Source organism: Brevibacterium sp. FAM 27836 (genome assembly GCF_051351055.1).
In the GTDB taxonomy this organism is placed as follows: Bacteria; Actinomycetota; Actinomycetes; order Actinomycetales; family Brevibacteriaceae; genus Brevibacterium.
Genome location: NZ_CP195711.1, coordinates 3,843,093 through 3,957,319 on the forward strand (window position 1 = coordinate 3,843,093; position 114,227 = coordinate 3,957,319).

Here is a 114,227-nt window from a genome sequence, read left to right on the forward strand (position 1 = left end):
TCACAGGTCCTCGCCGACGCCCTCGGCTTCGGGTCCGGCGGCAGCGGCGGACTGCTCTACACGGAGTCGATGAACGCCCTCGGCGGGGGAGTCAACGGTGCCTGGAACACCTCGTTGGCCGGTATTGCGCTTCTGCTCGCACCACTGACCTGGGTGGCCGGACCGATTGTCAGCTACAACCTGCTCATCCTGTGCCTCCCCGTCATCAACAGCCTGGCCGCCGCGGTGCTCTTCCGCCGCTTCCTGGGCCGCCTCCCCGCGTTCATCGCCGCCGGCGGAGTCGGCTTCTCCAGCTACGTCATCGCCCAGCTCGGCGGCCACCCGAACCTCGCCTTCGCCGTCACTCCGACGCTGACCGCATGGGCGATCCTTGCGCTGCTCGGCCCCGGCGGCCACCACCGCAGTCACAGATCCGTGTGGACGATCGGCATCGTCTTCGGACTGCTGCTGGGCTTCCAGTTCTACGTCTCGACCGAAGTCCTCGCCGGCACGTTCCTCGCAGCGGTCTGTTTCCTCGTCTGCCTCGCCGCGTTCGGTCGCCGGCAGTTCCCCGCCCGTGCATGGCTGCGACTGGGGCTCGGCTCGCTGCTCGCCGCCGCTGTGGCGCTGCTGTGTGCGATTCCGCTGCTGCTGACAATGGCCGGGCCCAATGCGCCGCAAGGGCCGATCCGTCCGCACGGTGTGTGGAACACCGATCTGCTCGATCCGATCCTGCCGGCCGCGCCCGCCTGGCTGAGCTCCGGTGTCTCACCGCTGCCACGGGTGATGGACATCGATCCCGCCGAACTCGGTGCCTATGTCGGTGCTCCCGCGCTCCTGGCCGCACTCATCATCGTCCTCGCCTCATCGAGGACGACCACCCGCACCCTGCCGGTGCGCATCGCGGCCGCCACCGGTGTCCTCGTCTTCGCCCTCTCGCTCGGATCGCCGATCCTCCTCGGCGGGGGAGTGCTCACCGAAACCGGACCGTTCGCGCTCGTCGAATCCGTACCGGTGCTCAACAACATCCTGCCCATGCGCCTCGTCCTGCATTCGACGATCGCGCTCTTCGCGATCCTCGGCGTCGGTCTCGACTGGGCACTGTCCCACCTGAGGCAGCGTCGCGCCCGGCTGCTCACGGGGCTGCTCGCACTCGCTGCCGTGTGCGTCGTCCCCGGCCCGCAGGCCGCCCACGAAGTGACCGTCCCCGACTTCTATGAGGATTCGATCGCCGAGGTGGTCCCCGCCGGATCCGTCGTCAAGACCTTCCCCCGCCCGCTGGCATGGGCCGTGCCCCACGCCGATGAGGCAATGGTCTGGCAGTCCGTCAGCGGATTCCGCTATCGCGAGACCGGCGGATACTTCATCGGTTCGAGCCCGGACTCGCCGGTCACCTATTCGGCGCCCGAGGACAGCCTCGATGCGCTGCTGCACGGCTCCGTCTTCGACGGCGAGCCGATGCCGGACCCTGCGAGTCGGGATGTGAACTCGGCGATCGCCGACCTGCGCGCCTCAGGAGTCGACTTCATCGTGCTGGCCCGCGACTCCCCGGTGCTGCCCGGAAGTCAGGAGGAGTATGCGGCATTCCTCGACACTGCCGTCGGAGATCCCGTCTTCACCGATGAGGGGGTGCGGGTCTACCGGCTCGGTCAGTAGGATGAACGCATGCTGAGAATCGGTCTCACCGGCGGAATCGGTGCCGGCAAGTCAACAGTGTCGAGGATGCTCGTCGCGCACGGGGCCGTGCTCGTCGATGCCGACCAGATCGCCCGCGAGGTCGTCGCACCCGGTCAGCCGCTGCTCGAACTCCTCGCAGAGGCCTTCGGCCCGCAGGTGCTCGATGGCTCGGGAGGCCTCGACCGTGCGGCCCTCGCGGCCGCGGCCTTCATCGATGCCGAACACACGGCGAAGCTCAATGCCCTCATGCACCCGGCGATCCGCGACCGCACCGCCGAACACTTCGCCCGGCACGCCGAGGCGCCGATCGTCGTCCACGACGTCCCGCTGCTCGTCGAGAACTCGATGACACCCGCCTACCATCTCAACCTCGTCGTCGATGTTCCCGCTGAAGTGCGCCTGCAGCGGCTCATCGACGCCCGCGGAATGGACCGCGAGGATGCCGCCGCACGGATCACCCGGCAAGCCGATGACGAAACGCGCAGACGGGCCTGCGACGTCAGCATCGACAACACCGGCCCGGTCGCCACGACCGAGGACACGGTGGCCCGGCTCATCTCCTCGCGGATCCGGCCCTTCGCCGAGAACCTCCGCCGAGCACGACGGGCATCACGTGCCGCTCTCGGGCTCAGCGATCCGGAGGATGCGGATTGGGACGGTGACGCGCGGCGCGTCATCGCGAAGCTCGAGCACGGCACCGGCGCCGAATTCGCCATCGAGCACATCGGTTCCACCTCGGTGCCGGGCCTGCCCGCCAAAGACGTCATCGATCTGCAGCTGCTGGTCCCCGACCTCGCGGCAGCCCGGCAACTGGCCCCCCGCCTGACCGAACTCGGTTATCCGGGGGAGGAGATGCATGATCATCTGGGCGAGGCCGGAGGCGAGGCGAAGTGGTTCCACGCGAACACGGACCCCGGCCGGGCGGTGAACCTGCATGTGCGGGTCGCGGATTCCGTGGGCGCCCGCTTCGCTCGCGCATTCCGGGATCTGCTCAGCGCCGATGCCGGGGCGCGGGACGAGTATCTCCGGGTCAAACGCGAGCTCATGGCACTCGCGCAGGAGCAGGGCGGAACAGACTCTCAGATCACTCGGTCCTACGCAGAGTCGAAGGAACCGTACTTCCTGAGCATGCGTCGACGTCTGGTCCCCGACAGCTTCGACTGATGCGGGCCGAAGCGGGAGCCGACTGCCCAATGTCAGGGGCGAGGACTAGGGTGGGACTATGAGCTCAGAACGCCCCCTGCCAGCGATCGGTCACCGTCCCGACGTCACTCGCGAAGTGGCCCCCTTCGAGGTCGTCTCCGAGTACTCGCCCTCCGGCGACCAGCCGACGGCGATCAGGGAGATCTCCGAACGGCTCGATGCGGGGGAGCGGGACATCGTGCTGCTCGGCGCCACCGGCACAGGCAAGTCCGCGACGACCGCGTGGCTCATCGAACAGGTGCAGCGTCCGACTCTGATCATGGCCCCGAACAAGACTCTGGCCGCACAGCTGGCCAACGAGTTCCGGCAGCTGCTGCCGCACAACGCCGTCGAGTACTTCGTGTCCTACTACGACTACTACCAGCCCGAAGCCTATGTGCCGCAGACGGACACGTTCATCGAGAAGGACTCGTCGATCAACGACGAAGTCGAACGGCTCCGGCACTCGGCCACGAACTCGCTGCTGACCCGACGCGATGTCGTCGTGGTCTCGACGGTCTCATGCATCTACGGCCTCGGCACACCCGAGGAATACGTCGACCGCATGGTCACCCTGCACCGGGGCGACGAATGCGATCGCGACGAACTGCTCAAACGGTTCGTGTCCATGCAGTACGCCCGCAACGATATGGCGTTCACCCGCGGCACCTTCCGCGTGCGCGGCGACACCGTCGAGATCATCCCTCAGTACGAAGAGCTCGCGCTGCGCATCGAATTCTTCGGTGACGAGATCGAATCCCTGCAGACCCTCCACCCGCTGACCGGGGAGATCGTACGCGACGAGGATACGATCCACGTCTTCCCCGCCAGCCACTACGTCGCCGGTGAGAGCCGGATGGCCACGGCCATCAGCGGGATCGAAGACGAGCTGCAGAAGCGGCTGAGCGAATTCGAGTCGCAGAACAAGCTCCTCGAAGCGCAGCGGCTGAAGATGCGGACGACCTACGACCTCGAGATGATGGAGTCGATGGGCTTCACCTCCGGCATCGAGAACTATTCGCGGCACATCGACGGCCGTGCTCCCGGATCGGCCCCGAACTGTCTGCTCGACTACTTCCCCGAGGACTTCCTCCTCGTCGTCGACGAATCTCATGTCACCGTTCCGCAGATCGGCGGCATGTACGAAGGCGATATGTCACGCAAACGCACTCTCGTCGAACACGGCTTCCGCCTGCCCAGCGCCATGGACAACCGGCCCCTGAAGTTCGACGAGTTCCGCGAACGCGTCGGGCAGACCGTGTACCTCTCGGCCACGCCCAGCAACTTCGAACTCGGCAACGCCAACGGCTACGTCCAGCAGATCATCCGACCGACCGGACTCGTCGACCCGGAGATCAAGGTCAAACCGACGAAGGGCCAGATCGACGATCTGCTCGACGAGATCAAGACCAGGGTCGACGCGAACGAACGTGTGCTGGTGACCACGCTGACGAAGAAGATGGCCGAAGACCTCACCGACTACCTGCTCGAGCACGAGGTCCGCGTCCAGTACCTCCACTCCGATGTCGACACGCTGCGACGTGTGGAACTGCTCACAGAGCTGCGCGGCGGAGAGTTCGACGTCCTCGTCGGCATCAACCTGCTGCGTGAGGGACTCGACCTGCCCGAAGTCTCCCTCGTCGCGATCCTCGACGCCGACAAGGAAGGGTTCCTCCGGTCCTCGACCTCGCTCATCCAGACGATCGGCCGCGCGGCACGCAACCTGCACGGTCAGGTGCACATGTACGCGGACACGATCACGGACTCGATGCGCACCGCCATCGATGAGACCGACCGCAGGCGGGCGATCCAGGTCGCCTACAACGAGGAACACGGCATCGACCCGACCCCGCTGGTCAAACGGATCGCCGACATCACCGAACGACTGCAGCGCGAGGACGAGGACACTCGCGAGCTGCTCACCGAGTTCGACTACGGCAAGGGCAGGCGCGGCTACAATTCGACGCTCAGCGACGAACAGCGCGAAGCCGCGGGCAAGCCCGGCTCGCTGCGTCCGCCGGCGGCCGACCTCACCGAGCTCATCGAATCGCTGACATCGCAGATGCATTCCGCCGCCGCCGAGCTGCAGTTCGAACTCGCCGCGCGCCTGCGCGACGAACTCTCCGACCTCAAACAGGAGCTGCGGCAGATGAAGGAGGCCGGGCACGCCTGAGCCGCCAGTGTAGACTGGAGCGCCGGAGGGGAGTATCCCATAAGCTCCGAACTCGTCATCACGATCTCTTCGATCCGGGTTCGGACGCGGTTGAACAGCGCCGCGGGAGAGACTTTCGATTTGCCCAGCCGTGTACGGCACGCACGGACAACAGCGAAAGGCTTCCATGACAACCGAATTGCCCTTCTGGTTCGAGACCGGTTCACTCATCGTTCTCGTCCTCATCCTCGTGGCCGATCTCCTGCTGGTGATCAAACGGCCGCACATCCCCTCGATGCGCGAAGCAACCCTCTGGGTGAGCTTCTACGTTTCACTCGCCCTGCTCTTCGCCGTGGCGATGTACTTCTTCGCCGACGGAGAGCACGCGGGACAGTTCCTGGCCGGCTGGCTCACGGAATACAGCCTGAGTATCGACAACCTCTTCGTCTTCGTCATCATCATGACCCGGTTCAAGGTGCCCAGGCAGTATCAGCAGGAAGTGCTGATGGTCGGCATCATCATCGCGCTCGTCTTCCGCGGCGTGTTCATCCTCGCCGGATCGGTCGTCATCAATCTCTTCATCTCCGTCTTCTACCTCTTCGGCGTGTTCCTGCTGTGGACGGCATGGAACCAAGCGTTCGGCAGCGAGGACGAAAGCGATGAGGACAACCGCTTCGTCAGATGGCTCAAGGGTCGGGTGAACATCTCCGACGACTTCGACGGCAACAGACTCAAGACCACGATCGACGGGCAGAAGTTCTTCACCCCGATGCTGCTCGTCTTCATCGCCATCGGCACCACCGATGTCATGTTCGCGCTCGACTCGATCCCCGCGATCTTCGGCATCACCCAGAGTCCATTCATCGTGTTCACGGCGAACCTCTTCGCCCTCATGGGTCTGCGCCAGCTCTACTTCCTCCTCGGCGGGCTGCTCGACCGACTCATCTACCTCAAGTACGGCATCGCCGCGATCCTCGCGTTCATCGGCGTCAAGCTCATCCTGCACGCCGCACACGAGAACAACCTGCCGTTCATCAATGGGGGAGAGAAACTCGAATGGGTTCCCGACATCACCACCGGCGTGTCTCTGGCCGTCATCATCGGCTGCATGGCCGTGGCCACCATCGCCAGCCTCATCGCGATGAAGCGCGGCCACCAGGAAGTCCACTTCGGTCAGGTCGAACACGAACAGCACCACGTCGATGACCCACAGGCCCCGGACTCTGCCGGGCGGGACGGGTCGGACCGCCTCGGCGACGGCGAGGGACGGGCGCAGAAGAAGCCCGGCACCGCTCAGGAACCGAACTCCGAATGATCCACGCCACGCCTGCCCCAGCACTCGGAGGCCGCTGAGCGGCAGGGAAGAGCGCGGGCCGCAGCTGATCCCGAGGATCGGCTGCGGCCCGTGTCATAACTGAGTCCGCAGCCGGCCGGGCTGCGGGCGCTTCGCGGCTCAGTCCGCAGCGAGAGGACCGAAGACCGGGGTCCACTCGCGAATCTGTGTCGACTCGATCACACCGAGCGACGCATAGGGGTCCCGAGCGAGGTGGGTTTCGACCTCCGCCCGGTCGGCGGCGCTGAGGACGAGCAGCCCGCCGGGCTGCGGATCAGCGTCGAGAGGACCCGAAGCGAGGATGGTTCCGGCCTCATTCAACTCCGCCTGCCATTGCCGGTGCGCGGGGCGATGCTCCATCCGCGTGTCTGTATCGGGACCATAGTTGTAGGTGACGGCGAAGACCGGCATGTGTGACTCCTCGGTGTCGAGCAATAGGATGGAACCAGTCTAATCGGAAAGGTCTGTGCATCAGCGTGGCCAGATTGCAGGAGATCCCCGCGGAATTCGCGGACGACGATACGATCTACGAGTCCTTCGGCGAATACTGCTCGGAGATCGGAGTCGAACCGTACCCGGCCCAGGATGAGGCGTTCCTCAGCATCCTCGCCGGCGACAACACGATCATGGCCACCCCGACCGGTTCGGGCAAGTCACTCGTGGCCCTCTTCGCCCTCTACCAGTCGTACACCCGAGGGATCCGCGCCTACTACACCGCTCCTCTCAAGGCCCTGGTGAGTGAGAAGTTCTTCTCGCTCATCGCCGCTTTCGGAGCCGAGAACGTCGGCATGATCACCGGGGACTCGACCGTCAACGGCGATGCCCCTGTCATCTGCGCAACGGCAGAGATCCTCGCCAACCAGGCGCTGCGCGAAGGCGGGATGCTCGACGCGGGCATGGTCGTCATGGACGAATTCCACTATGTCGCCGACCCCTCCCGCGGCTGGGCCTGGCAGGTGCCGCTGCTCGAGATGCCGCAGGCCCAGTTCGTCCTCATGTCCGCCACCCTCGGCGACACCACCGACATCCGCAGAACCATGCGGGAGACGACGGGACGCGATTCCTCCGAGGTAACCTCGGCGGAGAGACCCGTGCCGCTTGAGTACGAATACTCCACGGACACGCTCTCGGACACCCTGCGCGGACTCGTCCGCAACGACAAAGCCCCGGTCTACGTCGTCTCCTACTCCCAGAACGGGGCGATCGACCTCGCCACGAACCTCCTCTCGGTCGACCTCGCCACGAAGGACCAGAGAGCCGCGATCGCCGCGGCGATCAAAGGCTTCTCCTTCGGCAAGGGCTTCGGACAGAGCCTGCGCAAACTCCTCCTCCACGGCGTCGGCGTCCACCACGCGGGCATGCTGCCGAAATACCGGCGCCTCATCGAGCAGCTCGCGCTCAAAGGCCTGCTGCTCGTCATCTCCGGCACCGACACCCTTGGCGTGGGCATCAATGTGCCCATCCGCTCCGTGCTGCTGACTGGGCTGACGAAATTCGACGGCCGGAAGATGCGCAGACTCAGCGTCCGCGAATTCCAGCAGCTGGCCGGCCGTGCCGGCCGCGCCGGATTCGACACCCGCGGCTACGTCGTCGCCCAAGCCCCGGAACACGTCATCGACAATCTCAAAGCCGAAGCGAAGGCCGCGAACGACGACAAGAAGAAAAAGAAGAAGATCAAGAAGAAGGCCGCCCCAGCCGGGTTCGTCGGCTGGTCGGAGGAGACCTTCACCAAACTCATCGAAGGCGAATCCGAGACCCTGCGCCCGCGGATGAAGATCGACCATTCGACGATCCTCAACCTCGTGGCCCGTCCCGGCTCCGACGTGTCGACGATCGGCGACTTCATCGACAAGACGCACGAGACCCGGGACCGCCGACTCGACCTCAAACTCACGGCGATCAGCATCGGACGCTCCCTCCTCGACGCCGGACTCATCGAAATCAGAGGGAACGAACTCTCCGCCACCCAGGACCTCGGCCCCCAGTTCGCGCTCAATCAGCCGCTGGCACCGTTCGTCCTCGCCGCGCTCGACCTCCTCGACGAAGACGACGACACCTACGCCCTCGACATCGTCTCCATCGTCGAATCCACCACTTCGGTGCCGTTCCAGATCCTCAAGGGCCAACTCGACCGGATCAAGGGCGACACCCTGGCCGAACTCAAAGCCGAAGGGGTCGACTACGCCGAACGGATGGCCATCCTCGACGAGGTCGAAGGACCCGCACCCCTGGCCGAGATGCTCGAACCCGCCTTCGACCACTTCGTCGAGACCCACCCGTGGCTGCGCGGCGGCAGCTTCGAACCGAAATCCGTCGTCCGCGACATGATCGAACAGTCCATGGGCTTCACACAGTTCGTCGGCTACTATTCCCTGGCCCGCGCCGAAGGCAGCCTGCTGCGGTACCTCACCGACGTCTACCGGGCGCTGCTGCACAACGTGCCGGCGGAGAACCGGACCGAGGAGCTGGCCGACATCATCGAATGGCTCGGTGAGACCATCGCCCGCACGGACTCCTCCCTGCTCGACGAATGGCGGACCCTGCAGGGTCTCGATCCGACTCAGCATGCCGATGAGCTGCCGGCGTTGGATCGTCGGTTCTCCGAGAACACGAAGGTCTTCACCGCCGAGATCCGCAACGCCCTGTTCCACCGGGTGCTCCTCGCAGAACGTGCCGACTACACCGAACTCGGCCGCCTCGACGCGGAATCCGGCTTCGACGCCCGTGCCTGGGAAGACGCAATCGAGGACTTCTACGATGTCTACGGCGACCTGCTCACGGACCAGAAGGCCCGCGGTCGGGAATATATCGACATCGAACCCGGTTCTTCCACCTGGAACGTCCGCCAGATCCTGGCCGACCCCGAAGGGAACCGGGACTGGGCCATCGACGCCGAGGTGGACGTGGAAGCCAGCGACGAAGCCGGAGACATCGTTCTCCGCATCGTCTCGGTCGGCGAGATCGGCGCCGTCAGATGAACCCCACGGCCCGGCCGCGGCCGGTGCAAAGAGCCGAGAATGAAGCAATGTCAGTGCCGAGGAATACAGTGGTCAGGTGATGAAAACCAATAACGTTGAGCAAGTCAGCGGCGTCTCCCATCTCGACACGCTGTGGGTCAAGGGCGCACGGGCACACAATCTCAAGAACGTCGAGATCGCCCTGCCGCGTGACTCCATGGTCGTCTTCACCGGACTGTCCGGATCCGGCAAGTCGTCCCTGGCCTTCGACACGATCTTCGCCGAGGGGCAGCGACGCTACGTCGAATCCCTGTCCTCCTACGCCCGCATGTTCCTCGGTCAGATGGACAAACCCGATGTCGACTTCATCGAAGGGCTGTCCCCGGCGGTGTCGATCGACCAGAAGTCGACATCGCGCAACCCGCGCTCGACCGTCGGCACGATCACGGAGGTCTACGACTTCCTGCGCCTGCTGTGGGCACGCATCGGCACCCCGCACTGTCCGGTCTGCGGTGAGGTGATCACGAAGCAGACTCCGCAGCAGATCGTCGACCAGCTGCTCGAGCTCGAGGAGCGCACGAAGTTCCTCGTCCTCGCCCCCGTCGTCCGCTCCCGCAAGGGCGAGTTCGTCGACCTCTTCACCGAACTGCAGGCCAAGGGCTTCTCGCGTGCCATCGTCGACGGCGAGCAGATCACCCTGAGTGAACCTCCGGCCTTGGAGAAGCAGTACAAGCACACGATCTCCGTCGTCGTCGACCGCCTCGTGGCGAAGCCCGGAATGCGTCCGCGTCTGACCGACTCGGTTGAGACCGCACTCGGCCTGGCCGATGGCCGCATCGACATCGACCTCGTCGACGAAGGCACGATCCGCACCTTCTCCGAACACATGTCGTGCCCGAACGAACACCCGCTGACGGTCGACGAGATCGAGCCGCGGTCCTTCTCCTTCAACTCGCCCTTCGGCGCCTGCCCGACCTGTGACGGCATCGGCACGCGCCTGCAGGTCGATGAGGACCTCGTCGTGCCCGATGAGGACCTCAGCCTCGGTGCTGGAGCGATCGCCCCCTGGTCCGGCGGCAAGCAGGTCGCGAAGTACTTCAACCGGCTGCTCAAGGGCCTCGGCGACGAGCTCGGGTTCGATATGAAGACACCGTGGAAGAAGCTGCCGAAGACCGCGAAGACCGCGATCCTCACCGGCAAGGACTACAAGGTCCACGTCAAGTACAAGAACCGCTTCGGCCGCGAACGCACCTACTCGACCGGTTTCGAGGGTGTCTACCAGTACATCCAGCGCAAACACGAAGAGACCGAATCCGATTGGTCGCGCGAGCGCTACGAGTCGTATATGCGGGAGATCCCCTGCGCCAGCTGCCAGGGGACCCGCCTCAAGCCCGAGATCCTCGCGGTCAAGGTCGGCGACAGATCCATCGCCGAAGTCTCCGAACTCGCTCTCGACGAAGCCGCGGAGTTCCTCGGCTCACTCGAACTCAGCGACCGGGATGCGGCGGTGGCGGCTCAGGTGATGAAGGAGATCAACGCCCGACTCGGCTTCCTTCTCGACGTCGGACTCGACTACCTCAGCCTCAATCGTGCCGCGGGCACCCTGTCCGGCGGCGAAGCCCAGCGCATCCGCTTGGCCACGCAGATCGGTTCGGGACTCGTCGGCGTCCTCTACGTCCTCGACGAGCCCTCGATCGGTCTGCACCAGCGTGACAACCGCAGACTCATCGAGACGCTCAACAAGCTCAAGGAGCTGGGCAACACCCTCATCGTCGTCGAACACGATGAGGACACCATCGAATCCGCCGACTGGATCGTCGACATCGGTCCCGGCGCCGGCGAGCACGGGGGAGAGGTCGTCTACTCGGGCCCCGTGCCCGGGCTCAGGGACGCCCCGGGCTCGATCACCGGCGACTACCTCTCCGGTCGTCGCGAGATCCAGATCCCAGCAGCCCGTCGCCCCGTCGACAGGGAGCGGATGGTCACCGTCGAGAAGGCGGTGGAGAACAACCTGCGCGATGTCACGGTGTCCTTCCCGCTCGGCGTGCTCACGGCCGTCACCGGTGTGTCCGGTTCGGGCAAGTCGACCCTGGTCAACGAGATCCTCTACACGCAGATGGCCAATGTCCTCAACGGCGCCTCTCGCGTGCCCGGACGCCACAAACGGGTGACCGGACTGGACAACCTCGACAAGGTCGTCCACGTCGACCAGTCGCCGATCGGTCGGACCCCACGGTCGAACCCCGCCACCTACACCGGCGTGTTCGACCATGTGCGCAGGCTGTTCGCCGAAACGGAGTCGGCGAAGGTCCGCGGCTACCTGCCGGGACGGTTCTCCTTCAACGTCAAGGGCGGCCGCTGCGAGAACTGCAGCGGCGACGGCACCATCAAGATCGAGATGAACTTCCTGCCCGACGTCTACGTGCCCTGCGAAGTCTGCCAAGGGGCCCGGTACAACCGGGAGACCCTCGAAGTGACGTTCAAGGGCAAGAGCATCGCCGAAGTCCTCGACATGCCCATCGAAGAGGCCAACGACTTCTTCGCGGCGATCCCTGCGATCTCCCGTCACCTGAAGACCCTCGTCGAGGTCGGGCTCGGCTATGTCCGCCTCGGTCAGCCGGCGACGACGCTGTCCGGTGGCGAGGCACAGCGGGTCAAACTCGCCGCCGAACTGCAGAAGCGCTCGCGCGGACGGACCGTCTACGTGCTCGACGAACCGACGACGGGCCTGCACTTCGAGGACATCTCGAAGCTGCTGCTCGTCCTCCAGGGGCTCGTCGACAAAGGCAACACGGTCATCGTCATCGAACACAACCTCGATGTGATCGGCAACGCCGACCACGTCATCGATCTCGGACCCGAAGGCGGTCGCGGCGGCGGTCAGATCATCGCCGACGGCACTCCGGAGGAAGTCGCCGAGGTGGCCGCGTCCCACACCGGACGGTTCCTCAAACCGATGCTCGACGCCTGATCCGAATGCCCGATCCATCCAGCTACCGTCCGGCCACGGGGTCGATCCCGACCTCGGCCGGCGTGTACAAATTCCGGGACCCCGACCGCCGAGTGATCTACGTGGGGAAGGCGAAGAACCTCCGCAACCGCCTCAATTCGTACTTCGCGAACCCCGTCGCACTGCATCCGCGGACGTCGACGATGGTCCACACCGCGAATTCCGTGGAATGGACCGTCGTCGACACCGAGGTCGAAGCCCTGCAGCTCGAGTGGACGTGGATCAACGAGTTCAATCCGCGGTTCAACGTCATGTTCCGCGACGACAAGTCCTACCCCTACCTCGCGATCACCATGAACGAAGAGGTGCCGCGAGCCTTCATCACCCGCGGCAAACGCCGCAAGGGCGTGAAGTACTTCGGTCCCTTCGCCCAGGTGTGGGCGATCAAGGACACCCTCGACCTGCTGCTCAGGGCCTTCCCGATGCGCACCTGCACCCCCGGGGTCTACCGGCGTGCAGAACGCAGCGGCCGTCCCTGCCTGCTCGGCTACATCGACAAATGCGCGGCCCCCTGCGTCGACCACATCAGCAAGGACGAGCACCGGGAGCTCGCCCGCAGCATCACCGACTTCATGTCCGGCAACACCGGGCGGTTCATCAGCTACCGCAAGAAGGAGATGGCACAGGCCGCCGAGGAGCTCGATTACGAACGGGCCGCCCGTCTGCGGGATGAGATCACCGCCCTGCAGAAGGTGCTCGACAAGTCCGCCGTGGTCCTCTCGGTCAGCGCCGACTGCGATATCTTCGCCCTCGTCACCGAGGAGCTCGAAGCCTCCGTACAGGTATTCCATGTGAGACAGGGCCGGATCCGCGGTCAACGCGGCTGGATCATCGAACGCTCCGATGACCACACTCCGGCGGAACTGACCACCGACTACCTGCGGCAGGCGTATTCCGGTCTCGACGCCGAGGCGATCCCGAAGGAGATCCTCGTCGACACCCTGCCGGCCGATCAGGAGTCCCTCGAAGCCTGGCTGAGCCAGCAGCGGGGGGCGCGAGTGACGGTCCGTGTGCCCGAACGCGGTGAGAAGAGGGCCGCGCTGGAGACGGTGGACAAGAACGCGAAGGAAGCGCTGGTCCAGCACAAACTCAAACGCTCCTCCGACCTGACCACCCGCAGTCAGGCGCTCAAAGAGATCCAAGAGCATCTCGGCCTGCCCGAAGCCCCGCTGCGGATCGAATGCATCGACATCTCCCACACCCAGGGATCGAACGTCGTGGCCTCCCTCGTCGTGTTCGAAGACGGAATGGCGAAGAAGCGCGATTACCGACACTTCGCCATTCACGGCGAAGCCGCCGCCGACGACACGGCCTCGATGTACGATGTCGTCTCCCGCCGGTTCAGCCGCTACCTCGAACAGATGGGCTCCGACGAACCCGACGAACGCTTCGGCTACCGACCGGGCCTCCTCGTCGTCGACGGTGCCGGTCCACAGGTCGCTGCCGCCACGAAGGCGCTGACGGACCTCGGGATCGTCGACATCTCCGTGGTCGGTCTGGCCAAACGACTCGAAGAGATCTGGGTGCCCGAGGACCCGTTCCCGGTGATCCTCCCGCGCAACTCCGAAGGTCTCTTCCTCATGCAGCGGCTGCGCGACGAAGCCCACCGCTTCGCGATCTCCTACCACCGGTCGAAGCGCGCGAAGGCGATGACCAGCTCGGTCCTCGACGACATCGCGGGACTCGGAGAATCCAAACGCACCGCTCTGCTGCGTCATTTCGGGTCGGTGAAGAAGGTCCGTGCCGCCACCGCCGAGGAGATCTGCGAGGTCAAGGGAATCGGTCCCTCGCTCGCGGCCAAGATCGTCGCGGCACTGGCCGACTGAGCACGACGAAACTGCCCTAGAGTAGTGCCCAGAGACCCCGTGCCCGGGCACCGATCGGGCACCGACAGAGGAGGACGTGTGAGTACGCAGGCCGAACCGAACGGTTCCGACCATCCCATCGAGGTCGTTCTCGTCACCGGCATGTCCGGGGCGGGCAGGACGACCGTGGCCAATGTGCTCGAAGACATGGACTGGTACGTCGTGGACAATCTGCCGCCGCAGATGATGCGTCCGCTGGTCGAACTCGTCGCCCGCGCCGACGGTGCTCTGCCCAAGATCGCGATCGTCATCGACGCCAAGGGACGGACGAAGTACACGGAGCTGCAGGAGACGATCGGCGACTTCGTCGATCAGGGACTGTCACTGCGCATCCTCTACCTCGAAGCCTCGGACGAAGTCCTCGTGCGCCGTTTCGAATCGACGAGGCGTCCCCACCCGCTGCAGGGCGAAGGGACCCTCCTCGACGGCATCGAAGCCGAGCGTGCCCAACTCGAGACTCTCAAGCACCGTGCCGACATCATCGTCGACACCTCCGATCTCAACGTCCATCAGCTCTCCGCTGAGGTGCGCAAACGCTTCAGCGACGACGACACTCCGCCGCTGCGCCTGACCTTGATGAGCTTCGGCTTCAAATACGGGCTGCCCAAGGACGCCGACCACATCGCCGACGTCCGCTTCCTGCCCAACCCGTATTGGATTCCCCACCTGCGCGGACACAATGGGCTCGACTCCGATGTCGCGTCCTTCGTGCTCGAGCAGAACGGTGCCGAGGAGTTCATCGAACGCTATGCTGCAACCCTGTCGACCGTGGCCGAAGGCTACCTCCGCGAAGGGCGCGGCTACGCGATGATCGGCATCGGCTGCACCGGAGGCAAACACCGGTCCGTGGCCATCAGCGAACGCGTCGGCAAGCTCCTGTCCGCGCAGACGGGCATTCCCGTGACCGTGCGCCACCGCGACTTGGGAAGAGAATGACATGGAGACCGAAGACCTGCCCGTGATCACCTCGGGGACGCAGAACGACGGTCCGAGCATCGTCTCTTTCGGCGGCGGCCACGGACTCTATGCGGCCCTGCGGGCGTTCCGCCTGCTCACCGAGGACCTCACCGCTGTGGTCACCGTCGCCGATGACGGGGGATCGTCCGGTCGCCTCCGCGACGAGCTCGGGGGACTGCCGCCCGGCGATCTGCGGATGGCGCTGGCCGCGCTGTGCGATGACGGCACCTGGGGGCAGACCTGGCGCGACGTCATCCAGCACCGCTTCGAATCCGACGGCGAACTCTCGGGCCATGCCGTGGGCAATCTGCTCATCGCCGCTCTGTGGCAGATCCACGGCGACCATGTCGCCGGACTCGACTGGATGGCCCGGCTGCTGCGCGCCCACGGTCGCGTGCTGCCGATGTCCTCGGTACCGCTGACGATCGAAGCCGATGTGAAGTTCCCCGGATCGTTCCAAGTCGTGCGCGGACAATCCGTGCTCGCCTCCACCCTCGGCCATGTCGAGACCGTGCGCCTCGACCCCGCCGCACCGCCGGCCCGATACGAAACCGTCGAAGTCGTACACGAAGCCGATGTGCTCAACCTCGGCCCCGGATCCTGGTACACCTCGGTGATGCCGCATCTGCTCGTCCCCTCGCTCGCCGAAGCGATCGTGGCCTCCGACGCGGTGAAATCCCTCACTCTCAATCTCAGTTCGACCGATGGGGAGACGAAGGACCTGAGCCTCGGCGAACACCTCGCCTCCCTGCACCGGCACGCAGCCGAGCTGAGGCTGGACTATGTCCTCGTCGACGAGGCGGCGACCGAGCTCGAACCCGACCTGCCGCAGCAGGCAGAGGATCTCTTCGGCGCCAAACTGTGGCAACGTCCGCTGCGCTCACGCAGGCAGGGACAGCATGACAGTCTCAAACTCGCAGCGTGCTACCGTGACATGTTGGTAGACGCAGGGATCGGCGTTGCCGAGCAGTGGTAGGACATCTGGTTCAGGAGGACGAGCAATGGCACTGACCGCTCAGGTCAAGGATGAATTGGCGCGAGTGAGGATCACCCGCACCGCCGCCCGCAAAGCCGAGGTGTCCTCGATCTTCCGGTTCTCCTCCGCCCTCCATCTCGTCAACGGCTCGATCGTGCTCGAAGCCGAACTCGACACCGCCCAAACGGCGAAGCGTCTGCGCGCCGAGGTCAAGGACCTCTACGGCCAGCATGCCGATATCGTCGTCATCAACGCCGCCGGAATCCGCCGTTCCAACCGCTACCTGCTTCGTGTCACCCGCGACGGCGGAGCCCTGGCGCGCCAGACCGGTCTCGTCGACAACCGGGGACGACCCGTGCGCGGCCTGCCCTCGGCGATCGTCAACGGATCCGTCGCCGATGCCGAGGCCGCCTGGCGCGGTGCCTTCCTCGCCCACGGCTCCCTGACCGAACCCGGACGTTCCTCCGCCCTCGAAGTCACCTGTCCCGGCCCGGAAGCGGCACTGGCGCTCGTCGGAGCCGCCCGCCGACTCGGCCTGAGTGCGAAGGCCCGCGAAGTCCGCGGAGTCGACCGGGTCGTCATCCGCGACGGCGACGATATCGCCGCCCTGCTCACCCGGATGGGATCCCACAGCGCGGTGCTCGCGTGGGAGGAGCGCCGGATGCGTCGCGAGGTCCGCGCCACAGCGAATCGTCTGGCGAACTTCGACGATGCGAACCTGCGCCGTTCGGCACGCGCGGCGGTTGCCGCCGGCGCCCGCGTCGAACGAGCCCTGGAGATCCTCGGAGACGAGGTCCCCGAACACCTCCGGTATGCCGGGCAGCTGCGTGTCACCCACAAACAGGCCTCCTTGGAGGAACTCGGGCAGCTCGCCGACCCGCCGATGACGAAGGACGCGGTCGCCGGGCGCATCCGCCGACTGCTGTCGACGGCGGACAAGCATGCGGAAGAACTGGGAATTCCCGGCACCGAAGCCAGCCTGACCCCGGAAATGCTCGAGGATCGCTAAGATCGAGGCATGAGACGAATCGCCATCAACGGCTTCGGCCGTATCGGCCGTGCCCTGTTCCGTCTGTCCCTCGAACCCGGCACCGACTTCGAAGTCGTCGCCGTCAACGACCTCACCGACACCGCCACCCTGGCCCACCTGCTGACACATGATTCCGTGTGGCCGCGCTTCGACCACGCTGTCGAGGCCAGCGCTGATGCGCTGACCGTCGACGGCCGTGAGATTGCGGTGTTCAGCGAATCCGACCCCGCCGCCATCGACTGGTCGCGGCACGGAGTCGAACTCGTCGTCGAATCCACCGGTCACTTCACTCGCCGGGATCAGGCCGAGGCCCACCTCGGCGGAACCGTGTCCACGGTCGTGCTCTCCGCCCCCGGCAAAGATGTCGACGCAACCTTCGTCATGGGCGTCAACGAGTCCGACTTCGATCCGGACACGCACTCCGTGGTCTCGAACGCCTCATGCACGACGAACTGCATGGCCACCGTCGTCAAGGCCCTCGACGACGCGCTCGGCGTCGAATCCGGGCTGCTCAACACCGTCCACGCCTACACCGGCGACCAGATGCTCGTCGACGGGCCCCACCGGGACCTGCGCCGCGCCCGCGCCGCCGCGGTCAACATCGTGCCCACCACGACCGGTGCGGCACGCACCGTCGGCCGCGTCATGCCCCACCTCGAAGGCAGACTCGACGGACTCGCCGTGCGTGTGCCGGTGCCTGCCGGATCGATCATCGACTTCACATTCACTCCGTCCCGCGGCGCCGACCGCGACGAGGTCAACGCAATCCTCGCCGCCGCGGCGGAGGACTCCGCCTATCTCGAATACTCCACCGACGAACTCGTCTCCACCGATATCGTCGGCACCACCGCCTCGGCGATCGTGGACTCCAAGCTCACGATGGTGCTGGGAGATCAGATCAAGGTCGTGGCCTGGTACGACAACGAGTGGGGCTACACGAACCGGCTCAAAGACATGGTCAGCTACATTCTCAGCGAAAGGGACTCATGAGGACATTCGACGATGCGGGCATCTTCGCCGGCCACGCGGTGCTCGTCCGCAGCGATCTCAACGTGCCGATGGACAACGGCACCATCACCGACCGCGGACGCATCGCCGCCTCGGCGGCAACGATCACAGACCTCGCCGAGGCGGGGGCCAAGGTCATCGTGATGTCGCACCTGGGCCGGCCGAAGGGCGCCCCGGACCCGCAGTACTCGCTGGCTCCCATCGCGGTCGAACTCGCCGAGGCGATCGGTCGTCCCGTCGCCTTCGCCGCTGACACCGTCGGTGAGGAGGCGAAGGCCAAGGCCGCCGCGCTGAGCGACGGGGAGGTCCTGCTGCTGGAGAACCTGCGCTTCAACCCGGGGGAGACGTCGAAGGACGAAGCCGAACGCCGCGAGTTCGCCGCACAGCTGGCCGGGCTGGCCGATGACTTCGTCTCCGACGGCTTCGGGGTCGTCCACCGCAAACAGGCCTCCGTGTACGACGTCGCCGAGCTGCTCCCGCACTTCGCCGGGTCTCTCGTCCGTGCGGAAGTCGAAGTCAGCGACCGACTGCTCACCGACCCGGCCCGGCCCTTCACCGTCGTCCTCGGCGGTTCGAAGGTCTCGGACAAACTCGGTGTCATCGACAACCTCCTCGACCGTGCCGACAATCTGCTCATCGGCGGGGGAATGGTCTTCACCTTCCTCGCCGCGATGGGCCACCCCATCGGATCGAGCCTCGTGGAGACCGACCGCATCGACGACGTCAAGGCCTACCTGGAGCGTTCGTCGGCCGGAGACGGGGCGGCACGGATCGTCCTGCCCCAGGACATCGTCATGGCCGAGAAGTTCTCCGCAGACGCCGAGCACTGGGTGCGCGAGTTCACCGAACTCGAATCCACCCCGGCCGGCGCCTCGGCGCTCGGGCTCGATATCGGTCCCAAGACGGCACGGACCTATGCACAGATCATCGCGAGTTCGGCGACCGTGTTCTGGAACGGTCCCATGGGAGTCTTCGAATTCGAGGCGTTCTCCGCCGGCACCAAGGCCGTGGCCACTGCACTGACCGATGAGGCGCGATCCGCTGACATCGATCCCGCCGAAAGACTCACCGTCGTCGGCGGCGGAGACTCCGCAGCCGCCGTACGCAGCCTCGGATTCTCCGATGACGCTTTCGGCCACATCTCCACCGGCGGCGGCGCCAGCCTCGAATACCTCGAAGGCAAGACCCTGCCCGGACTCGACGCACTCGGATGAGGAAGAAGACGAACATGAGCGACCGCACCCTGCTGCTGGCAGGCAACTGGAAGATGAACCACGACCACCTCGAAGCGATCTCCAGCGTCCAGAAACTCGCCTGGGCCCTCGAAGACGCGAAGCTCGATGAGAGCCGCTGCGAAGTCGTCGTGATCCCACCCTTCACCGACATCCGCTCCGTGCAGACCCTCGTCCAGGGTGACAAGCTGTGGCTGAAGTACGGTGCTCAAGATGTGTCCCAGCATGCTCCCGGTGCTCACACCGGTGAGATCGCGGCGACCTTCCTCACCCGGCTCGGCTGCAGCTACGTCGTCATCGGGCACAGTGAACGTCGGGCGGACAACCATGAGACCAATGAGGTCGTGGCCGCGAAGGTCCGGGCGGCACTGTCGGCCGAACTCACGCCGATCCTGTGCGTGGGGGAGTCGCTGCAGCAGCGGCAGGAGAAGACCCACGTCGACTTCACCCTCGACCAGCTCGAGGAGTCGCTGGCCGGATTCGACGCCTCCGCGCTCGAAGGTCTCGTCATCGCCTACGAACCCGTGTGGGCGATCGGCACCGGTGAGACCGCCACAGCCGCCGATGCGGCAGAGATGGCCGCGGCGATCCGGGCCCGATTGGCCGAGAAGTACGGCAACGGCATGGCGGAGTCGACCCGCATCCTCTACGGCGGATCGGTCAAGGCCGACAATGTGGCCGAGATCGTCGCCGACGCAGACGTCGACGGAGCCCTGGTCGGAGGCGCCAGCCTCAGCGGCCCGGACTTCGCCGCTTTGTGTAAGGCCGCGGTCGCGAAGTAGACTGACGAACGCATCACTCGACGACATTCTCAACGAAACATAGGTTGAATCCGACGTGGAAATCCTCAACATCATTCTCATCGTGCTGCTCGTCCTCACGAGCATCTTCCTCACCCTGCTGATCCTCATGCACAAGGGCAAGGGCGGTGGCATGTCCGACATGTTCGGCGGTGGAATGTCCTCCTCGCTGGGTTCGTCGGGAGTCGCCGAACGCAACCTCAACCGTTTCACCACGCTCTTGGCGATCGTGTGGGCCGCCTGCATCGTCCTGCTGGGCATCCTCACCCGCTTCAACGCCTGAGGCACGATCGGCCCCGAGCCGAGAACTCCGCCCGGATGGGCAGATGACAAAGAGAAGGACCCCGACCGCATCGGTCGGGGTCCTTCTCATCCGTCACATGGTCAGTCGACGCCGAAGTGGTGGCGGGGGCTGATCCGGCCGATCGCCTCGCGCAGCTGTGCCAGACCACGGCGACGATCGAGCAGGTGGACCCTGAGTACCGGACGGCCGCTGTCCCGCAGCACTGCCGCATCGCCTGCGGCCTGTGCACGCTGGAGCTGTGCAAAGCCGTAGGCGCGGCCGGGCACCAGCAGGTCGGTGCGTGCCTCGCCGGTGATCTGAAGGAACACGCCGTTGGGGTGTCCGCCCTTGTGATACTGACCGGTCGAATGGAGATACCGGGGACCGAAACCGAACGTCGTCTGCACCCCGGCATGCGTCGAGACGAGCGACCGCAGCGTGGCCGCATCGGCGTCGGCGATCCGATCGAGATAGGCCTGAATGCCGATGTAACCGTATTCGTCGACCTGCGCGAAGAGCTCCTCCAACGCACCCACAAGGTCCGTGGCGCCGTCGACGACCTCGATCACGTCGACGTCCCCGGAACGGAAGACCGGCTCCTCGGCACGGTCGGAGTCCGGTCCGTCGAGCAGATGTCGGGCCTGTTCCTTCGCGGCCTCCACATCGGGCTGGTCGAAGGGATTGACACCGATGCTGTAGCCTGCGATCGCCGTCGCATACTCCCAGAACAGGAACTGCTCGCCGAGGCTGCCGTCGACGGTGGCTTCGAAACCGGAGGGGGCACCCAGGCCCGATGGATCCGCCGCGGGCCCGAGCAGGCACAGCAGCGCATCCGCACGAGCATCGCTGAAACCGATGTCGTCGGGGGAATCGACGACGACGGGCAGGATTCCCTGTCCGTCCTTGCCCAGCGATTCGGCGATGAGCTGTTCGACCCAGGCCGCCAGTCCCCGCAGGCGCGGGGAGGTCTCGGCGAGCACGAGCTTCTCCGTTGCCCGGGCATGGCCGATGCTCAGCCACGTGCCGAAGGCCACAGCCGGATTGTCGGTCGCGTCGGTGCTCAATTCGGCGGCCGCGGCCGCCGCTTCGGCGACGATGGATCGCACATCTGCCCCGGCCAGACCGGCGGGGACGAGCCCGAACGCCGAGAGCGCACTGAAGCGGCCCCCGACCTGCGGATCGGCGTGGAAGGTCGCGAGGAACCCGAGGTCGCTGGCGAGTCGATCGAGTTCGGTGCCCTGATCGGTGATCGCGATCATCCGGGAAGCCGGATCGATGCCCACAGACTCGAAAGCCGCGGCGAAGCTGCGGCGCACGGAATCCGTCTCCACCGTCGACCCCGATTTGGAGGCGACGATGAGGACGGTGTGTTCGAGATCGGTGCCGATCGCCTCGGCGACCTGATTCGGATCCGTCGAATCGATGACCTCGAGACGGACACCCGCGACCGCGGTCATCACCTCCGGTGCGAGCGAGGACCCGCCCATCCCGGCGAGGCTGATGGTGCGCAGACCCCGATCGACGAGTTCGGCGTGCAGGGTCTCGACCCGGGTGAGCAGCTCTTCGGCCCGGTCGGGCAGATCGACCCAGCCGAGACGGTCCGCGGCGTCCTGCGCTCCGGCGAAGTGCGAAGCGTCCTGGCGGCTGAGAGCCGAAGCCAGGCCGGCTTCGACGAGACGTGCCGACTCGGCGTCGAACTCGTCCTGGACCGGAACTTCGAGTGCGAGTCTCATGACCGGTCCAGTGCCGTACGGATCGTATCCTGCAGCTCGGCCCAACTGACGTCGAACTTCTCCAGTCCCTGCTCTTCGAGCACGGTCATCACCTCGGCATAGTCGATCCCCAGGCGGGCCAGAGCGTCGAAGAGCTCATCGGCGGCCCGGTAGTCCTCGGGCGTGATCTCGTCGGCGATTTCACCATGGTCGGCGAAGGCCTCCATCGTCGGTTCGGGCATCGTGTTCACTGTGTTCGCGGCGACGAGCCCGGTGACGTACATGGTGTCCGCATAGTCGGGGTTCTTCACCCCCGTCGAAGCCCACAGCAGACGCTGCGGACGAGCTCCGGCGAGTTCGAGGACCTTGAACCGTTCGGAGGTGAACAGCTGCGAGTGGATCTCGTGGGCGAGCACGCAGTTCGCGATCCCGGCGCGGCCCTTGAGCTCCGTCGCCGCCGGATCATCGAGGGCGTCGAGGCGGGAATCGATCTCCGCGTCGACGCGGGAGACGAACACCGAGGCGACCGACCGGATCGTCGACAGATCGTGTCCGGCCGCGCGCGCCTTCTCCAGGCCCTGGAGGAAGGCCTCGACGACGTGGCGGTAGCGCGACAGAGAGAACACGAGGGTGACATTGACGCTGATCCCCGCGGCGATCGTCTCGGAGATCGCGCGCAGCCCCTCCTCGGTGGCGGGGATCTTGATCATCGCGTTCGGTTCGCCCACGCGCTGCCACAGGGCCTTCGCGGACTCGACGGTGCCCGCGGCATCGTGGGCCAGCGGGGGAGCGACCTCGATCGACACACGACCGTCGTCTCCGTCGGTGGAGTCGAAGACGGGCCGGAACAGACGGGCCGCCTCAGCGACATCCGCTGTGGTCAGGGATTCGATGGCCGAATCGACATCGGCCCCCTGCGCACCGAGCTCGGCGACCGCGGAATCATAGGCCTGCGAGGCGGAGATCGCGTTCGCGAAGATCGTCGGATTCGTCGTGACCCCAGTGACCGAGGCCTCGTCGATGAGTCGGGCGAGATCGCCGGACTCGAGCCGTGTGCGGGACAGGTCGTCGAGCCAGATCGACACGCCCGCCTGGCTCAGCTCATGCAGTCGTTCACTCATGCTTCCGCCTTCGCTGCGCTGATGGATTCCTTCGCGGCATCGACGACGGCCGCCGAAGTGATGCCGAACTTCTCGTACAGGGTCGCGTAGTCCGCCGAGGCGCCGAAGTGCTCGATCGACACGGCACGTCCGGCGTCGCCGAGGTACTTGTGCCAGCTCATCGCCGAAGCGGCTTCGATGCTCACGCGTGCCTTGAGTCCGCGCGGCAGGACCGTGCTGCGGTAGTCCTCGGGCTGCGCATCGAACCATTCCTGGCAGGGCATGGAGATCACACGTGCCGCGGTTCCGGCTTCGGCCAGGGCCGAAGCCGCTTCGAGGGCGATGGCGACCTCGGAGCCGCTGGCGAGGATCGCGACCTCGGGCTGGTCTCCGGTGTCGGTGAGCACATAGCCGCCGCGGGCGGCCTCGGAGGCCGGGGCGTACTTCTCACGGTCGAGGACCGGCACGGCCTGACGGGTGAGGACGAGGCCGCTGGGCCCATCGGTGCGGTCGAGGATCCTGCGCCACACGACGGCGGTCTCGTTCGCATCCGCGGGCCGGACGACGTCGAGGCCGGGAATGGCACGCAGAGCCGAAAGGTGCTCGATCGGCTGGTGGGTCGGCCCGTCTTCGCCGAGACCGATCGAATCATGGGTCCACACGAAGAGGTTCGGCAGCTGCTGGAGGGCGGCCAGACGCACGGCCGGACGCTGGTAGTCGCTGAAGACGAGGAAGGTGCCGTTGTAAGGACGGGTTCCACCGTGCAGGGCGATGCCGTTGCCGATGAGACCGGCGGAGAACTCACGGACGCCGAAGTGGATGTTGCGTCCGTATTCGTTGCCGCTGAAGGCACCGGTCGACCGGTGGGCGGGCAGGAAGCTCGACTCGCCCTTGATGAGCGTGTTGTTCGAACCGGCGAGATCCGCCGATCCGCCCCACAGCTCAGGCATGACCTCGGCGATCGCGTTGAGGACCTGACCCGAGGCCGCACGGGTGGCGATGCCCTTCTCACTGGCTTCGAAGACCGGGAAGGCGGCATCGAGACCGGCCGGAAGCTCACGTGTGGAGAGGCGATCGAAGAGTTCGGCGCGCTTCGGGTTCGCGCTGCGCCACTGAGCAAAGGACTCATCCCACTTCAGGTGTGCCTTCCGACCGCGATCGAGAGCCGAACGAGTGTGGGCCAGCACCTCGTCGGCGACGGCGAACTCCGCCTCCGGATCGAAGCCGAGGATCTCCTTGGTCGCGCGAATCTCGTCTTCACCGAGAGCGGCTCCGTGCGAACCGCCGGTGTTCTGGGCGTTCGGGGCCGGCCAGGCGATGATTGTCGAGAGACGGATGAATGACGGGCGGGAGTCGGCACGTGCGGCTTCGACGGCGGCGTGGAAGGCGTCCATGTCCTCGTTGTAGTCCCCGCCGGAGGTGAAGTCGACGTGCTGGACATGCCAGCCGTAGGCGGCATAGCGGGCAGCGGTGTCCTCGCCGAAGGCGATGGCCGTGTCGTCCTCGATGGAGATCCTGTTGTCATCCCAGATCACCAGCAGGTTCGACAGCTCCTGCGTGCCGGCCAGAGACGAGGCTTCACCGGACACGCCCTCTTCGAGGTCACCGTCGGAGGCGAGCACGACGATCGAGTGGTCGAACGGTGAGGTGCCGGGTGCCGCTTCGGGGTCGAAGAGTCCGCGTTCGCGACGGGACGCCATGGCCATACCCACCGCCGAGGCGAGCCCCGAACCGAGCGGGCCGGTGGTGATCTCGACGCCGGCGGTGTGTCCGACCTCCGGGTGGCCCGGAGTCAGCGAACCCCACGTCCGCAGCGCCTTGAGGTCGTCGAGTTCGAGACCGAAACCGGCCAGATAGAGCTGAATGTACTGAGTCAGCGAACTGTGCCCGCAGGAGAGGACGAAACGGTCACGGCCGACCCACGTCGGGTCGGCCGGATCGTGGGTGAGCCCCTGCTGGTAGAGGTAGTGGGCGATGGGAGCCAGGCTCATCGCGGTGCCCGGGTGTCCGTTCCCTGCCTTCTGGACCGCATCGGCGGCGAGGAGGCGGGCAGTGTCGACTGCGCGGTTGTCGAGTTCAGTCCAGGACAGAGTTGTCATGTCTTCGAGCGATCCTTCGTTCGTCTGAGAGCGTGCACTCAAACTCTACCGCGCCGGCCCTCGGATAGCCCGACCCTGTTCACACACAGGCTTCCACGAGGTCTTCGCCGAGGTGCGAGACATTCCGGCTACCGGCGGGTAGAGTGTGGTCTCGCGCACAGCTGTGGTTGGCGATCCAACCACTGCCGGTAGGCGAAGAGTGAAGGTCGAGAGAAGAGGGAGCACGGTGAGCGAAGGGGCGAAGCCGGTGGTCGACGTCGCGGTTCCGGCCGACTCGGAGCGTTCTCGAAAGTGGCCACAGGGTCTGCGGCCCGACCTCGCCGAGGTCGCCGCCCACACCGTGAGCGCCCGCCGTTTCATCTCGCGCATCGGACTCGCACTGCCGGTCCTGTTCATCCTCTCCACCGTCGCCGTGTCCTCGGCACTCGGTCAGCCGCTGCGCGGCCGCGTCGACCTCGGCGAGCTGGGACTGTGGGCGCTGGGGACCGCGCTTCTGCTGACACCGTTCCTCGCCGCCCTGACCGTCATGCTCAACGCCCGACACGGCGGACTGGTCTGGACCACGGCGCTCGTGTACTCGGGACTGAGCGGGATGCTCGGTCTTGGCGTCGGGATCACTGTGCTGAGATCCGAGGCCGCGACCGCTTCTCTCGACCTCATCTCCGCTCTTGTCGTGGAGGTCATCGTGCTGGCGCCGGTCTGCGCCGCGGTTGCCTTCCTCGTCTCCATCGTCCGCGACTCGACCCGCCGCTGAGGCCCTCCGCGGACGGTCCCAACGGGGTTCTGATTCAGCCGGACACGGGTCGCTGTCGCGACTGGCAAAATATTCGACAGCAGGTAGAATCGTGGGCGTGAGCAAACTTCGTCAGAACCGGGAAGCGCAGAGTGAACGGCCTCTGCAGAGGGCCATCGACGAGCAGAATCTCTCCACCCGACCGCGATCGATCATCAGCGCCTATATTGCGCTGACCAAACCGCGTGTCATCGAGCTGCTCCTCGTCACGACCGCCCCTGTGATGTTCCTGGCCGCTCATGGAATGCCCAATGTCTGGCTGGTCATCAACACGCTCATCGGCGGAGCCGCGGCTGCCGCCTCGGCGTCGGTGTTCAACTGCTTCGTCGATCGTGACATCGACGCGAAGATGGAGCGGACGAAGGACCGTCCGCTCGTCACCGGTGAGATCAGTCCCCGCGCTGCGCTGATCTTCGCATTCGCGCTGGGCATCGGCTCGATCTTCTGGCTCGGCGGATTCACGAACTGGGTTGCGGCGGGACTGACCGCCTCTGCGATCCTCCTCTATGCCGTCTTCTACACCCTCGTGCTCAAGCGCCGCACCACGCAGAACATCGTGTGGGGAGGCGCGGCCGGCTGCATGCCCGTGCTCATCGGCTGGTCGTCGGTGACGGGCAGCCTCGCCTGGGAGCCCGTGCTGCTGTTTTTCGTCGTCTTCTTCTGGACGCCGCCGCACTATTGGCCGCTGGCGATCAAGTACAAGGCCGACTACGATGCCGTCGATGTGCCGATGCTGCCGTCGAAGGTTCCGCCGACCTCGGTCGGTCGCCAGATGATCCTCTACACGTGGGCGATGATCGCCTGCTCGCTGGCGCTCATCCCCGTGGCCCCGATGGGACCGGTCTACACGATCGTCGCCGTCGGTGCCGGAGCCTGGTTCCTGTGGTCGTGCTACTCGCTGGTCTCGCGGGCCAAGAAGGGCAAGGACGGAACCTCGCTCAAGGCGATGAAGGTCTTCCACGGCTCGATCACCTACCTCTCGCTGCTGTTCCTCGCAGTGGCCATCGATCCCTTCGTCGACACCCTCATCCCCGGCATCTGGTAAGGCGCTCCGAACATACACAGAAGGCTCGTCACCCGATCGGGTGACGAGCCTTCTGCATGTGGTGGAGGGCTTGAACTGTCCGAGAGGAAGGACGCGAGAGGAAAGGCAAGCACTCGGGTTTCGAAACCTCACTGATTGCACCGCCGGAGGCCTGCTCGAGCCAGGTGGTTTCAGACCGGTTCTGCGGTCTCGTTGACGATGGGGCCGAACACCTCATCGAGGGATTCGTCGGGTCAGCGTTCGAAGAAGCCGAGTCAGCGCTCGGCGAAGGGGATCTGCGAGTTCGGGGACCTGGAGAAGGAGGTCTCCTTCGCCGTCCCGGCGTGGTCAGGGGATCGCAGACAGGGAACGGTCGGTGGTGGCCTCGGTGCTTCTCGGGTGGGCGCTGTCCACGACAGCGACGCTCGCCGCAATCGTCGCCGAGAGTCCGAGCATGTGCAGGGCCACAAGCAGCTCGGGGACGCCGAGGAAGTACTGCACGTAGCCGATGACTCCCTGGGCGAGCTCGACGATGAGGAGCACGCTCAGCGGGGCGATCATTGCGGTCTCAGCCTTCCGCTTCGCCAGGACGAGCCCGACGACGGTGGTGATGACGAGCAGCCAGACGGGGAACGCGTGGGCCCGGGTGACCCAGATGTTGTCGAGTCCGTTGCGGGTGGACATCGTCGATCCGGAGTGCGGTCCGGCGCCGGTGGTGAGCACTCCGAAGACGACGATGATCGCGGTGAGACCGAGCATGATCCAGCTCAGCGTCGGCAGGGGAGAAGCGGCCCGCGTCGGCAGACGCACGCCGGTGTCGTAGGTGCGACGGACGAAGTACGCGGCGACGCCGACGGCGATCGCCGAGGGAACGAAGTGGCCGGCCACCACCCAGGGATTGAGCTTCGTCCACACGGTGATGCCGCCGACGACGGCCTGGACCGGCACGATGGCGAGCAGACCGATGTTGAGCCAGAAGAGATCGGGACGCTTCTTGCGGTGCTTCCACAGCAGGAGCGCGATGCACACACCGAGGATCGCCAGCGCAACCGCGATGAGTCGGTTGCCGAATTCGATGTAGCTGTGAATGCCCATTTCGCTGGTGGCCACGAGCGAATCGGGGGTGCACTTCGGCCAGTCCGAGCAGCCGAGCCCCGAACCGGTGAGGCGGACGATGCCGCCGCTCAGTATGATTCCGCCCTGGGCGATGAGCATGGCCCAAGCGGCGATGCGGATCTTCTTCGTGACCACTTCACTCCTCATTCGAATCGGAACCACCTGCGTGCCGCAAGAGTTCCCACCAGCCCCCAAGCGAGGAGCACGATGATTGCTTTGATGTCGATGCCGCCGTCGCCGATGGCCGCGCGCATGGCGTCGCCGAGTGCACCGGAGGGCAGATAGCCCACGACCGTGCCCCATTCTCCCGGATGCGCGACGATGAGGCCACCGACGCCGGCCATGAGAACCCAGATGAGGTTCGTCGCCGCCAGAGTCGCCTCGGCCCGCAGTGTCCCGGCCATGAGCAGACCGAGCGAGAGCAGTGCTGCAGTGCCGAAGAGCGTGGCCAGGATGAGCGCGAAGACGTCGACGGGCCCGCGGAAACCGAGGGCGCATGCCACGGCGAAGACGAGCGCGTATTGGATGAGCACGACGGCGATTACTGCCCCGAGCTTGCCGAGGACGAGCCCGTTCGTGCCCAGCGGGGTCGTGGCCAGCTGCCTGAGCACTCCGTATCGGCGGTCGAAAGCGGTCGCGATCGACTGTCCGGTGAAGGCGCTCGAGGCCAGACTCAGCCCCAGAGCACCGGGCAGGGCGATCGTCAGCGGATCGGCTGTGGGCTCGATGATGCCGATGCCTCGCAGCAGGGGAGTCTGGGAGAGGAAGATGAGCAGCCCGAGCGGGAACACCAGCGACAGCAGCAGCTGTTCGCCGTTGCGCAGCACGGACACGGTCTCGAACTTCGTCTGCGACACGATGCGCTTCATCCTCATCGCAGCGGCCTCCCCGTGAGCTCGAAGAAGACATCGGCCAGCGACTGAGAGTGCATGCCGATGTCGATGATCTGCACATCCGCCTCGGCCACGGCGGTGCAGACGGCTGCGATCCGTGCCGAATCCGGCGCGCCCTCGACGGTGATGGTCGAGCCCTGCGCCGAGGCGGGGGCGATGGCGGCGATCCGGTCGATGAGTCGGTCCGAGACGGGCGAGTCGAGATCGATGGTGAGCGACCGGGCAGCGGCGGAGGCATTGCGCAGCTCCTCCGGGGCACCTTGGGCGATGATGCGACCGCGGTCGATGACGACGACTTCGTCGGAGAGCTCCTCCGCCTCGACGAGGTCGTGCGTGGTGAGGACGACCGCGACGCCGCGGTCGGCGAGCTCGCGGATGAAGGTGTGGACGACTTCCCGCGCCTGCGGATCGAGGCCCGCGCAGGGTTCGTCGAGGAAGACCAGCTGCGGGCGGCCGATGAGGGCGGCGGCCAGGGCCACTCGCTGCTTCTGTCCGCCCGAGAGGCGGCGCATGGTGCGCCCGGCGAAGTCGTTGAGACCCAGGGGGTCGGCCAGTTCCTGCACCGGCAGCGGGTTCTCATAGAGAGAAGCGAGGTGGCGAAGAACCTGCAGCGGTTTCGAACTCATCGGCAACCCGCCGTCCTGGAGCATCACACCGGCCAGCTGAGAAGTCGTGAGGTGGTCGCGGACCGGGTCATGGCCGAAGATCTCGACGGTGCCGGCGTCGGGGCGTCGGGTGCCCACCGCCAGGGAGATGGTCGTCGACTTGCCAGCGCCATTGGGTCCGAGGACTCCGAGGACGGCCCCGGTCTCTGCTGTGAGGTCGATGCCGTCGACGACGCGGTGCGCGCCGTAGGAGTAGTGGAGACCGCGAATGGTCAGGGCCGAAGATGACACCAGACCATTCTACGACGTGTCGAAAGTGGTGTCGAAATGGCTGGTGGTTAGGTTCACCTAGTTTTACGAAACAAATTACGCAACAATATTGTTGTGTTAGTCAAGGAGGTGGATTATGGCTGCAAACGACACGGAGGATCGCCGAACCCGGCAGAAGGTCTTCCAGTCGGTGCTCGACGAAGGGCCGATCACCGCTTCATCTTTGGCCAAAGCTCTGGAACTGACCCCGGCGGCGATCCGTCGCCACCTGGATGCGCTCGAGAGCGAGGGCCTCATCGAGGTCCGCGAGCTCGCCGGCAAACAGGCAGGCAGGGGACGACCGGCACGACACTACGTGGTCACGACGGCCGGGCACGACTCGGTCAGTCATTCCTATGACGAGTTGGCCGTCAACATCCTGCGGTTCATGGAGGACCGGCACGGGAAGTCGGCCGTCGAGGACTTCACCGAAGACCTCGTGGCTCGGCTGCGGGACCGTCTCGGTGCCGAACTCGACAAACGCGGCGGGACCACGGTGGCTTCACGCTCCAGGGCGTTGGCGGCTGCGCTGACACGGGAGGGGTACGCCGCCTCGGCGACACCGGTTGCGGCCGGAACCCCCCTCGAGGCGATGCAGCTGTGCCAGGGGCACTGCCCGATCCAGGCCGTGGCCGCGGAGTTCCCCGAAGTCTGCGAAGCAGAGCTCGCGATGTTCTCCGACTACCTCGGCGTGGACGTCAGACGGCTGTCCTCGCTGGCTCAGGGCGACCACGTGTGCACCACCCACATTCCGACCTCGGAACTGACCAGACCACTCATCCACAGCAATGATCGACCTCAAGGAGGTTCACGATGACTGACACAGGCAATCGGATCATCGATGCGAATCCCGAGCTCAAAGACCTCGGGCAGTACGCATACGGTTGGCGTGACGAAGACGATAAGGGACTGACCGCCGAGCGCGGGCTCTCCGAAGACGTCGTCCGCAACATCTCGAAGCTCAAGGACGAACCGGAGTGGATGCTCAAGCGTCGGCTCAAGGCTCTGCGCCTCTACGACAAGAAGCCGCTGCCCCACTGGGGTGCGGATCTGTCGACGCTGCCGTTCGACGACATCAAGTACTTCGTGCGTTCGACCGAGGGACAGGCCCAGACCTGGGAAGACCTGCCCGAGGACATCCGCAACACCTACGACCGTCTGGGCATCCCCGAGGCGGAGAAGCAGCGTCTCGTCGCCGGTGTCGCCGCTCAGTACGAGTCCGAGGTCGTCTACCACAAGATCAACGAGGAGCTCGAAGCTCAGGGCGTGATCTTCCTCGACACCGACACCGGTCTGCGTGAGCACCCCGAACTGTTCGAAGAGTACTTCGGTTCGGTGATCCCGGCCGGCGACAACAAGTTCGCCGCGCTGAACACCGCCGTGTGGTCGGGCGGGTCCTTCATCTACGTCCCCAAGGGCGTCCACGTCGAGATCCCGCTGCAGGCCTACTTCCGCATCAACACGGAGAACATGGGCCAGTTCGAGCGCACGCTCATCATCGCCGACGAGGGCTCCTACGTCCACTACGTCGAGGGCTGCACCGCCCCGATCTACAACACGGACTCCCTGCACTCGGCTGTCGTCGAGATCATCGTGAAGAAGGACGCCCACGTCCGCTACACGACGATCCAGAACTGGTCGACCAACGTCTACAACCTCGTCACTCAGCGCGCGATCGCCGAAGAGGGCTCCCAGATGGAATGGGTCGATGGCAATATCGGCTCGAAGGTGACCATGAAGTACCCCGGTGTGTGGATGACCGGCGAGCATGCTCGCGGTGAGACCCTGGCCGTGGCCTTCGCGGGCGAGGGACAGCACCAGGACACCGGTGCCAAGATGGTCCACGCCGCGCCGAACACGCACTCGTCGATCGTGTCGAAGTCCGTGGCCCGCAGCGGCGGACGTGCCGGCTACCGCGGACTCGTCCACGTGCACCCGGGCGCCGAAGGTTCGTCGAACAACGTCCTCTGCGATGCCCTGCTCGTCGACAACATCTCGCGTTCGGACACGTACCCCTACATCGACATCCGTGAAGACGACGTCACCCTCGGCCACGAGGCGACCGTGTCGAAGGTCAGTGAGGATCAGCTCTTCTACCTCATGTCCCGCGGCATGGAGGAGACCGAAGCGATGGCGATGATCGTGCGCGGCTTCGTCGAGCCGATCGCACGTGAGCTGCCGATGGAGTATGCCCTCGAGCTCAACCGCCTCATCGAACTGCAGATGGAAGGTGCAGTGGGCTGACCTTCAGCTTCCACCACCGACCTGCCTGACAAGGAGTTTTCACGTGACAGATACCACCAACCCACTCGGAGTCTCGGAGCATTCGCACGGCGGCGACGTCCACGTCCCCGACTCGAAGCGCGACGATCGCACCCGCAGCTTCAGCCCAGCCGACTTCCCGGTCCCGACCGGGCGGGAAGAGGAATGGCGCTTCTCCCCGGTGCGCAAGCTCAGCGACTTCTTCACCGATGAAGCCACGGATGCGCGTCTGCGCATCGACGCGGATCTGCCGACCGGCCTGTCGGTCGAGGAGATCTCGCTCGAGGCCGCCCAGGAGCTCGGCATCCTCGAACCCGAGGACCGCCCCTCCGTCGTCGCCGCCAAGCACGCCCCCGTCGTCACCCACTACTCGGTGCCGGCGGACACGGAGCTCGACGGCGCCGCGATCATCCACGCCGACGGTCAGGGCGACCAGCTCACCCATGGGCACACCGTCGTCTCGATCGGCGCGAACGCGAAGGCGACCATCGTCGTCGAACACGAGGGCCTGAGTCGCTACTCGGAGCTCGTCTCCCTCGTGATCGGCGACGGCGCAGACGTCACCTTCGTGTCCCTGCAGCTGTGGGACGACGGATCCCAGCACATGGGTCAGCACGATGCGATCGTGGGCAAGGACGCGAAGTTCAAGCACATCCACGTCACCCTCGGCGGCGATATCGTGCGTCTGAACACGAATGTGCGCTACTCGGCTCCCGGCGGAGAGGCCGAACTGCTCGGTCTCTACTTCGCCGATGCCGGCCAGCACCTCGAGCACCGCACCTACATCGACCACAACTCGCCGAAGGCGACGTCGAACGTCCACTACAAGGGTGCCCTGCAGGGCAAGGACGCACGCAGCGTCTGGATCGGCGATGTGCTCATCCGCCCCGAGGCGCTCGACATCGACACCTACGAGCTCAACCGGAACCTCATCCTCTCCGATGGGGCCCGCGCCGACTCCGTGCCGAACCTCGAGATCGAGACCGGTGACATCGCCGGTGCCGGTCACGCTTCGTCGACGGGACGCTTCGATGAGGAGCACCTGTTCTACCTCATGTCCCGCGGCATCCCCGAGGAAGTCGCCCGCCGACTCGTCGTCCGCGGATTCTTCAACGAAGTCATCCAGAAGATCCAGGTGCCCGAGATCGAGGATGTGCTCAACGAGCGCATCGAGGAAGAACTGTCCCGGAGCGTTCTGTGACCATGATCGACGTGGCCTCCACCGCCGAGGTGGGGCCGGGCGAAACCATGCGCATCGAGATCGGCGAGTTCGAAGTCTGCATCGCTCGTGATTCCGACGGCACCATCCACGCCATCGACGACCTGTGCACCCATGGTGAGGTCTCGCTGGCCGAGGGCGATGTCGAGGACTGCACGATCGAGTGCTGGCTGCACGGATCCCAGTTCGATCTCAACACGGGTCAGCCGGTGAATCCGCCGGCTTTCGAACCCGTCGCAGTCTATGACTGCAAGGAGATCGCCGGGCGCATCCTCGTCGACACGAACACCATTCTCAACTGACCACGACCTAGACAAAGGATCATTATGTCCACTCTCAAGATCGAAGACCTCCACGTCGGTGTCAACACCGAGACCGGGCTCAAGCCCATCCTCAATGGCATCAACCTCGTCATCAACTCGAACGAGACCCACGCCATCATGGGCCCCAACGGCTCCGGGAAGTCGACGCTGGCCTACGCTCTGGCCGGCCACCCAAAGTACGAAGTGACCTCCGGTTCGGTCACCCTCGACGGTGAAGACGTGCTCGACATGGCCGTGGACGAGCGTGCCAAGGCCGGTCTGTTCCTGGCCATGCAGTACCCCGTCGAGGTTCCCGGTGTGACCGTGACGAACTTCCTCCGCTCGGCCAAGACCGCCATCGACGGTGAAGCGCCGAAGCTGCGCAACTGGACGAAGGACCTCAAGCAGGCCATGGAGAACCTGCGCGTGGATCCCGCATTCGCCTCGCGCAATGTCAACGAAGGCTTCTCCGGCGGCGAGAAGAAGCGTCACGAGATCCTCCAGATGGAGATGCTCAAGCCGAAGTTCGCCGTCCTCGACGAGACCGACTCCGGCCTCGACGTCGACGCGCTGCGCATCGTGTCCGAAGGCGTCAACCGCGTCAAGGGCGTCACCGATGTCGGCGTTCTGCTCATCACCCACTACACCCGCATCCTCAACTACATCACGCCCGATCACGTCCACGTGATCATCGAGGGCAAGGTGGCCGAGGAAGGCGGGCCGGAACTGGCCGAACGCCTCGAAAACGAAGGCTACGACCGCTTCTTCACCGCCGGCGTCTGATGTTCTCACGTCTGAGGGGCGACTTCCCGATCCTCGATGTGAGGGTCGGGGAGTCGCCGCTGTCGTATCTCGACTCGGGGGCGACCTCGCAGAAGCCGCAATGCGTCATCGACACCTTCGTCGAGTACTACGCACAGCGCAACGCCGCGGTCCACCGGGGCGCACACTCTCTGGCCGTCGAGGCCACGGACGCCTTCGAGAACGGACGCATCGCCGTCGCCGGCCTCGTCGGCGGCACACCGGAACAGGTGTGCTGGACGAAGAACGCCACCGAAGCGCTCAACATCGTGGCCATGGGCATCGACCGGGCCAGCCGCGGCTTTGGGGGAGAGGCCGCGCAGCGATTCGCCCTCGGCCCCGAGGATTCGATCGTCATCACCGAGATGGAGCACCACGCGAACCTCGTGCCGTGGCAGCAGCTGGCGGCATCGACCGGGGCGCAGCTGCGGTGGCTGCCGGTGACCGACTCCGGTGAGCTCGACCTCTCCGAGCTCGAGTCGATCGTCGACGAGACGACGAAGGTGCTGGCGTTCACGCATGTCTCCAACGTCCTCGGCACGATCAACCCGGTCGAGATGCTCGTGGCTCGGGCCCGCGCCGTCGGTGCCTATGTTGTGCTCGACGCCTGCCAGTCCGTGCCGCACATGCCCGTGGACTTCACCGTCCTCGACGTCGACTTCGCGGCTTTCTCCGCTCATAAGGCTCTCGGTCCCACGGGGCTCGGTGTGCTGTGGGGGAAGTCCGAACTGCTCGACGCGCTGCCGCCGGTGCTCACCGGCGGTTCGATGATCACCACGGTGGCCATGGAGGATTCGGAGTTCATGCCCGCCCCGCAGCGCTTCGAGGCCGGCACCCAGCCGGTGGCCGAGGTTGCGGCCTTCGCCACCGCCGTCGGCTATCTTGCCGAGGTGGGGCTGCAGGACGTCTTCGACCACGAGCGCGAACTCGGCCGGCTCCTCCTTGACGGAATCGCCGAGATCCCCGGAATCCGGGTGCTCGGCGATGCCGCAGAACGGATCGGGACCGTGGCATTCGACGTCGACGGCGTCCACGCCCATGACGTCGGACAGTACCTCGACTCCCAAGGTGTGGCCGTGCGTGTGGGACACCACTGCGCGCAACCGCTGCACCGCCGGTTCGGGGTCACCGCCTCGACGCGGGCGAGCACCTACCTGTACAACACAGCCGAGGACTGCCGGCGGTTCCTGACCGCTCTGGCCGAGGTGCGTCCCTTCTTCGGGGTCGCGTGAGAAGGGGAGTGACGCGATGAGCACACAGATGCAGCAGCTCTACCAGCAGGTCATCCTCGACCAGTCGCGGGCGCGGACCGGCAACACCGCTCTGCTCCGCGACGAGGCGACCGGCCGCCACGGCTGTTCGCACCAGGTGAATCCGACCTGCGGCGATGAGATCGAACTCGAGATCGAGCTTCTCGACGACGGTCGCATTGCCGTGCGGTGGAGCGGGGACGGCTGTTCGATCTCGATGGCATCGGCCTCGGTGCTGTCCGAACTGGCCGCAGACGCCTCGGTCGATCAGATGCTGCAGATCGAATCGGCGTTCCACGAACTCATGCATTCTCGTGGGACAATGGAAGCGGATGAGACCATCCTCGGCGACGCCGCGGCGTTCACGGGGGTGTCCAAGTTCCCGGCCAGGATCAAATGCGCTCTCCTGGCCTGGATGGCGTTCAAGGACGCACTCAACCAAGCACAAGCAGCTCGTGAGGAGAATCACCATGCCTGAAGTCATAGACGCTCCGCAGAATGCCAGCGTCGACGAAGTGCGCGAAGCGATGATGGATGTCGTCGATCCCGAGCTCGGTGTCAACATCGTCGACCTCGGCCTCGTCTACGGACTCTCGGTCGAAGACGACGGCACCGCCGTGATCGAGATGACTCTGACCTCGGCGGCCTGCCCGCTGACCGACGTCATCGAGGATCAGACCGCACAGTCGCTCGAGGGCATCGTGCCGGCCTACCGGATCAACTGGGTCTGGATGCCGCCATGGGGTCCGGAGAAGATCACCGAAGACGGTCGCGAACAGATGCGCGCTCTCGGCTTCAACATCTGAAGCCGCCGTCGACGGAGTCGACGAAGGACGCGTCCCCGCGGGGACGCCGACGATCACATCGCCGAGGTGGGGCCACCCGAAAGGGGCAACCCCACCTCGGCGATCTGTGTGATCGAACCGATCCGGCGGTGAGCGCACCGATTGCCGAACCGCGGGCGCCGGCGTGGTCATGGAGATCACCGACCCGCGCACGTCGAGGTCGGGCGCGGCGTGAAAGAATGGAACCTGACTTTCCAAGGAGAACCTTTGACGATCATCGCTGCCGCCGACGGCTCGGCACTCGGCAACCCCGGACCTGCCGGCTGGGCCTGGTACATCGACGACACCTCCTGGCATGCCGGCGGGTGGAAGAACGCGACGAACAACCGCGGTGAGCTCATGGCCGTGCTTGACCTGCTGAACTCGACCGCCGCGGCAGGCGAAGATCTCAAAATCTTCTGCGACTCGCAGTACGTCATCAACGCCCTGACCAAATGGATGCCGGGCTGGAAGCGCAAGGGCTGGAAGAAAGCCGACGGCAAAGAGGTCCTCAACCGGGACCTGCTCGAACTCCTCGACTCTGCGCTCAAGGGCCGCGACGTCGAATTCGAATGGGTCAAGGGACACAACAACCACGCGATGAACGAGGCGGCCGACGACCGTGCCAGGGCGGCGGCCACGGCCTATCAGAAGGGCACGAAGGTCCCCGAGGGGCCCGGTTACGTCCCCGCGGGGACGCCGTCGTCAAGCACGGCCCCCGCAACAGATTCGGCGCTCACGACGGAACCGGCGGCAGATCCGGGGTCAGATTCGGGGTCGGCATCCGCCTCGGCGCCGGTCTCCGAAGCGGCACCCGGCGCTGGGTCACAGGAGCCCACGACCGTTGTGTCCTGCCGAGTGCCCGCCTCCGTTGCAGACGAACTCGTCGCCCGGGCGCAGGCCCGCGACATCCACCCCCAGGAATTTCTGGCCGAACTCATCGGCCGCAGTTTGGAGACAGAATGATTCAGGCCTCCGGCCTCGAAGTCGCCGTCGGCGCCCGCACCCTCATGTCCGAAGTCTCGTTCCGCGTGGACAAGGGAGACCGTGTGGGTCTCGTCGGCCGCAACGGCGCCGGCAAGACGACCCTGACCAAGGTGATCATGGGCAGACACCCGGCCTCCGCCGGGTCCGTGTCGGTCTCCGGCACCGTCGGCTACCTGCCTCAGGACCCGCGCAGCGGTGACCTCACGGCCACCGGGATGGAGCGCATCCTCTCGGCCCGTGAGCTCGACGTTCTCGTGAAGCGACTGCGCAAGGCCGAACGCCAGATGGCGTCGCCCGATGAGAAGGTGGCGACGAAGGCCATCGACCGCTATCCGCGCATCGAAGCCGAGTTCATGGCCGCCGGCGGATACGCCGCCGAATCCGAGGCCTTCGCAATCGCAGCGAACCTCGGTCTCGACGAGACGCTGATCAACCAGGAGATCGGTACGCTCTCGGGCGGACAGCGACGTCGTGTCGAACTCGCCCGGATCCTGTTCTCCGCTCCGGACACGATGATCCTCGACGAACCGACGAACCACCTCGACGCCGAGTCCGTGCTGTGGCTGCGCGATCACCTCAAGGCCTATTCCGGTGGGCTCGTCATCATCAGCCACGATCTCGATCTCATCGACGAAGTCGTCAACAAGGTGTTCTTCCTCGACGCGACCCGGCAGACCATCGACATCTATGCGATGGGCTACCGGCTCTACCTCAAGCAGCGTGAGGACGATGAGCGTCGCCGCCGGCGCGAGCGGGCGAACGCGGAGAAGAAGGCAGCAGCGCTCAACGCTCAGGCGAACAAGATGATGGCCAAGGCGACGAAGACCGTGGCCGCCCAGCAGATGGCCAAACGCGCCGAACGTCTGCTCTCCGGGCTCGAGGACGAACGCGCCACGGAGAAGGTCGCGAACCTGCGCTTCCCGGCTCCGGCCGACTGCGGACGTGTCCCGCTCACCGCCGAAGGACTGTCGCGCATCTACGGTTCGACCGAGGTGTTCACCGGCGTCGACCTCGCCATCGACAAGGGCACCCGCGTCGTCGTCCTCGGCTACAACGGTGCCGGCAAGACGACTCTGCTGCGGCTGCTCGCCGGCCTCGACGAGCCGGATTCGGGGGAGGTCGTGCCCGGTCACGGACTCAAGCTCGGCTACTACGCGCAGGAGCACGAGACCCTCGATCTCGACCGGACCGTGCTGGAGAACATGGCGCGCAACTCCCCGCACCTCGATGACACCGCGGTGCGCAATGTGCTCGGGTCGTTCCTGTTCAGCGGCGACGATGTCCACAAGCCCGCCGGTGTGCTCTCCGGCGGTGAGAAGACGCGTCTGGCTCTGGCCACGCTCGTCGTCTCGAGTGCGAACGTGCTGCTGCTCGATGAGCCGACGAACAACCTCGATCCGGCTTCAAGGGAGGAGATCCTCTCGGCGATCCGCCGCTACGAAGGCGCGATCGTGCTCGTGACCCACGATGAGGGAGCGGTTTCCGCGCTCGATCCCGACCGGGTGCTTCTGCTGCCCGACGGGGACGAGGACCTGTGGAACGAGTCCTACCTCGACCTCGTCACCTTGGCCTGAGGCGGTTCACTCCGAACGGAACCGCTGTTCGAACATCGCGTCCTCTTCGGCCTCTGCCTGACCGTGGACTCCGGGGGAGGCGAAGCGGTTGCGTCCGTACCGGCTTCCCGGCTGGCTGACCTTCGCCCCCGCGTCGAGGGCGGCCTTGTCGATGACGACGAATTCACTGCTGCTGTCACCGCGACGTTCGTCCGCCTCGGCGGCGGCTCTGCGTTCCCTGCGAGCGGAGATCGCGACAGCGATGATGATCATGATTCCGAAAGCGAACCACTGGAGCATATAGGACAGGTGGTTGCCCGGATCGAGTTCGGGCATCGGCAGCGGGGTCAGCCCGTCTTCCACGTCTCCGCCGGTGCCGACGGATGAGGCTTCGCCGTAGACATGGGAGTAGGCGTCGTCCATTCCGGGGATGCGAGCCGGGTCGATGGCTTTGATCATGCCCTGCGGGTTGTCGTCATCGGCCCCGTCCTGTGCCGGCCGCAGGTGCGCGACGACGGTCTGCTCACCGCGTGGAGCCGCCGGTACGGAGTCCTTCTCGGAGGTGAAGCCCCTGACCACGGCGATCCTGGTGCCATCATCGAGTTCGAACGGGGTCACGACGTAGAAGCCGGGAGTGTCCTCGACGGTGCGGTTGCGGGCGAGGACGGTGCCGTCGTCGGAGAACGTCCCGCGCATCTCCACCTGCGTCCACTCCTCGGTGGTCGCCAATGTCGACCCCGGGGTCGGCAGCACCGATTCGAGGGCCACCGGGTCGGCGGAGTGGTTCGCGGTGATCGTGGCGATCTCCTGTTCCCGCTGGTCGCGGCGGTCCTTCTGCCACAGGGCGAGGAAGACGCAGGCGATGATGACGATGATCGCCATGGCGATGTATTTGAGCCAGCGTGCGGTGAAGAGGAAGGAATAGCGGCTCAACCGGCGTCCTCCGGAATGTCGTCGATGGATACGTCACTGAGATAGAAGTCGCGCAGGGTGAGGAAGTCGCGCAGGTACTCAAGATGGTCGGCACAGGCCAGCCAGGTCTTCTTCCGCTCCGGAGCGTGCAGACGCGGATTGTTCCACAGGATCGCCCGCGTCGCCGACGCCCGGCAGCCCTTGGCCGAACACTGCAATTCCTCGCTCATGCCTGCTCACCCTCGTCCTTGCCCTCATCGACGGTCTCACCCGGAATGGTCTCGTGTGCGTCATCGACCGTCTCACCGGGCACCGTGTCCTCGGAGTCCGAGTTCGTGCCGTCTTCGCTGATCGTCTCTCCCCGCGCGGGAGGCAGTTCCGCCAACGGAGCCTGGTCGAGCAGCGCCGAGGCGTCGTCACTCGTGCGTTCGCGACCGGCATTGGCGAAGATCACGGCAGGATAGGGCAGAATCACGGCACCGGCCACGCAGATCCACATGAGGACGTGGAGGTCGGCGACGAAAGCGAAATAGGCGGCCACGAAGCAGACCGTCCTGATGCCCATGGTGATCGAATACTTGATGATCCGAGACCTCATATCGTCATCAAGGGCGGTATCTGCCGTTGTGATCTGCTGCGAGTGCCTGACCATATCCTTCTTCGATCGATGACTGCTAAAGATGATACTCGTCCTTTGTGAGAGACGTATCCACGGGCCGGGGGACAGGATAGGTTTGTCCACGATAGGTTTGAAGAAGACAGTCGATCAACAGGAGTCAAACGTGTCAGAACCACGCACAGTCCTCGTCACCGGCGGCAACCGCGGCATCGGCCGCACCATCGCCGAGGAGTTCATCGCTCAGGGTGACAATGTGGCCGTCACCTCCCGGAACGGACAGGCCCCCGAAGGCGCCCTGGCCGTGTCCGCCGATGTCACCGACACCGAGTCCATCGACCGGGCGTTCGCCGAGATCGAAGACAAGCTCGGACCCGTCGAGGTCGTCGTCGCCAACGCCGGCATCACCGCGGACAACCTGCTCATGCGGATGAACGACGAGGAATTCGAATCCGTCCTCGACACGAACCTCACCGGTGCGTTCCGCACCGTCAAACGCGCCATCACCGGCATGATCCGCGCGAAGCGCGGCCGCATCGTCCTCATCTCCTCGGTCTCGGGCCTCTACGGCGTGCCCGGCCAGGCCAACTACTCGGCGTCGAAGGCCGGACTCGTCGGCCTCGCCCGCTCCATCACCCGTGAGCTCGGCTCCCGCGGAATCACCGCCAACGTCGTCGCCCCCGGCTTCATCCGCACGGACATGACCGACGAGCTCAGCGAGAAGCAGCGCACCGAGTACCTCTCGACCATTCCGGCCAAGCGCTTCGCCGAACCGGCCGAAGTCGCGAAGGTCGTCCGCTGGGTGTCCTCCGACGAGGCCGCCTACATCTCCGGTGCCGTCATCCCCGTCGACGGCGGCCTCGGCATGGGCCACTGATCCCGGACTCCCTCCGATGCGGCCGTGCCGCTTCACAGCCCGTAGACTTCAGCACAGAGACCCCGCTCCACGCGGCATCACCCACACGCAATCACCCCTTCTGAGAAAGGACCACCATGGGAATTCTTGACGGAAAGCGCATCCTCGTCACCGGCGTGCTCACCGAGGCCTCGATCGCCTTCGCCGCCGCCCGCATCGCACAGGAGCAGGGAGCCGAGGTCATCCTCTCGAGCTTCGGTCGGCAGATGAAGATCACCCAGGTCATCGCCGAGCGTCTGCCCGAGACCCCGAAGGTCATCGAACTCGACGCCACCAATGACGACGACCTCGCGGCTCTGCCCGAGCGCCTCGGCGGCAACATCGACGGCATCGTCCACGCCATCGCCTTCGCACCGAAGGACGCTCTCGGCGGCGTGTTCCTCGACACCCCGTGGGAGTCGGTCTCCGCTGCCATCCACGTCTCCGCCTACTCGCTCAAGGCGATCACCGTGGCCGCCAAGCCCGTGCTCAACAAGGGCGCCGGTGTCGTCGGTCTCACCTTCGACGCGACCATCTCCTGGCCCGTCTACGACTGGATGGGCGTGGCCAAGGCCGCCTTCGAATCCACCGCCCGGTACCTCGCGAAGTACGTTGGAGACGACGGTGTGCGCGTCAACCTCGTCTCGGCCGGACCGCTCAAGACCACCGCTGCCACGTCGATCCCCGGCTTCGGAACCCTCGAAGACATGTGGGGCGACCGTGCACCGCTGGGCTGGGATCAGACGGACACCACCCCCGCCGGCAAGGCCATCGTCGCCCTGCTCTCGGACTGGTTCCCCGCCACCACCGGCGAAATGGTCCACGTCGACGGCGGCTTCCACTCCACCGGAGCCTGAGAGACCGCTCATGCCAGTGCTCATCCTCGCCCGCCATGCGAAGGCGGAGGCGCAAGGTGCCACGGACTTCGAACGGTCCTTGGACTCCAAAGGTCTGGCCCAAGCGGTCGAGGCCGGCGCAGAGATCGCCGAACGATGGTCACCCGATGTCGCCATCGCCTCGGCGGCCAGACGCACCGTGCAGACCGGTCAAGCCGTCGTCGAAGCCGTCAATCGGGCCCACGGCGGTTCGCTCGACGCCCCGGGCGTGCTGAGCCTGCGTGAGGACGAGTCCCTCTACGCCGGTGAGGTCGCGGATTGGATCGATGCGATCAATTCGATCCCCGCCGACGCGCAGTGCGCCTATATCGTCGGACACCAGCCCACCGTCGCCGAGGTGATCGGCTACCTCAACCCGGCCGGCGGAGTCCCGGATCCGTTCCGTCCCTCCTCGATCGCGGTCTTCGACCTCGAAAGCTGGGACGTCGAGCCGGGGACCTGCCCGGCACCGCAGATCCGAGTCTTCCACGGCGTGTGATCCGTGCCGGCAAACGTTTCCGGCATGATCTGATCGTGACATCCCTGAGGCCCTCCGATTCGTTCGGAGGGCCTCAGTCGTCTGTGTCGGGGCCACCTGCGACGGGGCCGTCTCTGCCGGGTCTGATGCCGAAGCTGACGGTCGGCGGTTTTCAGTCGTGTGCGCGGCTGCTGACGATCGTGAGCACCTCGCGCAGGTTCCTGGTCGACACCGAGACATCGGCGGCGGCGACGAGGGCCGGCTTCGCGCAGAACGCCACCCCGACGCCCGCGGCCTCGATCATCCCGATGTCATTGGCGCCGTCGCCGATCGCCACACTCTCGGCACGGTCGTACTCACCAGCGGCGAGCAGATCCTCGAAGATCTCTGCCTTCGCGCTCGGATCGATGACGCGACCGCTGGTGCGACCGGTGAGATGGCCCTCGACGACCTCCAGCCCGTTGGCGAAGACATCGGTGATGCCGAGCTCGGCGGCCACAGGTGCGATGATCGCGGTGAAGCCTCCGGACACGAGGGCGACCCGGCCTCCCGCGTCATGGACCGCGGCGACGAGCTGACGGGCCCCCTCGGTGAGGGTGATCTGCTCCCGCACCTCGTCGAGCACGGTCTCCGGCAGTCCGGCCAGCAGTGCGACCCGCTCGGCCAGGGACGCGGCGAAATCGAGTTCACCGGCCATCGCCCGTTCGGTGATTGCGGCGACCTGGTCGCCGACCCCGGCGTGAGCGGCGATGAGGTCGATGACCTCCTCGTTGATGAACGTCGAGTCGACGTCCATGACGAGCAGTCGGACGGGGAGATGGGCGGCTGCGGCCTCTGCGGTCTCGTTCATCCCTTCATCGTAGCCACAGCCATGATGTAGTCGGCGGCCGCGGGATGCAGCTGAGACAGCAGCGCCCCGAACTGCGGCGGAGCCACCGTGGCCGGAGCGAGCACAGCGGCTAAGCGGTGATGGATGTCGAGGGCTGCGTAGATCGCCCGGGAATCGGCCTCGGTGGGGATGAGCCGGGAGATCGGATGCATCGTCGACAGTTCCTCCTGCCAATCCCGCCACGGGCCCTGCCGCCACTCCTCGGGGACGTCGAGGGTCTCGATGAGGTTGAGACCCTCGATCACGAGCAGTCGCAGCCGTCGCAGCGCCTCCGCGGACGTGCCGACGGTCACCGGTCGGAAGGGAGTGGGCCGACAGGCGATGATCTCGACGTTCGCCTCGGCCCCGATGAGCGCGATGGCCGCCTGTTCATCACCTCGGTGGAGGACGACGGGGGCACTGTGGCGGCCGACCTGCGTGCGCGCATCCCGGTCGACCGGGGGAGTCGTGTGCGGCAGCGATGGGTGGTGCAGCGCCAGCCGCGCGTGCGTGATTCCGGCGGCGGCCGCCTCGGCGATGAAGAGCAGCAGGCCCGTCGGAGCGGAGGTCCCGAACACCTCGTCGGAGACGATGAGAGGAACATCACGATCATCGTCGAGAAACGCGGAGGTGACCTCGTCAGGGGGCAGGGTCGAGCGCAGGCGGTGATTGATCGCCAGGGTCAGCAGCAGGGAGTCGGTCGTCAGGTCCATGTCGAACCAGAATAGACGGCTCGCCTGCGATAGAGTCTGAGGATATGAGTGATGTCCTGACTTTGGATTCCGTGTCCGTGCGCCGGGGGTCGAATTTCCTCCTCGACGATTTCTCGCTGACCGTCGCCGAGGGCGAGCACTGGGCTGTGCTCGGACCCAACGGCGCGGGCAAAACGACCCTGCTCGAACTCGCCGCCGGACGTATGCACCCGACGACGGGCACGGTCGGCATCCTCGAGGAGCAGCTCGGGCGTGTCGACGTGTTCGAACTGCGCCCGCGCATCGGCTATGCCTCGACCGCGCTGGCCAACCGCATCCCCGGCTCCGAAGCGGTCCTCGACACCGTGCTCACCGCTGCCTACGGCGTCACCGGACGCTGGGTCGAAGAGTACGAACGCGACGACATCGATCGCGCCCACGACCTGCTTGCGGCCTTCCGCATCACCCATCTGGCCGAACGCACCTTCGGCACCCTGTCCGAAGGCGAACGCAAGCGGGTGCAGATCGCTCGCGCGCTCATGACCGATCCCGAGCTGCTGCTGCTCGACGAACCGGCCTCCGGGCTCGACTTCGGCGGACGTGAAGAGCTGCTCGGTGCGCTCTCGGAGATCCTGTCGTCGAAGTGGGCGCCGGCCACGATCATGGTCACTCACCACGTCGAGGAGATCCCGGAGGGGATCACCCACGTGCTGCTGCTCTCCGAAGGCACCGATCTGGCCTCAGGTCCGATCGAGGAGACCCTGACTGCCGATAACCTCGCCGCGACCTTCGGCATCGACGTCAAGCTCACCCGCGACGGTCAGCGCTACCACGCTCGTTCCGCCCGCTGAGCATGGAGCTGTGGCAGAGTCTCAGCCTCGAACCGTGGCAGATCGCCCTGATCGTCCTGGCCGGAGTCGCGGCCGGCGGCATCAACGCCGTCGTCGGATCCGGCACCCTGATCACGTTTCCCGCGCTCGTGGCCTTCGGCGTCGCGCCCGTCGTGTCGACGATGAGCAACGCCGTCGGCCTCATCCCCGGCAACATCGCCTCCTCCTTCGGCTACCGTGAGGAGCTGCGCGGTCAGTGGAGACGCATCCTCGGCTTCGTTCCCGCCTCGCTGCTGGGTTCACTGACCGGGGCGTATCTGCTTCTGCACCTGCCCGAGGACGCGTTCGAGACGATCGTGCCCGTCCTCCTCGTGGTCGCACTCATCATGGTCGTCGGACAGCCGTACCTGTCCCGGTACCTGAAGAGCCGGTCGCTGCGCCGCGCCGAGGCAGCCGGGATCGAGCACAGAGCCGCCTCGGCGGGGGACCAGCTCTCGACCGGTCGGTATCTGGCCGTGCTCCTCGTCGTCTTCCTTACCGCGATCTACGGCGGGTACTTCGCCGCTGCGCAGGGCATCATCCTCATCGCGCTCCTCGGTCTGCTGCTGCCCGACGATCTGCAGCGCCTCAACGGTCTGAAGAACGTCCTCGTCCTCGTCGTCAACACGGTCTCGGCGAGCACGTACATCATCGTCGGCCACGACCGCATCAACTGGATCGCCGTCATCTGCATCGCCGTCGGCTCGCTCATCGGCGGGTACTTCGGAGCTCGGGTCGGCCGTCGCTTCTCCCCGGTGCTGCTGCGCACGGTCATCGTCGCCCTCGGCCTCGTTGCGATCTGGAGGATCCTCACCCTGTGAACACCCCGGCCAAGGCTCCTCTCACCCGGCAGCAGGTCATCGACCGGGCCGCCGAGCTGGGCATCGCCGCCGCACGTCTGCGTTTCTTCGACGAGGCGGATCTGGCCGCGGGCGGTCTTACCGAGATGCACGACTACACGCAGCTGACCGATGTGGCGCTGCGCAGCGTGCGGGAACCTGCCGAGGGTCTCTTCATCGCCGAGTCCTCGAAGATCATCCGCCGGGCCCATGCCGCCGGCATGAGGGCCCGGTCCTACCTCACGAGTCCGAAGTGGCTGTTCGACCTCGCGGATCTCATCGCCGCCGATGATGTGCCGATCTTCATCGGCACCGACGCCGCCGTGGAGTCGCTCACCGGCTTCCACCTCCACCGAGGCGCTCTGTCCGCCATGGGCCGACCCGCATTGCCCGAGGTCGCCTCCGTGGTCGCCGGGGCCCGGCGCCTCGTCGTCATCGAGGACATCGTCGACCACACGAACGTCGGCGCGATCTTCCGATCCGCTGCGGCCTTCGGCGTCGACGCCGTACTCGTGACTCCACGCTGCGCCGACCCGCTCTACCGTCGGTCGATCCGCGTGTCCATGGGCACGGTGTTCCAGGTGCCGTGGACACGCATCGAGCGCTGGCCCGCCGGAATCGGATCGTTGCAGGACCTGGGCTTCCACGTTGCGGCACTGGCGCTCGACGAGAATTCGGTGGGTCTGCGCGACTTCGCCGCATCCGCCCCAGAACGCACCGCCGTCGTCTTCGGCACCGAGGGTGAGGGTCTGAAGAGATCGACGATCGCCGCCTGCGATTCGACCGTGATGATCCCCATGAGCGGGGGAGTCGATTCGCTCAACGTCGCGGCCGCCTCGGCGGTGACCTGCTTCGCTCTGCAGAGCGACTGAGCTCTGCGACCAGAGGAACCGACGGCCGACCCATCAGCACCCGAACCCGAAAGGATCTTCAGTGGACCGCAGCAGACTGGCCCAAGCCCTTGAAACCGGTCGCATCACCGGGGAAGTCGCGACCCCCAGGGAGAACAACCTCTCCCATATCCGCCGTTTCCTTGACCAGGAAAGGCAGTTCGACTTCGGTGTCGAACTCACCCGCGACTGGGACTATGAGTCGGTGTTCGCGCTCATGGTCGAACGTGCCGGGCTGCGTCCCGACCCCGCCTTCGTCGAAGGCGTGGATACGATCTCCACGCAGGCGTGCATCGACGCAACGGAGAAGCTCGCCGAGGCGGTCGGCCACGTCAGTCGGGAGGGCGGCCGGATCCTCTTCGCCACCGGCCATCCGGCAGGACTGCTGCCCGTGCACATGGCGATCGCCGCGGCGGCGAAATCCGCCGGTGCCCTCATCGATGTCTGTGACCATTTCATCCCGGTCCCGGAGATCGGCGGAGACGTCCGCCAGATCAACGATGTGTGGACCTGGCACCAGCACGGCGGCAGTCCCCACACGCATCTGGCCGAACCCATGCACGCGCTCCTCGATGACTTCGCCGCCCGCGGTGCCGGGGCCCCTGACCTCGTCGTCGCCGACCACGGTTGGGCCGGTGCCGCCTCGAGCCGGGGACTGCGCACCATCGGCTACGCCGACTGCAATGATCCGGCTCTCTTCGTCGCCGAGGCACAGGGGCAGATCGAGGCGACCATCCCGCTCGATGACGATGTCGTGCCGAACCTCTATGCCCCGCTCATCGACTTCGTCATCGACCGCGCGGGCCTCAACTGACCCGGCGACTGCCGATGCTCATCCGGCGGAACCGGCCCGGGGGTGATGGTCTGACCGAGCGACACGCTCAGTCGATGTCGTTGGCCAGCCCCTCGACCACCTCGGCGCCGGGCAGCGACGCGAGCGCAGAACCGGACAGGAGCAGCTTCGAGCCGCGGATTCCGGAGCCGATGATGAGCTCCTCGGCTTCGGCGACGCGGGAATCGATGAGCACCCGGTAGCTCTCCGGCAGGCCGATCGGGCCGATTCCGCCGTACTCCATCCCGGATTCGGCGACCGCCCGTTCCAAGGGGAGGAACGAGGCTTTGCGCACGTCGAGGAGTTTCTTCACCCGTTTGTTGACATCGGCTCGGGTGTTCGCGAGCACCATGCACGCCGCGATGCGCTCCTCCCCGGACCGTGAACCCGCCACGAGGACGCAGTTCGCGGAGGTGGCCGGCGGCAGATCGGTGGCGTCAAGCAGCGCCGCGGTGTCTGCGATCTGCGGGTCGATGGCGAAGACCTCGACGTCACCGGTGATCGCCGGCAGCGCCTCGGAGGTGGATCCGGCCATGAGCTCGGGCGCGGTGGCCGCGGGTCGGAGGGTGAACTGAGTGGAGAGTCGTTCCTTCGTGGTCATGGCCACAGTGTAGGAGATGAGTGTCGAATCGCTTTGTTCTCACCCATCGGTTAGACTGGGCTGTCGCTTCGTGTCCGGTTCCTACGGTTCGAGGCGTGTCCAGCAGACGAATTCGGGCACTGGCAGATGGGTCGGACCCATATCAGGCGCCTGAAAGAATTCAGCAGAGGTAAGAATATGAAGAAGGACATCCACCCGGAATACGCGCCGATCGTGTTCAACGATCTGGCCTCCGGCACCAAGTTCCTCACCCGCTCCACCGCCACGAGCGATAAGACCATCGAGTGGGAAGACGGCAGCACCTACCCCGTGATCGACGTCGAGATCTCGAGCGCATCGCACCCGTTCTACACGGGCAAGCAGCGCATCCTCGACTCCGCCGGCCGCGTGGAGAAGTTCAAGGACCGCTACAAGGGCTTCGGCAAGCGCTGATCCCGAGCGGTTCCGCTCAGCTTCATACGAACTGCCCCGCACACCGATCATGGTGTGCGGGGCAGTTCGCTGTCTGCAGACCATCTGGGTCAGGGATGAAGTCCCCGCGGGGACGAGGCAGGTTGCGTCCCCGCGGGGACACAACCCGGCTGAGCAGTGCTCAGTCGACGACGACGGAGACTTCGGGCGAAGGGCTCACTCGAGCCGCCGGGTGGTAGAGCGAAGCGACGCCGGTGGCGTTGTCGAGGCAGTTCGCGATTCCGTGAGCAACCTTCTCCTTGGCGGAGACAACCGCGTCCTTGATGTCGAGACCGGTGGCGATGCCCGCCGCGATCGAGGAGGCGAAGGAGCAGCCTGCCCCGTTGACGAGCTTGTTGTTGACCTTGCGCGAACGCAGAGTCGTCACGGACTCACCGTCGAAGAGGATATCGACGGCATCGTCACCGGCGAGGCGGGCTCCGCCTTTGACGACGACGTTCTTCGCACCCTGGCCGTGGATGATCTTCGCGGCCTCGATCATGCCCTCGACAGAATCGATGGGGTCGACGTCGGCCAGGGTAGCGGCCTCCTCGAGGTTCGGGGTGACGACGGTGGCCAAGGGCACGAGGTTCTCGACGAAGAGATCCTTCAGATCGACCATGGTGCCCGCGCCCTTGCATACGAGCACAGGGTCGAAGACGTAGGGCAGCTCGTTGGTCTTCAGCTCTTCGGCGAGGACCAGAGCCGAGTCGACGGAGCCGAGCATTCCGGACTTGATGGCGGTGAATTCGTGCACGGCCAGCGTCGACTCGAGCTGGCGGTTGACGACCTCGGGTTCGATGAATTCGAGGACGTGGCCGAATGCGTCGTTGGGGTCGAAAGTGACGATGCAGGTGACGACGGCAGTGCCGAAAGCACCGTATTCGTCGAACATCTTCAAGTCGGCTTCGAGTCCGGCTCCTCCGGAGACGTCGGATCCTGCGACGGTGAGCACTTTGGCGGTCATAGTGGTCCTTTCAGGTAAAGCGTCCGCGAAGAAGTCTACGCGGGTTCAAGCCCCCGCGTAGCCGTGCTGGCGCCAGGCTTCGTAGATGGCGATCGATGCCGAATTCGCCAGGTTGAGCGAGCGGCGAGCCGGCAGCATCGGGATCCGGACGGCCATGTCGACGTGCTCGTCGTCGGTGACCTCGTCGGGCAGGCCCGTCGATTCCCGCCCGAAGAGGAGGACATCACCGTCTCGGTACTCGACCTCGGCGAAGGAATTGTCCGTGTGCGTGCTGAACGCGATCACTCGACGCTCACCGAGGTGGCCCCACAGGTCGGCAAGCGATGGGTGAACGGTGACATGGGCGAGGTCGTGATAGTCGAGACCGGCTCGGCGCAGCTTTGCGTCGGAGAGGTCGAAGCCGAGGGGCTCGACAAGATGAAGATGGGCCCCGGTGACCGCGGCGAGCCGGATGGCATTGCCGGTGTTGCCGGGGATCTCGGGAGTGTGGAAGACGATGTCGATATTCATATCCCTCTCATCTTCTCACCCTGTGGCCCGCTGGTCCGACAGCGCGATCGCACGTGTGCCGCTGCCGTTCTTCCGGTGCGGTGACCATGGTCACCGCACCGCCCTGCGGACGAGCAGGTATCCCTGCCGACTCGCCTCCGGATAGCGGCCCACTCGGTCGGGTTCGCGTTCGAGACGGACGGCCGGAGTGAAACCGTGCGGCTCGAGGGCGGCGAGGACCTGATCGTTCGAGCGGCGGTGGAAATCGAGATCGACAGGGAAACCGGCGAGATCGGCGATGTGATCGACCCCGTCACCGAGCTGGAACGCCAGTTGGAACCAACCGCCCGGGCGGAGGACACGGGCCGCCTCGGCGAAGGCGAGCGCAAGCGCATCATCGGGGACGTGGATGGTCGAGTACCAGGCGACGAGGCCGGCGAAGGATTCATCGGCATAGGGCAGGGCGGTCACCGACCCGATGTCGAATCCGAGCGTCGGATAGAGGCCCTGGGCGAGACCGATCATGGCAGGGGAGAGGTCGAGACCGCGTGGGGTGAGCCCGAGCGCGGCGAGGAATGCGGTGATGCGACCGGGACCGCAGCCGATGTCGAGGACTTCGGCCGACCCGGTACCGAGGACGAGCTCGGAGAAGGCCCCGAGGATGGCCCGATCATGCGGTTTCGCAGTGAGCTCATCAGCGATCCAGTCCGTGTAGGTCTGCGAGATCGCATCATAGGAGTCACGCGTGGACACCTCACGGGTGCGCGTTTCGACCGGGGTCGGTGTCTGTGACTGTGCGGTGTCCGAGCCGTGGCCGCCGTCGTCTGCGCTGTCGTTGCTGCCTTCGGTCATGGAGTCACCCTACCCGTCGGTGCTGACATGACCGGGGCTGAGAGTTCGGCAATCCGCGGGGCCGGCGTGATTCAGCGCGGTCACCTGCAGAAACGAAACTCAATCGAATCTGGAATGCGTTCGAAGTCGCCGGTCTGCGTTCGATTGAGTTCTCGTGTCAGTGCCGACTTCTAGAGTGATGGCACGGTTGGCGGTCGTGGGGATTGCCGAACCGGAGGACCGAAGGGTCGCGGAAGGGCAGAACCATGAGAGACGACAAGCCGATTGATGTGGAGACCGCAGAGCTCGACGGGCTGAGTGTCGACCCGGGGGAATTTGGAGGGGCCGCGGCCGACGTGGATCTCAGCACCCTCACCTGCGCACAGATCGTGACCGATATCCGGCGCAACATCTCGTGCATCTCCTTCTGTCACGCTCGCGTCATCGCCCTCATCGATGAGGTTGAGCGGCGGGGGCTGTGGGCGGAATGGGTCGGAGTGAGGACTCTGGCCGAATGGGTGATGCATGTGGCATCGGTGAGCATGCACACTGCACGCGAATACGTCCGTGTGATGACAGCGCTGCGAGAGATGCCGAAGGTGAAGAGGAGCCTGGCAGACGGGGACATCAGCTTCTCCAAGGTGCGGGAAGTCACCCGATTGGGCGAGCGGATCGGCGACGATGAGGCGCTGCGCCTGGCCACTCTTGCCACGGGCAGCCAGATCAGCCGGATCTCCCAGAACTACCAGCAGCTGGCCGACAAGATCGACAACGGACCGTTCCCGCTGTTCCTGGCTCAAGACAGTGTGAGCATGCGTCAGGTGGCGCCTGGTCGGACCCGGATCACGATCGACCTCGAGGAAGACGAAGCCGCGGAGATCGCCACGATGCTCGATGCCGCCCGTCAGGTTCTCGAGCGTCCCGTTCGCGACGGCGCTTCCGACGAGCTCCGATCTGTGGCCGAGGACGGCACTGCGGTGGACGAGGCGCCTGATGAGCCGATCTCCCAAGTGATGTGCCTGATGGAGATCATCCATGCCTTCCCTCGCGCCGAGCCGGCGGGTTCGGTCGATGCCGATCGTGCTCGGCTGCTCGTCCACGCCTCCGCCGAGGTGATCACCCGCAGCGGCGCTGCCGTGGAAGCCGCCCCCGGACTTGAGCCCCCTCTTCTCAGCATCCCGGCAAGGACAGGAACTGAAGTCTGCGTCCCCGCGGGGACGCAGGCCGAACCGGAGGCGCCTGTAGGGCGAGCGGACACAACCTGTCGGATCGAAGGGTTCGGCGGCATCACCGCAGCGACGGCGGAGCGCCTGAGCTGTGAGGCGCTGATCAACGGGGTGGTCAAGGACGGCGGAGGCGATGTTCTGATGCTCGGGCGCTCGCGGCGACTGGTGAGCAGGCGACAGCGAATGGCCTTGAGCGTGCGCGATGTCTGCTGTCAATTCCCCGGCTGCCGCGCCCGCAGACGGTGCGATGCCCACCATATTCGTCCCTGGTCGCAGGGAGGGGCGACCGATATGGACAACCTCATCCTGCTCTGCCGCAGACACCACACCGTGGTGCACAAGTACCAGCTGCGCATCGAACGCACCGGAGCAGACTTCGCCGGAGCGATGCGCGGTCCCGCGGCCTTCGCCTTCTATCTGCCCGATGGCTCTCAGCTGCTTCCCCTGGAGAGTCGGGAGAGGGGACGGATGATGTTCAACACAGCGGTTCGCGTTGCAGAGGTCAGGAAGGCCACTGAGGCGGCCGATCCCGGCACTGTCGGCGGTGGCTACGGCTTTGACCTCGGCCTCTGCATCGCGTGGATGTTCGAAGCCGAATGGCGACACGCCCGGGAGCGCAGAGCTGGTGTCTGAATCTTGCCAATTTCGAACACCAGTTCGATAATAGATGTCATGTCAGCAGCACCGGTCGTCGAACAGCTCAGCCGGGAGATGGGGATCTCCACGGCTGCGGCTCTGTTCGATCAGATCCCACCCCATCCGGTGGATCCTGTGCTCTCTCCGCTGTTTCGCCGCGGTGGTCTGCCGCGTGGTGAACTCGTCACCGTCAGCGGTGAGCTGTCGTTGAGCTGCGGCTTGGCGACGATCGCTGCGGCGACCCGGGAACAGAAGTGGTGTGCCGGCATCGGACTCGGCGAACCGGCCGTGTCCTCGATTGCCGACCTCGGTGTCGACCTCGACCATTTCGTCAACCTCGCGACCCCCGGTGAGGACTGGCTGCGGGTGGCTTCGATCCTCATCGAATCCTTCGACATCATCCTCGTCGACCCCGGCTTCGCCCCGAGTGCTTCGGAACGGGCTCGGCTCCTGGCGAAGATCCGTGAACGACGGATGAGTCTCATCAGTCTCCGTCCCCTGTCCGGCAGCACGGAGCAGATCGAGATCACCGATACCCGCTGGTCGGGTGCCGAACACGGTCGCGGGCGTCTGCAGTCCTGCCTCGTCCGTGCTCGTTCACAGACGGGAGCCCATCGGTTCTTGCTGCCCGGCCCGTCCGGGACTCCCACGAGCGTCCCCGCGGGGACGCTCGACGTTCCCGCCGAAACCTCCGATGCAGCTGCCGGAGTGTCCACCACCCAGACAGGGACAGGGGATGCGGAGACCGCCGACGATCCTCGCTGGTCGACGATCACACAGCTGCGGCAGGTGATCAGCCATGTCGGATGAGTTCAGCCGCACCCTCGTCCTGACGGTGCCCGACTGGCCGGCCGTGGCCGCAGCGGTCGAACACGGCATCGGACCGGGCCGCCCGGTCGCAGTCCTCCACGGAGGCAAGGTCATCGCCGCCAATGCTCCCGCCCGTGCGGCCGGAATCACCGCCGGCAACAACAGGCGTGCCGTGGGATACCGCTGCCCGGAAGCCCATGTCGCCGTCTGGGATGAAGAGGCAGACAACCGACACTTCAGTGCCGGAGTCGCCGCCCTCGAAGACCTCGTCGCCCGGTTCACTCTGCTCAGCCCGGGAACCTTGGCGATCCCTCTCGATTCGCTCAGACACAGCTGCGCAGACGAAGCCGGCGCTGTCGAAACCCTGGTCTCCGCTCTCGTCGACGACACCGGATGGGAATTCTTCCCCGGAATCGCCGACACCGTCTTCGCCGCCGTCCTCGCCGCAGGTCAAGCGCGTCGGGTCGAGCCCGGGCAGACCGTGGACTTCCTCTCGGCCCAGCCGATCACCACCCTGGAATACGCCGGCACCGAGGCGACCGGGCTGATCGAGGTCTTCCTGCAGTTGGGGCTGCGCACCCTCGGCGACTTCGCTCGCCTTGCGGCCGAAGACGTGAGCGCACGCTTCGGTGCCTTCGGCCGGCATGTGCACGACCTGGCCTCCGGTCGGGAAACGGTCCCGCTTGCCGACCACGTCCGCGGCGAACAGCTCGAAGTCGAACTCGACCTCGATGCCCCGACGACCCGCAGCGACACCCTCGGATTCCTCGCCCGCCAGCTCGGTGCAGATCTGCTGGCCAAGGTGCGCAGGCAGGGGCTGGTCTGCACGCAGATCACGATCGAACTCGATGCCGCAGCCGGTCGATCCTCATCCCGAACCTGGCGGATTGAGGACATGCAGGAGAACTCGATCGCAGACCGACTGAGGTGGCAGGCCGAAGGCTGGCTGGCCGGCGGTGCAGCTCCGCGCGGCGACAGTCGGCAGGAGCCCGACACCGTCGACGATCCGGCCCCCGACGTCGAGGACTTCTCCGAAGACGGCATCATCGCGTTGCGCCTCATCGCCGCCGAATTGACCACCCCGATCGGTGCCACGCGGAGCCTGTTCGACGAGAACACCGGGCAGATCACCCATACCCTCGAACGTCTGCAGGGACTGTTCGGGCCCGATGCCGTCCTGGTCCCCGGCCTCCAAGGCGGGTGGGACCCCGCCGAGACGAACCTGTGGACCCCGTGGCAGCAGGCAGCCGTCCCTGAGCGCAGCCCCTCTGCGCCCTGGCCCGGTGCCCTGCACGCGCCCCGTCCGACGACCGTCGAACGCCTCGCCGTCGACGTGCTCGCAGCCGACGGGACGTCGGTGGAAGCCCGCCCCTCGGGGCTGGAGGCCACACCGGCGACGATCAGATTCCCCACCGGGCAGACCGAGGCCGTCACCGACTACTCGGGCTCCTGGCCCATCGAATCCGGGTGGTGGGATCCCGAACGGGCCGTGTACCGGACCCGACTGCAGGTCGTCACCGATACCGGGCGCGCTCTGCTGCTGAGCAAGGAACACGGCCAGTGGTACCTGACCGGACGCTACTGCTGATCAGGTTCCGGACCACGGTCACTGATGAGAAACCATGGATGAGAGGAGGCCGCGATGGGATTTTCGAACCCGCGCACCCCCTGGTCGAAGCTCGCCCGCCGACTCGAAGGCAAAGACACACCCGGAGTACGCGAGGCCTCCGACTCACGTGCCGCCCCGGGGACGGGAGGAGCGGACGGCGCAACCGACAAACACAGTGCCGACAAACACAGTGTTGACAAACATGCCGACGGCTCCGACGCGCCGGCGTTCTCTCGCCCCGACCGCTACCAGGTCTCCGTCGGACCAGGCGGTTCGGACGGGCGCGGCCGCTACCACGAACCGACAGGCGCCGGCATGGGGAGGGGGACGAACGGCGGTCCGCCGCCGCGACGGACGAACGTGGAGTGGGCGGAGCTGCACGTGCATTCCCAGTTCAGCTTCCTCGACGGGGCGTCCGAACCCGAAGAGCTCGTCGCCGCCGGAGCCGCTGCCGGACTGACCTCTCTGGCGCTGACCGACCACAACGGTCTCTACGGTGCGGTCCGCTTCGCCCATGCCGCCGCCGAAGCGGGGCTGGACACTGTCTTCGGCTCCGAACTGTCCCTCGGGTTGGAAGAGAAGATCCCCGGCCAGACCGATCCCGATGCGAAACACCTGCTCGTCCTCGCTCGCAGCGTCGACGGCTACCACCGACTCTCCCAGGCCATCACCGAGGCGAATCTGCGCGGGGAGAAGAACCGCCCCGTCTTCGACATCGAAGAGCTGGCGGCGATGGACGGCGACTGGATGATCCTCACCGGCTGCCGCAAGGGTCCGCTGCGACAGGCCCTGGGCGATGACGATGGGGGCCTCGGCGCTCTGCGCGAACTCACTGCGCTCTTCGGACCCGATCGGGTCGCCGTCGAACTCAGCCGGGACGGAACCCCGGATGACGACGAAAGGCTGCGCCACCTCGGCGATCTGGCCAAGCGCACGCATCTGCCGATCGTGGCGAGCAACGCCGTCCACTTCGCCACCCGCGCCGGCTGGAAGTCCGCGCAGGTGAGAGCCTCGGTGCGCGCACGACTCTCCTTGGACGAACTGACCGGATGGCTGCCGGCGACGGCGAGCGCCCGCATCCACACGGGAGAGGAGATGGCCGCGAGGTTCCCCCGGCAGGCGTTGGAGAACGCGGTGCGGATCGGGAGGGAATGTTCCTTCGTCCTGTCTGCGGCCCGTCCCGATCTGCCGAAGGCGCCGATGCCCGATGAGGGCGACGGGGAGGCCTATCTGCGCGGTCTCATCGCCGACCGCGGCCGGCACCGCTACGGGACCAGAGCCGAGAACCCGAGAGCGTGGGAGCAGCTGGATCGGGAGATGGACATGATCGCACAGCTGGGTTTCTGCGGATACTTCCTCATCGTCTTCGACATCACCGAATTCTGCCGTCAGATGGGGATCTTCTGCCAGGGGCGGGGCTCGGCGGCGAACTCCGCGGTCTGCTTCGTCCTCGGCATCACCGCCGTCGACGCGGTCAAGCACGAGCTGCTCTTCGACCGGTTCCTGTCCCCGGACCGCAAGGGGTATCCGGACATCGACATCGACATCGAATCGGGCCGCCGCGAGGAGGTCATCCAATACGTCTACGATCATTTCGGCCGAGATCGGGCCGCTCAGGTCGCCAATGTCATCACCTACCGAGCGAAATCGGCGATCCGGGACGCGGCCTTCAGCCTCGGCTACGCTCCCGGACAGCAGGATGCGTTCTCGAAGGCGAGCAACCGGTGGGCGAGCCTGCCCGATGCCGCAGACTCGTCGGTGCCCGCGCCCGTGCTCCGGGTCGCCGGAGACCTGCTCGGCTCACCCCGGCACCTGGGCATCCACTCCGGCGGAATGATCCTCGCCGACCGTGCCATCGGCGAGGTGGTGCCGATCGAGAAGGCCACGATGGGCCACCGCACCGTGGTGCAGTGGGACAAAGACGACTGTGCGGCCATGGAACTGGTGAAGTTCGATCTGCTCGGCCTGGGCATGCTCACCGCCCTGCACGAGATGGTCGGTCTCGTCCACCGCCACACCGGCGTCCTCATCGACCGGGCGGAGATCGACGACACGGATGACGCCGTCTACGAGATGCTGTGCCGCGCCGATGCCGTCGGGGTCTTCCAGGTCGAATCCCGGGCCCAGCTGGCGACCCTGCCTCGGCTGCGACCGAAGACGTTCTACGACCTGGCCGTGCAGGTCGCGCTCATCCGCCCGGGCCCGATCCAGGGCGGCTCCGTTCACCCATACATCCGCAGGCGGCAGAGCCTCGACGAGGTCGAATACCTCCACCCGCTGCTCGAGAAGTCCTTGGCCAAGACCTGCGGAGTGCCGCTGTTCCAAGAGCAGCTCATGCAGATGGCCATCGATGTCGGAGGCTTCACCGGGGCCGACGCCGACCGCCTGCGGCAGGCCATGGGCTCACGCCGGTCGGAGAAGCGGATGGCCGAACTCGCAGAGAAGTTCCGCCTCGGCGCCCTGGAACGTGGGGTCGACGAAGATACCGCCGAGGCGATCTTCGCGACCATCGCCGCCTTCGCGAACTACGGGTTCCCCGAATCGCACGCGATCAGCTTCGCGAACCTCGTCTACCAGTCCGCCTGGTTCAAGCATCACCATCATGCGGCGTTCACTGCCGGACTGCTGCGCAGCCAGCCGATGGGCTTCTACTCACCGCAGTCGCTCATCGCCGATGCCCGCCGACATGGGGTGCCGATCCTGCCCGTCGACATCCGCTGTTCGCAGGCGGCGACCGACCTCGAACGGGTCGGGCTCGGGGACGCGGGGAGCACCGGCACCGAGGCGGCCGCCTCGGCGGGGGAGCTGGGGATCCGTCTGGGACTGGACACGGTCGCACATGTCGGCACCTTCGCCGAGGTGATCGTGGCCGAACGCGAATCCGCTCCCTTCTCCTCGGTGGCGGACCTGGCCGAACGCACAGGAATCGGCAAGCAGGCCCTGGAGTCCTTGGCCACGGCCGGAGCCCTGGCCGGATTCGACCTCGACCGCAGGCAGGCGCTGTGGCTGGCCGGGGGAGTCGCCGGTGCCCACCCGGGGCTGCTGCCGGGGACGGCGACGGTGGACTCGGCACCGGCGCTGCCGACGATGGACGCCTTCGATGTGACCTTGGCCGAGCTCTTCTCCACCGGGATCACCGTCGACGGCTACCCCACACAGATCCTGCGGGAGACGCTGCGCGCCCGCGGGTACTCCTCGACCGCGGATGCCGCACGCGCTGCGGACGGGACCCGGATGACCGTGGCCGCGATCGTCACCCACCGGCAGCGTCCTGCCACCGCCTCGGGGATCACCTTCATCAACCTCGAAGACGAATTCGGAATGCTCAATGTCGTCGCCACGGCCGGACTGATGAAACGCTTCCGCGCGGTCGCGACCTCCCGCAACGTCCTCGTCGTCACCGGTCTCATCCAGCGCGGGGGAGACGTCGTGAGCCTCTACGCACACAAACTCATCCCGCTCGAAGTGCAGCTGCCGACGAAGGCACGGAACTTCCGCTGAGGACAGGGGCCGGCTGATCTGCGCACAGCAAATGCCTGTCGAAATGCGACCGGCGGGAGTCTGTCATCTGTGACGAAAGATGACACGTGATGACACCAACATGACACACAGGCGGACGTGCGTCGAGAAAGTCGATGACAGTAGACAACATCACATCGACCTCAACCGCCGGCACCGCCGTCGCCCTCACAGAGGAGAGACACCATGAGCCAGTCATTCGACACCCGTCAGATCCACGCGGGACAGACACCCGACCCGGCCACCGGATCGCGTGCGCTGCCGATTCACCAGACGACCTCCTTCGTCTTCGACAGCAACGAGACCGCGGCCAACCGCTTCGCCCTCTCCGAGCTCGGTCCGATCTACACCCGCATCACGAACCCGACCACCGAGGTCGTGGAGAACCGCATCGCCGACCTCGAAGGCGGGGTGCACGCCGTGCTCACCGCATCGGGACAGTCCGCAGCCCTGCTGGCGATCACGAACATCGCCGGTGCCGGTGATCACATCGTGGCCAGCTCCAGCCTCTACGGCGGCACGCAGAACCTCTTCAACGTCACCCTGCGCAAGCTCGGCATCGACACCACCTTCGTCGACGTCGACGATCTCGACGAGTGGAAGAACGCCGTGCAGGAGAACACGAAGCTGTTCTTTGCAGAGGTCGTCTCCAACCCCCGCTCCGATGTCCTCGACATCACCGCCGTCGCCGATATCGCCCACGCCGCCGGTGTGCCGCTGTTCACCGACAACACGCTGGCCAGCCCCTACCTCGTGCGTCCGATCGAACACGGCGCCGATGTCGTCCTCCATTCGGCCACGAAGTACCTCGGCGGACACGGCACCTCGATCGCCGGTGTCGTCGTCGACAGCGGAAACTTCGACTACGGCGCACAGCCGGAGAAGTTCCCCGGCTTCAACGAACCCGATGAGTCCTACAACGGTCTCGTCTACGCCCGTGACCTCGGAGCCGACGGCCCCTTCGGCGCCAATGTGTCCTTCGGGCTCAAGGCCCGGGTGCAGGGCCTGCGCGATCTCGGACCGGCGGCCAGCCCGTTCAACGCCTTCCTCATCGCTCAGGGGCTGGAGACGCTGAGCCTGCGCATCGCCCGTCACGTCGAGAACGCTGAGAAGGTCGCCGCCTACCTCGAAGGTCACGACCAGGTCACCCGCGTCGCCTACGCCGGGCTCGCCTCGAGCCCCTGGAGCGAGAAGGCGAAGAAGTACCTGCCCAACGGCGTCGGATCCGTGTTGGCCTTCGACATCGCCGGCGGCTACGACGCAGCTGTGGCCTTCGTCGACGCCCTCGAACTGCACTCACACGTGGCCAACATCGGCGACGTCCGCTCCCTCGTCATCCACCCGGCCTCGACCACGCACTCGCAGCTCGACGACGCGGCTCAGGAAGCGGCCGGAGTCAACCCCGCACTGGTGCGCCTGTCCGTGGGCCTCGAAGGCATCGACGACATCATCGGCGACCTCGACAAGGGCTTCGCAGCAGCAGCGGCGAAGGCGTCGACCGCGGCCTGAGATGACCACCCAGAGCACTTCGGTCGAACGGATCCTGGGCTTCGGCACGGATTCGGGACACACGTTCGGTACGGTTGAGATCGCCTATGAGACCTTCGGCACTCTCAACTCGGATCGGTCCAATGCGATCCTCATCGAACATGCTCTGACCGGCGACACCCGCGTCACCGACTGGTGGGCGGGTGTCGTCGGCCCCGGCGAGGCCGTGGACACGAACGACTACTTCGTGGTGTGCGCGAATTCTCTCGGCGGCTGTTCGGGCACGACCGGTCCGCAGTCGATCTTCGATGACGGGTTGGCCTACGGCTCCCGGTTCCCCCGGGTTTCGATCCGGGACATGGCCAGATTGGAGCACAACCTCGCACAGATCCTCGGCATCGACTCCTGGGCCGCCGTGATCGGCGGATCCATGGGAGGCGCCCGAGCCCTGGAGTTCGCGCTGTTGGACCAGCGGAAGGTGCGCAAATGCGCGATCCTCGCCGCTCCCGCATTCTGCGAAGCCGACCAGATCGCCTGGGCGATGATGCAGGAGCGGGCGATCGAACTCGACCCCGACTACTATTCCGGAGACTATTCGGCCGTCGGTCGGTTTCCGGGACAGGGACTCGGCCTGGCCCGTCAGATCGCGCATCTGACCTACCGCAACGACGCCGAACTCAACGAACGGTTCTCCCGTCGCAGACGATCCGAGGACTACTACGAGGTCACCTCGTACCTCGACCATCAGGCGAAGAAGCTCACCGCCCGGTTCGACCCGCACAGCTACATCGTGCTCACCCGTGCGCTGCGCGACCATGATGTCCGCCACGGCCGCTCGGCCGACCTCGCCACCGCACTGGCCGATGCGTGCCGGGACAACCTCGTCGTCTCCGTGTCCTCGGACCGACTGTTCCCACCCGAACAGGTGGGCATCCTCGCCGAGGCACTGCCGGGCCGGGTCAGACACGATGTCATCGACTCGGCCGTCGGCCACGACGGGTTCCTCACCGAAACCGAACAGATCTCTGCGACACTCGCAGAGTTCCTCGCTGCCTGAAGCTCACGGAACTTCCGCAAGCAGACAGAACCGCCGCAAGCAGGCAGCACTGCTGAGAGCAGGCAGCACAAAGCCCCCGCAGACCGTTCGCTGCGGGGGCTTTGTGCTGCCGGTCGGATGCGCACACTCCGATGAGCGTGCGCATCAGAGACCGGTGATCACTTCGCGGCCTGCTTGGCTTTCTTCGCGGCCTTGCGCAGCTGCTTCTCGTCGACGGGGAAGTCCTCACGAGCGCGGGCCCGACGGTAGTAGTCGGCGGCCTCGGCCTGGCGTTCGGCTTCGACTCCCGTGGAGATCGTCGCACGACGATGGATGTCGTCGTAGCCGAATGCCTCGACGAGATCGAGGGCATTGGCAGCGAGCTTCGCGCACAGACGCCCCATCGTCTCGTTGATCTGGCGGGCACGCGACATCGGCAGACGACCGTACATGAGATGCCAGGCCATGTGCTTCTCGATGAGTCCGAGACCGTAGGTGTCGCGCAGACGACGGAAGACCTTCCCCTGCTCGGGATCGGTCTGCTCCTTCATCTTCTCGTCCAGGGCCTTCCACTTCTCGAGCTCGACATAGGCGCGCGCCATCTCGATGAGCTCGTGCTGGTGGACGTTGAACAGCTCCGCGGCCTTGTCTGCCGGCATCTTCGTCGCCGGACGCAGCGCCTGGGCGACACCGGCGACCATGACCTCGAGGCGGGTCTCGAGCAGAGTGCGCTGCAGGCGTCCCGAACGGATCCGCTTGTCGCCGAGGTTCGGGGTGAAGGCATCGGAGATCGCTCGTCCCGCATTGGCCAGGCCCGTCCGGTAGAGCGTGTGCTCGGCGGCCTGGGTGCCGATGTAGCGGGCAGCGCCGCCGACGTCGAGGTGCGCGAATTCCTTCGCATAATCGCCGAGGAGGCGCTTGGCCACCAGCTGCAGCAGCACGGTGTTGTCGCCTTCGAAGGTGACATAGACGTCGAGGTCCGCCCGTAGGCCCACCAGTCGGTTCTCGGCCATGAAACCGGCACCGCCGCAGGCTTCGCGGCATTCCTGGATGACGTCGAGTGCCATCCATGTCGAGTCCGCCTTGAACGCGGCCGCGCGGGTTTCGAGCAGTGCGCGGTTCTCCTCGGAGTCATCGGCTCCGGAGAAGACCTCTTCGAACGAGGTCAGCAGCTTGTCGTGGGCGAACGACGAGGCGTAGACGGCGGCCAGGGCCGGCATCAGACGGCGCTGGTGCTCTCCGTAGTCCAAGAGGGTGGTTTCGGCGAAGTCGTCGCCGGCGGTGAACTGCTTGCGTTCGAGTCCGTAGCTCACGGCGATGTCGAGGGCGAGCTTGGAGGCGACGATCGAGGCACCGTCGAGGGAGACACGACCCTGGACGAGGGTGCCGAGCATCGTGAAGAAACGACGCCCCGGCGACTCGATGGGGGAGGAGTAGGTGCCCTCGGCGGTGACGTCGCCGTAGCGGTTGAGGAGGTTCTTCCGCGGGATCCGCACGGAGTCGAAGGCGATGCGGCCGTTGTCGACTCCCTTGAGCCCGCCCTTGTAGCCGTCGTCCTCGAGTGAGATGCCCGGCAGCGGTTCACCGGCATCGTCGCGCACGGGCACGAAGAAGGCGTGCACTCCATGGTTGACACCCTGGGTGACGAGCTGGGCGAAGACGACGGCGGCGCGCGCATCGCGGGCGGCGTTGCCGATGTATTCCTTCGTCGCGGCTCGGAACGGAGTGACGATGACGAACTCTTCGCTCGCGGGATCGTAGGTGGCAGTCGTGGCGACGTTGGCGACGTCGGAGCCGTGTCCGATCTCGGTCATGGCGAATGAGCCCAGCAGCCGACCGCTCTGCGCATCGAGCAGCCACTTCTCATGCTGTTCGGCGTCGCCGAGGTGGAGGATCGCCCCGCCGAAGAGCCCGAACTGGACACCGGCCTTGATCTGCAGGCTGGGATTCGCCGTGACCGTCTCCTCGAACCCGGAGACGTTGGTGGCGTGTTCGTTCTTTCCGCCCATCTCCGGGGGCAGGCCAGTCATCGGCAGTCCGGTCTCGGCCATCATGGCGACGCCGTCGAGCGTTTTCGCGCGAGCGGTCTCGAGGTCATCGGCCGGATCGTCGTAGATCGTCGGCTCCTGGGCCAGGGTGCGGCCGCGCTGGCGAGCCTCGGCCCACTGCCCGTCGAGCACGGTGTTGATGGCCTGCGGGTCAAGAGACAGCTTCATAGTTCTTCTCCTCGGTGTTCGGGCAGGGATGCCCAAAGCCAATCGGTGATGGTTGTGGTGAATTCTTCGGGCCGGTCGGGGTCGGACAGCCACGTCTCGGTCGCCGCACGGACGAAGCCGATCGCCCCCGCTGACCACAGCTGGGCTCGTTCGCCGTCGATGGCGAGGCGTTCGGCCAAGAGTGCGGCGATCGAATTGAAGAAGCCCCCGGTCTCTTCCGGGGCGAAACGATTCACCGCGGTGTCGCAGAACCGGTAGATGTTCGGCGATTCTCCGGCGAGGTTGACGAAGGCGCGGATCATCGCCGCCAACGCCTCATACCCGGTGGTGGATTCGTCCACCCGCACCGAAGCGGCCGCCGCGTCATCGAGAGACCGGACGATGAGACCCATCGCCCATTCCCCCATCGCGGCCTGGAGGCCCGCCCGGTCCGTGAAGTATCGGTAGAGCACGGATTTCGTGGTCCCCGAATGTTCCGAGATCTGGTCCATCGACAGTTCGTCGCCGTACTCGTCGACGACGAGACGGACCGCTCGCAGCAGTTCGCGACGGCGCTCATCGCGGTGCTTCTGCCACCTCGTCGAGCGACCGTCTGTGATCGATTTCATGTAACAGACGGTATCAGGTACTGTCGGTAACAGCTAAATCAACCATTCGGAGGTGCACATGTCCGCTCCCACTCAACGCGCCGTCATCCTCGGCGGCAATCGCATTCCCTTCGCGCGCTCGAACAAGCAGTACGCGAAGGCCACGAACCTCGATATGCTCACCTCGGCCATCGACGGGCTCGTCGCCCGCTTCGGGCTGGCCGGGGAGAACATCGGAGAGGTCGCCGGAGGCGCAGTCCTCAAGCATTCGAAGGATTTCAACCTCACTCGTGAGGCCGTCCTCGGTTCTGCGCTGGCCCCGACGACCCCGGCATTCGACCTCGGCCAGGCCTGCGCCACCGGCCTGGAAGCCGTCGTCAGCCTTAACAACAAGATCAACGCCGGCCAGATCGAATCAGGCATCGCCTCGGGCGTGGACTCGGCCTCCGATGCCCCGATCGTCATCAACGATTCGATGCGCGAGATCCTGCTCGAGCTCACCCGGGCGAAGACGATGGTGCAGAAGGCGAAGATCGCTTCGCAGATCCGCCCCGCCTATCTCGCGCCCCAGGCGCCGAGTACGGGCGAGCCGCGCACCGGACTGAGCATGGGTGAGCACCAGGCGAAGACCACCGCCGAATGGGCCATCACGCGCCGGGCCCAGGACGAACTCGCCGTGGCTTCGCACCGGAACCTCGCCGCCGCGTGGAACGACGGGTTCTTCGACGACCTCACCACTCCGTATCTCGGGGTCAGCCGCGACACGAACATGCGCGCGGACTCGACCATGGAGTCTCTGGCGAAGCTCAACCCCGTCTTCGGCAAGAAGCTGCCCACCGAGGCGACGATGACCGCCGGCAACTCGACCCCGCTGACCGACGGCGCCTCCTCGGTGCTGCTGGGCAGCGAGGACTGGGCCGACGAGCACGGCTTCACCCCGCTGGCACGCCTCGTCGACGCCGAGGCCGCGGCAGTCGACTTCGTCGACGGCGCCGAGGGCCTGCTCATGGCTCCGGCCTATGCGGTCCCGCGCCTGCTGGCTCGCAATGGACTGACGTTCGATGACTTCGATGTCTTCGAGATCCACGAAGCCTTCGCCTCGACTGTGCTTTCGCACCTGGCGGCCTGGGAGTCCGAGGAGTTCTGCACGGAGAAGGCCGGACTCGACAAGGCGTTGGGCCCCATCGATCGTGACAAGCTCAACCCGCTGGGTTCGAGCCTGGCTGCCGGTCACCCCTTCGCTGCCACCGGCGGACGGATCATCGCCAGCACCGCCAAGCACCTGAAGACCACCGGAAAGAAGCGTTCCCTGGTGTCGATCTGCGCCGCAGGCGGTCAGGGACTCACCGCGATTGTGGAGGCAGTATGAAAGACACGTATCTCTCCCTCGTCAACGGACCGCTCAAGCAGGTCGCGAAGACCCTCGGACTGCCGCAGCCGGTCGAACTCAACCGCTTCGGCTCGACCCCGGCCAGCTACACGAACAAGCCGGTCCTCGTCCTCGGCACCGGAGCCGGCGCACAGAACCTCGCCGATCTCCTGCTGGAGAACGGCTTCGAGGTGCGCCGGAACGCGCAGACCGGTGAGAAGCTGCGGGCGATCATCGCCGTGCTCGACGATGCCCAGTCTCCGGCCGAACTCTCACCTGTCGTCCTCGAGGTCGGTGCGGCCCTGCGATCGCTGACGACCTGCGGTCGCGTGATCACGATCTCGACTGCCTCGGACCCAGCGAACCAGACACCCGAACAGGCCGCCACCACACAGGGCCTCACCGGCTTCACCCGTTCGGTCGCCCACGAGATGCGCGCCGGGGCCACCGCCAACGGCATCCTCCTCGACGGCGTCGACCTCACCGCACCCTCGGTGGCCGCGGCCCTGTGGTTCCTGCTCTCGGGCAAGTCCGCCTATGTGTCCGGGCAGTTCCTCACCGTGTCCTCCGGGGGCGGTGAGCGCCTCGACTTCACCACGTTCATGTCCACCGGGGCCAAGGGCCCGCTGGCCGGGCGCACCGCCGTGGTCACGGGGGCGGCTCGCGGCATCGGTGCGGCGATCGCCCGCAATCTCGCCCGCGACGGCGCCTATGTCATCGGCGTCGACATGCCGCAGGCCGGTCAGGCACTGGCACAGGTGACGAATGAGATCGGGGGCAAGTCACTCCAGCTCGACATCACCGCCGGTGATGCGGCGGAGAAGATCGCCGAGGCGGTCGCGGCTCCCGTCGACATCCTCGTCCACAACGCGGGCATCACCCGCGACAAGATGCTCGCGAACATGGACGCCGGCAAATGGGACTCGGTCATCGCGGTCAACATCGCCGCGCAGACGATGATCAACGCCCACCTCGCCGAGAAGGGCCTCTTCGCCGAGGGCGCCCAGGTCGTGTCCCTGGCCTCGACCTCGGGCATCGCCGGCAACCGCGGACAGACGAACTATGCGACCTCGAAGGCCGGTGTCATCGGACTCACGGCCGCCTCGGCGCAGGACTTCGCTTCCCGTGGCGGGGCGATCAATGCGGTCGCGCCCGGGTTCATCGAAACGGATATGACCGCGAAGATGCCGACGCTGACCCGTCAGGTCGCCCGCCGGCTCTCCAGCCTTCAGCAGGGCGGTCAGCCGGTCGACGTCGCCGAGGCGATCAGCTTCCTCGCCTCGGCCGGCGCCCGCGGCATCAACGGTGAGACCCTGCGCGTGTGCGGACAGAACATGGTGGGTGCATGATGGCGGACTCGATGCTCCCCGTCTACGCCCGCGCAGTGCTCAAGACCCTGCCCGTGGGCTCGCGGACCAGCCCCGAGCTGCCGCAGCGGTCGATCGACCGCAGCGTACCGCTCGAACCGGTCGCCTACGCCGGTTTCGCCCATGTCGTGGAGCAGAGGCTCTACGACGTCGTCCACCCCGGCTACATGCACGTGCTCGGCTTCCCGCTGAGCATGCAGCTGCTGTCCGATCCCGAAGTGCCGCTGCCGATGTTGGGGATGGTCCACATCCACAACCGGGTGGACGTGCTCTCTCCGGCCCGCCTCGGCGAGGTCGTCGACTTCCATGTCGAACTCGCCGGGCCGTTCGAGCACGCGAAGGGCACGACGATCGAGGTCCACGTCACCGCGCAGGTCGAGGGCCGTCCCGTGATGGATGAGGTCTCGACCTATCTCGCCAAGGGTAAGAAGCTGCCCGGTGCCCGGGCGCGAGCCCAGGTCCCGCATGCGGAGTTCACCGCCCCGCAGCCCAGCGCGCTGTGGCGGCTGGACCCGATCATCGGACAGCGCTACGCGCAGGTCTCCGGCGACTTCAACCCCATCCACCTCAATGGTCTGGCGGCGAAGGGCTTCGGGTTCTCGCGACAGATCGCCCACGGCATGTACACGGCCTCCCGGGCACTGTCGGCGATGGACCCGCGACTGGAGTCCTACCGCTGGGACGTGTCCTTCGCGAAGCCGATCCTGTTGCCGGGAACCGCCGGGTATGCGCTCACCGACGGACGGCGTCACGGGGCCTCGAGGTCGGCGGTCTTCGACCCGAAATCGGGCAAACCTCACGTGCTCACGCAGGTGGCACACCTCGAAGGATGAACCAAGAAGTGGAGTGCGTCACAAATGCCGATTTCGATTTTGCGACACCGTTTCGCGCATGTAGAGTTATCTCTGTTGCCAGCGCGAGTGGCGGAATTGGTAGACGCGCTAGCTTGAGGTGCTAGTGCCCAACTTATCGGGCGTGGGGGTTCAAGTCCCCCTTCGCGCACAACGAGGAGATGGCCTCCGGATTTCGATCCGGAGGCCATTTTCGTCTTCCCGTCCGGACACGCCGAAACTGGCCAGGAATCGACCGTCCGAGCTGCCGCAGGTGGGATACGGTGGAAGATGTCCGCGGGATCACAGCACCGACGCGTGATCCGCCCTTCACCGACGGGAGCCCTCGTGTTTGATTTCAGCGCCGCCGAGGCGGAGGTCACCGAACTGTGCCGCCAGCTCATCCGCATCGACACCCAGAATTGGGGCGGCAACAGAGCCAACCCGGAGCTTCCTGCCGCCGAACTCATCGCCTCCTGGTTCGCCGAGGTCGACCTGAAGTCCGAAATCGTCGAAGCCTCACCGGGTCGGGCCAATCTCGTCGCCCGGGTCTCGGGCTCTGACCCGAACGCACCGGCGCTCGTCGTGCACGGCCACACCGATGTCGTGCCTGCTGCTGCCGAGGATTGGAGCGTGGACCCCTTCGAAGGCATCATCAAGGACGGACTGCTGTGGGGCAGGGGTGCGGTCGACATGAAGGACATGGATGCGATGATCATCGCCTCCGTTCGAGCCATGCTCACTCAGGGTCTGCGCCCCCGCCGAGATCTCATCATCGCCTTCTTCGCTGATGAGGAAGCCGGCGGGAACTACGGTGCCCGCCACATGGTGCGCAACCGTCCCGAGCTCTTCTCCGGCGCGACCGAGGCGATCTCCGAGGTCGGCGGCTACTCCGTCGACATCCGCGGGCAGCGCGTGTACCTCATCCAGACCGCAGAGAAGGGCCTGGCCTGGCTCAACCTCATCGCCCACGGCACTGCCGGGCACGGCTCCCAGCGCAACGACGACAACCCGGTCACCCGGCTGGCTGCGGCGATCTCGCGCATCGGCAGCCATCCCTGGCCGCAGGAGATCCCCCTGGCCACCCGCAAGCTCCTCGAAGGGGTCTCGGACCTGACCGGGATCGAATTCCGGTCCGAGACGATTCCGCAGCTGCTGGCCGAACTCGGTTCGGTCGAGAAGTTCGTCGCCCCGACCCTGCAGAACACCTCGAATCCCTCGTTCCTCGAAGCCGGCTACAAGCACAACGTCATTCCCGGCACGGCGACGGGCTATGTCGACTGCCGCACGCTGCCCGGTCAGCACGAAGACGTCATGCTGACCATCAAGGAGCTGGCGGGGGAGGGGATCGACATCTCCGCTGAGGACGAAGGCGAAGCACTCGAGTCCCCCTTCGACACCCCGCTCGTGGCGCAGATGGAGGCGAGCCTGCTCGCCGATGACCCGACGGCGAAGGTGCTGCCGTACACGCTCTCCGGAGGCACGGACAACAAGTCCATGGCCGAACTCGGCATCACCGGCTACGGTTTCGCCCCGCTGCAGCTGAGCGGTGACCTCGATTTCCCCGCGATGTTCCACGGTGTCGATGAGCGAGTGCCGATCTCCGCGCTCAAGTTCGGGACCCGGGTGCTCGGGGACTTCCTGATGAAGGCATGACGGTGACGGCGATCCCGGCGAGCACACCGGCGGCGCTGAGCACCGTCGTCGCGTTGACCACCGAACCGGGGATCGGCAGCAGCACATCGAGCAGCAGGGCACCGACAAGGTTGCCGAAGAGCGCGAACAGGCTCAGCAGCACGCCCAGACGAGCCACGGTCACCGTGGTCAATGCGATGAACACGACTCCGAAGGCCCCGCCGAGGAGGATCCACCACTGACTCGGTGCAGTCGGGAACCCGGCCCACGGCACGCCCGCGACCAAGAGCGCCGCCGTGCCGAGGAGGAGCGCCGCGAGGCCGACGGTGAAATTCACCGTGGTGGCCACGACCGCGGATTCGGTGGCGGCGCGGATGCGGCCGTTGAAGGCCTGCTGCACGCTCGTCAGCGCGCCGGAGACGAACGGCAGCAGCGGCGCCCACAGGGGGATGCCCGTCTGCAGCCGCTCACCGGCACCGACGACCAGAGAGCCGAGGACGATGAGCACCCCGAGCACGCGCAGCACATTGAGCCGTTGGCGACCTGCCGGCGGAAGATCGGTGGAGTCGACGATGAGCCCGCCGGTGACCTGCCCGGAGACGAAGGCCATCGTGAACATCGCCACGCCCATCAGCGGCACCGTCGTGGCCTGAGCGATGACGACGAGCCCGCCGCTCAGCCCGCCCAGCACCACCCAGCCGGGCAGGGAGCGATCGCGCAGCATGTCCAGCAGCCGCACCGCCGCGGTTCGGGACCGCGCGGAGACGGCCAGGGTGGTCCCGACGACGAGGAGTCCGACGACGAACGAGATGAGAGCGGCGAAGACCGCATGCCCGAGCACTTCACCGAGCAGACCGTTCGCACGACCCTGCAGGGCCATGGCCGCACCCGCGCCGATCGTGACGAGTCCCGCGGTGAGGACGGGAACGAGGGAAGACGACCGCAAACGATCAGCTGCTCAGAGTCAGCGGCATGATCTTGCGGCGCAGCCAGACGGTGCGGACGCCGCCGACGGAGATCCGAGTCCGAGCGAGCTCCCATTTGCCGTATTCCGCCTCGTCGTTGAGCTCCTGCAGGCTGACCGACCGCGGCACATCCTTGGAGAACGAAACCTTGCGGAATTCGTAAGTCATACGTGGACGCTGACGTTTCATAGGCCCACCCTAGACGATCTGGGCTAATGTGGATGCCATGCCCGTCATCGTTCTTCTGCGGCACGGCCTCTCCAGCGCCAACGTCTCCGGAATCCTGGCCGGACGAGCCGCCGGTGTGTCCCTGACCGACGAGGGCGTGGGCGCGCTCGAAGCGAACCTGCGACTGCTGCCGAACCGTCGCTTCGCCCGTCTCATCCATTCTCCCCTGCGCCGCTGCGTGCAGACCGCCGAGATCGCCCGGCAGGCGGCCGAGATCGAACACTCCGCCGAGGACGAAGCCGTCATCGAACTCGACTACGGCGACTGGACGGGACGCAGGCTCAAGGAGCTCGCATCCGAACCACTGTGGGCGACGGTGCTCGACCGCGCCTCGCTGGCCCGGTTTCCGGGAGGGGAATCCATCGCCGAGGCGGCCGACCGGTCCGTCGCCCGTGTCCACGCGCTCGTCGCCGAGCTCAGAGACGCCGAGGCGGACAGAGACGCGGAGACGAAGGAAAAGCCCCTGTGGGGGATGATCGTCTCCCACGGAGACATCATCAAATCGATCATCGCCGATGCCTTGGGCATGCCGCTCGATGACTTCCAACGTCTGAGCGTGGCGCCGGGCTCATTCACCGTCATCGACTATTCGGGGACGAGACCGGTGCTGGCCGCGATGTCGGTGACCGCTGCCGGTCTCGGGCAGTCGGGGGCCGTCGGTGGGGGCGGAATGCGCTGATCCCGGCATTCTCACTCGAATACCGGGATCAGGAACGTGCGGAGCGGAAAGCTCAGGTCGGGGCTGAGGTCCGCCCGCGACCGGAGCCGGCAGGCGGCTCAGACAGCGGCGAGGACGCCGGTGCCGAGCAGAACGTAGAGCACGATGCCCAACGCCACGCGGTACCAGACGAAGATCGCGAAGGACTTCGTCTTCACATAGCCGAGGAACCAGTGGATGACGAAGAGGCCGAGGACGAAGGAGATGAGGGTCGCCAACATCGTCGGACCCCAGCCGAGCACCATGTCATCGGCGCGTCCGAGCGTCTGTGCGACTCCATAGAATCCCGAGCCGAGAACCGCGGGGATCGCGAGCAGGAACGAATACCGAGCGGCGGCGGGACGGTCGAAGCCCATGAACCGACCCGCCATGATCGTGCCGCCCGAACGCGACACGCCGGGGATGACGGCCAGGGCCTGAGCGAAGCCGAAGAGGATGCCCTGACCCCAGGTCATGTCTTCGAGCGTGCGCTCCCGCTTCCCGGCCCAGTCGGTGATGCCGATGATGATGCCGAAGACGATGAGCATCGTCGCGGTGATCCACAGGCTGCGCAGCGCGCCTTCGATGTGGTCCTGGAACAGCAGGCCGATGACGACGATGGGGATCGAACCGACGATGATGAGCCAGCCCAGCCGCACCTCGGGGTCCTTGCGATCGTGCCTGCCGACGAGAGCTTTGCACCATTTCGAGATGATCGTGACGATGTCGCGCCAGAAATAGACGACGACGGCCGCCTCGGTGCCGATCTGGATGATGGCGGTGAAGAAGGCGCCGGGATCGTCGCCCGGCAGCATGAGTTCGCCGACGATGCGCACATGCGCCGAGGACGAGATCGGGAGGAACTCGGTGAGTGCCTGCACGATTCCGAGCACGGCAGCGACCAGCCAGTCGTACATACGACTCCTTGAGAATATGGGGTGGGAACGAAACCACGGTAGTCGCCGGATCGGGTAACCTCAAGAAGCATGAAGCACCAACGCCTCGGCACCACCGGTCTGGACGTCAGCGATGTGGGTCTCGGGACCTTCGAATGGGGCCACCGGGTCGATGACCGGACCGCTCAGCGTCTCGTCGACGACTACAGGGATGCTGGTGGGAACCTCCTCGAGCTGCCCAGCTCTGCCACAATCGCGGCCTCGGTGCTCGGGCAGCTGAGACTTCCCGAAGAGATGCTGCTCATGGCCCGGGTGGGCGTGTCCCTGAGCGAGCCCGACCATATCGAGGTGGGACTCGGGCGGGCCCGGATCCTGTCCCAGGTCGATGCCCTGCTGCACACGACGGGTCGCAGTCATCTCGACGTCCTCGTACTCGACGTCTTCGATGCCGACGTCGATCGGGCCGAGACCGCCTCGGCGATCGATACGCTGCTCACACTGGGCAAGATCCGCTATGTCGGCGTCTCCCACCACAGCGGGTGGCAGCTGGCGGAGATGCGCGGGGCAGGGATCCCCATCGCCTGCGCCGTCGCCGAATACTCTCTGCTCAATCGCGATGCCGAGGACGACCTCATCCCTGCCGCGGACTATGCCGGAGTCTCACTCATCGCCGGTGCCGGGCTGGGACGCGGAGTGCTCACCGACAAATATCGCTCGGCGACACCGCAGGATTCGCGGCTGGCCGGTGAGCTCAGCGACTATGTGGGTGCCTATCTCGATGACCGATCGAATCGGGTGCTCGCCGGAGTGCGGAAAGCCGCGACCGCCTTGGGCGTGTCGACGACCGATATCGCTCTGGCCTTCAACCGGCACCGCGGGATCGCCTGCTCGCTGGTCTCACCGAGGACTCCGGCACAGCTGGCCGAGGTCACCGGCGGCGAGGTCGAGCTGGCCGAAGAGATCGCCGAGGTGCTCGACCAGATCTCCTGACGGCTGACAGCGCTGAGAACGGAGCTCAGTCGTCCTCGTCGTCTTCGTCGAGGATGAATCCCTCATCGTCCTTCGCATCTTCGACGTCATCGAAGAGTTCGAAGGGGGTCACCTCGTCGAACGCGGTGTAGATCGCATCTTCGTAGATTTCGAAGGCGTCGGCCAAAGCCATATAAGCGGCTTCGACTCGGGGGTCTTGGTCACCGTTTCGGTGTGCGGATGCAGCGTAGTGCTCTCTCACTGCTTCGAGGAATGCGTCCAGGGCCTCACGAGGATCAGTGCTCATGACTCAAATGTATCCCAGGCCGGAGTCACATGTAAGTGTTTGAACTAGGCTGAAGACATGGCAGCTCTCTACGACCACCCCACACCGGACCGTTTCGTCGTCGGCACGATCGGACTGCCGGGGGAGAGGACCTTCCTCCTCCAGGCGAAGTCCGGGACCGTGCTGACGACCGTCGTCGTGGAGAAGGAACAGGTGGAGATCCTCGCCGACCGGATCACCGAGCTGCTCGACATGGTCATGACCAAGGACCCGGCCGCGCGAGTGCCGCAGACGGCCCTCGACGACCGCATCGACAACGCCGGACTGAATGTGCCCATCGAACCGGAGTTCCGTGTCGGCACCATGAGCCTCGGCTGGGACACGGTCAAACACGAACTCGTCATCGAATGCTTCGAACTCACCGAGGCGGACGCCCAGGCCGGAACGTCCGCCGACCCCGATGACGACGAAGTCGACCGCGAGGTCCTGCGCGTCGTCCTCGACGCGGCGGCCGCTCGGGAGTTCTCCCGCCGCGGCGAACAGGTCGTCGGCGCAGGACGCGGCGACTGCCCGTTCTGCTCCCTCCCGCTCGAGCCCGAAGGCCACCTGTGCCCACGCGCCAACGGGATCCCGCGCGCCTGAAGTGATGGACAACAGCTTTCTCCTCGAGGCTCTGAGCGCGGGGGAGTGGACGGAGATGGGCTCGATTCCGCGGGCCAGCAATGACACCCGCCTGCTCGTGATCGAACACTCGGACCGGGCGGTCAAGGCCGTGTACAAACCGATCTCCGGGGAACGCCCGCTGCTCGACTTCCCCTCGGGGACACTGGCGCTGCGGGAAGTCGCGTCCTATCGGCTCAGCTCAGCCCTCGGACTCGACGTCGTCCCGCCGACGGTGCTGCGCGAGGACCTGCCCGCCGGTCGCGGCTCTCTGCAGGCCTACGTCGAAGCCACCGATGATGACGAGGCCGTGAGCCTGTCGGCGGTGCAGGCGATCCCGGCCGACCACACTCCGATCTTCGCGCTGCGCACCGAGGACGGCCGCGACCTCGTCCTCTCCCATGCGGTCAACGAGGGCCTGCGCGCCGTCGCCTTCTTCGACCTGCTCGCCAACAACGCTGACCGAAAGGCCGGCCATGTCATCACCGGTTCGACCCTGCCGAGCACCGATGCGCACGACATCGGCGTCTTCGGCATCGACAACGGGCTGACGTTCCATGCCGATGAGAAGCTGCGCACCGTGCTGTGGGGCTTCTCCCGCACATCGTTCCGAGCCGAGGAGATCGACGCCCTCGAGGAGATCGTCGACATGGACCCGGTCCTCAACGACGCGCTCTGCGACTGTCTTTCGCCCCAGGAGGTGCAGGCTCTGCGCGAGCGGGCCGAGACTCTCCTCACAGGTGAGTTCTTCCCCGAAGCCCCCGAGGACCGCACCGTCATCCCCTGGCCGCCGATCTGAGTCCGGCATCCGGTTGCGAGCATCACTGGGAATCGGAGTGCCGAACGCCTGCGTCTCGGTTAGGCTGGTCTGCGTGAAGTCATGGCCCGAACCACAACTGCCCCGTCTGACCAGCACCGGGAAGGTGCCCACGGTCTTCGACACGAGCTCCCGCAGCCCGCGCCGCCTGCGCGGTCGCGAGCAGACCGCTCGTCTCTACGTCTGCGGCATCACCCCCTACGATGCGACGCATCTCGGTCACGCGGCCACCTATGTGGCCTTCGACCTGCTCAACCGCATCTGGCGTGATGCCGGACTCGACGTCGTCTACGTCCAGAACACCACCGACGTCGACGATCCGCTGCTGGAGAGGGCCGACGCCACCGGGGTCGACTGGCGCGAACTCGCCTCCTCCCAGATCCAGCTCTACCGTGAGGACATGGAGGCCCTGCGGGTGATCCCGCCGCGGAGCTTCATCGGCGTCGTCGAAACCGTCCCCGAGATCACCGCGGCCGTGGAGGACCTCGTTGCCAAGGGCGCGGCCTACACGCTCGACAACGGTGACGTCTACTACCGGGTGTCGACCCCGATCACCCCGCCTTTCGGCACCGTCAGCCATGACGACGAGAAGACGATGGCCGTGCTCTCGGCCGAACGCGGCGGTGACCCGGACACCGTGGGCAAAGAGAACCCGATCGACCCGCTGCTGTGGCGCGCCGAGCGTGAAGGCGAACCGTCGTGGGACGGCGGGGCACTGGGCCGCGGCCGGCCCGGCTGGCACGTCGAATGCACCGTCATTGTCGACAAGTACGCGGGCCTGCCCGTCGACGTGCAGGGCGGCGGGAACGACCTCATCTTCCCGCACCACGAGATGAGCGCGGCCCACGCCGCAGCCTGGCGCGACACCCCGATGGCCAAGACCTACATGCACACCGGCATGGTCGGACTCGACGGCGAGAAGATGAGCAAATCGAAGGGCAACCTCGTGCTCGTCTCACAGCTGCGCGAACGCGGAGTCGACCCGATGGTCATCCGCACCGTGATCCTGTCCAACCACTACCGCAGCGATTGGAGCTTCACCGAAGAGCAGCTCGAGACCGCAGCGGCACGGCTGGAGGCGTGGCGGCATGCGGCGAAGTGCGAATCCGAATGCCGGGAAGGACTGCGCGGACACATCATCGGTCTGCTCCGCGAAGCGCTCACCGACGACCTCGACAGCCCCCGTGCCCTCGGGATCCTCGACGAATGGGCCGAACACTACGCAGACACCGAGCCCTCGACCACCGCTGCGCTCAGCGGTGACCGGGTCGCCGACGCCGTCGATGCGCTGCTGGGTATCCGTCTGCTCGACTGACTCTGCGCCCTACTTCTCGCGGCCGCGTTTGCGCAGATAGCGTTCGAACTCGGCCGCGATGGCGTCTCCGCTGGCCTCAGGCAGATCGGCGGAGTCGATAGCCTCCTCGAGACCGCGGACGAGTTCGGCCAGCTGCGGATTCAGCGACACGAGCTCATCGGCACCCAGCTCCCATGCGCGGCTCTCCTCCTCGAGCACATGGATATCGATCTCCACGCCCGCATAGTGTTCGACGGCCTTGGCCAGCGCCAGTTCCGCCTTCGGCGACGGGGAGTCGGCAAGGTAGTCCGGCACCCCGACCCACAGATTGATCGCGCGCAGACTCCGCCACCGGCAGGCCACGGCGAGGAGGCCGAGGATGCCGATGGGACCTTCATAGCCGTTGGCATCGATGCCGATCTCGGCCGCCAGCGTTCGGTCCTCGGTGTTCGCCACGACCGGCAGCGGTCGGGTGTGCGGCACCTCCGCATGGAGCCCGCCGAGGAGGACGACCGAATCGTCCCGACCGATCTGACCGAGGATGAGGGAGAGGAACTCCCGCCACTTCAGTCCCGGTTCGTGACCGTGGATGACGGTGATCGGCAGTTCGCCGAGGCGGCCGCGATGCACCGCGATCCCCGGCCAGGCGATCGATGCGGTTCCCTCCTCGTCGCGGAGGATCTCCGGCTCGGAGAAGCGGAATTCGTAGAACCCGTCGGTGTCGAGGATCTGCGAGTCGTTCAGCTGCCAGACCTCGACGAGATCCTTGGCCAGGGAACTCGCGGCTTCGGAGGCATCGGCATCCTGACCTTCGAAGGCGATGAAGACGAGTGCCCCGGACCCGGATGGAAGAAAGCTCATGGTTCAAGACTACGCTGGGCGTATGACGAATTCTGCCGCCGCCGAGCCCGCCGCTGTCCTGTGGGATATGGACGGAACCCTTGTCGATACGGAACCGTACTGGATCCGAGCCGAAACAGAACTGATGAACGCTCATGGGCTTCCCTGGTCAGAAGAGCAGGGGCTCGAATTCGTCGGCAACGAACTGACCACCTCGGCGTCGATGATGCAGGAGGCCGGTCTCGATCTGCCGGTGAACGAGATCGTCGACACCCTCATGAGCGCGGTGATCGACCAGATCCGCACCTCCGTCCCGTTCCGGCCCGGCGCACTGGAGCTGCTCGCCGAGCTCAAAGCCGAGGGGATCCCCAGCGTCATGGTCACAATGTCCTACCGTCGGCTCGCCGAGGCGGTCATCGCCAGCTGCCCGCCCGACAGCTTCGCCGGACTCATCTCCGGTGACGAAGTCTCCGCGGGCAAACCCGACCCGGAGCCCTACCTCCGCGGGGCGGCCCTGCTGGGCCTCGACCCGGCAGAGTGTGTCGCTCTCGAGGATTCGAAGCCCGGTCTGGCCAGCGCGGAGGCGGCCGGAACCATCGCCGTGGGCATCCCGCATTTCATCGATCTGGAAGCGCGGCCGGGCCGGATCCTGTGGGACGGCCTCGAAGGCCGCACCGTCGAGGATCTGCGTCGGCTGCGCCACCACAGTCGGGTCTGAACTCCCCAATCGTCCTAGGCCCCGACGATGTTCGTGATCTCCGGCGTCGGCGGGGCGGTGTTGCCCCAGGCAGGGCACAGCGGTTTGAAGGAGCACCAGTTGCACAGGGGAGACTTCTTCGGCCGCCACCGGTCCGACTCCGCCGAAGCGATGATGTCCTTCCAGATGGCATCGATCTCGAATTCGGTCTGTTCGATCTCGTTCATCGTCGGATGCGACTTCAGCACGCTGCGCGAACCGAGATACATCAGCTGCAGAGTGTGGACGAGATCTCCGGAGAGTCGGTAGACGACGAGGGCGTAGAAGCCCATCTGGAACCGCGCCTCCCGTCCGTACTGCGGCTTCGGCTGCTTGCCGGTCTTATAGTCGACCAACCTGGTCTCACCGCCGGGGGCGACATCGACCCGGTCGATGAACCCGCGCAGTTCGAGTCCGTTGTCGAGCTTCGTGCGGACGAACTTCTCCGTCTCCTCGGGTTCGAGGTGCTCGGGATACTCGAGGACGAAATAGGAGTCGATGAGGCGACGCGCAGATGTGAAGAACGTCTCCTTCTCCGCTTCGGCGGTGAAGATCTCGAGCACGGTCGGGTCCTTCTCCACGAGTTCGCTCCAGGCGGGCATGAGCATCGACTGGGCGAGTTCGGCCGTGCGTTCTGCGGCGGGAGCGGTGAACAGCTTCTCGAGCACCGAATGGACCACGGTGCCGCGGAATGCCGCCTGAGACGGCGGCTCCGGCAGCTTGTCGATGCTGCGGAAGCGGAACTTCAGGGGACACTGGATGAAGTCGTTGGCCCGGGAGGGCGACAGACTGGTGAGCTCGGCCATATCACCACTGTAACGACCTGGGCGGACACGACGTGGCGACCAGCGGTGAGCGCTGAGTCGCTGTTAGGCTGAGTTACCGACCCTCAGTGGTCCGCTGACCACGACATCGACCGGAGGAATCCCTTCAATGGCCGCGAAAAACCACCAGCCCGGTGCGTCATCGGGTCTGCGTCTGGGCACGGTCCTCGGCGCACCGGTGATCCTGGCGTGGTCGTGGTTCCTCGCCGCCATCGTCATCACGATACTCTTCACCCCCTGGCTCAACCAGGTGCGGCCGGATCTGGGCATCGGCGCATGGTTTGTGGCCTTCGCCTACGCGGTGCTCCTCTTCGCCTCGGTGTTCCTCCACGAACTCGCCCACGGTGTGGCCGGTCAGTTCTACGGGCAGAAGGTCGCCGCCATCGAGCTGAACATCTGGGGCGGCTTCACCCGCTTCGAACCCCAGATGGACAATCCGCGCGACAAGGCCGCGATGACGAGCTTCGTCATCTCCATCGTCGGCCCCATCGTCAACATCGTCCTCGCGCTGCTGGGATGGTGGTGCCTGAGCGCCGTGAGTCCCACCTCGGTGCCGTGGCTGCTGCTCATCGCGGTCACCTTCGCCAATGTCGCCTTGGGAGCGATCAACCTGCTGCCGGGCATTCCGCTCGACGGCGGCTGGGCGCTGCAGGCGATCATGTGGCGCATCACCGGGTCCCAGTACCTGGGCACGATCGTGGCCAGCTGGGTCGGGCGCATCATCGCCGTCGGATTCATCGGCTGGTCGGTCATCACTCCGCTGCTGGCCGGCGATCGACCCGACCCGCTCACCGTGGCCTGGATGTCGCTCATCGCGATCATGCTGTGGTTCTCCGCCGGGGATGCTGCGACCCACGCCAAACGCGCCAGGAAGATGGAGACCTACGATCTCTCCCAGGTCATCCAACCGGCCATCGCGGCCACCTGGGATGCCGACCTCGCCGACACCCTCGACTACGCGAACACGCTCGGCAACGCGAAGGAGCGCACCCTCATCGTCGTCCTCGACCAGAACGGGCTGCCGTACGGTCTCGTCGATCGGCACGCCGCAGCCGGCCGCCTCGCCGAGACCCTCGACGCCGTGCCCGCCGGTGAGGTCGCCCGGCCCCTCGTCGGCTGGATCGGTGTGCCCAAGGACATCACCGCCCCGCATCTGCTCGAATCGCTCACCCACCGCCCCAAGGCGCAGTTCAGCCTCGTCATGGACGGAAACACGCTGGTCGGAGTCATCGACCTGCAGGAGTTCTTCGACGAACTTCTCGCAGCCTGAGCCGGTTGTGTGAGGCAATCCTCACCAGCGTAGAGTGGACTCATCATGACTCAGCCACTCCGTTCCCGACCTCCGCGTGCCCTCAGCCGCGGCGAAAAGGTCCAGCTCACCGACCCCAAGGGGCGCATGCACACCTTCGTGCTCGCCCCGGGCGAGCTCTTCCACACGAACAAGGGACTCATCAGCCACGACGACATCATCGGGCGCACCGAAGGCATCATCGTGTCGAATTCCGGGGGAGTGGAGTTCCAGGTCTTCCGTCCCCGCTATGAGGACTTCGTGCTCTCGATGCCCCGCGGCGCTGCGGTCGTCTACCCGAAGGATTCGGGACTCATCGTCACCCTCGGCGACATCTTCCCCGGCGCCACCGTCGTCGAGGCGGGGGTCGGATCCGGGGCACTGTCGATGGCCCTGCTGCGTGCCGTCGGACCGCGCGGTTGCGTGCACTCCTTCGAACTGCGCGAGGAGTTCGCCACGATCGCCTCGGGCAATATCGCAGACTTCTTCGACGGGGCACCCGAGAACTGGTCGGTCACCGTCGGCGACCTCTCCGAGGCGCTGCCGCAGACCTTCGCGCCCGGCAGCGTCGACCGCGTGGTCCTCGACATGCTCACTCCCTGGAACACGCTCGACGCCGTCAGCGAAGCCCTGACGCCCGGCGGAATCGTCATCGCGTATGTGGCCACGGTCCCGCAGCTCTCCCGCTTCACCGAAGCGCTGCGGGCCACGGGGAACTTCGCCGAACCCGAAGCCATGGAAGCCATGGTCCGCGGCTGGCACGCCGACGGACTCGCCGTGCGCCCCGACCACCGGATGATCGCCCACACCGGCTTCCTCATCATGGCCCGAAGGATGGCCGCGGGAGTGGCTCCGCTGGAGAAGAAGAAGCGCCCGCAGGGAGCCGCTGCGGCCCCCGAGGACGTCGCCGCGTGGACGGAGCCCGAGGTCACCGAGGCGGCCATCGGCACCCGCACCGCACACGGGAAGAAGCTGCGCCGAGTCATGCGCGAAGCCGGTAAGCGCCTGCGCAGCGACGAAGAGAACGCGGCTGCCGCGGACGCGACACAGCCGCCGAACACTGAGACCACTGGGCCGAAGGAGGATCGATGACAGAGACCACGACCGAGGTGAAGAAGCTGCGTGAGGACACCGTGTCCCTGCGCCAGCAGCTCTACACCGCGGGCAAACGCAATGAGGCCTTGTCGAAGACCCTGCGCACTGCCCGCGACGAGCTCAACCGGATCAAGGAGGAGGCTCGTCGTCTGACCGAGCCGCCGAACAACTGGGGCACCCTCATCGGCCTCGACGACAAGGGTGTGGCTGCCGACGTCATCGTCAGCGGCCGCCGCATGCGCGTGGCCGTCGCCCCCGAAGTGGATCCGGCCGGGCTGCGCCCCGGCGCCGATGTCCTCCTGTCCGAGGGCCTCGTCGTCATCGGCGTCGGCGAGTTCCCCCCGGTGGGTTCGGTCGTCAACGTCCGCGAATTCATCGATGACCGGCGCATCCTCGTCGGAGCTCCCGGTGATGACGAACAGGTCTTCACCCTCGCCGCCGACCTCATCGATTCGGGGCTGCGCGTCGGCGATGCCGTCGTCGTCGACACCCGCACCCACTACGCGCTGCAGGTCGTCGAGAAGCCCGAGGTGTCCTCGCTGCTGCTCGAAGAGGTCCCCGACATCACCTATTCGGACATCGGGGGACTGGCTGACCAGATCGGACAGATCAAGGACGCCGTCGAACTGCCCTTCGAACATCCCGAGCTCTACACCGAGCACGGTCTCAAACCGCCCAAGGGCATTCTGCTCTACGGGCCCCCGGGCTGCGGCAAGACCCTCATCGCCAAGGCTGTGGCGAATTCGCTGGCCGATCGCACCGGTGAGGAGAGGACCAGCAAGACCTACTTCCTCAACATCAAGGGCCCGGAGCTGCTCGACAAGTACGTCGGCGAGACCGAACGTCAGCTCCGCCTCATCTTCGCCCGTGCCAGGGAGAAGGCTTCGGCGGGCTTCCCCGTCGTCGTCTTCTTCGACGAGATGGAATCGCTCTTCCGCACCCGCGGCACGGGCAAGTCCTCTGATGTGGAGACGACGATCGTCCCGCAGCTGCTCACGGAGATTGACGGCGTCGAACAGCTCGACAACGTCATCGTCATCGGCGCTTCGAACCGTGAGGACCTCATCGACCCGGCGATCCTGCGTCCGGGCCGCCTCGATGTCAAGATCCGCATCGAACGCCCCGATGCCGATGCCGCTCGTGACATCTTCGAGAAGTACCTCACGGCCGACCTGCCGCTGCATTCGAGCGTGCTCTCCGGTCATGAGACGCCCGCCGAGGCGGTGGCCACCGTCATCGACCACTGTGTGGAGCGGATGTACGCGGAGAGCGCGGACAACGAGTTCGTCGAGGTCAGCTATGCCGACGGTTCGAAGGAAGTCCTCCACTTCTCGGCATTCGCCTCCGGCGCGATGATCCACAACATCGTCGACCGGGCGAAGAAGTCCGCGATCAAGTCGCTGCTCGAGACCGGCGAGAGGGGTCTGCAGTCGGCACACTTCGATGCCGCCATCGCCGAGGAGTTCAGCGAACACGAGGACCTGCCGAACACGACGAATCCCGATGAGTGGGCGCGCATCTCCGGGCGCAAGGGCGAGCGGGTCACGCATCTGCGGATGATGCACCTCGACACGACCAGAGGTGCACCGACCGTTCCCTATGAGACCGAGATCTCCGAAGTGCGACCGAACTCCGACCTGGTCTGAGAAGACAGATGGGCCCGCCTGCACCTGCAGGCGGGCCCATCAATGGAGCAGGCGGGCCCATCAATGGGGCAGGGGCGTTCTCGGCTGTCAGCGGCTGCGTCCGCGACGGCTGGAGCCGCCGGAGACCGCAGTGGCGATGATCCGCCAGCCGACCAGGGTGACGAGAATGAGCGAGGTCGCCACGATCATGAAGCTCACGGGCACCGTACCGGGCTCTCCGCTGGCCCCGGTGACTCCGCGCAGCACGAGACCGACGAGCACGGTCACCGCCCACACCCCGGTGCCGGTGGCCAGGGGCGAGATCGGACGATCCCAGACCGCGGTGAGCAGCCAGGCCAGCACGAGAGCTGCGAGGAACGGCCACGCCGTGGTCATCAGCCCCTGCGGGTCGAAATTGTGAGAATGTGTGTAGTGACCGACGATCGTGAACAGAACCACGAGGATGAGGTCGACGATCAGTGCGATGGGGAGATGAGATTTCTTCGTTGCCACGTCCCCGAGTCTAATCCTTGGAGGAAGTACAGATGCTCAGAGTCAGGCGCGTCATGGGATCCGAAACCGAGTTCGGCCTCAGCCAGCCCGGCAACCCGCGCGCGAATCCGATGCGGGACTCGGCGCGTGTCGTCGATGCCTATGCGGGACCGCGCGGCCTGAAGTCGTCCCAGAGCTTCTGGGACTTCGCCACCGAGTCGCCGCTGGCCGATGCTCGCGGCTTCATCATGAACCTCGCCGACGCCGACTCCTCCCAGCTGACCCATATTCCGCAGGACGACGTCGAAGCCCAATACCTCGCGAACGTGGTCACGGAGAACGGCGCGCGCTACTACGTCGACCACGCCCACCCCGAATACTCCTCTCCGGAGGTGCTGACTCCACGCGATATCGTCACCTTCGACCGGGCCGGCGACCTGGTGGGGCTGGCCTCGGTGCGGGCCTTGGAGAAGACCGAGGAACCGGTCAACCTGTACAAGAACAACACGGATTCGAAGGGCTCGTCGTACGGCACGCACGAGAACTACCTCGTCGATCGCGGCACCGACTTCGATGACATCGTCGCCGGCCTCGTCCCGTTCTTCGTGACCCGGCAGATCCTGTGCGGCTCCGGTCGGGTCGGGATCGGCCGTGAGGGCGAGGGCAAGGGCTTCCAGATCTCTTCGCGCGCGGACTTCTTCGAAGCCGAGGTCGGCCTCGAGACGACGCTGCGCCGACCGATCGTCAACACCCGAGACGAACCGCACGCCGACGCCGCGAAGTACCGACGGCTGCATGTGATCATCGGCGACGCCACCCTGGCCGAACCCGCAACCTACGTGCGCTTCGGCGCGACCTCCCTCGTCCTCGGACTCATCGAAGCGGGCCTGGCCCCGAGAATCGAACTCGACGATGCCCTGCAGTCGCTGTGGGACGTCAGCCACGACCTCAGCCTCAGCGCCCCGCTGCGCCTGAGCGACGGCACCACGATGACGGCATTGGAGATCCAGGAGGTCTTCTTCGCCGCCTGTGCCGAACACGCCGATCCCGAGGATGCCGATACCGCCGCGGTGCTCGCCGAATGGCGGCGATTCCTCGACGGGCTGGCCGCCGACCCGCGCAGTCTCGCCGACTCCATCGACTGGGTCGCCAAGTGGGTGCTGCTGGAGAACTACCGTGAGCGCGAGGGCATCGACTGGGATCATCCGAAGCTCGCCCTCATCGATGTCCAGTACCACGATGTGCGCCCGGAGAAGGGTCTGTTCCACAAGCTCGAGAGGGCCGGACGGATCCGACGGATGACGACCGACGCCGAGGTCGAGGCGGCGGTGACCAACGCGCCCGAGGGCACCCGCGCCTTCCTCCGCTCGTTCGCGGTCAACCGCCTCGGCGATGCTCTCGTGGCTGCCAGCTGGGACTCCCTGGTGCTCAACGCCGGCGACTTGGGCATCGTGCGTCTGCCCATGCAGGAGCCGCTCAAAGGTACCCGCGAGCTGCTGGAGGACCGGGTCGAGGGAATCGAGACCGCCGAGGCCCTGCTGAAGGCCCTCGGAGTCGATAGACTGAAACCGAAGAACGACTGAAGAGGTGTGAGATGAGCTCGCAGGAACAGGTCCAGAGGGACAAATCGAATGGCGGGTCGGACGCGCCCGTCGACCCGCCGGAAGCCGTGCAGGGTCAGATCAACACTCAGAACGTCGACTCCATCCTCGATGAGATCGACGGCGTGCTGGAATCGAACGCGGAGGAATTCGTCAAGAACTTCGTGCAGAAGGGCGGCCAATGAGATGTCAGGATTCTCTCCTGCATTTCTGAGCTCGACGAGCAATTCCTTCGTCGAGCTCGCCCGCTCCCTGGCTCCCGAGACGTTGCCGCAGAACAGCGGTCGGGACCTGACCGGGCAATCGCCGGAAGGCACAACGATCATCTGCTTCCGCACCGCGACCGGTGTCCTCATGGCCGGGGACCGGAGAGCGACGATCGGCAACCTCATCGCCTCCCATTCGATGGAGAAGGTCGAAGCCGCCGACGACTTCTCGGTCATCGGCGTTGCCGGAACGGCCGGGGTCGCACTCGACCTCATCCGCCTCTTCCGGCTCGAACTCGAACACTACGAGAAGATCGAAGGGGCCGGGCTGTCCCTCAACGGCAAGGCCAATCGTCTGGCCGCGATGCTGCGCGGCAACCTCGGACTGGCCATGCAGGGTCTCAGCGTCGTGCCCCTGTTCGCCGGCGTCGATGCGTCGATGCCGCAGGGACAGATATTCAGCTTCGACGTCACCGGCGGCAGATACGTCGAACACCGCTTCCACGCCATCGGCTCTGGCTCCGGCTTCGCCCGAGGGGCACTGAAGAAGCTGTGGCAGCCGGATCTCGACACCTCCGCGGCGATCGGAGTGGCCGTCGAGGCCCTCTTCGACGCTTCCGATGATGATTCGGCGACCGGGGGACCGGACTTCGTGCGTCAGATCGCGCCGACGGTCTTCACCGTCGACCTGGAACACGGGGCCACCGAGATCGATTCGGCCGCTGTGCTGGAGACCGCCACCGAGGTGGTCGCCCGCCGCACCCGCAGCGCGCGGGCCTGAGCGTCGGACCGTCAAAGTCGAATCGTCACCGCGAAAGGATCGGACATGAGTCAGGCGCCGTTCTACGTCTCTCCGGAACAGCTGATGAAGGACCGGGCGGACTTCGCCCGCAAGGGCATCGCCCGGGGCCGGTCGGTCGTCGTCATGCGCTTCGACGAAGGCATTCTGCTGCTCGCGGAGAACCCCTCGCCGACGCTGCACAAGATCGCCGAGATCTACGACCGGATCGGCTTCGCCGCCGTCGGCAAATACAACGAGTTCGAAACGCTGCGCCAGGCCGGAGTCCGCTACGCCGATCTGCGCGGCTACTCCTATGACCGCACCGATGTCACGGCCCGCGGGCTGACGAACGCCTATGCGCAGACCCTGGCCGGTGTCTTCACCACCGAATCCAAGCCCTTCGAGGTCGAGCTCGTCGTCGCCGAACTCGGTCACACAGCCGAACACGACCAGCTCTACCGGCTCAGCTATGACGGTTCTGTCATCGACGAGACCGAGCATGTTGCCATCGGAGGCCGAGCCGACGCGATCACCGATTCCTTAGCCGGACTGGCCACCTCACAGATGTCTCTGCATGAGGTGTTCGCCCATGGTGTGCAGGCTTTGTCTGCCGCCACCCAGTCGACACCGGCCGCAGACGCGCTCGAAGCGGCGATCCTCGACCGAACGACCACCAAGCAGAGGACGTTCCGACGTCTCGACGATGCCGCGATGAACCGGCTGCGGGAGGACTGAATGGCACGCATCTACGGGATCGAGACCGAATACGGACTCGCCCACACCGCCGCGGCGGACGGACGCCGGATCGGACCCGAGGAGATCGCCCGGCACCTCTTCCGGCCCATCGTCGAATGGGGACGGTCCTCGAACGTGTTCCTGCCCAACGGCTCCCGCCTCTACCTCGACGTCGGCTCGCACCCCGAATATGCGACCGCCGAATGCGACGACCTGGGCGATCTGCTCGCTCAGGACCGGGCCGGCGAGGCGCTGATGATCGACCTGCTCGACCAGGCGCAGACCGCACTCGAGGCCGAAGGCGTCGGCGGGCGGGTGCACATGGTCAAGAACAACACCGACGCGGCCGGGAACTCCTACGGTTCGCACGAGAACTTCCTCATCCGCCGCACCCTCGACTTCAACCGACTGACCACGGTGCTGCTGCCGTTCCTCGTGTCCCGACAGCTGCTCGTCGGCGCCGGCGCGATCATCCCGCGCCGCTCGGCGTTGAACCCCGATGAGGAATCGGACCGCACGGAGATGATGTTCGGCCTCTCTGCCCGCTCCGATGTCATGTGGGAGGGACTGTCCTCGGCCACGACCCGGTCCCGGCCGATCATCAACGCCCGCGACGAACCCCATGCGGATGCGGAGAAGTACCGTCGTCTCCACGTCATCGTCGGTGACTCCTCGATGTCGACGGCCACCTCGGCGCTCAAGCTCGGATCGGCGATCCTCATGCTCGACCTCATCGAACAGGGAGCGCGGATCCCGGAGAACGGGCTGCGCCACCCTGTGCGCGACATCCGACTCGTCGCGCGCGACCTCACCGGTTCCGTCGTGCTCGAGCGCACCGACGGCACCACGACAACCCCGCTGGGCCTGCTCTCGGACTACCGGGAGCGGGCACAGCGGATCGTTGACAAGGGAGATCACAGTCTCGGCGACGAAGGCCTCGCCGGCTATGTCATCGACCTGTGGACGCGGATGCTCACCGCCGTCGAATCCCAGGACTTCTCGACCGTGGACACGGAGATCGACTGGGTGATGAAACGCGCGCTCATCCGCCGGTCCATGCAGCGGGGGATCGACGACATCACCGATGCGCGCATCCACCGTCTCGACATCGCCTACCACGACATCACGCCGGCGACCGGCCTGTTCCCGAAGCTGGAGGCGGCGGGAATGGCGAAGAACCTCGTCCCCGCCGAGGCGGCCACCCGCGCCAAAGACGTGCCTCCGGCGAGCACCCGGGCTGCCATCCGGGGCGAATTCGTCCGTGTCGCCCATGCCGCCCGCCGCGACTACACCGTCGACTGGGTGCACCTGCGGCTCAACGACGAATCCGGTCGCGCCGTCGCACTCAAGGACCCGTTCGCCACGAGTCACCCGCAGGCGGAGACGCTCATCGCCGGCCTGTAAGATCACCCTGTGATCCGGTCGGTCCCGCCACAGCGTTCGGGCACGACCACCCGTGACGAAAGGAAACCAGTGCGCACCAAAGTGCTCAGCGCCATTGCGGCCGGCCTGCTGCTGCTCTCGGCCTGCGGGCAGGGTGAGGAGTCGCAGGACTCGACCACACCTCCGCCCTCGGTGTCCGCCCAGGATGCGAAGTCGACCAGCCTCGACGACATCACCGTCGAGGGCAAGAAGGGCAAGAAGCCCAAGGTCAGCTTCGATTCTCCGCTGGTGATCGAGAAGGCCGAGAAGAAGGTGCTGGAGAAGGGCACGGGGGAGAAGATCGCCGACGGCGAGCAGGTCACCGCCCAGATGACCCTTGTGTCGGGCACGAACGGCAAGATCGTCGAATCCAGCTACGATTCGCAGGCACCCGCCGGTTTCCCCATGGACAAGTCGCAGATCTCCGAAGACCTCTACAACGCCCTCATCGACGTCAAGGTCGGCTCCCGGGTGATGATGTCGCTCAACGGCTCCGCCGAGCAGGGCGAGGCGTCGCAGACGCTCGTCTACATCATCGATGTCGAGAAGACCACCCGACCGCTGACCCGCGCGGAGGGGAAGAAGGCCGACCAGTCGGGCAACCCGGTGACGGTCAAGTGGGCCGACGACGGTGCCCCGTCGATCTCGAAGCCGAGGGGTGACGAGCCCGAGGATCTGAAGACCTATACGACGATCGAAGGCGAAGGCCCCGAGGTCGAGAAGGGTCAGAGCGTGGCCGTGAAGTACTCCGGTTGGCTCTGGGACGACAACTCGAAGACCTTCGACTCGAACTGGAAGAAGGGCGGACAGCCGTTCGTCGTCGACCCCGTCGGGGAGGCCCAGGTCATCGAGGGGTGGAACGAAGGCCTCGTCGGCCAGAAGGTCGGCAGCCAGATCGTCCTCGTCGTCCCCCCGGAGAAGGGCTACGGCGAACAGGGCAGAGAACCTTCGATCCCGGCAGATGCGACCCTGGTCTTCGTCATCGACATCCTCTCCGCCCAAGGCTGAGACGCACTTTTCGCCACACACAGCACGACTACTCCAGGAGGAAGAAAATGAGCAAGCAGAAGCCAGAAGTCGACTTTCCCGGCGAGGCCCCGACCGAGCTCATCATCACCGATGACGTCATCGGCACCGGCGCCGAGGCGGGGCCCGGCGACACCGTGAGCGTGCACTACGTGGGTGTCGCCCATTCCACCGGCGAAGAGTTCGATGCCTCGTACAACCGCGGCACCCCGTTGGAGTTCCGTCTCGGGTCCGGAATGGTCATCTCCGGTTGGGACCAGGGGATCCAGGGGATGAAGGTCGGCGGCCGCCGTACCCTGCAGATCCCACCGCACCTGGCGTACGGAGATCAGGGCGCCGGCGGTGTCATCCAGCCCGGGGAGTCGCTCATCTTCGTCTGCGATCTCGAGAACGTGCGCTGACCGTTCGCATGACGACTGTGGCCGGGCTCTTCGGAGCCCGGCCACACGTGTCTGATCTGTCCGATTCGATGCGGGAGACAGATTTCGGTCGGGAACTCGAGGCCGGGATTCAGAGTTCGGCGGCCAAGCGCCCCGCGGCGGCCGCGGCGAGGAACGATGCCGCATCGGCCGGCAGCTTTCGCCCCATGGTCGACAGTCCGACGGGGGAGGAGCCCAGCTCCGCCCACAGACCGCTCAAGTCGACGTCGACGAGATCGTGCATGACCAGGCTGCCCAGCTGTCGGTCCACGGTGTCGACGACGACGGTCGGCTCCGGATCCATCTCGGCCAGCTCCGCCTCGGTGAGGGTGGAGAAGTCGGGCACCGGCACGGTCATCCCCGGCCGTGCGATCTCGGTCAGCGGGGTCAGCGAATGGTGGGAGATGCCGAAGTGGCGGCCGCGGGCATCGGCATTCGACATCCGCAGCAGGCCGATCGGGCGCCCGCCGAGCAGGGCTGCGGCATTGAGATGGTCCCCGGTGACGAGCCCCGAATAGCCGTACTTCGTGCCGGTGCCGAGGTTCCCGGGCCCCTGCGCGACGATGGTGATGTCGGCCCCCATCACGTGTCGGGCGGCGAGCAGACCGGTGTGGACGGTCACCGCTTCGAGGTCACCGCCCCAGGACTGCCCGATGCTGATCGACCCCGTCAGCCATCCGACCTCCTTGAGACCGGCCACCGCCTGTGAGAACGGGGCGGGCAAGGCGGCACCGTCGCTGAGCACATACGCCACGGACAGGGAGGGGTCGACAGCGCGGATGCCGGCGATCACAGCCGGCAGCGCCGAATGCAGATCGGCCACGATGACGGGCATGCCGTCCAGGTGCTCCGCCTCAGCGAGGACGGCATGGTGTTCGGATTCCTGATCATCGACGCCGAGCACCATCGTCTGCAGGGGCGAATAGCGGTCCTTGACCAGATGTCCGGGGCCTTCGGGCGGGTCGGCGGGAAGCGCCTCGGGCAGTGCGACGATGAGACCGAAGCCTCCGGTGCCCAAGCGCTTGGCCAATGCCGAGACATTGACGATCACCGAGTCTCCGACCTGCGGATGGCCGACAGCATCGGTGTAGGCGATCGCGCGGATGGAGGTCACATCTGTGCCCGGCAGCGCCCGGTCCAGTTCGACGGCGACGTCTGTGTATCCTGGCCGGGTGGAGCGAATCGCTGCGGCGATTCCTTTGCGCCAATGAATCATGGTCCCAAGACTATCGCCCGGCCTAGGTTACGGTGGAATCGTGAACACACCCCGCACCAGCAGACAGAGACAGCAGACGGAACGGCTGATGAACCTGCTCATCGCTCTGCGCGCCTCCCGCGGATGGGTCTCTCGCAAGACCCTGATGAGCGCCATCGACGGTTACACGGGGCTCGACGAGGTCGCCTTCGACCGCAAGTTCTCTCGCGACAAAGAGCTGCTGCGGCACATGGGCATCACGATCGCCACCCGTGCCGAACACGATGCGTACGGAGACGCGGGAGAGACCGGTTACCGGATCTCGACCGCCGACTATGCGATGGACGAGGTCGATCTCACTCCGGCCGAGGCCGCTGCCGTCACGGTCGCGGCCGCCTTCTGGTCGGAGACCGAACTCGGCGACTCCAGTGCGCAGGCGCTGACGAAGCTTCGGGCCTTGGGCATCGACCTCGACCAGCAGGGTGCCGAGCGTGCGCAGGTGGATCCGGGCTCTGCCGCACGCAGACTCGCCAGTGCGAACTTCGCCGATGCCCTCCACCACATCAACGCCCGCGAAGCCATCGGCTTCCGCTACCACAAACCCGGACAGACCGCGCGCAAGGTGCGTCTGGAACCCTACGCCCTGCTCAGCCGCGGCGATCGCGTCTACCTCTTCGGTTTCGACCTCGATCGGCAGGCACGTCGGACCTTCCGTCTCTCCCGCGTCGAGGGCGGAATCGCGAAACTCGGCGGACGTGAGCCCGGCGATTACACGATCCCCGAGGACTTCTCACCTCAACTGGCTCTGCAGTCGAGTTCGGAGATGGCGGTCGTCGCCGAGGCGAAGCTGCACATCCGCGCCCACCGGGCCGACCCGCTTCGACGCCGGCAGGTGCGCGTCGATGACGATGCGGTGATCATCGAGTTCTCCGATGTCGACACGCTCGCGGCCGAGATCGTCGGCTTCGGCGACGCCGTCGAAGCGGTGTCACCGCCCGAACTCGTCCGTGCCGTGGACCAGCGCCGCGATGAGATCCGTGCATCCCTCAACCGCCTCGGAGGTGCCAGTGTCCTCAGCGCGTGAGCGACTGACGAGGCTGCTCAGCCTCGTGCCCTACCTCGATGACCATCCCGGCGCGGATCTCGAGGACACAGCCGCGTATTTCGGCATCGACTCCGACACCCTCATCGACGACCTTCAGCTCCTCTTCGTCACAGGACGGCCCGGGCACATGCCCGATGACCTCATCGACGCGAGCTGGGAGGGCGGGCAGATCTTCGTCTCCAACGCCGAGGAGGTCTCCGTGCCGGTGCGTCTGAGCGCGGAGGAAGCCGGCGTCCTCGTGCTCGCCCTCGAACTGCTCTCCTCGCTGCCAGGGCTGGACTCCGAGGCCGTGGCCTCGGCCGCGGACAAGCTCCGGCTTGCGGCGGGCGAGAACCTGCGCACCGCCGTCGACGTCAGCCCCATCGACGTCGACGAAGAGCTGCTGAGTGCGCTGCAGAAGGCCGTTGACGAAGAGACGGCGCTGCAGATCGACTACTATGTGGCCTCCCGTGACGAACTGACCACCCGGATCATCGCTCCGACGAACCTGGTGCCCGGTTCCGACTGGTACGTCGACGCCTGGTGCTACTCGGCCGGGGCACCGCGCCGGTTCGCACTCGGCAGCATCAGAGCATGGGAGCTCACGGCCCATCCGCCGCTGTCGGTGAGCGAATCGACCACTCGATCCCACGAGGTCACCCTCGGCTTCTCCGGCAGGGGAGCCTGGCTGGCCGATGAACTCGACGTGACGACACGTGAATACTTCGAAAACGGTGAGACGAGTGTGCGCGTGCGTCTGCTCGTGCACTCGGTCGACTGGCTGAGCCGGTTCCTGCTCTGCCACGCCGATGTCATCACCGAGATCGACGACACCGATGCGGTCGCGGAGGCACTGCGACGACTCGGCTGAGCGGTGAACCGCCTGCGGATGAGGATGAAAGGCTCAGCCGCACAGCGTAGAATCGTCACAGCATCAACAAACCAAGGAGCTCCCAATGAAACCAAGTTTCGTGCAGATCGCGATCGTGATCCTCATCATCGTGATCATCTTCGGCGCGCCCAAACTGCCGCAGCTGGCTCGAAGCCTGGGACAGTCGATGAAGATCTTCAAGTCCGAGGTCAAGGACCTGCGCGACGATGAGGACGCTTCGGCGACGAAGTCCACCGAACCGGGAGCCCTGAACCAGAACTCCTCGACCGACTCGGACAAGGCCACCGGTGGGGCCACCGGCTCCGACGAGTCGAGTCGAGAGAAGCAGGACCCGCAGTCTCACGAGAAGTGAAAGAGAACAGTCAGCGGAAAGCCTCGCGAGCACAGAAGAAGAACCCTGAGAAGAAGATGCCCGTCGTCGGGCACCTCGTCGAGTTGCGCAACCGCGTCATCATCGCAGCCGCCGCCATCGTCCTGGGTGCGGTCGGCGGCTGGTTCCTCTACGACCCTGTGCTCGACATCCTGCAGGAGCCGATACGGACCATCCGCGACAACGGGGGCCGGATGGCAGAGATCAATTTCGCCGGAGTCGCGTCCCCCTTCGACCTGAAGATCAAACTCTCGTTCTTCATCGGTCTCTTCATCTCCTGCCCCATCTGGCTCTACGAGATCTGGGCGTTCATCGTGCCCGGGCTCAAGCGCAAGGAGAAGTTCTATTCGTTGGGCTTCCTCGGCGCCGCGATTCCACTGTTCCTGGCCGGGTCGACGATGGCGTTCTTCGCCCTGCCCAACGCCGTCAAGGCACTGACCTCGTTCACACCCGAAGGCGGGACGAACATCATCCCGGCTCAGGACTATCTGAGCTTCGTGATGATCATCATCGTCGTGTTCGGTCTCGCCTTCGTCCTGCCGGTGCTCATGGTGGGACTGAACATGCTGGGAATCCTCTCGGCGGACCGGATCAAGAAGTCCTGGCGCATCATCGTCATGCTCGTCTTCCTGTTCGCCGCGATCGCCACCCCGACCCCCGATGCCATGTCCATGTTCTTCCTCGTCATCCCCATGATGACGCTGTTCTGCGTGGCGTGGGCGATCTGTGTCTTCAACGACCGCCGACGCAAGAAGCGCCTCATCGAACAGGGCCTGTGGGTCGACGAGGACGAACTCACTGACGAAGAGAAGAATGACTGATTCCACTCACCCCTCGGATCCGACCGCCGCGGAAGAGACGCTGAGTCCCTCCGCCGCCTACGCTGAATTCCGAGCTCGCTCCGAATTCGCGCGCACCCCTCTGGGGCAGTTCATGTCGCGCACCGAATTCGAACTCGACGACTTCCAGATCGAAGCGTGCAGCCACCTGCAGGAAGGTGAGGACGTCCTCGTCACCGCTCCGACAGGAGCCGGGAAGACGCTCATCGCCGAATTCGCCGTCGAGCTCGCCCGCGGCCAGGGCAAACGCATCTTCTACACGACGCCGATCAAAGCGCTGAGCAACCAGAAGTTCAACGACCTCTCTGCCGTCCACGGTCCGGAGAACGTGGGCCTGCTCACGGGGGACACGACCATCCGTCGGGACGCGCCGATCATCGTGATGACCACCGAAGTGCTGCGCAACATGCTCTACAACGATGTGGCGGGCCTGTCCGACCTCGGGTTCGTCGTCCTCGACGAAGTCCACTACCTCGCCGACAGGTTCCGCGGACCGGTGTGGGAAGAGGTCATCATCCATCTGCCTGACCGCGTGCAGATGGTGTCGCTGTCGGCGACGGTGTCGAATGTGGAGGAGTTCGGAGCGTGGCTGCGTGAGGTCAGGGGACCCACGACGATCGTGTCGACCAGCCACCGCCCGGTGCCTCTGGTCAACCACGTCCTCGTCGGCCACCGCATGTTTGACCTGTTCACCCACGCCGACTCGGACCGGATCGACCCCGCACTCAATCACGCCACCCGCACCCACGGAGGTCCGCGTTCGAAGCGTGCACGCGCCACCCGCGCCCGGTTCCGCCGTCCCAGCCGCACCCAAGTCGTCGCGTCCCTCGCCGAGGCGGCCATGCTGCCGGCGATCATGTTCATCTTCTCCCGCAACGGCTGCGACGAAGCCGTCGAACAGTATCTGAGCACCGGGGTCGACCTGAACTCGCGGGATGAGAAGACGATCGTCAACGCCGCGCTCGAATCCCTGCGCGAAGAGCTGGCCGACGAAGACCTGGGCATCCTCGGCTACCACACCTTCCGCGAAGGACTGCTGCTCGGCGTGGCCGCCCATCATGCGGGCATGATCCCGCAGTTCAAACAGCTCGTCGAGGAACTGTTCTCACAGGGGATCATCAAGGTCGTCTTCGCCACGGAGACCCTCGCCCTGGGCATCAACATGCCGGCGCGCACGGTGGTGCTCGAGAAGCTCGTGAAGTTCAACGGCGAAGCCCATGTCATGATCACTCCGGGGGAGTACACGCAGCTGACCGGTCGCGCCGGACGTCGCGGCATCGACCGCATCGGGCATTCCGTCGTCGTCTGGCATCCGACCATCGAGGTCAGCGAGCTCGCCGCACTCGCGTCGAACCGGTCATATGCACTGAACTCGGCGTTCGGACCGACCTACAATATGACCGCGAATCTGCTCTCACGGATGAGCTCGGCGGAGGCTGCGAAGGTGCTCGAGACCTCGTTCGCGCAGTTCCAGGCCGATAAGGCCGTCGTCGGTCTGGCGCGGAAGGTCCGCAAGAACGAAACGACGATCGCAGCCTACGAGAAGTCCATGCACTGCGATCTCGGTGACTTCTCCGAATACGCGGGTCTGCGCCGGGCGATCTCGGACACCCAGAAGCAGGAGACCCGGACGAAATCGCGGAACAGGCAGCGCGATATCGTCGAATCCCTCACTGCCCTCAAGATCGGTGATGTGGTGACGATGCCGGCCAAGCGGGTCGGCGGTCGGGCCGTGATCATCGCCCCGATGAGCAGTCGCGACGGAGTCTCCCGGCTGCCGACCGTGCTCACCGAGCAGGGCAAGGTGTGGCACCTGCGCCCGCATGAGGTCACCGCACCGGTGGCCTCTCAAGGACGTATTCGGGTGCCGAAGAAGTTCAACCATCGGCAGGCCGGCGACCGCAGACAGCTGCTGTCGATCCTCGAATCCGCCGTCGCCGATGGTCGCGTCGACCCGGATGCGCACTGGGAGTCGAAGCGGGACCGCGAGGGTGAGAACACCACCGTGGCCGAGCTGCAGGCGCAGATGCGGGCCCATCCGTGTCACGACTGCCCGGATCGGGAGGTGCATGCCCGATGGGCCAATCGCGCCGACAAGCTCATCCGGGAGAACGATTCCCTCATCGCTCGCATCGAGGGGCGCACCACGTCGATCGCGCTGGTGTTCGAACGTGTTCAGGACGTGCTGCGCGGCCTCGGCTTCGATCCCGCCGAGTCAATGATGCTGCGCCGCATCTACGGTGAACGGGATCTGCTGGTGGCACTGACGATCCGTGCCGGTCTGTGGGAGAAGCTCAATGAGCCCGAACTCGCGGCCTTCGCATCGATCTTCGTCTTCCAGTCGCGCCGGGACACCCTGCACGCGCATCGGGCGCCGAGCGCTGATCTCAAGGTCGTCTGCGATGAGGCGGAGACGACCTGGCGCCGGCTCTTCCACCTCGAGGAACAGCACGCTCTCGACACGACCGAGGAACCGGACCGCGGGCTCATCAAGCCGATGTATCGGTGGACGGAGGGCAAGACCCTCTCGGAGTCGCTGCGGGGCAGCGATATCGCCGCCGGTGACTTCGTCCGCTGGGCGAAGCAGAGCCTCGATCTGCTCGGTCAGGTCGCCGAAGTCATCGACGATGACACCGCGGTGAGGATCCGGCGGACGGTCAATGCCATCCGCCGAGGCGTCGTCGCCGACTCCTGACCCGAGCCGCCTCCGGCAGCTCACGGGCCGGACGCGGACGTCGTCTCAGCGGCGAACCTTCTTGACGATGTTCTCGATGTCCGAACCGAAGGCGTTCTCCGTGGTCAGGTAGGTCCACGTCGAGGAGGGACGTTTGAGTCCGTGCGATTCGAGATCGATGCCCTCAGCGGTCATCTCGGCCTTCTCGACAGTGGCCTTCGAGTCCTCGATGACATCGGACCAGAACGAGGAGAAGATGCGGATCGACTCCGCATTGAACGCCTCATGCGGCTTCTCGCGGGCGAAGGTGCGCAGATGGATGCCCTCGCGCAGGTCGTTGAGAAACGCGAGATGGTCGACCCAACGAGCGTCGAGGTGGAAGAGCATGACATCGCGCAGCACCTGGACGAGAAGTGCCTCCGAATGCTCCGTGACGATGTCCTCGGCTCGGTCGCCGAGTTCGCGGCGCAGCTGCTCGACCGGTTCGTCCTCCTTGCGGATCTGCACGCGGCGTTCGAGGACGAGCTCCCGCTGCTTGGCCATGAGCTCGTTGAACCGCCACGTGTCGCGGTGGAGAGCCGTGTTCTGGCCCTCGGCGATGCGCTGGGCGTGTTCGACGAGGGCGAGGGCGCGTTTGGAGTCGATGAGTCCGGTCTCGTCGCCCTCGGTGACGAAACGCTGGATCTCCGGCACGCGGGTGAGCAGTTCGTCCTCGAGACTGGTGAAGAAGACCGAGGTGCCCGGATCACCCTGCCGACCGGCACGACCGCGCAGCTGATCATCGAGTCGGGATGACGGATAGCGGCCGGCACCGATGACGAGCAGGCCACCGGCCTCGGCGACCTCGTCATCGGCGAGGCGGATGTCGGTGCCGCGGCCGGCCATCTGCGTGGACACCGTCACCGCGCCGGGGGCACCGGCTCCGGCGATGATCTCGGCCTCATGGGTGTCGTCCTTCGCATTGAGCACCGCGGCGTCGATTCCACGTTCGCTGAGACGCTGGGCCAAGGATTCGCTTTCGGCCACCGAGGAGGTACCGATGAGCACGGGACGGTTGCGGGCATGACTGTCCGCAACCTCCTCGACGATCGCGCGTTCCTTCGACTCCTGATAGGTGAAGAGACGGTCGGGTTCGTCGATGCGGATGACCGGCAGGTGCGTATCGATGGGCACGATCTCCAGCCCGTAGAATTCGCGCAGATCGTCGCCGACGGCCAGGGCCGTGCCGGTCATCCCGCACACCGTCTCATAGCCGTGGATGAGCTCTTCGACGGTCATCTGGTCGAGGATCTCGCCGCTGTCGGTGGTGCCGAGACTCTCCTTGGCCTCGACGGCGGCCTGGAGTCCGTCGGGCCACCGCTGCAGCTCGGCCACTCGCCCGCGGGAGGAGGAGATGAGTTTGATCCGGCCATCGACGACGAGATAGTCGACATCGCGTTTGACCAGGGAACGGGCGTGGAGGGCGAGGTTGACGGCGGCCAGAGTCTCGGAGTCCTCGCCGAAGAGTTCGACATCGAGTTCCTCTTCGACCCGGTCGACTCCGGCATCGGTCAGTGAGACCGCGTGACGGTCCGGGCTGATCTCGAAATCGGTGTCGGGGCTGAGCTTGGCCACGAGAGCCGCGATCGCCGTATCGGCGTCCTCGACGCTGGCCGATCCGGCCAGGACGAGGGGAACTCGGGCCTCATCGATGAGTACGGAATCGGCTTCATCGACGATGACGACGTCGCGTTCGGGGACGCGCAGATCCGCGTCATCGGTGAGGAAGCGATCACGGAGGACGTCGAAGCCGACTTCGGTCACCGAAGCGTAGACGACCTCTGCCCGGTAGGCTTCACGCCGTTCGTCTTCGCTCTGCGACCCGGAGATCGCCGCCGAACGCACACCGAGGAGATCGAAGAGCGGCTTCATCCACTGCCGGTCGCGCACGGCCAAGTAGTCGTTGACGCTGACGACGTGGACCCGGCGTCCCTGCAGGGCGTAGCCGGCAGCCGCCAAGGCGCCGACGAGGGTCTTGCCTTCGCCGGTGGCCATCTGCACGATGCTGCCCTGCAGGAGGCCGATGAGGCCGCGCAGCTGCGTGTCATAGGCGGTTTCGTCCAGGGCACGTTCACCGGCTTCCCGGGCGAGGGCACAGTAGCGGGTCAGCGTCTGCTGCTGAGTTCCCGAAGCGAAGACCTCGCCCGCGGCCTCGGTGAGCTCTGCATCGCTGAGATCGGAGATTTCGCGTCCGGCCGCGGCGAGTTCGTCGGCTGCTCGTTCGAACCAGCCCGTTGCCTTCTCGGCTTGAGCGCCGGGTCGGTTGAGCAGGCGTGCAAAGAATCCCATGGTCGTCCTTCGTCGAAAAGTGCGTCGGTGTCGAGTCTAACGTTCAGGACATCGGCCACGAACCGTCGACGACGGCTTCGGCGTTGCCCTTCTTCCGCAGCCAGGCCTGGAGTCCTGCGGCCTGTGAGCGCTTCCACTCGGCCTGTGCGCTCATGATCGCGTGGCTGCTCAGCCCCGCGATTTCCGTGGACTTTTCGGCCAATGCTCGGGAAATGTCCAGTGCTGCCAGCGCGTCGGCGGCCGCATCGTGCGCGTCGAGGAGTTGAACACGATAGGTTCTCGCGGTGTCGATCAGCGTCCGTTTGCCCTTGCGGTAGGGGTCGATGTACTTGTCGACGACGAAGGTGTCGACGATCGTCGGGATGATCCCGGCGAAGTCGATGTCCGGGCGATGCCGGGCCACCTCGGCGGCCATCACGCTGAGGTCGTAGACGACGTTGTGGCCGACGACCACCGCACCTTCGTCCTTGAGGGCAGCGAACTGCTCGCACAGTTCCGTCACGACTTGGGCTGCGGGCGCACCGTTGGCCTGGGCGTATTCGGTGGTGATGCCGTGGACGGCGCGTGCCGATTCGGGGATCTCCATGCCGGGGTCGGCCAACCAGGTGCGCGTCTGCGTCGCCGAGTCGACGAATGCGGCGGTGACGATGCGGGCCGTCGCCGGGTCGACACCGGTCGTTTCGAGGTCGAAGCCGACGAGCCGGCAGTCCAGCCACGATCCGGTCGCACGAGCAGGCGCCGGGGCGGTCGCAGCCTGGGGGACCGGGGGAGTCACAGCCAGGGGGACCGGGGGAGTGCCGCCCTCACCTGCAGTGGAGGCGCCGGCGACGGATTCGAGCGCGGCGACGAGGTTGTCCACGGAACGGCGGATGTTCTGTCCTGTCGCTGCGGCGAGGACTCCGGCCCGATCGAAGCGATTCGGCACCGCGGACAGGTCGATGCCGTGATCGACGTCGGTGAGGCAGCGCATGACCTCGAGCGTCTTATACAGACTGTCCTCGACCTCGATGATGGTCGCGGCCCGCTTCGGGCTCAGGCCCCCGGTCTTCACTCCGGCCTTCGCGGCTCTGACGATCGAGTCGAGCGAGCCGAAGTTGTCCAGCAGCGTGGCCGCGGTCTTCTCCCCGATGCCCGGGGCGCCGGGCAGCCCGTCCGAGGGATCCCCGCGCAGAGCCGCGAGCTCTCGGTAGCGAGTCCCGTCGGGCACGCCGTAGGCATGCGGCAGATCGGCCTGGGTGAGGGCTTCCCATTCCCCGCCCTTGCGCGGACGCAGGACGCTCACCTCGGTCTCGGCATCGAGCAGTGCGAGCAGATCCCGGTCGGGAGAGACGATGACGACGGGGGTCGTCGACTGGGCCGCCATCGTCGCAATGACATCATCGGCTTCGGTCCCGTCCACCTCGGCGATGGGGATTCCGGCAGCCGTGAGCACGCGTGTCATGATCGGCAGCTGCCCGGCCAGTTCCGCCGGAATCTCCGTACCGGCCGCTTCGTCCTTGACCCGCGCCGCCTTGTACTCGGGCATGATCGCGGTGCGGAAGGCCGGGCGCCAATCCGCGTCCATCGTCGCCACCACACGGGCGGAGCCGAAGCGGCGGATCATCTGTGCGACGGTGTCGAGCACCCCGCGAACGGCGTTGACCGGCTGACCGTCGTCATTGACGATCGAGTCCGGCACCGAGTAGAAGGCGCGGTAGTACAGTGCAGGCGTATCGAGCAGAACCAATGGCTTCACAATCGATGACGATACCCGACGCTCCTGACACAGGTGTAGCCGCCAGCCCCGACGGTGTAGCCTGTCGGCTGTGACTATGTACTTTGGTGGAGATGTCTACAGCAGTATCGACCCGTTCGCCACGGCGCTGGGATGCGCCGACGGCAAGGTCTCGTTCATCGGCTCCGATGAGGCGGCCAAGGCTCTGGACCCCGAGGCGATCGACCTCAACGAGGATTTCCTCACACCCGGGTTCGTCCATGCCGGGCTCATCCTCGACGAGGCGGCGCCGAGCGCCGAACAGCTCTATACCCAGGGATTCACGCATGTGCATGCCATCGGCAGCGCCGAGGCGACCGCCGGCTTCGACGCCGGTGCACCGGACGGCCTGTCGGTCGTGGCCTACCCGACGCTGACCGGAGACGGCACCGAGACCGCGGCCGACGCCGGTCGGGCCTCGATCGACGCCGAACGGCTCCTCACCCTGGAGGGCCTGCCGGAGCTCAGCCTCTACATCCTCATCGACTCGAACGACCGCCTCGGCGAGGTGCTCGCGGCGCTGCGGGCCGACCCGGCACACGCACAGCGGTACGGGTACCGCCTGCGGCTCGACTTCTCCGTGTCCGAGGCGCAGGTCGAAGCCCTGGGCCGCTGCGGAGTCGCCATCACCGTCGATCCCGTGCGGGAGCAGCCCCTGGCCCAGCTGCTCGCCGCCGGTGCGCAGATCTCGTTCTGCCATTCGCAGACCTCCCCATGGGCCGGTGTGCGCGATGCCGTCGTCGGCGACAACGGCATCGGCGCCCGCGCCGCGTTCAACGCCGCCACCCGATTCGCTCATCGGGCCGCTGGCAACCCCGAAGGGGGCGTGCTCGCCCCGGGAGCCGATGCCGATATCGTGCGGTGGCAGGTCGAGCGTCTCGTCGTGCAGGTCGCCGACCCGCGTGTCGCGGCCTGGAGCACCGACCCGCGGTCGGGAACTCCGGGTCTGCCGGAGCTGGCCGCGGACGTGGCTCTGCCCACACGAGTCGCCCTCTGAACCGGCGCCGGGGTCGGCGTGTCGAGTCGACACGCCGAGGAATCCAGACTTTTTCACCCTGCTTCACCCCTTTGACCTGGGGTTTTGGTCATCGGCCCTGGTCAGATCGATTTTGCAAAGTCAGCGCCGACAACTAGATTCGTGATGAACATTCCGCCGCATGCGGGATGGAGTCGGCACTCCCGTCATTAGATAACTCGCCGCAGCAGCGGCGTGGTCCGAAGGCGGGGGTGTCGACTCATTGTCGCCGATGCCGAACGCGTATCGTGGAGTCCGTGCCTTCTAAGATTCTCGTCGTCATTCCGACCTTCAACGAACGTCTCGCCCTGCCGGTGACTCTCTCCGGACTGTTCGAACAGCAGCCACAGATCGATGTCCTCATCGTCGATGACGGTTCACCCGACGGCACGGGGGAGTGGGCCGCAGAGCAGGCAGCGTCGGACCCGCGCATCAATGTCCTGCACCGCAGCGAGAAGGCCGGGCTCGGCATGGCCTATATCGCCGGATTCGAATGGGCTCTGGAGCGCGATTACGACATCATCTGCGAATTCGACGCCGACGGCTCGCACCGTCCTCTCGACCTCGAACAGCTGCTCTCCGTCGCGCGTTCGGGAGCGGCCGATCTCGTCATCGGATCCCGGTGGGTGCCAGGAGGCGCGATCGTCGACTGGCCGAAGTCGCGATACTTCCTGTCTCGCGGAGCCAACGTCTACGTCAATGCCGTCATCGGGCTGGGCGTGAAGGATGCGACCGCAGGCTTCCGCGCCTACTCTCGCGAAGTGCTCGAAGCGCTCGATCTCTCGGGCGTGCAATCACAGGGATACTGCTTCCAGATCGACATGACCTATCGCACCGTCGAAGCCGGCTTCCGGGTCGCCGAAGTTCCCATCGTCTTCGTCGAGCGCGAGCTCGGTGAGTCGAAGATGAGCGGCTCGATCATCTCCGAGGCCTTCACGAAGGTCGCAGGATGGGGCCTGGATCGACGCCGCAGGCAGCTGCGCCGGCTGCTGGGCGGCGACAGGTCACAACGCGCCGAGCCGGCCTGAGCACATCGCTCCTTCGCGCGCAGTGAGGGGAAATGCCTGAAGGGGGTGCAGGCCTCGGCCTGCACCCCCTTCAGGTGTCTGTTCTACGAGTTCTGCCTCCGCAGAGAGGACTCAGCTCTGCGCCGGAACCTCTCCGCGACGGATCGCCAGACGCTCGTCGAGGAGCAGCTGGAGTTCGTCGAACGACCGACGCTCGAGCAGCATGTCCCAGTGGGAGCGCACGTGCTTGACCGGCTCACCGTCGGGCTCATTGACTCCGACCCGCACGCCGATGCCGTGGATTCCCGAGTCCCATGTCGACGGGACTTCGGCTTCGATTGAGAAGGGCACCTTGAAACGGGTTCCGTCCTCGCATTCGAACTCGACCATCTGACGCGGTGCCGGCTCGACGCCTTCTTCGGTTTCGAGGCTGCGCGAGCCCAACTGGGTTCCGCGGAGACTGCGTTCGCTCATATCTAAGACCTTCCGACTCGGGTGCTCACCTTGGACGCAATGTAACAGTCTACCGTGTCCGTCTATTCCCCCATGCCCCTGTGCCTCCGGGGCCGCTGACGGTTGAGCACGTCAAGGCCCGTGGCGACGTCATCGGTGACGATGCCGTCGACTCCGAGGTCGAACAGCGCCTGCATCCTCTCCGCCTCATTCACTGTCCACACGTGGACGAGCAGGCCCTCACGATGAGCACGGTCGACGAAGTCCGCGGTGACCACGGGCACACCCCTGAACCGTTCGGGCACCTGGAGGGCGTCGATCTCCGGCACCGAGGGCAGCAGACCGCGAGCGGGCAGCCCCGGCAGACGACCGAGGGCGAAGAGCGCCGTCTCGGTCGTCCCCGTCGAAGTGCGCACTCCGGGCATGGCGGTGCGCAGCCGTCGCAGGGTGCCGGAGTCGAAGGAGGCGAGCCGGATCTGTTCTGAGGCACCGAGATTGTGGACGAAGCGGATCATCGGTCCGATGCTGTGTTCGGCTTTGACATCGATGTTCCATTCGACGGTCGGCAGCGCCTGCAGCAGTGCATCGAGGCGGGGGAGGCGGCCGCCGGCGCTGAGTTCGATCGCATCGAGCTCGGCCGCGTTGAGTTCGCGGATGGCCTGAGGGCGACCGGCGATGCGCGTCAGGTCGGCGTCGTGTGCGGCGAAGAGGACCCCGTCGGCCGATGCGTGGACGTCGGTCTCCATCCAATGCACTCCCGCGTCCGCCGCAGCCGTGAACGCCTCGAGGGTGTTCTCGCTCATTCCCGGCCACAGGCCGCCTCGGTGCGCGATGATCTCTGGGCCTGCGGTGGCCTCGGGCTGAGAATTCATGGTCCAATCCTAGTCCGGTGTTGATTTCGGCCCGAGCGTCATCAAGGATGGAGACATGAGCTCACACCGCGAACCCATCGAACCCGACTTCGTCATCGACTCCACCGCGAAGACACCGAGCGAACGGGCCCGCCGTGCCGCGGGTCGTGCCTACACCGCGGCGAGCAGCGGAGTGAAGACCGTGCGCGAAGCCGCATCGACCTCACGCCTCATCGAAGCCACCGAGAACGGCGTCAACAAGGCCCTCGGATCGCTGTCGCACGCCATTGACGATGCAGTGCGCAGCGGGAAGGTCGAACAGGCTTTCGACAAGGCACAGGAGAGAGTGACTTCGGGGGCGGCAGGAGCTCGCAAGTTCGTGACCCGCAAGTCCGAGTGATTCATCGGGTGGGCAGACTCTCACCTGTGTGGCACGCCGTTCGGGCGTGCCACATTGCATTTGTAACAGTTCCTTAATTAGACTGAGCCTCAGGTAACAATCCGATAACTTGGAGTCTTTCCTCGCGTGCACCGCTGCGACGAGGACTTCCCCCTGCATATCTCCGAGTTGCCGAGAAACTCTCTGACGACGAGGAACATCACTGTGGGCAGACACTCAGCACCAAGCACCAAGGCGAGCGGCTCGCTCTTCTCTGCACTGACGGCGAAGAAGAAGGCCGGCCGCCATGCGCCGACACGCAGCGAGAACACCGCCGGAGGCGTGCTTGCCGCCGTGCGCACTCGCCCTGTGCTGTCAGCGTTCATCGTTCCCACCGCGGCGACGGCCGCGGTCGTGGCTTCGAGCCTGGCCATGGTTCCCGAGGACACGGCGCCGAATGATCAGGTCGTCGCCGAAGCCCCTGCCGTCTCCGCCGCCGAGCCGACGCAGGCGACAGACGAATCCCTCGCCAAGGCGAAGAAACAGGCCAAGGAGAAGCCCTCAGAGGTCACGATCGAAACGAAGGTCGAGACTCCCAGCCCCGCACCTTCCTCGACTGGGGGCGAGAAGTCCGACGAGAAGTCTTCGGGTTCGGCAGGCGGGACCGCGTCCGACGAGAACGACGGGCCGTCGACGTCCGGCAAGTCGGGCGGCCAGTCCGGAAGCTGCCCGATGTCCTATTACGGCGGCGGCGACGGCTTCGACGGCAAGCAGACAGCCAACGGCGAGAGCTTCGATACGAACAAGCTCACCGCCGCTCACAAGTCCCTGCCCTTCGGTTCGAAGGTGAAGATCACGAACACGGCCAACGGCAAGTCCGTGACCGTGCGCGTCAATGACCGCGGCCCCTACCACGGCAACCGCTGCTTCGACCTGTCGAAGGCCGCGATGGAAGCCGTCGGCGGCGTCGGTGCAGGACAGATCAACGGCAAGTACAAAGTCCAGTGACCCAGGCGCCCAGCACCAGCTGAGATTCGTCACCGCCGCGGCCCGGTCTCCGGGACCGCGGCGGTGACGTCTCTGCAGAATCCGCGAATTCTGCGGAATCCGTGACCGAATGCGCGACCGAAAAACTCTGCGACCGTCGATCTCTGTCCGCCTCGGTGCCTCGTCCCGCGTCCTCGCCCGTTCCAGCCGTCACTCGGCCGGCCCTGCGGAATCCGCACCGGCTCTCACCCGCTTTGGAATCGGGGTGCAGGCTGGTTAGTCTGAGACCAACCCAGCCCCTCGGAGGAGATCGCCATGTCGGAAGAGTCCTGTGACGTCGTCATCATCGGAGCGGGCCCTTCCGGCCTGAGCGCCGCCCGCCGCCTGCACAGGGCGGGCCGCAGCGTCATCGTCCTCGAAGCCCGCGACCGCGTCGGCGGCCGCACGTGGACCGAGCACATCGACGGCCAGATGTACGAACTCGGTGGACAGTGGATCTCACCGGACCAGACCGCTCTGCTCACCCTCGTCGACGAACTCGGCAAGGACACCTATCCCCGGTACCGGGAGGGCGACAGCGTCTACATCTCCCCGGACGGAACCCGCACGGTCTACAGCGGTGAGATGTTCCCGGTGGGGGAGTCGACGCAGGCGGAGATGGAACGCCTCACCGGCATCCTCGACGAACTCGCTGCTCGAATCGGACCGCAGGCCCCGTGGGATGCCGAAGACGCAGCCGCACTCGACTCGATCTCCTTCCACCATTGGCTGCGGCAGCAGTCCGACGATGAACTCGCCTGCGAGAACATCGGACTGTTCATCGCCGGCGGAATGCTCACGAAGCCGGCCACGACCTTCTCCACACTGCAAGCGGTCCTCATGGCCGCCTCGGCGGGATCGTTCTCGAACCTCGTCGATGACCATTTCATCCTCGACAGGCGCGTCGTCGGCGGCATGCAGTCAGTGTCGGTGCAGATCGCTGCCGAACTCGGTGCCGAGACCGTGCGCCTCGACCAACCGGTACGCAGCATCGAGTGGTCGCAGAACTCCGTGCGCGTCTCCACCGACGAGCTCAACGTCCGAGCCGCTCGGGCGATCGTCGCCGTCCCGCCGAACCTGTACTCGCGCATCAGCTACGACCCGCCGCTGCCTCGGCTGCAGCAGATCTTCCACCAGCATCAGTCTATGGGGCTCGTCATCAAGGTCCATGCCACCTACGAGACTCCGTTCTGGCGCGAAGCCGGACTGTGCGGTACCGGATTCGGAGCCTCCCAGCTCGTCCAGGAGGTCTACGACAACACGAACCACGGGGAGGAACAGGGTACTCTCGTCGGCTTCATCTCCGATGTCAACGCCGATGAGATGTGGGCCCTCGACGAGGAGACCCGACGCACCCGCATCCTCGAATCCCTCGCCGATTTCCTCGGGCCGAAAGCACTGAGCCCGAGCGTGTTCTACCTTTCTGACTTCGGCGCCGAAGAGTGGACCCGCGGAGCCTATGCCACGAGCTACGACCTCGGCGGGCTGCACCGCTGGGGACGGTTCCAGAACGATCCCGTCGGGCCGCTGCACTTCGCCAGCTCCGACATCGCCGCCGAAGGCTACCAGCACGTCGATGGGGCGGTGAGGATCGGCACCGCCACCGCCGAGAGGATCCTCGGCGAGATCTCCTGAACCGATGAGCACTTCACAATCGTCACCGTCGACGGACTCGAGCGGACTGAGTTCGAAGGGCCTGTCTGCCGGAAAGGTCGGAGCCATCGGGGGTGCCGTCATCGGCATCTCGTGCATCGCCCCCGCCTATACGCTGACCTCCGGGCTGGGCCCGACGATCTCCGAAGTCGGCGTCCACACCCCGGCCGTTCTGCTCATCGGCTTCGTGCCGATGCTCCTCGTCGTCTTCGGCTATCGCGAGCTCAACACCGCGATGCCCGATTCGGGAACGACCTTCACCTGGGCAACACGCGCTTTCGGCCCCTGGCTGGGCTGGATGGGCGGGTGGGGACTCGTCGCGGCGACCGTGCTCGTGCTCTCGAATCTCGCAGCGGTCGCCGTCGACTTCCTGTTCCTGCTGCTGTCGCAGATCTTCTCCGATCCGCAGATCGCCGATCTCACCCGCGTGCTGTGGATTAACATTCCGGTGACGATCGTGCTCACCGCCGCCGCGGCGTGGGTGTCCTATCGCGGAGTCGAGGCCACCGAGAAGCTGCAGGTGTGGCTCGTGGCCTTCCAGGTGCTGGCGCTCGGCTGGTTCGTCGTCGCCGCGCTTGTCCAGGTCTCCGGCGGCACGGCCTTCGACCCGACCCCCGTCTCGCTCGACTGGTTCAATCCGCTCTCGGCCGGTGACTTCTCCACCGTCGCTGCGGCTGTGTCCCTGTCGATCTTCCTGTTCTGGGGTTGGGACACGGTGATCACGATGAACGAGGAGGCCAAGGACCCGGAGAAGACTCCCGGGAGGGCCGCGATGCTCACGATCATCGCGATCGTCATCATCTACCTCGCCTGCACCATCGCCGTGATCTCCTTCGCTGGAGTCGGAACCGAGGGACTCGGCGCGGGCAACCCGGCCAACCAGGAATCGATCTTCGCCTCTCTCGCCGGTCCCGTCATGGGACCCTTCGCGGTGCTCGTGTCGATCGCCGTGCTCTCGAGTTCCCTGTCCTCGCTGCAGGCGACGATGGTCTCGCCCTCACGCACGATTCTGGCGATGGGCCACTACGGGGCGCTGCCGGAGAAGTACGGTCGCGTGTCGCCCCGGTACAAGTCGCCATCGGTCGCCACCGTCACCTCGGCGGGAGCGGCGATCCTCTTCTACGTCGTCATGCGTCTGCTGTCGGAGAACGCCCTGTGGGATACGATCACGGCGCTGGGCCTCATGGTCTGCTTCTACTACGGCATCACCGGACTGGCCTGCATCTGGTACTTCCGGCGGACCCTGTTCGCCTCGGTGCGCACCGTGTTCTTCAGGTTCCTGTTCCCACTCATCGGGGGAGTGACCCTGCTCGTCATCTTCGTCACCACCGCGGTCGATTCGCTCGACCCCGACTACGGCTCGGGCTCCTCGGTGTTCGGCATCGGGCTCGTCTTCGTCCTCGGTATCGGGGTGCTCGCTCTCGGCGTGGTCATCATGATCATCCAGTCGCTGCGACATCCGGACTTCTTCCGCGGGCGCACGCTGCGGCAGGGAGTCGAGACCGGGTGAACGAGCAGCTTGTGGCGCTGCGGCGAGTCCGCGACCGCATCGACCGCGAATTCGACCGCCCCTTGAGCGTCGAGGCCCTCGCACTGGGGGAACACATGTCGGCCGGGCATCTCAGTCGCCAGTTCAAGGCCGCCTAAGGTGAATCCCCGTATTCGTATATCATGACGCGCAGGATCGAAAGAGCCATGGCACTCATCCGCCGCGAGGACCTGTCGATCACGGATATCTGCTTCACCGTCGGCTTCTCCTCTCTGGGCACCTTCAGCACCCGGTTCAGCGAACTCGTCGGGCTCTCACCGAGCCAGTACCGCAACGGAGTCGCCGCCGGTGAGCACCGATTGCCGACGATCGTGGTGAAGAACGCTCTGAGACCGGTCAGGAATCGAGAAGCCCGACCACACTGAGCGGTCTACGATTGCTGTCATGAATATCTCGATCAACGCCAGTTTCCTTCCACACCTCGACGCCGAGGAATCCCTTCGCTTCTATCACGAGGTGCTCGGGTTCGAACTCCGTCTCGACGTCGGATCCGGTCGCATGCGATGGCTGACCGTCGGCCCGCAGAACCAACCGGACACCTCGATCGTGCTCACCCCGCCGGTGACCGACCCGACGATCAGCGAGACCGAACGTGAGACCATCGAGGCGCTCATGGCCAAAGGCAGCTTCGCGGCCATCGTGCTCGCCGCTGCCGACGTCGACGCAGTCTTCGCCGAGGTCGAGGCGAAGGGCGCCGATATCGTGCAGGAACCGATGGACCAACCCTATGGTCTGCGCGACTGCGCCGTGCGCGATCCGGCCGGGAACATGATCCGCATCCAGCAGAGAGGCTGACGCGGATGCACCCAGCCGACGGCCATGACCTCATCCGCGTCCGCGGAGCCCGGGAGAACACGCTGAAGAACGTCTCCGTCGACATCCCCAAACGCCGGCTCACGGTGTTCACCGGAGTCTCGGGCTCGGGCAAGAGCTCGCTGGTCTTCCACACCATCGCCGCGGAGTCCCAGCGGATGATCAACGAAACCTATTCGGCGTTCGTTCAGGGGTTCATGCCGGCGATGGCCCGCCCCGAGGTCGACATGCTCGAAGGACTGACGACGGCCATCCTCGTCGATCAGGAACGGATCGGAGCGAACCCGCGCTCGACGGTGGGCACTGTCTCGGACATCAACGCGAAGCTGCGCACTCTCTTCGCCAGACTCGCCGAACCGAACCTCGGATCGATGAATGCCTATTCCTTCAACGTCGCCACCGTCAGCGGCAAGGGCGCGGTGACGATCGACAGAGGCGAGGGCACACAGGTCGAGAGGAAGTCGTTCTCCGTCAATGGTGGAATGTGTCCGCACTGCGAAGGCATGGGCACCGCCACGGACATCGCCATCGCCGAGGTCGTCGATGAGACTCGATCGCTCGACGACGGAGCCATCACGATCCCGGGATACAAACCCGGAGGATGGTCGGTGAGGATGTTCTCCGAATCCGGGTTCTTCGACCCGAAGAAGCCGGTCGCCGACTACGATGAGAGGGAACGGCACCACCTCCTTCACGCCGAAGGCGAGAAGGTGAGGATCAACGGCACGAACTTCACTTTCGACGGGCTCATTCCGCGCATCCGCCGGTCGTTCCTGTCCAAGGACCGCGATGCCATGCAGAAGCACATCCGCGAATTCGTCGACCGTGCCGTCGTGTTCACGGTGTGCCCCGAATGTGTGGGCACCCGACTCAATGCTGCGGCCCGGTCATCGAAGCTGGCGGGGAAGTCCATCGCCGAGGTCTGTGCCATGCAGATCTCGGATATCACCGCGTGGCTCGATCGCGTCGAGGCCGGTCCCGCCTTCGCGCTGCTCGACTCGCTGCGTGCCGATGTGCAGGCCTTCGACGACATCGGCCTGGGCTATCTCTCGCTCGAGCGCTCGGCCGGGTCACTGTCCGGGGGAGAGGCGCAGCGGATCAAGCTCGTCCGCCATCTCGGCTCCGCTCTGACCGATGTCACGTATGTCTTCGACGAACCGACGATCGGTCTGCACCCGCACGATATCCAGGCCATGAACGAACTCCTCCTGGCCCTGCGAGACAAGGGCAATACCGTCCTCGTCGTCGAACACAAACCCGAGACCATCGTCATCGCCGATCACATCGTCGACCTCGGTCCCGGAGCGGGCAGCGCCGGGGGAGAGGTCACCTTCACCGGCACCGTCGGGGGACTGCGGGAGTCCGACACGCTCACCGGTCGCCACCTCGGCTATACGGTGGCGCTCAAGGACACGGTGCGGAAGCCGACCGGGGCCCTCGAGATCCGGTCCGCGGCACTGCACAATCTCCGCGACGTCGACGTCGACGTGCCGCTCGGGGTGCTCACTGTGGTCACCGGTGTCGCCGGGTCGGGCAAGAGCAGCCTCGTCGAGGGATATCTGCGTACCCGTGAGAGTGTCGTGATGATCGACCAGACACCGATCAAGGGGTCCCGGCGCAGCAATCCGGCCACCTATACGGGAATGCTCGAACCTGTCCGCAGAGCCTTCGCGAAGGCCAATGGCGTCAAACCGGCTCTGTTCAGTGCCAACTCCGAAGGGGCGTGCCCAGTGTGCAACGGCGCCGGCATCATCTACTCGGACATGGCGCTCATGGGCGGGGTCTCGGCTCCCTGCGACGAGTGCGAGGGCAAGGGGTTCCAGGCCGCTGTGCTCGAATACCGACTCGGCGGGCTCAACATTCGGCAGGTCCTCGACCTGCCGGTGACCGCTGCGCTTGAGCATTTCGGTGCGGGGGAGTCGCGCATTCCCGCCGTCGTGCGGATCCTTGACAAGCTCGCCGAGGTGGGGCTGGGCTATGTCAGTCTCGGACAGCCTCTGACGACTCTGTCCGGGGGAGAGAGACAAAGGCTCAAACTGGCGGTGCACCTGTCGGCGAAAGCCGCCGACGCCGCTCAGGTGATCGTCCTCGATGAGCCGACGACGGGCCTGCATCTGGCCGATGTGGAGAAACTCCTCCGCCTTCTCGATGGACTCGTCGACTCCGGTCGCACGGTCATCGTCATCGAACACCACCAAGCGGTGATGGCTCATGCCGATCACATCATCGACCTGGGACCCGGCGCGGGACATGACGGAGGTTCCATCGTGGCCACCGGCACTCCCGCCGACCTCGTCGCCGGCGCCGGCGCCGGCGCCGGCGCCGGCGATGACGCAGCGGGCCTGACCGCACAGCACCTGGCTGCCTATGTCCGCGGCTGAGGATTAAGGGGGAGACGCGGCACCGTCGCCCGGGTGCGCGCCCGCAGGGAGCGATGATCCTCAGGTCACGTTCAGACTCTGATGAGGCGATTCGGATGGCGATTCGGTGCTTTCGGGTTCACACTGCCCGGCACATTCGTTACGGTGTATAACGGCTCGGTAACGGCCGGGTTACAAAACCGAAATGCAGTCGTACTTTGGAGAAGACATAGTGAACCTCTACAGCACCAGCTTCCGCAAGGTCGCCCTGCTCGTCGGTGCCGGCGCAGTCGCAGCCGCCGGGATGACCGGCATGAGCGCAGGTCAGCCGGCCCAGGCAGCCGATAAGGGCGTCTGGGACAAGGTCGCCGAATGCGAATCCGGCGGTGATTGGCACATCAACACCGGCAACGGATACTACGGCGGGCTGCAGTTCTCCAAGCAGACTTGGAACGGCTTCGGCGGTTCCGGCACTGCGGATCAGCACAGCAAGAAGGAGCAGATCCGCGTCGCCCAGAAGGTCCTCAAGGAGCAGGGCCCGGGCGCATGGCCGACCTGCGGCAAGAAGGCCGGGCTGACGAAGTCCAACGGCGCCGCCGATGATGGAGGCGGCAAGAAGGACGATGGCGGCTCGAAGGGCAGCGGCAAGGTCGGACTCGGCGGCAACGTCACCGTCGGCGGCTGACAGCATCCACAGATCAGCTGATCCAATCGTCTTGAGCGCTGTGCTCGATACTGAGGATCAGCGCTCATGGCCGCGAACGACAGGCAGGTCGTTCGCGGCCATTGCCGTCTCCGACATCATTGCGAAGGCGCCCGCACTGCACACGCGCATGGCACGCCGGTTCCGCGCTGTACTGCCCTCTGCGTAGAACGCCGATAATATACATTATGTTAAGTTAAAATCAGAGAACCGCTCCCCGCGTCCGCATCTATGGTGGACACTGACGAATCGATTCCGCCGACATGGACGAGCATCCGACGACCAATCGGGATGAGCTCATCAACCTCCTCGGCGATGTCTCCGGTGAGCAGCCCGTCGTCTGGGCCTCTCGGATCATCGGCTTCGGCGAAGTCACGTACACATACGAGTCGGGCCGTAGCGGAGCCATGCCGGTACTGGCCTTCTCCCCCGCCGCACGCCAGCACACGATCTACCTGACGAGTGACTTCGATAGCCGCTGGGCTGATCTGATGGCACGTCTGGGCAGCTACCGCAGCGGCACGGCATGCCTGTATCTCACCCGCTTCGAAGGCATCGACCGGGTCGTGCTCCGCGAACTGCTCGAGCGCACACGCGACCACACGCTGGCCGAATGGTCCGACTGCACATAAGGCCGCCTGCCTGCTAGAGTCTACTGAAAAGTAACTTAGCTCACAGCGGCAGCGGACGACCAGTCCCATTCCTTGCCTTGGACGTTGGACCGCCGCCCGGAAGGACTCAACGATGACCGTCGATTCGGCACAGATCACAGCGATTCCCGGCTCCGGGAAGATCTATGCGCTGTGGAAGAAGATGCAGGACAAGCCCCTGGGCAAACGTCTGTTCACTCAGGCCGTCTGCTTCAAGGCTCCCTATTTCCGCTCGGTCCATCCACTCATCCACGAGCTGCGACCGGGATTCTGCCGGGTCAGCGCACCGAACCGCCGCGGAGTGCACAACCACCTCGGCACCTATCACGCGATCGCGGCCTGCAATATGGCTGAGGTCGCCGGCGGCATGATGACCGAGGCGACAGTCCCGTCCACGCATCGATGGATTCCGGCCGGGATGACCGTCGAATACAAGGCCAAGGCGACAACGACCGTCACCGCCCTCGCGCGCCTCGATGAGCTCCCGGAATTCGGCGAGGAGAAGTTCGACCTCGTTGTGCCCGTCGACGTCATCGACGCCCACGGCACCGTGTTCGTCACAGCCGAGATCACGATGCACATCTCGCAGAAGAAGCGGTGAACTCCGGGCCGCACTCCCCCGTCGCTCGCACTTCTGCGTCTCCGTTGCTGAGGCACTGACCGTCGCTGAGGCCTTATCGATTCAATCGATGAGACTGACCGATGACATCAATCTCGACTAATGGGAACTTTCGACAGAACTGTGGTGCCTGACCAACCGGTCAGGTTATGTTGAAACCACGCACGCGTTTTGGTATACCACTGAGGCTTGCCGCCGTGCGTCCCTGCAACTCGACAATGATGTGAGGAGCTGACCATGCACCTGGCCAGCGGTTCGGCCGACTACATCGGCCTTGCGAATGCCCCGATTCTCTGGATCCTGGCGATGGCGGTGATGGGAGTCGTCGTCGTGCAGTCACTCATCTATATGACCGCGGTGAAGAAGAACGCGGAATCGGCTGGGATGAGC

At 65.7% G+C, this 114,227-nt stretch carries 107 protein-coding genes, 1 tRNA gene and 1 pseudogene (2 of these 109 cut by a window edge); 79 read left to right on the forward strand and 30 right to left on the reverse strand.

Going from position 1 to position 114,227, the window contains the following annotated elements:
• From ACSE4D_RS17130 to ACSE4D_RS17145, 4 genes are all read left to right on the forward strand, one after another.
• Positions 1-1,635 carry the 3' portion of a hypothetical protein gene (locus ACSE4D_RS17130; protein WP_436326324.1) on the forward strand. It extends 207 nt beyond the left edge of the window, so only the last 1,635 of its 1,842 coding nucleotides appear in the window; its start codon lies off the left edge, out of view; the stop codon is at positions 1,633-1,635.
• 9 nt (positions 1,636-1,644) lie between these two features.
• Positions 1,645-2,820, forward strand: coding sequence for a dephospho-CoA kinase (gene coaE / locus ACSE4D_RS17135; RefSeq protein ID WP_135541021.1), 1,176 nt, complete (start codon positions 1,645-1,647; stop codon positions 2,818-2,820).
• A gap of 58 nt (positions 2,821-2,878) precedes the next feature.
• Entirely contained in the window at positions 2,879-5,011 is a 2,133-nt protein-coding gene (uvrB, locus tag ACSE4D_RS17140) for an excinuclease ABC subunit UvrB (RefSeq protein WP_135541019.1), read from the forward strand.
• A gap of 166 nt (positions 5,012-5,177) precedes the next feature.
• Positions 5,178-6,305, forward strand: coding sequence for a TerC family protein (locus ACSE4D_RS17145; RefSeq protein WP_135541017.1), 1,128 nt, complete (start codon positions 5,178-5,180; stop codon positions 6,303-6,305).
• A gap of 138 nt (positions 6,306-6,443) precedes the next feature.
• Here ACSE4D_RS17145 and ACSE4D_RS17150 read toward each other — a convergent pair whose 3' ends face one another.
• Entirely contained in the window at positions 6,444-6,734 is a 291-nt protein-coding gene (locus tag ACSE4D_RS17150) for a YciI family protein (RefSeq protein ID WP_135541015.1), read from the reverse strand.
• Between the two features lie 65 nt (positions 6,735-6,799).
• Here ACSE4D_RS17150 and ACSE4D_RS17155 point away from each other — a divergent pair, with 65 nt between their 5' ends.
• The 10 genes from ACSE4D_RS17155 to secG all read left to right on the forward strand — a co-directional run bounded on the left by ACSE4D_RS17155 (position 6,800) and on the right by secG (position 20,441).
• Entirely contained in the window at positions 6,800-9,301 is a 2,502-nt protein-coding gene (locus ACSE4D_RS17155; protein ID WP_135541013.1) for a DEAD/DEAH box helicase, read from the forward strand.
• A gap of 79 nt (positions 9,302-9,380) precedes the next feature.
• A complete protein-coding gene (uvrA, locus tag ACSE4D_RS17160; protein WP_135541132.1) occupies positions 9,381-12,251 on the forward strand; it encodes an excinuclease ABC subunit UvrA in 2,871 nt (956 codons plus the stop codon).
• A gap of 5 nt (positions 12,252-12,256) precedes the next feature.
• Positions 12,257-14,116 carry an excinuclease ABC subunit UvrC gene (gene uvrC / locus ACSE4D_RS17165; protein WP_135541011.1) on the forward strand — a complete coding sequence of 620 codons (1,860 nt, stop codon included), beginning with the start codon at positions 12,257-12,259 and terminating at the stop codon, positions 14,114-14,116.
• A 78-nt stretch (positions 14,117-14,194) separates the two neighbouring features.
• Positions 14,195-15,091: an RNase adapter RapZ gene (gene rapZ, locus ACSE4D_RS17170; protein WP_135541009.1), complete on the forward strand. Its 897-nt coding sequence runs from the start codon at positions 14,195-14,197 to the stop codon at positions 15,089-15,091.
• Position 15,092: 1 nt separating this feature from the next.
• Entirely contained in the window at positions 15,093-16,088 is a 996-nt protein-coding gene (locus ACSE4D_RS17175; protein ID WP_135541007.1) for a gluconeogenesis factor YvcK family protein, read from the forward strand.
• Between the two features lie 25 nt (positions 16,089-16,113).
• Entirely contained in the window at positions 16,114-17,097 is a 984-nt protein-coding gene (gene whiA / locus ACSE4D_RS17180) for a DNA-binding protein WhiA (RefSeq protein WP_135541006.1), read from the forward strand.
• A 9-nt stretch (positions 17,098-17,106) separates the two neighbouring features.
• Positions 17,107-18,108 (forward strand): type I glyceraldehyde-3-phosphate dehydrogenase, encoded by a 1,002-nt coding sequence (gene gap, locus ACSE4D_RS17185; protein ID WP_426936270.1) that lies wholly within the window; start codon positions 17,107-17,109, stop codon positions 18,106-18,108.
• Positions 18,105-19,340, forward strand: coding sequence for a phosphoglycerate kinase (locus tag ACSE4D_RS17190; RefSeq protein ID WP_135541002.1), 1,236 nt, complete (start codon positions 18,105-18,107; stop codon positions 19,338-19,340). The genes gap and ACSE4D_RS17190 overlap by 4 nt, the downstream gene beginning before the upstream one ends.
• Before the next feature lie 14 nt (positions 19,341-19,354).
• Positions 19,355-20,140, forward strand: coding sequence for a triose-phosphate isomerase (gene tpiA / locus ACSE4D_RS17195; protein ID WP_205683365.1), 786 nt, complete (start codon positions 19,355-19,357; stop codon positions 20,138-20,140).
• 55 nt (positions 20,141-20,195) lie between these two features.
• Positions 20,196-20,441, forward strand: coding sequence for a preprotein translocase subunit SecG (gene secG / locus ACSE4D_RS17200; RefSeq protein ID WP_135540998.1), 246 nt, complete (start codon positions 20,196-20,198; stop codon positions 20,439-20,441).
• A 101-nt stretch (positions 20,442-20,542) separates the two neighbouring features.
• On the opposite strand, the gene ACSE4D_RS17205 is transcribed toward secG, so the two are convergent.
• The 3 genes from ACSE4D_RS17205 to tkt are packed head-to-tail and all read right to left on the reverse strand — an operon-like array spanning position 20,543 to position 25,352.
• Positions 20,543-22,174: a glucose-6-phosphate isomerase gene (locus ACSE4D_RS17205; protein WP_436326325.1), complete on the reverse strand. Its 1,632-nt coding sequence runs from the start codon at positions 22,172-22,174 to the stop codon at positions 20,543-20,545.
• The gene (gene tal / locus ACSE4D_RS17210; protein ID WP_135540994.1) at positions 22,171-23,274 is read right to left on the reverse strand and encodes a transaldolase; all 1,104 of its coding nucleotides are present in this window, start codon (positions 23,272-23,274) and stop codon (positions 22,171-22,173) included. Before tal ends, ACSE4D_RS17205 begins: the two co-directional genes overlap by 4 nt.
• The gene (gene tkt / locus ACSE4D_RS17215) at positions 23,271-25,352 is read right to left on the reverse strand and encodes a transketolase (protein ID WP_135540992.1); all 2,082 of its coding nucleotides are present in this window, start codon (positions 25,350-25,352) and stop codon (positions 23,271-23,273) included. The genes tal and tkt overlap by 4 nt, the downstream gene beginning before the upstream one ends.
• A 226-nt stretch (positions 25,353-25,578) precedes the next feature.
• On the opposite strand from tkt, the gene ACSE4D_RS17220 reads away from it, so the two are divergent.
• Complete coding sequence (locus ACSE4D_RS17220; protein WP_135540990.1) at positions 25,579-26,106, forward strand: hypothetical protein; 528 nt, start codon at positions 25,579-25,581, stop codon at positions 26,104-26,106.
• A 97-nt stretch (positions 26,107-26,203) separates the two neighbouring features.
• Complete coding sequence (locus ACSE4D_RS17225) at positions 26,204-27,190, forward strand: heme o synthase (protein WP_135540988.1); 987 nt, start codon at positions 26,204-26,206, stop codon at positions 27,188-27,190.
• Between the two features lie 327 nt (positions 27,191-27,517).
• On the opposite strand, the gene ACSE4D_RS17230 is transcribed toward ACSE4D_RS17225, so the two are convergent.
• From ACSE4D_RS17230 to ACSE4D_RS17240, 3 genes are read right to left on the reverse strand one after another with little or no spacing between them, the layout of a single operon-like run.
• Positions 27,518-28,420, reverse strand: coding sequence for a COX15/CtaA family protein (locus tag ACSE4D_RS17230; RefSeq protein ID WP_135540986.1), 903 nt, complete (start codon positions 28,418-28,420; stop codon positions 27,518-27,520).
• 8 nt (positions 28,421-28,428) lie between these two features.
• Positions 28,429-29,154 carry an ABC transporter permease gene (locus ACSE4D_RS17235; protein ID WP_425119383.1) on the reverse strand — a complete coding sequence of 242 codons (726 nt, stop codon included), beginning with the start codon at positions 29,152-29,154 and terminating at the stop codon, positions 28,429-28,431.
• 2 nt (positions 29,155-29,156) lie between these two features.
• Positions 29,157-30,074 (reverse strand): ABC transporter ATP-binding protein, encoded by a 918-nt coding sequence (locus ACSE4D_RS17240; RefSeq protein ID WP_135540982.1) that lies wholly within the window; start codon positions 30,072-30,074, stop codon positions 29,157-29,159.
• A gap of 115 nt (positions 30,075-30,189) precedes the next feature.
• Here ACSE4D_RS17240 and ACSE4D_RS17245 point away from each other — a divergent pair, with 115 nt between their 5' ends.
• From ACSE4D_RS17245 to ACSE4D_RS17290, 10 genes are all read left to right on the forward strand, one after another.
• Entirely contained in the window at positions 30,190-30,909 is a 720-nt protein-coding gene (locus ACSE4D_RS17245) for a helix-turn-helix transcriptional regulator (protein ID WP_135540980.1), read from the forward strand.
• On the forward strand, positions 30,906-32,336 hold the full coding sequence (gene sufB, locus ACSE4D_RS17250) for a Fe-S cluster assembly protein SufB (protein WP_135540978.1): 1,431 nt from the start codon (positions 30,906-30,908) through the stop codon (positions 32,334-32,336). The genes ACSE4D_RS17245 and sufB overlap by 4 nt, the downstream gene beginning before the upstream one ends.
• A gap of 43 nt (positions 32,337-32,379) precedes the next feature.
• Complete coding sequence (gene sufD / locus ACSE4D_RS17255; protein WP_135540977.1) at positions 32,380-33,555, forward strand: Fe-S cluster assembly protein SufD; 1,176 nt, start codon at positions 32,380-32,382, stop codon at positions 33,553-33,555.
• Positions 33,556-33,557: 2 nt separating this feature from the next.
• Positions 33,558-33,875: a non-heme iron oxygenase ferredoxin subunit gene (locus tag ACSE4D_RS17260; protein ID WP_167854455.1), complete on the forward strand. Its 318-nt coding sequence runs from the start codon at positions 33,558-33,560 to the stop codon at positions 33,873-33,875.
• A 24-nt stretch (positions 33,876-33,899) separates the two neighbouring features.
• A complete protein-coding gene (gene sufC / locus ACSE4D_RS17265) occupies positions 33,900-34,658 on the forward strand; it encodes a Fe-S cluster assembly ATPase SufC (protein WP_135540973.1) in 759 nt (252 codons plus the stop codon).
• On the forward strand, positions 34,658-35,908 hold the full coding sequence (locus ACSE4D_RS17270) for a SufS family cysteine desulfurase (RefSeq protein ID WP_135540971.1): 1,251 nt from the start codon (positions 34,658-34,660) through the stop codon (positions 35,906-35,908). Before sufC ends, ACSE4D_RS17270 begins: the two co-directional genes overlap by 1 nt.
• A gap of 16 nt (positions 35,909-35,924) precedes the next feature.
• Positions 35,925-36,404: a Fe-S cluster assembly sulfur transfer protein SufU gene (gene sufU, locus ACSE4D_RS17275; RefSeq protein ID WP_167854452.1), complete on the forward strand. Its 480-nt coding sequence runs from the start codon at positions 35,925-35,927 to the stop codon at positions 36,402-36,404.
• On the forward strand, positions 36,397-36,732 hold the full coding sequence (locus ACSE4D_RS17280; protein WP_025778421.1) for a metal-sulfur cluster assembly factor: 336 nt from the start codon (positions 36,397-36,399) through the stop codon (positions 36,730-36,732). Before sufU ends, ACSE4D_RS17280 begins: the two co-directional genes overlap by 8 nt.
• 246 nt (positions 36,733-36,978) lie before the next feature.
• The gene (locus ACSE4D_RS17285) at positions 36,979-37,716 is read left to right on the forward strand and encodes a ribonuclease H family protein (protein ID WP_135540969.1); all 738 of its coding nucleotides are present in this window, start codon (positions 36,979-36,981) and stop codon (positions 37,714-37,716) included.
• Positions 37,713-39,311, forward strand: coding sequence for an ABC-F family ATP-binding cassette domain-containing protein (locus ACSE4D_RS17290; RefSeq protein WP_436326326.1), 1,599 nt, complete (start codon positions 37,713-37,715; stop codon positions 39,309-39,311). The genes ACSE4D_RS17285 and ACSE4D_RS17290 overlap by 4 nt, the downstream gene beginning before the upstream one ends.
• A gap of 6 nt (positions 39,312-39,317) precedes the next feature.
• Here the strand turns inward: ACSE4D_RS17290 and ACSE4D_RS17295 are convergent, their stop codons facing one another.
• The 3 genes from ACSE4D_RS17295 to ACSE4D_RS17305 are packed head-to-tail and all read right to left on the reverse strand — an operon-like array spanning position 39,318 to position 40,854.
• A complete protein-coding gene (locus tag ACSE4D_RS17295; RefSeq protein WP_135540965.1) occupies positions 39,318-40,223 on the reverse strand; it encodes an SURF1 family cytochrome oxidase biogenesis protein in 906 nt (301 codons plus the stop codon).
• The gene (locus ACSE4D_RS17300) at positions 40,220-40,432 is read right to left on the reverse strand and encodes a hypothetical protein (RefSeq protein ID WP_135540963.1); all 213 of its coding nucleotides are present in this window, start codon (positions 40,430-40,432) and stop codon (positions 40,220-40,222) included. The genes ACSE4D_RS17295 and ACSE4D_RS17300 overlap by 4 nt, the downstream gene beginning before the upstream one ends.
• Entirely contained in the window at positions 40,429-40,854 is a 426-nt protein-coding gene (locus ACSE4D_RS17305) for a DUF3099 domain-containing protein (protein ID WP_135540961.1), read from the reverse strand. Before ACSE4D_RS17305 ends, ACSE4D_RS17300 begins: the two co-directional genes overlap by 4 nt.
• 130 nt (positions 40,855-40,984) lie before the next feature.
• Here ACSE4D_RS17305 and ACSE4D_RS17310 point away from each other — a divergent pair, with 130 nt between their 5' ends.
• The 3 genes from ACSE4D_RS17310 (at position 40,985) to ACSE4D_RS17320 (ending at position 43,087) form a co-directional block, all read left to right on the forward strand.
• Positions 40,985-41,695 carry a beta-ketoacyl-ACP reductase gene (locus tag ACSE4D_RS17310; RefSeq protein WP_135540959.1) on the forward strand — a complete coding sequence of 237 codons (711 nt, stop codon included), beginning with the start codon at positions 40,985-40,987 and terminating at the stop codon, positions 41,693-41,695.
• A gap of 116 nt (positions 41,696-41,811) precedes the next feature.
• Positions 41,812-42,570, forward strand: coding sequence for an enoyl-ACP reductase FabI (gene fabI, locus ACSE4D_RS17315; RefSeq protein ID WP_135540957.1), 759 nt, complete (start codon positions 41,812-41,814; stop codon positions 42,568-42,570).
• A gap of 10 nt (positions 42,571-42,580) precedes the next feature.
• Positions 42,581-43,087, forward strand: coding sequence for a SixA phosphatase family protein (locus tag ACSE4D_RS17320; protein WP_135540955.1), 507 nt, complete (start codon positions 42,581-42,583; stop codon positions 43,085-43,087).
• A 151-nt stretch (positions 43,088-43,238) separates the two neighbouring features.
• Here the strand turns inward: ACSE4D_RS17320 and serB are convergent, their stop codons facing one another.
• Positions 43,239-43,916 (reverse strand): phosphoserine phosphatase SerB, encoded by a 678-nt coding sequence (serB, locus tag ACSE4D_RS17325; RefSeq protein ID WP_135540954.1) that lies wholly within the window; start codon positions 43,914-43,916, stop codon positions 43,239-43,241.
• Positions 43,913-44,647, reverse strand: a complete 735-nt coding sequence (locus ACSE4D_RS17330) for a hypothetical protein (RefSeq protein ID WP_135540952.1) — start codon at positions 44,645-44,647, stop codon at positions 43,913-43,915. The genes serB and ACSE4D_RS17330 overlap by 4 nt, the downstream gene beginning before the upstream one ends.
• Before the next feature lie 44 nt (positions 44,648-44,691).
• Here ACSE4D_RS17330 and ACSE4D_RS17335 point away from each other — a divergent pair, with 44 nt between their 5' ends.
• The 4 genes from ACSE4D_RS17335 to ACSE4D_RS17350 all read left to right on the forward strand — a co-directional run bounded on the left by ACSE4D_RS17335 (position 44,692) and on the right by ACSE4D_RS17350 (position 48,038).
• Positions 44,692-45,477 (forward strand): ABC transporter ATP-binding protein, encoded by a 786-nt coding sequence (locus tag ACSE4D_RS17335; protein ID WP_135540950.1) that lies wholly within the window; start codon positions 44,692-44,694, stop codon positions 45,475-45,477.
• A gap of 2 nt (positions 45,478-45,479) precedes the next feature.
• Entirely contained in the window at positions 45,480-46,316 is an 837-nt protein-coding gene (locus ACSE4D_RS17340) for a sulfite exporter TauE/SafE family protein (protein ID WP_135540948.1), read from the forward strand.
• Positions 46,313-47,206, forward strand: coding sequence for a TrmH family RNA methyltransferase (locus ACSE4D_RS17345; protein ID WP_135540947.1), 894 nt, complete (start codon positions 46,313-46,315; stop codon positions 47,204-47,206). Before ACSE4D_RS17340 ends, ACSE4D_RS17345 begins: the two co-directional genes overlap by 4 nt.
• A 61-nt stretch (positions 47,207-47,267) precedes the next feature.
• Positions 47,268-48,038, forward strand: a complete 771-nt coding sequence (locus ACSE4D_RS17350) for a phosphatase (RefSeq protein ID WP_135540945.1) — start codon at positions 47,268-47,270, stop codon at positions 48,036-48,038.
• Positions 48,039-48,105: 67 nt separating this feature from the next.
• Here ACSE4D_RS17350 and ACSE4D_RS17355 read toward each other — a convergent pair whose 3' ends face one another.
• Positions 48,106-48,657: a YbaK/EbsC family protein gene (locus ACSE4D_RS17355; RefSeq protein WP_135540943.1), complete on the reverse strand. Its 552-nt coding sequence runs from the start codon at positions 48,655-48,657 to the stop codon at positions 48,106-48,108.
• Between the two features lie 177 nt (positions 48,658-48,834).
• Between ACSE4D_RS17355 and ACSE4D_RS17360 the strand changes: the two genes are divergently transcribed.
• Entirely contained in the window at positions 48,835-49,089 is a 255-nt protein-coding gene (locus ACSE4D_RS17360; RefSeq protein ID WP_135540941.1) for a type B 50S ribosomal protein L31, read from the forward strand.
• Positions 49,090-49,249: 160 nt separating this feature from the next.
• On the opposite strand, the gene ACSE4D_RS17365 is transcribed toward ACSE4D_RS17360, so the two are convergent.
• The 3 genes from ACSE4D_RS17365 to ACSE4D_RS17375 form a co-directional block, all read right to left on the reverse strand.
• Positions 49,250-50,074, reverse strand: a complete 825-nt coding sequence (locus tag ACSE4D_RS17365) for a PfkB family carbohydrate kinase (RefSeq protein WP_135540939.1) — start codon at positions 50,072-50,074, stop codon at positions 49,250-49,252.
• A gap of 45 nt (positions 50,075-50,119) precedes the next feature.
• A complete protein-coding gene (locus ACSE4D_RS17370; protein WP_135540937.1) occupies positions 50,120-50,584 on the reverse strand; it encodes a tRNA (cytidine(34)-2'-O)-methyltransferase in 465 nt (154 codons plus the stop codon).
• A 90-nt stretch (positions 50,585-50,674) separates the two neighbouring features.
• Positions 50,675-51,415: a class I SAM-dependent methyltransferase gene (locus tag ACSE4D_RS17375; protein WP_135540935.1), complete on the reverse strand. Its 741-nt coding sequence runs from the start codon at positions 51,413-51,415 to the stop codon at positions 50,675-50,677.
• A gap of 245 nt (positions 51,416-51,660) precedes the next feature.
• Here ACSE4D_RS17375 and ACSE4D_RS17380 point away from each other — a divergent pair, with 245 nt between their 5' ends.
• From ACSE4D_RS17380 to metX, 6 genes are all read left to right on the forward strand, one after another.
• Entirely contained in the window at positions 51,661-53,253 is a 1,593-nt protein-coding gene (locus ACSE4D_RS17380; protein WP_135540933.1) for an HNH endonuclease signature motif containing protein, read from the forward strand.
• A gap of 39 nt (positions 53,254-53,292) precedes the next feature.
• Positions 53,293-54,066, forward strand: a complete 774-nt coding sequence (locus ACSE4D_RS17385) for a DNA recombination/repair protein RecA (protein ID WP_240689951.1) — start codon at positions 53,293-53,295, stop codon at positions 54,064-54,066.
• Entirely contained in the window at positions 54,056-55,654 is a 1,599-nt protein-coding gene (locus tag ACSE4D_RS17390; RefSeq protein ID WP_135540931.1) for a Y-family DNA polymerase, read from the forward strand. Before ACSE4D_RS17385 ends, ACSE4D_RS17390 begins: the two co-directional genes overlap by 11 nt.
• A gap of 54 nt (positions 55,655-55,708) precedes the next feature.
• On the forward strand, positions 55,709-59,176 hold the full coding sequence (locus ACSE4D_RS17395; protein ID WP_135540929.1) for an error-prone DNA polymerase: 3,468 nt from the start codon (positions 55,709-55,711) through the stop codon (positions 59,174-59,176).
• A 204-nt stretch (positions 59,177-59,380) separates the two neighbouring features.
• Positions 59,381-60,703 carry an O-acetylhomoserine aminocarboxypropyltransferase/cysteine synthase family protein gene (locus tag ACSE4D_RS17400; protein WP_135540927.1) on the forward strand — a complete coding sequence of 441 codons (1,323 nt, stop codon included), beginning with the start codon at positions 59,381-59,383 and terminating at the stop codon, positions 60,701-60,703.
• 1 nt (position 60,704) lies between these two features.
• Positions 60,705-61,739 carry a homoserine O-acetyltransferase MetX gene (gene metX, locus ACSE4D_RS17405; RefSeq protein ID WP_135540925.1) on the forward strand — a complete coding sequence of 345 codons (1,035 nt, stop codon included), beginning with the start codon at positions 60,705-60,707 and terminating at the stop codon, positions 61,737-61,739.
• A gap of 158 nt (positions 61,740-61,897) precedes the next feature.
• On the opposite strand, the gene ACSE4D_RS17410 is transcribed toward metX, so the two are convergent.
• Positions 61,898-63,934 (reverse strand): acyl-CoA dehydrogenase family protein, encoded by a 2,037-nt coding sequence (locus ACSE4D_RS17410; protein ID WP_135540923.1) that lies wholly within the window; start codon positions 63,932-63,934, stop codon positions 61,898-61,900.
• Positions 63,931-64,542: a TetR/AcrR family transcriptional regulator gene (locus ACSE4D_RS17415; protein WP_135540921.1), complete on the reverse strand. Its 612-nt coding sequence runs from the start codon at positions 64,540-64,542 to the stop codon at positions 63,931-63,933. Before ACSE4D_RS17415 ends, ACSE4D_RS17410 begins: the two co-directional genes overlap by 4 nt.
• A 58-nt stretch (positions 64,543-64,600) precedes the next feature.
• On the opposite strand from ACSE4D_RS17415, the gene ACSE4D_RS17420 reads away from it, so the two are divergent.
• The 5 genes from ACSE4D_RS17420 (at position 64,601) to ACSE4D_RS17440 (ending at position 69,743) form a co-directional block, all read left to right on the forward strand.
• Entirely contained in the window at positions 64,601-65,890 is a 1,290-nt protein-coding gene (locus ACSE4D_RS17420; RefSeq protein ID WP_135540919.1) for an acetyl-CoA C-acetyltransferase, read from the forward strand.
• Positions 65,887-67,239: a 3-oxoacyl-ACP reductase gene (locus ACSE4D_RS17425; RefSeq protein WP_135540917.1), complete on the forward strand. Its 1,353-nt coding sequence runs from the start codon at positions 65,887-65,889 to the stop codon at positions 67,237-67,239. Before ACSE4D_RS17420 ends, ACSE4D_RS17425 begins: the two co-directional genes overlap by 4 nt.
• Positions 67,236-68,090, forward strand: a complete 855-nt coding sequence (locus ACSE4D_RS17430; RefSeq protein WP_135540915.1) for a MaoC family dehydratase — start codon at positions 67,236-67,238, stop codon at positions 68,088-68,090. The genes ACSE4D_RS17425 and ACSE4D_RS17430 overlap by 4 nt, the downstream gene beginning before the upstream one ends.
• Before the next feature lie 81 nt (positions 68,091-68,171).
• Positions 68,172-68,259, forward strand: a tRNA-Leu gene (locus ACSE4D_RS17435).
• Positions 68,260-68,435: 176 nt separating this feature from the next.
• Positions 68,436-69,743 carry a M20/M25/M40 family metallo-hydrolase gene (locus ACSE4D_RS17440; RefSeq protein ID WP_240689949.1) on the forward strand — a complete coding sequence of 436 codons (1,308 nt, stop codon included), beginning with the start codon at positions 68,436-68,438 and terminating at the stop codon, positions 69,741-69,743.
• Here the strand turns inward: ACSE4D_RS17440 and ACSE4D_RS17445 are convergent.
• Positions 69,697-70,668, reverse strand: a complete 972-nt coding sequence (locus tag ACSE4D_RS17445; protein ID WP_135540911.1) for a DMT family transporter — start codon at positions 70,666-70,668, stop codon at positions 69,697-69,699. The two genes, ACSE4D_RS17440 and ACSE4D_RS17445, sit on opposite strands and share 47 nt — an antisense overlap.
• 4 nt (positions 70,669-70,672) lie before the next feature.
• On the reverse strand, positions 70,673-70,855 hold the full coding sequence (locus tag ACSE4D_RS17450; RefSeq protein WP_135540909.1) for a DUF5703 family protein: 183 nt from the start codon (positions 70,853-70,855) through the stop codon (positions 70,673-70,675).
• Between the two features lie 58 nt (positions 70,856-70,913).
• Here ACSE4D_RS17450 and ACSE4D_RS17455 point away from each other — a divergent pair, with 58 nt between their 5' ends.
• Positions 70,914-71,594: a histidine phosphatase family protein gene (locus tag ACSE4D_RS17455; protein WP_135540907.1), complete on the forward strand. Its 681-nt coding sequence runs from the start codon at positions 70,914-70,916 to the stop codon at positions 71,592-71,594.
• Positions 71,595-71,692: 98 nt separating this feature from the next.
• On the opposite strand, the gene ACSE4D_RS17460 is transcribed toward ACSE4D_RS17455, so the two are convergent.
• A complete protein-coding gene (locus ACSE4D_RS17460) occupies positions 71,693-72,529 on the reverse strand; it encodes an undecaprenyl-diphosphate phosphatase (RefSeq protein ID WP_135540905.1) in 837 nt (278 codons plus the stop codon).
• A 69-nt stretch (positions 72,530-72,598) separates the two neighbouring features.
• On the opposite strand from ACSE4D_RS17460, the gene ACSE4D_RS17465 reads away from it, so the two are divergent.
• Positions 72,599-73,498: an aldo/keto reductase gene (locus ACSE4D_RS17465; protein ID WP_135540903.1), complete on the forward strand. Its 900-nt coding sequence runs from the start codon at positions 72,599-72,601 to the stop codon at positions 73,496-73,498.
• A gap of 25 nt (positions 73,499-73,523) precedes the next feature.
• Here the strand turns inward: ACSE4D_RS17465 and ACSE4D_RS17470 are convergent, their stop codons facing one another.
• Complete coding sequence (locus tag ACSE4D_RS17470; protein ID WP_425119402.1) at positions 73,524-73,784, reverse strand: hypothetical protein; 261 nt, start codon at positions 73,782-73,784, stop codon at positions 73,524-73,526.
• A gap of 57 nt (positions 73,785-73,841) precedes the next feature.
• On the opposite strand from ACSE4D_RS17470, the gene ACSE4D_RS17475 reads away from it, so the two are divergent.
• From ACSE4D_RS17475 to mshC, 3 genes are all read left to right on the forward strand, one after another.
• Entirely contained in the window at positions 73,842-74,405 is a 564-nt protein-coding gene (locus tag ACSE4D_RS17475) for a DUF3090 domain-containing protein (RefSeq protein WP_425119403.1), read from the forward strand.
• Positions 74,406-74,409: 4 nt separating this feature from the next.
• Positions 74,410-75,222, forward strand: coding sequence for an SCO1664 family protein (locus tag ACSE4D_RS17480; protein WP_135540898.1), 813 nt, complete (start codon positions 74,410-74,412; stop codon positions 75,220-75,222).
• A 73-nt stretch (positions 75,223-75,295) separates the two neighbouring features.
• Positions 75,296-76,555, forward strand: a complete 1,260-nt coding sequence (gene mshC, locus ACSE4D_RS17485; RefSeq protein WP_425119404.1) for a cysteine--1-D-myo-inosityl 2-amino-2-deoxy-alpha-D-glucopyranoside ligase — start codon at positions 75,296-75,298, stop codon at positions 76,553-76,555.
• Between the two features lie 9 nt (positions 76,556-76,564).
• On the opposite strand, the gene ACSE4D_RS17490 is transcribed toward mshC, so the two are convergent.
• A complete protein-coding gene (locus ACSE4D_RS17490; protein WP_425119405.1) occupies positions 76,565-77,395 on the reverse strand; it encodes a PAC2 family protein in 831 nt (276 codons plus the stop codon).
• Between the two features lie 22 nt (positions 77,396-77,417).
• Between ACSE4D_RS17490 and ACSE4D_RS17495 the strand changes: the two genes are divergently transcribed.
• Positions 77,418-78,092 carry an HAD family hydrolase gene (locus tag ACSE4D_RS17495; RefSeq protein WP_425119406.1) on the forward strand — a complete coding sequence of 225 codons (675 nt, stop codon included), beginning with the start codon at positions 77,418-77,420 and terminating at the stop codon, positions 78,090-78,092.
• A gap of 14 nt (positions 78,093-78,106) precedes the next feature.
• Here the strand turns inward: ACSE4D_RS17495 and ACSE4D_RS17500 are convergent, their stop codons facing one another.
• Positions 78,107-78,916 carry a RecB family exonuclease gene (locus tag ACSE4D_RS17500; protein WP_425119407.1) on the reverse strand — a complete coding sequence of 270 codons (810 nt, stop codon included), beginning with the start codon at positions 78,914-78,916 and terminating at the stop codon, positions 78,107-78,109.
• A 127-nt stretch (positions 78,917-79,043) separates the two neighbouring features.
• On the opposite strand from ACSE4D_RS17500, the gene ACSE4D_RS17505 reads away from it, so the two are divergent.
• The 3 genes from ACSE4D_RS17505 to arc are packed head-to-tail and all read left to right on the forward strand — an operon-like array spanning position 79,044 to position 82,963.
• Complete coding sequence (locus tag ACSE4D_RS17505) at positions 79,044-80,204, forward strand: site-2 protease family protein (RefSeq protein ID WP_135540888.1); 1,161 nt, start codon at positions 79,044-79,046, stop codon at positions 80,202-80,204.
• A 45-nt stretch (positions 80,205-80,249) separates the two neighbouring features.
• Positions 80,250-81,314 carry a tRNA (adenine-N1)-methyltransferase gene (locus ACSE4D_RS17510; RefSeq protein WP_135540886.1) on the forward strand — a complete coding sequence of 355 codons (1,065 nt, stop codon included), beginning with the start codon at positions 80,250-80,252 and terminating at the stop codon, positions 81,312-81,314.
• Positions 81,311-82,963 carry a proteasome ATPase gene (gene arc, locus ACSE4D_RS17515; RefSeq protein WP_425119408.1) on the forward strand — a complete coding sequence of 551 codons (1,653 nt, stop codon included), beginning with the start codon at positions 81,311-81,313 and terminating at the stop codon, positions 82,961-82,963. The genes ACSE4D_RS17510 and arc overlap by 4 nt, the downstream gene beginning before the upstream one ends.
• A gap of 87 nt (positions 82,964-83,050) precedes the next feature.
• On the opposite strand, the gene ACSE4D_RS17520 is transcribed toward arc, so the two are convergent.
• Positions 83,051-83,455 carry a DUF3054 domain-containing protein gene (locus tag ACSE4D_RS17520; protein ID WP_436326327.1) on the reverse strand — a complete coding sequence of 135 codons (405 nt, stop codon included), beginning with the start codon at positions 83,453-83,455 and terminating at the stop codon, positions 83,051-83,053.
• A gap of 32 nt (positions 83,456-83,487) precedes the next feature.
• Here ACSE4D_RS17520 and dop point away from each other — a divergent pair, with 32 nt between their 5' ends.
• From dop to ACSE4D_RS17555, 7 genes are all read left to right on the forward strand, one after another.
• Positions 83,488-85,017, forward strand: a complete 1,530-nt coding sequence (gene dop, locus ACSE4D_RS17525; protein WP_135540880.1) for a depupylase/deamidase Dop — start codon at positions 83,488-83,490, stop codon at positions 85,015-85,017.
• A gap of 11 nt (positions 85,018-85,028) precedes the next feature.
• Entirely contained in the window at positions 85,029-85,220 is a 192-nt protein-coding gene (locus tag ACSE4D_RS17530; protein ID WP_135540878.1) for a ubiquitin-like protein Pup, read from the forward strand.
• A gap of 1 nt (position 85,221) precedes the next feature.
• Positions 85,222-86,022 (forward strand): proteasome subunit beta, encoded by an 801-nt coding sequence (prcB, locus tag ACSE4D_RS17535; RefSeq protein WP_135540876.1) that lies wholly within the window; start codon positions 85,222-85,224, stop codon positions 86,020-86,022.
• A 45-nt stretch (positions 86,023-86,067) separates the two neighbouring features.
• Positions 86,068-86,757: a proteasome subunit alpha gene (gene prcA, locus ACSE4D_RS17540; RefSeq protein WP_135540874.1), complete on the forward strand. Its 690-nt coding sequence runs from the start codon at positions 86,068-86,070 to the stop codon at positions 86,755-86,757.
• Positions 86,758-88,161, forward strand: a complete 1,404-nt coding sequence (gene pafA / locus ACSE4D_RS17545) for a Pup--protein ligase (RefSeq protein WP_135540872.1) — start codon at positions 86,758-86,760, stop codon at positions 88,159-88,161.
• 69 nt (positions 88,162-88,230) lie between these two features.
• The gene (locus tag ACSE4D_RS17550) at positions 88,231-89,187 is read left to right on the forward strand and encodes an FKBP-type peptidyl-prolyl cis-trans isomerase (RefSeq protein ID WP_425119410.1); all 957 of its coding nucleotides are present in this window, start codon (positions 88,231-88,233) and stop codon (positions 89,185-89,187) included.
• A 47-nt stretch (positions 89,188-89,234) separates the two neighbouring features.
• Positions 89,235-89,606: an FKBP-type peptidyl-prolyl cis-trans isomerase gene (locus tag ACSE4D_RS17555; protein WP_135540870.1), complete on the forward strand. Its 372-nt coding sequence runs from the start codon at positions 89,235-89,237 to the stop codon at positions 89,604-89,606.
• Positions 89,607-89,715: 109 nt separating this feature from the next.
• Here ACSE4D_RS17555 and ACSE4D_RS17560 read toward each other — a convergent pair whose 3' ends face one another.
• The gene (locus ACSE4D_RS17560) at positions 89,716-90,840 is read right to left on the reverse strand and encodes a DUF3866 family protein (protein WP_425119411.1); all 1,125 of its coding nucleotides are present in this window, start codon (positions 90,838-90,840) and stop codon (positions 89,716-89,718) included.
• A gap of 40 nt (positions 90,841-90,880) precedes the next feature.
• Here ACSE4D_RS17560 and ACSE4D_RS17565 point away from each other — a divergent pair, with 40 nt between their 5' ends.
• The 5 genes from ACSE4D_RS17565 to ACSE4D_RS17585 all read left to right on the forward strand — a co-directional run bounded on the left by ACSE4D_RS17565 (position 90,881) and on the right by ACSE4D_RS17585 (position 96,699).
• Positions 90,881-91,903: a helix-turn-helix transcriptional regulator gene (locus ACSE4D_RS17565; RefSeq protein ID WP_240689945.1), complete on the forward strand. Its 1,023-nt coding sequence runs from the start codon at positions 90,881-90,883 to the stop codon at positions 91,901-91,903.
• Complete coding sequence (locus ACSE4D_RS17570) at positions 91,887-92,774, forward strand: WYL domain-containing protein (RefSeq protein WP_135540866.1); 888 nt, start codon at positions 91,887-91,889, stop codon at positions 92,772-92,774. The genes ACSE4D_RS17565 and ACSE4D_RS17570 overlap by 17 nt, the downstream gene beginning before the upstream one ends.
• An 85-nt stretch (positions 92,775-92,859) precedes the next feature.
• Positions 92,860-93,147, forward strand: coding sequence for a Sec-independent protein translocase subunit TatA (gene tatA, locus ACSE4D_RS17575; protein WP_135540864.1), 288 nt, complete (start codon positions 92,860-92,862; stop codon positions 93,145-93,147).
• Positions 93,144-93,986 carry a twin-arginine translocase subunit TatC gene (gene tatC / locus ACSE4D_RS17580; protein ID WP_346763090.1) on the forward strand — a complete coding sequence of 281 codons (843 nt, stop codon included), beginning with the start codon at positions 93,144-93,146 and terminating at the stop codon, positions 93,984-93,986. Before tatA ends, tatC begins: the two co-directional genes overlap by 4 nt.
• Positions 93,979-96,699 (forward strand): DEAD/DEAH box helicase, encoded by a 2,721-nt coding sequence (locus ACSE4D_RS17585; protein ID WP_425119412.1) that lies wholly within the window; start codon positions 93,979-93,981, stop codon positions 96,697-96,699. Before tatC ends, ACSE4D_RS17585 begins: the two co-directional genes overlap by 8 nt.
• A 45-nt stretch (positions 96,700-96,744) precedes the next feature.
• Here the strand turns inward: ACSE4D_RS17585 and secA2 are convergent, their stop codons facing one another.
• Both secA2 and ACSE4D_RS17595 read right to left on the reverse strand, forming a co-directional pair.
• Positions 96,745-99,006, reverse strand: a complete 2,262-nt coding sequence (secA2, locus tag ACSE4D_RS17590) for an accessory Sec system translocase SecA2 (protein ID WP_425119413.1) — start codon at positions 99,004-99,006, stop codon at positions 96,745-96,747.
• Positions 99,007-99,049: 43 nt separating this feature from the next.
• Complete coding sequence (locus ACSE4D_RS17595) at positions 99,050-100,741, reverse strand: 5'-3' exonuclease H3TH domain-containing protein (protein WP_240689944.1); 1,692 nt, start codon at positions 100,739-100,741, stop codon at positions 99,050-99,052.
• Positions 100,742-100,817: 76 nt separating this feature from the next.
• Between ACSE4D_RS17595 and ACSE4D_RS17600 the strand changes: the two genes are divergently transcribed.
• Positions 100,818-101,756 carry a metal-dependent hydrolase gene (locus ACSE4D_RS17600; RefSeq protein ID WP_425119427.1) on the forward strand — a complete coding sequence of 313 codons (939 nt, stop codon included), beginning with the start codon at positions 100,818-100,820 and terminating at the stop codon, positions 101,754-101,756.
• Between the two features lie 275 nt (positions 101,757-102,031).
• Positions 102,032-102,802, forward strand: a complete 771-nt coding sequence (locus tag ACSE4D_RS17605; RefSeq protein ID WP_240689943.1) for a polyprenol monophosphomannose synthase — start codon at positions 102,032-102,034, stop codon at positions 102,800-102,802.
• 111 nt (positions 102,803-102,913) lie between these two features.
• Here the strand turns inward: ACSE4D_RS17605 and ACSE4D_RS17610 are convergent, their stop codons facing one another.
• Entirely contained in the window at positions 102,914-103,255 is a 342-nt protein-coding gene (locus ACSE4D_RS17610; RefSeq protein ID WP_135540857.1) for an RNA polymerase-binding protein RbpA, read from the reverse strand.
• Between the two features lie 62 nt (positions 103,256-103,317).
• Complete coding sequence (locus tag ACSE4D_RS17615) at positions 103,318-104,106, reverse strand: glycerophosphodiester phosphodiesterase family protein (protein WP_135540855.1); 789 nt, start codon at positions 104,104-104,106, stop codon at positions 103,318-103,320.
• Positions 104,107-104,161: 55 nt separating this feature from the next.
• Between ACSE4D_RS17615 and ACSE4D_RS17620 the strand changes: the two genes are divergently transcribed.
• From ACSE4D_RS17620 to ACSE4D_RS17670, 11 genes and pseudogenes are all read left to right on the forward strand, one after another.
• A complete protein-coding gene (locus ACSE4D_RS17620; RefSeq protein ID WP_425119415.1) occupies positions 104,162-104,485 on the forward strand; it encodes a hypothetical protein in 324 nt (107 codons plus the stop codon).
• Between the two features lie 204 nt (positions 104,486-104,689).
• Positions 104,690-105,472, forward strand: a complete 783-nt coding sequence (locus ACSE4D_RS17625) for a septal ring lytic transglycosylase RlpA family protein (RefSeq protein WP_436326328.1) — start codon at positions 104,690-104,692, stop codon at positions 105,470-105,472.
• A gap of 294 nt (positions 105,473-105,766) precedes the next feature.
• Positions 105,767-107,125 (forward strand): flavin monoamine oxidase family protein, encoded by a 1,359-nt coding sequence (locus tag ACSE4D_RS17630; protein WP_135540849.1) that lies wholly within the window; start codon positions 105,767-105,769, stop codon positions 107,123-107,125.
• A 4-nt stretch (positions 107,126-107,129) separates the two neighbouring features.
• Complete coding sequence (locus ACSE4D_RS17635; RefSeq protein ID WP_436326329.1) at positions 107,130-108,653, forward strand: APC family permease; 1,524 nt, start codon at positions 107,130-107,132, stop codon at positions 108,651-108,653.
• Positions 108,650-109,057: pseudogene (locus ACSE4D_RS17640) on the forward strand (helix-turn-helix transcriptional regulator). The gene ACSE4D_RS17635 and the pseudogene ACSE4D_RS17640 overlap by 4 nt, the downstream one beginning before the upstream one ends.
• Before the next feature lie 19 nt (positions 109,058-109,076).
• A complete protein-coding gene (locus ACSE4D_RS17645) occupies positions 109,077-109,487 on the forward strand; it encodes a VOC family protein (protein ID WP_436326330.1) in 411 nt (136 codons plus the stop codon).
• Between the two features lie 5 nt (positions 109,488-109,492).
• Complete coding sequence (locus tag ACSE4D_RS17650; protein ID WP_436326331.1) at positions 109,493-111,886, forward strand: ATP-binding cassette domain-containing protein; 2,394 nt, start codon at positions 109,493-109,495, stop codon at positions 111,884-111,886.
• Between the two features lie 211 nt (positions 111,887-112,097).
• Positions 112,098-112,550: a transglycosylase family protein gene (locus ACSE4D_RS17655; protein WP_425119420.1), complete on the forward strand. Its 453-nt coding sequence runs from the start codon at positions 112,098-112,100 to the stop codon at positions 112,548-112,550.
• Positions 112,551-112,831: 281 nt separating this feature from the next.
• Positions 112,832-113,200, forward strand: coding sequence for a DUF1801 domain-containing protein (locus ACSE4D_RS17660; protein ID WP_436326332.1), 369 nt, complete (start codon positions 112,832-112,834; stop codon positions 113,198-113,200).
• A 112-nt stretch (positions 113,201-113,312) separates the two neighbouring features.
• Positions 113,313-113,819: a hotdog fold domain-containing protein gene (locus ACSE4D_RS17665; protein WP_167854451.1), complete on the forward strand. Its 507-nt coding sequence runs from the start codon at positions 113,313-113,315 to the stop codon at positions 113,817-113,819.
• A gap of 255 nt (positions 113,820-114,074) precedes the next feature.
• Positions 114,075-114,227, forward strand: the beginning of a protein-coding gene (locus tag ACSE4D_RS17670) for a DUF5058 family protein (RefSeq protein WP_135540835.1). The gene runs 594 nt beyond the window's last position; only the first 153 of its 747 coding nucleotides appear in the window; it begins with the start codon at positions 114,075-114,077; its stop codon lies beyond the right edge, outside the window.

Bases quoted from the DNA above. Each gene is read 5' to 3' on its own strand.
- coaE (WP_135541021.1), top strand. From the start codon at position 1,645: ATGCTGAGAATCGGTCTCACCGGCGGAATCGGTGCCGGCAAGTCAACA.
- uvrB (WP_135541019.1), top strand. From the start codon at position 2,879: ATGAGCTCAGAACGCCCCCTGCCAGCGATCGGTCACCGTCCCGACGTC.
- ACSE4D_RS17145 (WP_135541017.1), top strand. From the start codon at position 5,178: ATGACAACCGAATTGCCCTTCTGGTTCGAGACCGGTTCACTCATCGTT.
- ACSE4D_RS17150 (WP_135541015.1), bottom strand. From the start codon at position 6,734: ATGCCGGTCTTCGCCGTCACCTACAACTATGGTCCCGATACAGACACG.
- uvrA (WP_135541132.1), top strand. From the start codon at position 9,381: ATGAAAACCAATAACGTTGAGCAAGTCAGCGGCGTCTCCCATCTCGAC.
- uvrC (WP_135541011.1), top strand. From the start codon at position 12,257: ATGCCCGATCCATCCAGCTACCGTCCGGCCACGGGGTCGATCCCGACC.
- ACSE4D_RS17175 (WP_135541007.1), top strand. From the start codon at position 15,093: ATGGAGACCGAAGACCTGCCCGTGATCACCTCGGGGACGCAGAACGAC.
- whiA (WP_135541006.1), top strand. From the start codon at position 16,114: ATGGCACTGACCGCTCAGGTCAAGGATGAATTGGCGCGAGTGAGGATC.
- gap (WP_426936270.1), top strand. From the start codon at position 17,107: ATGAGACGAATCGCCATCAACGGCTTCGGCCGTATCGGCCGTGCCCTG.
- ACSE4D_RS17190 (WP_135541002.1), top strand. From the start codon at position 18,105: ATGAGGACATTCGACGATGCGGGCATCTTCGCCGGCCACGCGGTGCTC.
- tpiA (WP_205683365.1), top strand. From the start codon at position 19,355: ATGAGCGACCGCACCCTGCTGCTGGCAGGCAACTGGAAGATGAACCAC.
- ACSE4D_RS17205 (WP_436326325.1), bottom strand. From the start codon at position 22,174: ATGAGACTCGCACTCGAAGTTCCGGTCCAGGACGAGTTCGACGCCGAG.
- tal (WP_135540994.1), bottom strand. From the start codon at position 23,274: ATGAGTGAACGACTGCATGAGCTGAGCCAGGCGGGCGTGTCGATCTGG.
- tkt (WP_135540992.1), bottom strand. From the start codon at position 25,352: ATGACAACTCTGTCCTGGACTGAACTCGACAACCGCGCAGTCGACACT.
- ACSE4D_RS17235 (WP_425119383.1), bottom strand. From the start codon at position 29,154: ATGAAGCGCATCGTGTCGCAGACGAAGTTCGAGACCGTGTCCGTGCTG.
- ACSE4D_RS17245 (WP_135540980.1), top strand. From the start codon at position 30,190: ATGGCTGCAAACGACACGGAGGATCGCCGAACCCGGCAGAAGGTCTTC.
- sufB (WP_135540978.1), top strand. From the start codon at position 30,906: ATGACTGACACAGGCAATCGGATCATCGATGCGAATCCCGAGCTCAAA.
- ACSE4D_RS17260 (WP_167854455.1), top strand. From the start codon at position 33,558: ATGATCGACGTGGCCTCCACCGCCGAGGTGGGGCCGGGCGAAACCATG.
- sufC (WP_135540973.1), top strand. From the start codon at position 33,900: ATGTCCACTCTCAAGATCGAAGACCTCCACGTCGGTGTCAACACCGAG.
- ACSE4D_RS17270 (WP_135540971.1), top strand. From the start codon at position 34,658: ATGTTCTCACGTCTGAGGGGCGACTTCCCGATCCTCGATGTGAGGGTC.
- sufU (WP_167854452.1), top strand. From the start codon at position 35,925: ATGAGCACACAGATGCAGCAGCTCTACCAGCAGGTCATCCTCGACCAG.
- ACSE4D_RS17280 (WP_025778421.1), top strand. From the start codon at position 36,397: ATGCCTGAAGTCATAGACGCTCCGCAGAATGCCAGCGTCGACGAAGTG.
- ACSE4D_RS17290 (WP_436326326.1), top strand. From the start codon at position 37,713: ATGATTCAGGCCTCCGGCCTCGAAGTCGCCGTCGGCGCCCGCACCCTC.
- ACSE4D_RS17300 (WP_135540963.1), bottom strand. From the start codon at position 40,432: ATGAGCGAGGAATTGCAGTGTTCGGCCAAGGGCTGCCGGGCGTCGGCG.
- ACSE4D_RS17305 (WP_135540961.1), bottom strand. From the start codon at position 40,854: ATGGTCAGGCACTCGCAGCAGATCACAACGGCAGATACCGCCCTTGAT.
- fabI (WP_135540957.1), top strand. From the start codon at position 41,812: ATGGGAATTCTTGACGGAAAGCGCATCCTCGTCACCGGCGTGCTCACC.
- ACSE4D_RS17320 (WP_135540955.1), top strand. From the start codon at position 42,581: ATGCCAGTGCTCATCCTCGCCCGCCATGCGAAGGCGGAGGCGCAAGGT.
- serB (WP_135540954.1), bottom strand. From the start codon at position 43,916: ATGAACGAGACCGCAGAGGCCGCAGCCGCCCATCTCCCCGTCCGACTG.
- ACSE4D_RS17330 (WP_135540952.1), bottom strand. From the start codon at position 44,647: ATGGACCTGACGACCGACTCCCTGCTGCTGACCCTGGCGATCAATCAC.
- ACSE4D_RS17335 (WP_135540950.1), top strand. From the start codon at position 44,692: ATGAGTGATGTCCTGACTTTGGATTCCGTGTCCGTGCGCCGGGGGTCG.
- ACSE4D_RS17340 (WP_135540948.1), top strand. From the start codon at position 45,480: ATGGAGCTGTGGCAGAGTCTCAGCCTCGAACCGTGGCAGATCGCCCTG.
- ACSE4D_RS17355 (WP_135540943.1), bottom strand. From the start codon at position 48,657: ATGACCACGAAGGAACGACTCTCCACTCAGTTCACCCTCCGACCCGCG.
- ACSE4D_RS17360 (WP_135540941.1), top strand. From the start codon at position 48,835: ATGAAGAAGGACATCCACCCGGAATACGCGCCGATCGTGTTCAACGAT.
- ACSE4D_RS17365 (WP_135540939.1), bottom strand. From the start codon at position 50,074: ATGACCGCCAAAGTGCTCACCGTCGCAGGATCCGACGTCTCCGGAGGA.
- ACSE4D_RS17370 (WP_135540937.1), bottom strand. From the start codon at position 50,584: ATGAATATCGACATCGTCTTCCACACTCCCGAGATCCCCGGCAACACC.
- ACSE4D_RS17375 (WP_135540935.1), bottom strand. From the start codon at position 51,415: ATGACCGAAGGCAGCAACGACAGCGCAGACGACGGCGGCCACGGCTCG.
- ACSE4D_RS17380 (WP_135540933.1), top strand. From the start codon at position 51,661: ATGAGAGACGACAAGCCGATTGATGTGGAGACCGCAGAGCTCGACGGG.
- ACSE4D_RS17385 (WP_240689951.1), top strand. From the start codon at position 53,293: ATGTCAGCAGCACCGGTCGTCGAACAGCTCAGCCGGGAGATGGGGATC.
- ACSE4D_RS17390 (WP_135540931.1), top strand. From the start codon at position 54,056: ATGTCGGATGAGTTCAGCCGCACCCTCGTCCTGACGGTGCCCGACTGG.
- ACSE4D_RS17395 (WP_135540929.1), top strand. From the start codon at position 55,709: ATGGGATTTTCGAACCCGCGCACCCCCTGGTCGAAGCTCGCCCGCCGA.
- ACSE4D_RS17400 (WP_135540927.1), top strand. From the start codon at position 59,381: ATGAGCCAGTCATTCGACACCCGTCAGATCCACGCGGGACAGACACCC.
- metX (WP_135540925.1), top strand. From the start codon at position 60,705: ATGACCACCCAGAGCACTTCGGTCGAACGGATCCTGGGCTTCGGCACG.
- ACSE4D_RS17410 (WP_135540923.1), bottom strand. From the start codon at position 63,934: ATGAAGCTGTCTCTTGACCCGCAGGCCATCAACACCGTGCTCGACGGG.
- ACSE4D_RS17415 (WP_135540921.1), bottom strand. From the start codon at position 64,542: ATGAAATCGATCACAGACGGTCGCTCGACGAGGTGGCAGAAGCACCGC.
- ACSE4D_RS17420 (WP_135540919.1), top strand. From the start codon at position 64,601: ATGTCCGCTCCCACTCAACGCGCCGTCATCCTCGGCGGCAATCGCATT.
- ACSE4D_RS17425 (WP_135540917.1), top strand. From the start codon at position 65,887: ATGAAAGACACGTATCTCTCCCTCGTCAACGGACCGCTCAAGCAGGTC.
- ACSE4D_RS17430 (WP_135540915.1), top strand. From the start codon at position 67,236: ATGATGGCGGACTCGATGCTCCCCGTCTACGCCCGCGCAGTGCTCAAG.
- ACSE4D_RS17450 (WP_135540909.1), bottom strand. From the start codon at position 70,855: ATGACTTACGAATTCCGCAAGGTTTCGTTCTCCAAGGATGTGCCGCGG.
- ACSE4D_RS17455 (WP_135540907.1), top strand. From the start codon at position 70,914: ATGCCCGTCATCGTTCTTCTGCGGCACGGCCTCTCCAGCGCCAACGTC.
- ACSE4D_RS17460 (WP_135540905.1), bottom strand. From the start codon at position 72,529: ATGTACGACTGGCTGGTCGCTGCCGTGCTCGGAATCGTGCAGGCACTC.
- ACSE4D_RS17465 (WP_135540903.1), top strand. From the start codon at position 72,599: ATGAAGCACCAACGCCTCGGCACCACCGGTCTGGACGTCAGCGATGTG.
- ACSE4D_RS17470 (WP_425119402.1), bottom strand. From the start codon at position 73,784: ATGAGCACTGATCCTCGTGAGGCCCTGGACGCATTCCTCGAAGCAGTG.
- ACSE4D_RS17475 (WP_425119403.1), top strand. From the start codon at position 73,842: ATGGCAGCTCTCTACGACCACCCCACACCGGACCGTTTCGTCGTCGGC.
- ACSE4D_RS17480 (WP_135540898.1), top strand. From the start codon at position 74,410: ATGGACAACAGCTTTCTCCTCGAGGCTCTGAGCGCGGGGGAGTGGACG.
- ACSE4D_RS17490 (WP_425119405.1), bottom strand. From the start codon at position 77,395: ATGAGCTTTCTTCCATCCGGGTCCGGGGCACTCGTCTTCATCGCCTTC.
- ACSE4D_RS17495 (WP_425119406.1), top strand. From the start codon at position 77,418: ATGACGAATTCTGCCGCCGCCGAGCCCGCCGCTGTCCTGTGGGATATG.
- ACSE4D_RS17500 (WP_425119407.1), bottom strand. From the start codon at position 78,916: ATGGCCGAGCTCACCAGTCTGTCGCCCTCCCGGGCCAACGACTTCATC.
- ACSE4D_RS17505 (WP_135540888.1), top strand. From the start codon at position 79,044: ATGGCCGCGAAAAACCACCAGCCCGGTGCGTCATCGGGTCTGCGTCTG.
- ACSE4D_RS17510 (WP_135540886.1), top strand. From the start codon at position 80,250: ATGACTCAGCCACTCCGTTCCCGACCTCCGCGTGCCCTCAGCCGCGGC.
- arc (WP_425119408.1), top strand. From the start codon at position 81,311: ATGACAGAGACCACGACCGAGGTGAAGAAGCTGCGTGAGGACACCGTG.
- dop (WP_135540880.1), top strand. From the start codon at position 83,488: ATGCTCAGAGTCAGGCGCGTCATGGGATCCGAAACCGAGTTCGGCCTC.
- ACSE4D_RS17530 (WP_135540878.1), top strand. From the start codon at position 85,029: ATGAGCTCGCAGGAACAGGTCCAGAGGGACAAATCGAATGGCGGGTCG.
- prcB (WP_135540876.1), top strand. From the start codon at position 85,222: ATGTCAGGATTCTCTCCTGCATTTCTGAGCTCGACGAGCAATTCCTTC.
- prcA (WP_135540874.1), top strand. From the start codon at position 86,068: ATGAGTCAGGCGCCGTTCTACGTCTCTCCGGAACAGCTGATGAAGGAC.
- pafA (WP_135540872.1), top strand. From the start codon at position 86,758: ATGGCACGCATCTACGGGATCGAGACCGAATACGGACTCGCCCACACC.
- ACSE4D_RS17555 (WP_135540870.1), top strand. From the start codon at position 89,235: ATGAGCAAGCAGAAGCCAGAAGTCGACTTTCCCGGCGAGGCCCCGACC.
- ACSE4D_RS17560 (WP_425119411.1), bottom strand. From the start codon at position 90,840: ATGATTCATTGGCGCAAAGGAATCGCCGCAGCGATTCGCTCCACCCGG.
- tatA (WP_135540864.1), top strand. From the start codon at position 92,860: ATGAAACCAAGTTTCGTGCAGATCGCGATCGTGATCCTCATCATCGTG.
- ACSE4D_RS17585 (WP_425119412.1), top strand. From the start codon at position 93,979: ATGACTGATTCCACTCACCCCTCGGATCCGACCGCCGCGGAAGAGACG.
- secA2 (WP_425119413.1), bottom strand. From the start codon at position 99,006: ATGGGATTCTTTGCACGCCTGCTCAACCGACCCGGCGCTCAAGCCGAG.
- ACSE4D_RS17600 (WP_425119427.1), top strand. From the start codon at position 100,818: ATGTACTTTGGTGGAGATGTCTACAGCAGTATCGACCCGTTCGCCACG.
- ACSE4D_RS17610 (WP_135540857.1), bottom strand. From the start codon at position 103,255: ATGAGCGAACGCAGTCTCCGCGGAACCCAGTTGGGCTCGCGCAGCCTC.
- ACSE4D_RS17615 (WP_135540855.1), bottom strand. From the start codon at position 104,106: ATGAATTCTCAGCCCGAGGCCACCGCAGGCCCAGAGATCATCGCGCAC.
- ACSE4D_RS17620 (WP_425119415.1), top strand. From the start codon at position 104,162: ATGAGCTCACACCGCGAACCCATCGAACCCGACTTCGTCATCGACTCC.
- ACSE4D_RS17630 (WP_135540849.1), top strand. From the start codon at position 105,767: ATGTCGGAAGAGTCCTGTGACGTCGTCATCATCGGAGCGGGCCCTTCC.
- ACSE4D_RS17635 (WP_436326329.1), top strand. From the start codon at position 107,130: ATGAGCACTTCACAATCGTCACCGTCGACGGACTCGAGCGGACTGAGT.
- ACSE4D_RS17645 (WP_436326330.1), top strand. From the start codon at position 109,077: ATGAATATCTCGATCAACGCCAGTTTCCTTCCACACCTCGACGCCGAG.
- ACSE4D_RS17650 (WP_436326331.1), top strand. From the start codon at position 109,493: ATGCACCCAGCCGACGGCCATGACCTCATCCGCGTCCGCGGAGCCCGG.
- ACSE4D_RS17660 (WP_436326332.1), top strand. From the start codon at position 112,832: ATGGACGAGCATCCGACGACCAATCGGGATGAGCTCATCAACCTCCTC.
- ACSE4D_RS17665 (WP_167854451.1), top strand. From the start codon at position 113,313: ATGACCGTCGATTCGGCACAGATCACAGCGATTCCCGGCTCCGGGAAG.